General features: G+C 65.3%; 101 protein-coding genes and 1 pseudogene (2 of these 102 running past the window's edge). 51 read left to right on the forward strand and 51 right to left on the reverse strand.

Features of this window, described 5'->3' with window-relative positions:
- The 6 genes from hpnC to ACVWYQ_RS37130 form a co-directional block, all read left to right on the forward strand.
- Positions 1-529 carry the 3' portion of a squalene synthase HpnC gene (gene hpnC / locus ACVWYQ_RS37105; RefSeq protein WP_404542456.1) on the forward strand. The gene continues 356 nt to the left of window position 1, outside the view, so the window shows 529 of its 885 coding nt (coding positions 357-885); its start codon lies beyond the left edge, outside the window; it ends in the stop codon at positions 527-529.
- Positions 519-1,358: a presqualene diphosphate synthase HpnD gene (gene hpnD, locus ACVWYQ_RS37110; protein WP_404542454.1), complete on the forward strand. Its 840-nt coding sequence runs from the start codon at positions 519-521 to the stop codon at positions 1,356-1,358. Before hpnC ends, hpnD begins: the two co-directional genes overlap by 11 nt.
- Positions 1,358-2,614, forward strand: coding sequence for a hydroxysqualene dehydroxylase HpnE (gene hpnE, locus ACVWYQ_RS37115; protein WP_275496554.1), 1,257 nt, complete (start codon positions 1,358-1,360; stop codon positions 2,612-2,614). The genes hpnD and hpnE overlap by 1 nt, the downstream gene beginning before the upstream one ends.
- Before the next feature lie 64 nt (positions 2,615-2,678).
- Positions 2,679-4,631 carry a squalene--hopene cyclase gene (gene shc / locus ACVWYQ_RS37120; protein ID WP_404542451.1) on the forward strand — a complete coding sequence of 651 codons (1,953 nt, stop codon included), beginning with the start codon at positions 2,679-2,681 and terminating at the stop codon, positions 4,629-4,631.
- Complete coding sequence (locus ACVWYQ_RS37125) at positions 4,565-5,377, forward strand: phosphorylase (RefSeq protein WP_404542448.1); 813 nt, start codon at positions 4,565-4,567, stop codon at positions 5,375-5,377. Before shc ends, ACVWYQ_RS37125 begins: the two co-directional genes overlap by 67 nt.
- 183 nt (positions 5,378-5,560) lie before the next feature.
- Positions 5,561-5,869: a hypothetical protein gene (locus tag ACVWYQ_RS37130; RefSeq protein ID WP_404542446.1), complete on the forward strand. Its 309-nt coding sequence runs from the start codon at positions 5,561-5,563 to the stop codon at positions 5,867-5,869.
- A 348-nt stretch (positions 5,870-6,217) separates the two neighbouring features.
- On the opposite strand, the gene hpnH is transcribed toward ACVWYQ_RS37130, so the two are convergent.
- Both hpnH and ispH read right to left on the reverse strand, forming a co-directional pair.
- On the reverse strand, positions 6,218-7,378 hold the full coding sequence (hpnH, locus tag ACVWYQ_RS37135) for an adenosyl-hopene transferase HpnH (protein WP_128262668.1): 1,161 nt from the start codon (positions 7,376-7,378) through the stop codon (positions 6,218-6,220).
- A gap of 36 nt (positions 7,379-7,414) precedes the next feature.
- The gene (gene ispH / locus ACVWYQ_RS37140) at positions 7,415-8,341 is read right to left on the reverse strand and encodes a 4-hydroxy-3-methylbut-2-enyl diphosphate reductase (RefSeq protein ID WP_157281381.1); all 927 of its coding nucleotides are present in this window, start codon (positions 8,339-8,341) and stop codon (positions 7,415-7,417) included.
- 454 nt (positions 8,342-8,795) lie between these two features.
- Here ispH and hpnN point away from each other — a divergent pair, with 454 nt between their 5' ends.
- On the forward strand, positions 8,796-11,384 hold the full coding sequence (gene hpnN / locus ACVWYQ_RS37145) for a hopanoid transporter HpnN (RefSeq protein ID WP_404542442.1): 2,589 nt from the start codon (positions 8,796-8,798) through the stop codon (positions 11,382-11,384).
- On the opposite strand, the gene ACVWYQ_RS37150 is transcribed toward hpnN, so the two are convergent.
- Positions 11,352-12,014, reverse strand: a complete 663-nt coding sequence (locus ACVWYQ_RS37150) for a DUF2147 domain-containing protein (protein ID WP_404542441.1) — start codon at positions 12,012-12,014, stop codon at positions 11,352-11,354. The genes hpnN and ACVWYQ_RS37150 overlap by 33 nt on opposite strands.
- A 141-nt stretch (positions 12,015-12,155) precedes the next feature.
- Here ACVWYQ_RS37150 and hpnO point away from each other — a divergent pair, with 141 nt between their 5' ends.
- Positions 12,156-13,547 (forward strand): aminobacteriohopanetriol synthase HpnO, encoded by a 1,392-nt coding sequence (hpnO, locus tag ACVWYQ_RS37155; protein ID WP_404542439.1) that lies wholly within the window; start codon positions 12,156-12,158, stop codon positions 13,545-13,547.
- A 37-nt stretch (positions 13,548-13,584) separates the two neighbouring features.
- Here the strand turns inward: hpnO and ACVWYQ_RS37160 are convergent.
- Together ACVWYQ_RS37160 and ACVWYQ_RS37165 are read right to left on the reverse strand one after the other, a co-directional pair.
- Positions 13,585-14,465, reverse strand: a pseudogene (locus ACVWYQ_RS37160) (alpha/beta fold hydrolase).
- Between the two features lie 13 nt (positions 14,466-14,478).
- Positions 14,479-16,098, reverse strand: coding sequence for a GMC family oxidoreductase (locus tag ACVWYQ_RS37165; RefSeq protein WP_404542436.1), 1,620 nt, complete (start codon positions 16,096-16,098; stop codon positions 14,479-14,481).
- A 170-nt stretch (positions 16,099-16,268) separates the two neighbouring features.
- Between ACVWYQ_RS37165 and ACVWYQ_RS37170 the strand changes: the two genes are divergently transcribed.
- The gene (locus ACVWYQ_RS37170; RefSeq protein ID WP_036023104.1) at positions 16,269-17,441 is read left to right on the forward strand and encodes a M20 aminoacylase family protein; all 1,173 of its coding nucleotides are present in this window, start codon (positions 16,269-16,271) and stop codon (positions 17,439-17,441) included.
- 105 nt (positions 17,442-17,546) lie between these two features.
- On the opposite strand, the gene ACVWYQ_RS37175 is transcribed toward ACVWYQ_RS37170, so the two are convergent.
- Together ACVWYQ_RS37175 and ACVWYQ_RS37180 are read right to left on the reverse strand one after the other, a co-directional pair.
- Positions 17,547-18,989, reverse strand: coding sequence for a UdgX family uracil-DNA binding protein (locus ACVWYQ_RS37175; protein WP_404542433.1), 1,443 nt, complete (start codon positions 18,987-18,989; stop codon positions 17,547-17,549).
- The gene (locus tag ACVWYQ_RS37180) at positions 18,989-20,224 is read right to left on the reverse strand and encodes a putative DNA modification/repair radical SAM protein (RefSeq protein WP_271545268.1); all 1,236 of its coding nucleotides are present in this window, start codon (positions 20,222-20,224) and stop codon (positions 18,989-18,991) included. The genes ACVWYQ_RS37175 and ACVWYQ_RS37180 overlap by 1 nt, the downstream gene beginning before the upstream one ends.
- A 162-nt stretch (positions 20,225-20,386) precedes the next feature.
- On the opposite strand from ACVWYQ_RS37180, the gene ACVWYQ_RS37185 reads away from it, so the two are divergent.
- The 3 genes from ACVWYQ_RS37185 to ACVWYQ_RS37195 are packed head-to-tail and all read left to right on the forward strand — an operon-like array spanning position 20,387 to position 26,137.
- Positions 20,387-21,175 (forward strand): ImuA family protein, encoded by a 789-nt coding sequence (locus ACVWYQ_RS37185; protein ID WP_271545267.1) that lies wholly within the window; start codon positions 20,387-20,389, stop codon positions 21,173-21,175.
- Positions 21,072-22,667 (forward strand): Y-family DNA polymerase, encoded by a 1,596-nt coding sequence (locus ACVWYQ_RS37190; protein WP_271545266.1) that lies wholly within the window; start codon positions 21,072-21,074, stop codon positions 22,665-22,667. Before ACVWYQ_RS37185 ends, ACVWYQ_RS37190 begins: the two co-directional genes overlap by 104 nt.
- A complete protein-coding gene (locus tag ACVWYQ_RS37195; RefSeq protein WP_271545265.1) occupies positions 22,664-26,137 on the forward strand; it encodes an error-prone DNA polymerase in 3,474 nt (1,157 codons plus the stop codon). The genes ACVWYQ_RS37190 and ACVWYQ_RS37195 overlap by 4 nt, the downstream gene beginning before the upstream one ends.
- 239 nt (positions 26,138-26,376) lie before the next feature.
- Here ACVWYQ_RS37195 and ACVWYQ_RS37200 read toward each other — a convergent pair whose 3' ends face one another.
- Positions 26,377-27,147 carry an SDR family NAD(P)-dependent oxidoreductase gene (locus ACVWYQ_RS37200; protein WP_271545264.1) on the reverse strand — a complete coding sequence of 257 codons (771 nt, stop codon included), beginning with the start codon at positions 27,145-27,147 and terminating at the stop codon, positions 26,377-26,379.
- 174 nt (positions 27,148-27,321) lie between these two features.
- The gene (locus ACVWYQ_RS37205) at positions 27,322-27,609 is read right to left on the reverse strand and encodes a hypothetical protein (protein WP_135168054.1); all 288 of its coding nucleotides are present in this window, start codon (positions 27,607-27,609) and stop codon (positions 27,322-27,324) included.
- Positions 27,610-27,718: 109 nt separating this feature from the next.
- Between ACVWYQ_RS37205 and ACVWYQ_RS37210 the strand changes: the two genes are divergently transcribed.
- From ACVWYQ_RS37210 to ACVWYQ_RS37220, 3 genes are all read left to right on the forward strand, one after another.
- Positions 27,719-29,119: a CoA transferase gene (locus ACVWYQ_RS37210; RefSeq protein WP_271545263.1), complete on the forward strand. Its 1,401-nt coding sequence runs from the start codon at positions 27,719-27,721 to the stop codon at positions 29,117-29,119.
- 166 nt (positions 29,120-29,285) lie between these two features.
- A complete protein-coding gene (locus tag ACVWYQ_RS37215) occupies positions 29,286-30,536 on the forward strand; it encodes an efflux RND transporter periplasmic adaptor subunit (protein WP_404542426.1) in 1,251 nt (416 codons plus the stop codon).
- A 28-nt stretch (positions 30,537-30,564) separates the two neighbouring features.
- Positions 30,565-33,681 carry an efflux RND transporter permease subunit gene (locus tag ACVWYQ_RS37220; protein ID WP_404542423.1) on the forward strand — a complete coding sequence of 1,039 codons (3,117 nt, stop codon included), beginning with the start codon at positions 30,565-30,567 and terminating at the stop codon, positions 33,679-33,681.
- A 3-nt stretch (positions 33,682-33,684) separates the two neighbouring features.
- Here the strand turns inward: ACVWYQ_RS37220 and ACVWYQ_RS37225 are convergent, their stop codons facing one another.
- The 5 genes from ACVWYQ_RS37225 to ACVWYQ_RS37245 form a co-directional block, all read right to left on the reverse strand.
- Positions 33,685-34,647 (reverse strand): amidohydrolase family protein, encoded by a 963-nt coding sequence (locus ACVWYQ_RS37225; RefSeq protein ID WP_404542420.1) that lies wholly within the window; start codon positions 34,645-34,647, stop codon positions 33,685-33,687.
- Positions 34,648-34,698: 51 nt separating this feature from the next.
- Positions 34,699-35,256: a P-loop NTPase family protein gene (locus tag ACVWYQ_RS37230; protein ID WP_271545259.1), complete on the reverse strand. Its 558-nt coding sequence runs from the start codon at positions 35,254-35,256 to the stop codon at positions 34,699-34,701.
- A gap of 25 nt (positions 35,257-35,281) precedes the next feature.
- A complete protein-coding gene (locus ACVWYQ_RS37235; protein ID WP_271545258.1) occupies positions 35,282-36,712 on the reverse strand; it encodes a TolC family outer membrane protein in 1,431 nt (476 codons plus the stop codon).
- 188 nt (positions 36,713-36,900) lie between these two features.
- Positions 36,901-37,680, reverse strand: coding sequence for an enoyl-CoA hydratase (locus tag ACVWYQ_RS37240; protein WP_036006037.1), 780 nt, complete (start codon positions 37,678-37,680; stop codon positions 36,901-36,903).
- 109 nt (positions 37,681-37,789) lie between these two features.
- Positions 37,790-38,446, reverse strand: coding sequence for a hypothetical protein (locus ACVWYQ_RS37245; RefSeq protein WP_271545257.1), 657 nt, complete (start codon positions 38,444-38,446; stop codon positions 37,790-37,792).
- Between the two features lie 291 nt (positions 38,447-38,737).
- Between ACVWYQ_RS37245 and ACVWYQ_RS37250 the strand changes: the two genes are divergently transcribed.
- A complete protein-coding gene (locus ACVWYQ_RS37250; RefSeq protein ID WP_036042899.1) occupies positions 38,738-39,283 on the forward strand; it encodes a sigma-70 family RNA polymerase sigma factor in 546 nt (181 codons plus the stop codon).
- A gap of 2 nt (positions 39,284-39,285) precedes the next feature.
- Positions 39,286-39,924, forward strand: a complete 639-nt coding sequence (locus tag ACVWYQ_RS37255; RefSeq protein ID WP_404542417.1) for an NrsF family protein — start codon at positions 39,286-39,288, stop codon at positions 39,922-39,924.
- 112 nt (positions 39,925-40,036) lie between these two features.
- Here ACVWYQ_RS37255 and ACVWYQ_RS37260 read toward each other — a convergent pair whose 3' ends face one another.
- Both ACVWYQ_RS37260 and ACVWYQ_RS37265 read right to left on the reverse strand, forming a co-directional pair.
- Positions 40,037-41,140, reverse strand: coding sequence for a DUF2336 domain-containing protein (locus tag ACVWYQ_RS37260; protein WP_271545255.1), 1,104 nt, complete (start codon positions 41,138-41,140; stop codon positions 40,037-40,039).
- 63 nt (positions 41,141-41,203) lie between these two features.
- The gene (locus tag ACVWYQ_RS37265) at positions 41,204-42,361 is read right to left on the reverse strand and encodes a GGDEF domain-containing protein (RefSeq protein WP_271545254.1); all 1,158 of its coding nucleotides are present in this window, start codon (positions 42,359-42,361) and stop codon (positions 41,204-41,206) included.
- 437 nt (positions 42,362-42,798) lie between these two features.
- Between ACVWYQ_RS37265 and ACVWYQ_RS37270 the strand changes: the two genes are divergently transcribed.
- The 4 genes from ACVWYQ_RS37270 (at position 42,799) to ACVWYQ_RS37285 (ending at position 47,094) form a co-directional block, all read left to right on the forward strand.
- Positions 42,799-43,368: a sigma-70 family RNA polymerase sigma factor gene (locus tag ACVWYQ_RS37270; protein WP_271545253.1), complete on the forward strand. Its 570-nt coding sequence runs from the start codon at positions 42,799-42,801 to the stop codon at positions 43,366-43,368.
- Positions 43,365-44,060 carry a hypothetical protein gene (locus ACVWYQ_RS37275; RefSeq protein WP_271545252.1) on the forward strand — a complete coding sequence of 232 codons (696 nt, stop codon included), beginning with the start codon at positions 43,365-43,367 and terminating at the stop codon, positions 44,058-44,060. The genes ACVWYQ_RS37270 and ACVWYQ_RS37275 overlap by 4 nt, the downstream gene beginning before the upstream one ends.
- Before the next feature lie 16 nt (positions 44,061-44,076).
- A complete protein-coding gene (locus tag ACVWYQ_RS37280; protein ID WP_271545251.1) occupies positions 44,077-45,786 on the forward strand; it encodes a S8 family serine peptidase in 1,710 nt (569 codons plus the stop codon).
- 576 nt (positions 45,787-46,362) lie between these two features.
- On the forward strand, positions 46,363-47,094 hold the full coding sequence (locus ACVWYQ_RS37285) for a TIGR03809 family protein (protein WP_271545663.1): 732 nt from the start codon (positions 46,363-46,365) through the stop codon (positions 47,092-47,094).
- Here ACVWYQ_RS37285 and ACVWYQ_RS37290 read toward each other — a convergent pair.
- The 6 genes from ACVWYQ_RS37290 to ACVWYQ_RS37315 form a co-directional block, all read right to left on the reverse strand.
- On the reverse strand, positions 47,091-48,461 hold the full coding sequence (locus ACVWYQ_RS37290; protein ID WP_271545250.1) for a TIGR03808 family TAT-translocated repetitive protein: 1,371 nt from the start codon (positions 48,459-48,461) through the stop codon (positions 47,091-47,093). The two genes, ACVWYQ_RS37285 and ACVWYQ_RS37290, sit on opposite strands and share 4 nt — an antisense overlap.
- A 202-nt stretch (positions 48,462-48,663) precedes the next feature.
- Positions 48,664-49,320 (reverse strand): pyroglutamyl-peptidase I, encoded by a 657-nt coding sequence (locus ACVWYQ_RS37295; RefSeq protein WP_271545249.1) that lies wholly within the window; start codon positions 49,318-49,320, stop codon positions 48,664-48,666.
- Positions 49,317-50,306 (reverse strand): methylmalonyl Co-A mutase-associated GTPase MeaB, encoded by a 990-nt coding sequence (meaB, locus tag ACVWYQ_RS37300; protein WP_271545248.1) that lies wholly within the window; start codon positions 50,304-50,306, stop codon positions 49,317-49,319. Before meaB ends, ACVWYQ_RS37295 begins: the two co-directional genes overlap by 4 nt.
- Before the next feature lie 52 nt (positions 50,307-50,358).
- On the reverse strand, positions 50,359-51,870 hold the full coding sequence (locus ACVWYQ_RS37305) for a tripartite tricarboxylate transporter permease (RefSeq protein ID WP_057027170.1): 1,512 nt from the start codon (positions 51,868-51,870) through the stop codon (positions 50,359-50,361).
- Between the two features lie 3 nt (positions 51,871-51,873).
- Complete coding sequence (locus ACVWYQ_RS37310; RefSeq protein ID WP_456727072.1) at positions 51,874-52,365, reverse strand: tripartite tricarboxylate transporter TctB family protein; 492 nt, start codon at positions 52,363-52,365, stop codon at positions 51,874-51,876.
- 140 nt (positions 52,366-52,505) lie between these two features.
- Positions 52,506-53,498: a tripartite tricarboxylate transporter substrate binding protein gene (locus ACVWYQ_RS37315; RefSeq protein WP_128262639.1), complete on the reverse strand. Its 993-nt coding sequence runs from the start codon at positions 53,496-53,498 to the stop codon at positions 52,506-52,508.
- Between the two features lie 216 nt (positions 53,499-53,714).
- Between ACVWYQ_RS37315 and ACVWYQ_RS37320 the strand changes: the two genes are divergently transcribed.
- Positions 53,715-54,194: an SRPBCC family protein gene (locus tag ACVWYQ_RS37320; RefSeq protein ID WP_271545247.1), complete on the forward strand. Its 480-nt coding sequence runs from the start codon at positions 53,715-53,717 to the stop codon at positions 54,192-54,194.
- A gap of 7 nt (positions 54,195-54,201) precedes the next feature.
- Here ACVWYQ_RS37320 and ACVWYQ_RS37325 read toward each other — a convergent pair whose 3' ends face one another.
- From ACVWYQ_RS37325 to ACVWYQ_RS37375, 11 genes are all read right to left on the reverse strand, one after another.
- Positions 54,202-54,972, reverse strand: coding sequence for a DUF3298 and DUF4163 domain-containing protein (locus ACVWYQ_RS37325; protein WP_404546272.1), 771 nt, complete (start codon positions 54,970-54,972; stop codon positions 54,202-54,204).
- Positions 54,973-55,003: 31 nt separating this feature from the next.
- The gene (locus ACVWYQ_RS37330) at positions 55,004-55,300 is read right to left on the reverse strand and encodes a nucleotidyltransferase family protein (protein ID WP_109144401.1); all 297 of its coding nucleotides are present in this window, start codon (positions 55,298-55,300) and stop codon (positions 55,004-55,006) included.
- A 35-nt stretch (positions 55,301-55,335) separates the two neighbouring features.
- Positions 55,336-57,492: a methylmalonyl-CoA mutase gene (scpA, locus tag ACVWYQ_RS37335; protein WP_271545245.1), complete on the reverse strand. Its 2,157-nt coding sequence runs from the start codon at positions 57,490-57,492 to the stop codon at positions 55,336-55,338.
- Positions 57,489-57,674 (reverse strand): hypothetical protein, encoded by a 186-nt coding sequence (locus ACVWYQ_RS37340; protein WP_157281468.1) that lies wholly within the window; start codon positions 57,672-57,674, stop codon positions 57,489-57,491. Before ACVWYQ_RS37340 ends, scpA begins: the two co-directional genes overlap by 4 nt.
- An 8-nt stretch (positions 57,675-57,682) precedes the next feature.
- Positions 57,683-58,147: a GFA family protein gene (locus tag ACVWYQ_RS37345; RefSeq protein ID WP_057027174.1), complete on the reverse strand. Its 465-nt coding sequence runs from the start codon at positions 58,145-58,147 to the stop codon at positions 57,683-57,685.
- Positions 58,144-60,015 carry a methylmalonyl-CoA mutase family protein gene (locus ACVWYQ_RS37350; protein WP_271545244.1) on the reverse strand — a complete coding sequence of 624 codons (1,872 nt, stop codon included), beginning with the start codon at positions 60,013-60,015 and terminating at the stop codon, positions 58,144-58,146. The genes ACVWYQ_RS37345 and ACVWYQ_RS37350 overlap by 4 nt, the downstream gene beginning before the upstream one ends.
- Positions 60,016-60,096: 81 nt before the next feature.
- Positions 60,097-60,588 (reverse strand): 2-amino-4-hydroxy-6-hydroxymethyldihydropteridine diphosphokinase, encoded by a 492-nt coding sequence (gene folK, locus ACVWYQ_RS37355; RefSeq protein ID WP_271545243.1) that lies wholly within the window; start codon positions 60,586-60,588, stop codon positions 60,097-60,099.
- A gap of 1 nt (position 60,589) precedes the next feature.
- Positions 60,590-60,958, reverse strand: a complete 369-nt coding sequence (folB, locus tag ACVWYQ_RS37360) for a dihydroneopterin aldolase (RefSeq protein ID WP_271545242.1) — start codon at positions 60,956-60,958, stop codon at positions 60,590-60,592.
- A complete protein-coding gene (folP, locus tag ACVWYQ_RS37365; protein ID WP_271545241.1) occupies positions 60,955-61,815 on the reverse strand; it encodes a dihydropteroate synthase in 861 nt (286 codons plus the stop codon). The genes folB and folP overlap by 4 nt, the downstream gene beginning before the upstream one ends.
- Before the next feature lie 237 nt (positions 61,816-62,052).
- Complete coding sequence (locus tag ACVWYQ_RS37370; RefSeq protein WP_036005985.1) at positions 62,053-62,460, reverse strand: DUF4332 domain-containing protein; 408 nt, start codon at positions 62,458-62,460, stop codon at positions 62,053-62,055.
- A gap of 24 nt (positions 62,461-62,484) precedes the next feature.
- Positions 62,485-62,850 carry a hypothetical protein gene (locus ACVWYQ_RS37375; protein ID WP_057027235.1) on the reverse strand — a complete coding sequence of 122 codons (366 nt, stop codon included), beginning with the start codon at positions 62,848-62,850 and terminating at the stop codon, positions 62,485-62,487.
- 339 nt (positions 62,851-63,189) lie between these two features.
- On the opposite strand from ACVWYQ_RS37375, the gene ACVWYQ_RS37380 reads away from it, so the two are divergent.
- Together ACVWYQ_RS37380 and ACVWYQ_RS37385 are read left to right on the forward strand one after the other, a co-directional pair.
- A complete protein-coding gene (locus tag ACVWYQ_RS37380) occupies positions 63,190-64,818 on the forward strand; it encodes a helicase HerA-like domain-containing protein (protein WP_271545240.1) in 1,629 nt (542 codons plus the stop codon).
- A 376-nt stretch (positions 64,819-65,194) separates the two neighbouring features.
- Positions 65,195-66,589: a M20/M25/M40 family metallo-hydrolase gene (locus ACVWYQ_RS37385; protein ID WP_157281489.1), complete on the forward strand. Its 1,395-nt coding sequence runs from the start codon at positions 65,195-65,197 to the stop codon at positions 66,587-66,589.
- 238 nt (positions 66,590-66,827) lie between these two features.
- Here ACVWYQ_RS37385 and ACVWYQ_RS37390 read toward each other — a convergent pair whose 3' ends face one another.
- Both ACVWYQ_RS37390 and ACVWYQ_RS37395 read right to left on the reverse strand, forming a co-directional pair.
- On the reverse strand, positions 66,828-67,607 hold the full coding sequence (locus ACVWYQ_RS37390; RefSeq protein WP_271545238.1) for a class II aldolase/adducin family protein: 780 nt from the start codon (positions 67,605-67,607) through the stop codon (positions 66,828-66,830).
- 208 nt (positions 67,608-67,815) lie between these two features.
- Positions 67,816-69,465: a glycosyltransferase family 39 protein gene (locus tag ACVWYQ_RS37395; protein WP_271545237.1), complete on the reverse strand. Its 1,650-nt coding sequence runs from the start codon at positions 69,463-69,465 to the stop codon at positions 67,816-67,818.
- A gap of 330 nt (positions 69,466-69,795) precedes the next feature.
- On the opposite strand from ACVWYQ_RS37395, the gene ACVWYQ_RS37400 reads away from it, so the two are divergent.
- Together ACVWYQ_RS37400 and ACVWYQ_RS37405 are read left to right on the forward strand one after the other, a co-directional pair.
- Positions 69,796-70,656 (forward strand): DUF308 domain-containing protein, encoded by an 861-nt coding sequence (locus ACVWYQ_RS37400; protein ID WP_271545236.1) that lies wholly within the window; start codon positions 69,796-69,798, stop codon positions 70,654-70,656.
- 144 nt (positions 70,657-70,800) lie between these two features.
- Positions 70,801-71,220 (forward strand): MucR family transcriptional regulator, encoded by a 420-nt coding sequence (locus tag ACVWYQ_RS37405; RefSeq protein ID WP_157282430.1) that lies wholly within the window; start codon positions 70,801-70,803, stop codon positions 71,218-71,220.
- Between the two features lie 161 nt (positions 71,221-71,381).
- Here ACVWYQ_RS37405 and ACVWYQ_RS37410 read toward each other — a convergent pair whose 3' ends face one another.
- The gene (locus ACVWYQ_RS37410) at positions 71,382-71,810 is read right to left on the reverse strand and encodes a SufE family protein (RefSeq protein WP_157282431.1); all 429 of its coding nucleotides are present in this window, start codon (positions 71,808-71,810) and stop codon (positions 71,382-71,384) included.
- 69 nt (positions 71,811-71,879) lie between these two features.
- Complete coding sequence (locus tag ACVWYQ_RS37415; protein WP_271545235.1) at positions 71,880-72,335, reverse strand: DUF5330 domain-containing protein; 456 nt, start codon at positions 72,333-72,335, stop codon at positions 71,880-71,882.
- A 413-nt stretch (positions 72,336-72,748) separates the two neighbouring features.
- Here ACVWYQ_RS37415 and ACVWYQ_RS37420 point away from each other — a divergent pair, with 413 nt between their 5' ends.
- The 3 genes from ACVWYQ_RS37420 to ACVWYQ_RS37430 are packed head-to-tail and all read left to right on the forward strand — an operon-like array spanning position 72,749 to position 75,711.
- Entirely contained in the window at positions 72,749-74,599 is a 1,851-nt protein-coding gene (locus ACVWYQ_RS37420; RefSeq protein WP_271545234.1) for a sensor histidine kinase, read from the forward strand.
- Positions 74,592-75,308, forward strand: a complete 717-nt coding sequence (locus ACVWYQ_RS37425) for a peptidoglycan-binding domain-containing protein (protein WP_456727073.1) — start codon at positions 74,592-74,594, stop codon at positions 75,306-75,308. The genes ACVWYQ_RS37420 and ACVWYQ_RS37425 overlap by 8 nt, the downstream gene beginning before the upstream one ends.
- A 58-nt stretch (positions 75,309-75,366) precedes the next feature.
- Positions 75,367-75,711: a DUF1491 family protein gene (locus ACVWYQ_RS37430; RefSeq protein WP_225149869.1), complete on the forward strand. Its 345-nt coding sequence runs from the start codon at positions 75,367-75,369 to the stop codon at positions 75,709-75,711.
- Positions 75,712-75,795: 84 nt separating this feature from the next.
- Here the strand turns inward: ACVWYQ_RS37430 and ACVWYQ_RS37435 are convergent, their stop codons facing one another.
- Complete coding sequence (locus tag ACVWYQ_RS37435; RefSeq protein WP_275509084.1) at positions 75,796-76,770, reverse strand: DUF2336 domain-containing protein; 975 nt, start codon at positions 76,768-76,770, stop codon at positions 75,796-75,798.
- 253 nt (positions 76,771-77,023) lie between these two features.
- On the opposite strand from ACVWYQ_RS37435, the gene ACVWYQ_RS37440 reads away from it, so the two are divergent.
- The 6 genes from ACVWYQ_RS37440 (at position 77,024) to ACVWYQ_RS37465 (ending at position 83,056) form a co-directional block, all read left to right on the forward strand.
- Positions 77,024-77,212 carry a hypothetical protein gene (locus ACVWYQ_RS37440; protein ID WP_456727074.1) on the forward strand — a complete coding sequence of 63 codons (189 nt, stop codon included), beginning with the start codon at positions 77,024-77,026 and terminating at the stop codon, positions 77,210-77,212.
- Positions 77,213-77,228: 16 nt separating this feature from the next.
- Positions 77,229-77,990 carry a hypothetical protein gene (locus ACVWYQ_RS37445; protein WP_456727075.1) on the forward strand — a complete coding sequence of 254 codons (762 nt, stop codon included), beginning with the start codon at positions 77,229-77,231 and terminating at the stop codon, positions 77,988-77,990.
- Between the two features lie 211 nt (positions 77,991-78,201).
- Entirely contained in the window at positions 78,202-81,603 is a 3,402-nt protein-coding gene (locus ACVWYQ_RS37450) for a CHAT domain-containing tetratricopeptide repeat protein (RefSeq protein ID WP_456727076.1), read from the forward strand.
- 24 nt (positions 81,604-81,627) lie between these two features.
- On the forward strand, positions 81,628-82,071 hold the full coding sequence (locus ACVWYQ_RS37455) for a hypothetical protein (protein ID WP_036042948.1): 444 nt from the start codon (positions 81,628-81,630) through the stop codon (positions 82,069-82,071).
- An 8-nt stretch (positions 82,072-82,079) separates the two neighbouring features.
- The gene (locus ACVWYQ_RS37460; protein WP_157282439.1) at positions 82,080-82,289 is read left to right on the forward strand and encodes a hypothetical protein; all 210 of its coding nucleotides are present in this window, start codon (positions 82,080-82,082) and stop codon (positions 82,287-82,289) included.
- Between the two features lie 2 nt (positions 82,290-82,291).
- Positions 82,292-83,056: a hypothetical protein gene (locus ACVWYQ_RS37465; RefSeq protein ID WP_404652532.1), complete on the forward strand. Its 765-nt coding sequence runs from the start codon at positions 82,292-82,294 to the stop codon at positions 83,054-83,056.
- A 210-nt stretch (positions 83,057-83,266) separates the two neighbouring features.
- Here ACVWYQ_RS37465 and arsC read toward each other — a convergent pair whose 3' ends face one another.
- Genes arsC through ACVWYQ_RS37485 form a run of 4 tightly spaced genes read right to left on the reverse strand, consistent with a single transcriptional unit; the run spans position 83,267 to position 85,248 of the window.
- Positions 83,267-83,668: an arsenate reductase (glutaredoxin) gene (gene arsC, locus ACVWYQ_RS37470; protein WP_157282441.1), complete on the reverse strand. Its 402-nt coding sequence runs from the start codon at positions 83,666-83,668 to the stop codon at positions 83,267-83,269.
- Complete coding sequence (locus ACVWYQ_RS37475) at positions 83,665-84,366, reverse strand: aquaporin (protein WP_157282442.1); 702 nt, start codon at positions 84,364-84,366, stop codon at positions 83,665-83,667. The genes arsC and ACVWYQ_RS37475 overlap by 4 nt, the downstream gene beginning before the upstream one ends.
- The gene (locus ACVWYQ_RS37480; RefSeq protein ID WP_271545225.1) at positions 84,366-84,893 is read right to left on the reverse strand and encodes an arsenate reductase ArsC; all 528 of its coding nucleotides are present in this window, start codon (positions 84,891-84,893) and stop codon (positions 84,366-84,368) included. Before ACVWYQ_RS37480 ends, ACVWYQ_RS37475 begins: the two co-directional genes overlap by 1 nt.
- Positions 84,886-85,248 carry an ArsR/SmtB family transcription factor gene (locus ACVWYQ_RS37485; protein ID WP_275496505.1) on the reverse strand — a complete coding sequence of 121 codons (363 nt, stop codon included), beginning with the start codon at positions 85,246-85,248 and terminating at the stop codon, positions 84,886-84,888. The genes ACVWYQ_RS37480 and ACVWYQ_RS37485 overlap by 8 nt, the downstream gene beginning before the upstream one ends.
- A gap of 121 nt (positions 85,249-85,369) precedes the next feature.
- On the opposite strand from ACVWYQ_RS37485, the gene ACVWYQ_RS37490 reads away from it, so the two are divergent.
- The 9 genes from ACVWYQ_RS37490 (at position 85,370) to ACVWYQ_RS37530 (ending at position 95,750) form a co-directional block, all read left to right on the forward strand.
- Positions 85,370-85,687, forward strand: a complete 318-nt coding sequence (locus tag ACVWYQ_RS37490; protein WP_271545223.1) for an ArsR/SmtB family transcription factor — start codon at positions 85,370-85,372, stop codon at positions 85,685-85,687.
- Positions 85,688-85,736: 49 nt separating this feature from the next.
- On the forward strand, positions 85,737-87,098 hold the full coding sequence (locus ACVWYQ_RS37495) for an NAD(P)-binding domain-containing protein (protein ID WP_456727077.1): 1,362 nt from the start codon (positions 85,737-85,739) through the stop codon (positions 87,096-87,098).
- Positions 87,095-88,270 (forward strand): MFS transporter, encoded by a 1,176-nt coding sequence (locus ACVWYQ_RS37500; protein WP_456727078.1) that lies wholly within the window; start codon positions 87,095-87,097, stop codon positions 88,268-88,270. The genes ACVWYQ_RS37495 and ACVWYQ_RS37500 overlap by 4 nt, the downstream gene beginning before the upstream one ends.
- Positions 88,271-88,330: 60 nt before the next feature.
- Positions 88,331-89,518 (forward strand): MFS transporter, encoded by a 1,188-nt coding sequence (locus ACVWYQ_RS37505; RefSeq protein WP_271545661.1) that lies wholly within the window; start codon positions 88,331-88,333, stop codon positions 89,516-89,518.
- A gap of 151 nt (positions 89,519-89,669) precedes the next feature.
- Complete coding sequence (locus ACVWYQ_RS37510; RefSeq protein WP_271545220.1) at positions 89,670-90,032, forward strand: hypothetical protein; 363 nt, start codon at positions 89,670-89,672, stop codon at positions 90,030-90,032.
- Positions 90,033-90,127: 95 nt separating this feature from the next.
- Positions 90,128-90,520 carry a FixH family protein gene (locus ACVWYQ_RS37515; protein WP_157282446.1) on the forward strand — a complete coding sequence of 131 codons (393 nt, stop codon included), beginning with the start codon at positions 90,128-90,130 and terminating at the stop codon, positions 90,518-90,520.
- Between the two features lie 80 nt (positions 90,521-90,600).
- Entirely contained in the window at positions 90,601-92,022 is a 1,422-nt protein-coding gene (locus tag ACVWYQ_RS37520) for an efflux RND transporter periplasmic adaptor subunit (RefSeq protein WP_456727079.1), read from the forward strand.
- On the forward strand, positions 92,019-95,210 hold the full coding sequence (locus ACVWYQ_RS37525) for an efflux RND transporter permease subunit (protein WP_404542380.1): 3,192 nt from the start codon (positions 92,019-92,021) through the stop codon (positions 95,208-95,210). Before ACVWYQ_RS37520 ends, ACVWYQ_RS37525 begins: the two co-directional genes overlap by 4 nt.
- 60 nt (positions 95,211-95,270) lie before the next feature.
- The gene (locus ACVWYQ_RS37530) at positions 95,271-95,750 is read left to right on the forward strand and encodes a DUF411 domain-containing protein (RefSeq protein WP_404542377.1); all 480 of its coding nucleotides are present in this window, start codon (positions 95,271-95,273) and stop codon (positions 95,748-95,750) included.
- A gap of 252 nt (positions 95,751-96,002) precedes the next feature.
- Here ACVWYQ_RS37530 and ACVWYQ_RS37535 read toward each other — a convergent pair whose 3' ends face one another.
- The 3 genes from ACVWYQ_RS37535 to ACVWYQ_RS37545 all read right to left on the reverse strand — a co-directional run bounded on the left by ACVWYQ_RS37535 (position 96,003) and on the right by ACVWYQ_RS37545 (position 98,638).
- Positions 96,003-96,410: a GFA family protein gene (locus tag ACVWYQ_RS37535; protein WP_275496498.1), complete on the reverse strand. Its 408-nt coding sequence runs from the start codon at positions 96,408-96,410 to the stop codon at positions 96,003-96,005.
- 133 nt (positions 96,411-96,543) lie between these two features.
- The gene (locus ACVWYQ_RS37540) at positions 96,544-97,623 is read right to left on the reverse strand and encodes a Cj0069 family protein (RefSeq protein ID WP_404542373.1); all 1,080 of its coding nucleotides are present in this window, start codon (positions 97,621-97,623) and stop codon (positions 96,544-96,546) included.
- A gap of 223 nt (positions 97,624-97,846) precedes the next feature.
- Positions 97,847-98,638, reverse strand: a complete 792-nt coding sequence (locus ACVWYQ_RS37545) for an IclR family transcriptional regulator (RefSeq protein ID WP_271545213.1) — start codon at positions 98,636-98,638, stop codon at positions 97,847-97,849.
- Between the two features lie 169 nt (positions 98,639-98,807).
- On the opposite strand from ACVWYQ_RS37545, the gene ACVWYQ_RS37550 reads away from it, so the two are divergent.
- Genes ACVWYQ_RS37550 through ACVWYQ_RS37570 form a run of 5 tightly spaced genes read left to right on the forward strand, consistent with a single transcriptional unit; the run spans position 98,808 to position 103,224 of the window.
- Complete coding sequence (locus tag ACVWYQ_RS37550; RefSeq protein WP_404542371.1) at positions 98,808-99,968, forward strand: aminotransferase class V-fold PLP-dependent enzyme; 1,161 nt, start codon at positions 98,808-98,810, stop codon at positions 99,966-99,968.
- A gap of 22 nt (positions 99,969-99,990) precedes the next feature.
- Positions 99,991-100,893, forward strand: coding sequence for an amino acid ABC transporter substrate-binding protein (locus ACVWYQ_RS37555; protein WP_404542368.1), 903 nt, complete (start codon positions 99,991-99,993; stop codon positions 100,891-100,893).
- Between the two features lie 49 nt (positions 100,894-100,942).
- Positions 100,943-101,737, forward strand: coding sequence for an amino acid ABC transporter permease (locus tag ACVWYQ_RS37560; protein ID WP_456727080.1), 795 nt, complete (start codon positions 100,943-100,945; stop codon positions 101,735-101,737).
- On the forward strand, positions 101,734-102,429 hold the full coding sequence (locus tag ACVWYQ_RS37565) for an amino acid ABC transporter permease (protein ID WP_404542364.1): 696 nt from the start codon (positions 101,734-101,736) through the stop codon (positions 102,427-102,429). Before ACVWYQ_RS37560 ends, ACVWYQ_RS37565 begins: the two co-directional genes overlap by 4 nt.
- 36 nt (positions 102,430-102,465) lie before the next feature.
- Complete coding sequence (locus ACVWYQ_RS37570; protein WP_404542361.1) at positions 102,466-103,224, forward strand: amino acid ABC transporter ATP-binding protein; 759 nt, start codon at positions 102,466-102,468, stop codon at positions 103,222-103,224.
- 50 nt (positions 103,225-103,274) lie between these two features.
- On the opposite strand, the gene ACVWYQ_RS37575 is transcribed toward ACVWYQ_RS37570, so the two are convergent.
- From ACVWYQ_RS37575 to ACVWYQ_RS37590, 4 genes are all read right to left on the reverse strand, one after another.
- Positions 103,275-104,057 (reverse strand): sulfite exporter TauE/SafE family protein, encoded by a 783-nt coding sequence (locus tag ACVWYQ_RS37575; RefSeq protein WP_404546268.1) that lies wholly within the window; start codon positions 104,055-104,057, stop codon positions 103,275-103,277.
- A 224-nt stretch (positions 104,058-104,281) separates the two neighbouring features.
- Positions 104,282-104,866, reverse strand: coding sequence for a DUF1254 domain-containing protein (locus ACVWYQ_RS37580; protein ID WP_275496491.1), 585 nt, complete (start codon positions 104,864-104,866; stop codon positions 104,282-104,284).
- Positions 104,863-105,441, reverse strand: a complete 579-nt coding sequence (locus tag ACVWYQ_RS37585; protein WP_275509099.1) for a DUF1214 domain-containing protein — start codon at positions 105,439-105,441, stop codon at positions 104,863-104,865. Before ACVWYQ_RS37585 ends, ACVWYQ_RS37580 begins: the two co-directional genes overlap by 4 nt.
- 10 nt (positions 105,442-105,451) lie before the next feature.
- Complete coding sequence (locus ACVWYQ_RS37590) at positions 105,452-107,740, reverse strand: transglycosylase domain-containing protein (protein ID WP_404542358.1); 2,289 nt, start codon at positions 107,738-107,740, stop codon at positions 105,452-105,454.
- A 292-nt stretch (positions 107,741-108,032) separates the two neighbouring features.
- Between ACVWYQ_RS37590 and ACVWYQ_RS37595 the strand changes: the two genes are divergently transcribed.
- Both ACVWYQ_RS37595 and ACVWYQ_RS37600 read left to right on the forward strand, forming a co-directional pair.
- Complete coding sequence (locus ACVWYQ_RS37595; protein ID WP_157282462.1) at positions 108,033-108,548, forward strand: YcgN family cysteine cluster protein; 516 nt, start codon at positions 108,033-108,035, stop codon at positions 108,546-108,548.
- A gap of 156 nt (positions 108,549-108,704) precedes the next feature.
- The gene (locus tag ACVWYQ_RS37600; protein ID WP_456727081.1) at positions 108,705-110,288 is read left to right on the forward strand and encodes an MDR family MFS transporter; all 1,584 of its coding nucleotides are present in this window, start codon (positions 108,705-108,707) and stop codon (positions 110,286-110,288) included.
- A 1-nt stretch (position 110,289) separates the two neighbouring features.
- On the opposite strand, the gene ACVWYQ_RS37605 is transcribed toward ACVWYQ_RS37600, so the two are convergent.
- Together ACVWYQ_RS37605 and ACVWYQ_RS37610 are read right to left on the reverse strand one after the other, a co-directional pair.
- The gene (locus ACVWYQ_RS37605) at positions 110,290-111,939 is read right to left on the reverse strand and encodes an alpha/beta hydrolase (protein ID WP_404546266.1); all 1,650 of its coding nucleotides are present in this window, start codon (positions 111,937-111,939) and stop codon (positions 110,290-110,292) included.
- Between the two features lie 83 nt (positions 111,940-112,022).
- On the reverse strand, positions 112,023-113,164 hold the 3' portion of the coding sequence (locus ACVWYQ_RS37610) for a GAF domain-containing sensor histidine kinase (protein ID WP_404542356.1). It continues 1,351 nt past the right edge of the window; only the last 1,142 of its 2,493 coding nucleotides appear in the window; the start codon falls outside the window, past its right edge; its stop codon occupies positions 112,023-112,025.

A 113,164-nucleotide genomic window follows, 5' to 3' on the forward strand; every position in this document is an offset into this window, starting at 1 on the left:
TTATTGCCGCTACTCGGCGATGCCGGTCGGCCGCTTCATGCTCGACGTTCACGGCGAGAGCACCTCGACATGGGCCGCCTCGGACGCGCTCTGCGCGGGCCTTCAGATCAACAATCACCTGCAGGATTGCGGCAAGGATTATCGCGAGCTCAATCGCGTCTATCTGCCGCGCGATGCGCTGGCAGCACACGGCGCCTCCGTCGAGCAGCTCGGTCTCGCGCAGTCGCCGCCGGCGATGCTGGCCTGCCTGCAGTCGCTCGCCGCACGCAACGAGGCGCTGCTCGGGGAGGGCAGGTCGCTCGCAGCCGAGATCCGGGATTTCCGTCTCGGCGTCGACGTCTCCGTCATCCAGGCCTATGCCGACCGCATCGTGCGCCTGCTCAAGGTACGCGATCCCTTGCGGGAGCGCGTGCATCTGAACAAATTCGAGCTGCTCGCCTTCAGCCTCGCCGGGATCATCGGCGAAGTTGGCCGCCGCGCGATCCGTCGCAAGGCCATTTCCAGACCGGGGACTGCCCATGACGCTTGAGGCGACCACGCCCGGCGCCAATTACGGCCCGACCGCATCCGGCAGCTCGTTCTATGCCGCGATGCGCATCCTGCCGCGTGATCAGCGCGAAGCGATGTTTCAGATCTACAGCTTCTGCCGCCAGGTCGACGACATCGCCGATTCCGACGGCCCGCGCGCCGAGCGGCTCGCCGCACTTCAGGAATGGCGCAACGATATCGACGCGCTCTATCAGGGCCATCCGCCGCCGCGGCTGAAGGACTATGTCGCCTCGGTGAAGACCTTCGGGCTCAAGCGCGAGGATTTCCTCGCCATCGTCGACGGCATGGAGATGGACGTGCCGCAGGATATCCGTGCGCCCGACATGGCGACGCTGGATCTGTATTGCGACCGTGTCGCCAGCGCCGTGGGGCGGCTGTCGGTGCGCGTGTTCGGCATGCCCGAGGAAGACGGCATCCTGCTCGCGCACCACCTCGGCCGCGCGCTGCAGCTCACCAACATCCTGCGCGACATCGACGAGGACGCCGGCCTTGGCCGGCTCTATCTGCCGCGCGAGGCGCTGCTGCATGCCGGCATCACCTCTGATGATCCGAACCGCGTGATCGCCGAGCGCGCGCTGCCGAAGGTCTGCATGCCGCTGGCGCAGCGCGCCAAGGTGCATTTCGAGAAGTCGGACGAGATCATGAACCGCAACAGGCGCCGCGCCGTGCGCGCGCCGCGGATCATGTCGAAATACTACCATTCCATTCTGGACCTCCTGATCGCGCGCGGCTTCACCGCGCCGCGCGAGCCGGTGCGTGTGTCGAAGATCACGCGCATCCTGATCCTGCTCCGTTACGCTTTCATCTGATGCAAAACACAGCTCACATCATCGGCGCTGGAATTTCCGGCCTCTCCGCCGCCGTGCGGCTCGCCAATGCCGGCTTCAAGGTCGCCGTGCACGAGGCGACGCACCAGGCCGGCGGCCGCTGCCGGTCCTATTTCGACGGCGCCACCAATCTCACCATCGACAACGGCAATCATCTGCTGCTGTCGGGCAACAGCCATGCGCGCGCCTATGCGCGCGCGATCGGCACCGAGGCGGGCCTGGTCGGCCCCGAGCGGGCGCAATTTCCGTTCGTCGATATCAAGACCGGGCAGCGCTGGCAGATCGATCTCGGCGATGGCCGGTGGCCGACCTGGGTGCTCGACGAAAGCCGCCGCGTGCCCGACACCGGCCTTTCCGATTATCTCAAGCTGGCGCCGCTGATCTGGGCGTCGGAGGAGACGCTGGTCGGCAAGTCGATTCCGACCGAGGGCATCCTCTATCAGCGCCTGGTGCAGCCGCTGCTGCTGGCAGCTCTCAACGTCGATCCGCCCGAGGGCTCGGCCGGGCTCGCCGGCGCAATCGTGCGCGAGACGCTGCTTGCGGGCGGGCAGGCCTGCCGCCCGCTGATCGCGCGTGATGGTCTCAGCGCGGTTCTGATCGAGCCCGCCGTGAAGTTTCTGCAGGAGCGTGGCCACACCGTTCAGCTCGGCCATGAGCTGCGCTCGTTCGTCAGCACGGACGGCAAGTTGACCGCACTGAATTTCGGCAGCGAGGATTTGATCCAGCTCGGCGCGGGCGATGTCGTCGTGATGGCGGTGCCGCCGCGCGCGGCAGCCAACCTGCTGCCGGGGCTGAAGACGCCGACCGAATTCCGCGCCATTGTGAACGCGCATTTCCGCTTTGAGCCGCCGCCGGGCTCGGCGCCCATCCTCGGCGTGATCGGCGGCGTGGTGGAATGGCTGTTCGCGTTCCCGAACCGGCTCTCGGTGACCATCAGCAATGGCGACCGCCTGGTCGACATGCCGCGCGAGGAACTGGCGCAGACGATCTGGAACGAGGTCTGCCAGGCGGGAGGTGTCTCCGGCGAGCTGCCTCCTTGGCAGATCGTGCGCGAGCGCCGCGCCACATTTGCGGCGACGCCGGCCCAGAATGCCCTGCGTCCCGGGCCGGTCACTGCGCTGAAAAACCTGTTCCTCGCCGGCGACTGGACTGCTACGGGATTGCCAGCAACCATCGAGGGATCGGTCCGGTCGGGTGACCGCGCCGCCGATCTGGTTCTGGCCGCCAAAGAATCCTGAAAGGCGGCCCGACGGGCAATTGTCCCGGTCAACTTTCAATCGAGTATCGGAGCAATCGAGCGACATGGATTCCGTGACCGCGACCAGCCGCGAAGCTTTGGAATCGAGCATTGCGTCGGCCACCCAGGGCATCCTCGGCTTCCAGCAATCCGACGGCCATTGGGTGTTCGAGCTCGAGGCCGACTGCACGATTCCGGCCGAGTACATCCTGCTGCGCCATTACCTCGCCGAGCCGGTCGACACCGTGCTCGAGGCCAAGATCGGCAACTATCTGCGCCGCATCCAGGGCCCCCATGGCGGCTGGCCGCTGGTGCATGACGGCGAGTTCGACATGAGCGCCAGCGTGAAGGCGTACTTCGCGCTGAAGATGATCGGCGACTCCGTCGACGCGCCGCACATGGTGCGCGCGCGCGAGGCGATCCACGCTCGCGGCGGCGCGATCAACAGCAACGTCTTCACCCGCTTCCTGCTCGCGACCTTCGGTGTCGTGACCTGGCGCGCGGTGCCGGTGCTGCCGATCGAGATCGTGCTGTTGCCGTTCTGGTCGCCGTTCCACCTCAACAAGATCTCCTATTGGGCGCGCACCACTATGGTGCCGCTGATGGTGATCGCCGCGCTGAAGCCGCGCGCAAGGAATCCGAAAGGCGTCGGCATCGACGAATTGTTCCTGCAGGACCCGCGCTCGATCGGCATGACCGCCAAGGCGCCGCACCAGAGCATGGCCTGGTTTCTGTTGTTTCGTTCGCTCGATGCGATCCTGCGCGTGATCGAGCCGCTGTTTCCGAAGAGTCTGCGCAAGCGCGCGATCGACGCCGCGCTCGCCTTCACCGAGGAACGGCTCAACGGCGAGGACGGCATGGGCGCGATCTACCCGCCCATGGCCAACATCGTCATGATGTACGACGCCCTCGGCAAGGACGAGAACTTCCCGCCACGCGCGATCACGCGCCGGGGCATCGACAAGTTGCTCGTCATCAAGGACGACGAAGCCTATTGCCAGCCCTGCGTCTCTCCGGTGTGGGACACGACGCTCACCGCGCATGCGCTGCTGGAGGCCGGCGGTGACAAGGCGGTGCCGGCCGCCAAGCAGGGCCTCGACTGGCTGATCCCGAGGCAGGAGCTCGAGGTGAAGGGCGACTGGGCAGTGAAGCGGCCCGACGTGCGCCCGGGCGGCTGGGCCTTCCAATACAACAATGCCCATTATCCCGATCTCGACGACACCGCCGTCGTGGTGATGTCGATGGACCGCATGCGCCGGGAGCACGGTGCGGCCGGCTATGACGACGCGATCGCCCGCGGCCGGGAGTGGATCGAGGGCATGCAGAGCGACGACGGTGGCTGGGCCGCCTTCGACGTCAACAACCTCGAATATTACCTCAACAACATCCCGTTCTCGGACCATGGCGCGCTGCTCGATCCGCCGACCGAGGACGTCACGGCGCGATGCATCTCGATGCTGGCCCAGCTCGGTGAGACCGCCAAGACCAGCAAGCAGGTGGCCGCCGGGGTCGCCTATTTGCGGAAGACCCAGCACCCGGAAGGGTCCTGGTACGGCCGCTGGGGTATGAACTTCATCTATGGAACCTGGTCGGTGCTGTGCGCCCTCAACATGGCCGGCGTCGACCACAAGGACCCCATGATCCGCAAGGCGGCGGCCTGGCTGACCTCTATCCAGAACGACGACGGCGGCTGGGGCGAGGACGCCGTCAGCTACCGGCTCGACTACAAGGGTTGGGAGGCCGCCCCCTCGACCGCCTCGCAAACGGCATGGGCCTTGCTTGCCCTGATGGCGGCAGGCGAGGTTGATCACCCGGCCGTCGCCCGCGGGGTGGAGTACCTGATTGCAACACAAGACAAAAAAGGACTGTGGGACGAGCAGCGGTACACCGCCACAGGCTTCCCCCGCGTGTTCTATCTACGTTATCATGGTTACCCAAAGTTCTTTCCGCTGTGGGCGTTGGCGCGGTATCGGAACTTGCGGAACACCAACAGCAGGGTGGTAGGGGTCGGAATGTGACTTTGGGGACGGGGGACTATTTTACCGTGGGTCAGGCCATCGACCCGCGGCCGATACTGATCGTGACCGGATTGGTGCAGGAGGCCCGCATCGCGGCCGGGCCCGGAATGGCGGTCATCTGTTCATCCAGCAGCCCGACCCAGTTGCGGGCGCTTCTGACGGTGGTGGATCCTGAGACGATTCGCGGCGTGATCTCATTCGGCGTGGCCGGCGGGCTCGACCCGAGCTTGCGCTCCGGCGACGTCGTGCTGGCGACTGAAGTGCTCTCCGGCGACACCCGCTGGGCCGCCGGCCTGTCGCTCGGCGACGAGCTGATCGAGCGCCTGACCTCCGGCCGCCGCCGCGTCGTGCGCGGCAGCCTCGCCGGTGCCGAGGAAGTGGTCACGAAGCGCTCCTGCAAGGCGGCCCTGCACTCCGAGACGGGGGCCGCCGCGGTCGACATGGAAAGCCACATCGCCGCGGCCTACGCCGCCGAGGCCGGGCTGCCCTTCGCCGCGGTCCGCGTCATCAGCGACCCCGCCCACCGCGCGCTGCCGGCGCTGGCCCGCGCCGCGATCAAGCCGAACGGCCAGATCGACCTCGGAGCCGTGCTGCGCGGCATCGTGCGCAATCCGGCAACGCTGCATGCCCTGGTCTCGACCGGCATCGACTTCAACCGCGCCCTGCGGTCGTTGCGCGGCTGCCGCGATTATCTGATCGGGACGGAGTTCGTCGAGAGCGAGCCCTTGGTGTCGAAGGCGGCGTGAGCGGGGGCTTCGATCTGAGTATAAAGAAAGGGCCCGGTCGCCATTGGCGTCCGGGCCTTTTTATTTTAGTGACGGTAGCAGCCCGGTAGGTTGGGCTGAGCCCTTGCAAAACCCATCTCTTGCCGATCACCGCTCTCCGTAATCGCGGTCATCATCTGACAGATCGTCCGCCCAATCGGCTGGATGACGCTGGTGCGTCTTACGTTGACGCACCTGTCGCATTCCGACGCCGCCTCCTATAGGCTTGGCACTATGGATCGCCAAATTACCCCCGTTCTGCATCTTGATGAGTTGCAAGCATATGATGCCATGGTGGAGTTCCTTGACGCCTATTGGCGTCGTGACGGAATGCATTCTGACGACATAGCCATGCTTCTCGGCGGCCTTTCAAGGTCCACCTTGACCGACAAATTTCCGAGCGATCCAGCAATGTGGGAAGACTGGATGACGGCTGTTGGCAAGGTGAAAGGGGCTAGCTCCAATGCCGACTGACGTAAAGGCGAGAAGCGCCCCGTCGGCGTGATCGGCAAAGCCGTGATGGTCGCGAAGATCGCGACAGGGGTGCCGTGGTTCTACTGTGCATGGGGTTGTTTTTCATTTTTTGCAGAAGGGGCGCCCCGAGCCGGCCAACCGAGGAGGGAAGGGAACGCAGCCCGCGGATCGACTCAGGTCTCCTTGGGCGCTCGCGGCGAACAAGCAAAAAAAGGCCCGGTTGCCATCGGCGTCCGGGCCTTTTTGTTTCGACGTTCGTCGCTCGGATGGAGCGAAGCGTAATCCGGGGCCTTGGAGAGACCATCCCGGACTTCGCTTGCGCTCCATCCGGGCTGCGGGCTCTGCGCTTTACGCCGCCGTCGACGCCTTCTGCGCTGCTTTCGCCTGCGCAGCCGCAGCTTCGTCCTTGCGGATCTCCGAGAGCTTCTTCTGGACCTGCTCGGAGAAGATGTACTGCGCCGGGCGCTGCTTGGAGAGGTCGATCTCCGGCGCCATCGGGCCGCTCGTCCGCACGCCGCGCAGCGCCACCCACATCGCCTTCAGCGGATTGTTGAGCGCTGCGGTCGCGGCCGTGGGCTCGTAGCCGCAATGGGCCATGCAGTCGGCGCACTTCTCGTACTTGCCGGTGCCGTAGGAATCCCAGTCGGTGGTCTCCATCAGCTCCTTGAAGGTTTTCGCGTAGCCTTCACCGAGCAGGTAGCAGGGCTTCTGCCAGCCAAAGATGTTGCGCGCGGGCATGCCCCATGGGGTGCATTCGTATTCCTGGTTGCCGGCGAGGAAGTCCAGGAACAGTCCGGAATGCATGAAATTCCACTTCTTGCCCTTGCCCATCGCAAAGACGTCGCGGAACAGCTTTTTGGTCTTGGTGCGGTTGAGGAAGTGCTCCTGGTCCGGCGCGCGCTCGTAGGCGTAGCCCGGGGACATCGAGACGCCGACGCCGAGCTCGGTGGTGAGGTCGAGGAATTTGGCGATCTCCTCGGCCGGGTGGCCGTCGAAGATGGTGGCGTTGACGTTGACGGTGAAGCCGCGCGCCTTGGCCGCCTTGATCGCCGACACCGCGCGGTCGAACACGCCCTTCTGCGACACGGCCTTGTCGTGGTGGTCGCGCAGGCCGTCGAGATGCACCGAGAAGAACAGATAGGGCGAGGGCTCGAACAGATCGAGCTTCTTCTCCAGCAGCAGCGCGTTGGTGCAGAGCGAGACGAACTTCTTGCGCTCAACGAGGCCGCGCACGATCTCGCCGATCTCCTTGTGAATCAGCGGCTCGCCGCCGGGAATGGCGACCATCGGCGCGCCGCACTCGTCGGCGGCGTCCCAGCACTCCTGCGCCGTCATGCGGCGGTTGAGGATCGCATCGGGATAATCGATCTTGCCGCAGCCGACGCAGGCGAGGTTGCAGCGGAATAGCGGCTCCAGCATCAGCACGAGCGGATAGCGCTTGCGGCCAAGCAGTTTCTGCTTGAGCAAATAGCCGCCGATACGCATTTCCTTGAAGAACGGGATGGCCATTACAGGTTTCTTTCTGGGCTTTTTAATTCGGGTGGGTCAGCTCGCGGCCAGTTGGGCCGGAAGCCGGAATTCGATGTTTTCCTCGCGGCCCGGCAACACCGAGACCTTTACCGGTCCGATCCGCCGCATCGCTTCGATCACGTCATCCACGAGTACCTCGGGCGCCGAAGCGCCGGCCGTGACGCCGACGGTCCTGGCATCCTTCAACCACTCCGGATTGAGCTCGCTGCCGTCGGCAATCAAATAACTCGCGACGCCGGCCTCAGTGCCGATTTCGCGGAGCCGGTTCGAGTTCGAGCTGTTGGCAGCGCCCACCACCAAGATCACGTCGACCAGCTTGCTCAAGTCCCTTACCGCAGATTGGCGGTTCTGTGTCGCATAGCAGATATCCCGGATATCCGGACCTTGAATGTCTGTAAAGCGGGCCTGAAGGGCCGCGATGATGTCCTTGGTGTCGTCGACCGACAGGGTGGTCTGGGTGATGTAGGCCACTGGCGTATCCGCCGGCAGGGTCAGCGCCTTAACCTCTTCAACGCTCTGGACGAGCTGCACCGGCCCCGGGACCTGGCCCATCGTGCCCTCGACCTCGGGATGGCCGGCATGGCCGATCAGGATCAGGGTGCGGCCCTTGCCGATGTAGCGCTTCCCCTGATTGTGAACTTTCGTGACCAGCGGGCAGGTGGCATTGAGCACCGGAAGGTCGCGCGCGGCGGCCTCTTCCTCGACGCTACGGGCGACGCCATGGGCGCTGAACACCGTCACCGCCTTCGGCGGTACCTCGGAGAGTTCCTCGACGAAGATGGCGCCTTTGGCCTTCAGGCTCTCGACGACGTATTTGTTGTGCACGATCTCATGGCGCACGTAGACGGGCGGGCCGTACTTCTCCAGCGCCCGCTCCACGATTTCGATTGCTCGCACCACCCCCGCGCAGAAGCCGCGCGGTTGCGCCAGATAAACTTCCATTGGACGCCCATCACGCAAGTTGCACCAATCCGCTCTTTGCAGTCCCCAAGCGGCACTCCGATACTGACCAATGAGTTGCAATATCCGCACCATTGGTTCGCGCCTGCGGTAGCCACCCACCCCTGTGGACGGCTCCGGCGCATGGAGGCGCAATACTTTGTGTCAAAAAATCGGCGGTAGGGGAAGGTGGAACCGCTGAGGGAGGCGTCCGAGGTATTTTAGTAGGGATTGTGGTGTGCCTACGTGCGCGACATTCCTGCATAGTCCTTCGTCACGTTCCCGCCTCAACTCCCTGGCTATACCGGCCGCCCCGCATGATTTTGCCACGGTCTCCCGCCGTTTACCTCGAACCTTCTGGCGGCGAGAACCACCCAAAACAGCAATAGGTTTCGGCCGGGAACTCCGATAAACAGCGGGCGTTTCCGGCAAGCTGTTAACCGCAGAAAGAAAAGAAGTGCTGCAAAGCGTCGTCGTTGCCATCGTCAGGGCCTGCACCCGGTTTGCCTCCCTCGTCGTCGTTCTCGGGCTCCTGCTGTCGGTGGGGGCGGGCTATTACGCTGCGCGCCACTTCGCCATCAACACCGATATCAACTCGCTGATTGCCCAGAATCTGGACTGGCGGCAGCGTGACCAGCAATTCGACAAGGCGTTCGATCAGAACGAAATGATCCTCGCTGTGGTCGAGGCCAGGACGCCGGAAATGGCGAGCGCCGCGGCAGACGCGCTCTATGCCAAGCTGAAGGACGACAGGACCAACTTCCACTCGATGCAGCAGCTCGGCAGCGGCGCGTTCTTCGAGCGGAACGGCCTGTTGTTCCTGCCGACCGAGGAGGTCGGCAAGATCACCGGCCAGTTCGAAGCCGCCGCGCCGCTGATCGAGATCATGGCCGGCGATCCCTCGATCCGCGGCCTGACCGGGGCGCTGGAGACCGGCCTTGCCGGCGTCAAGCGGGGCCAGGTCAAGCTCGACAGCACCGAGCGGCCCTTCAACCTGATCGCGCAGACAGTCGAGACCGTGCTCAACAAGGGCAACGCCAGCTTCTCCTGGCGCGAACTCGTCAGCGACGAGCCGCTCAAGGATTCCGACAAGCGCACCTTCATCGAGTTCAAGCCGATTCTCGACTACAACGCGCTGGAGCCCGGCAAGGATGCGACCGACGCGATCCGGAAAGCGGCGGCGGATCTGGATTTTGCTGGCAAATACCAAGCGCGGGTGCGGCTGACCGGCCCGGTGCCGATCGCCAACGAGGAATACGCGACCGTTCAGGAGGGCGCTGTCGTCAACGCCGTCGGCACGATTCTCGTCGTGCTGGTCATCCTATGGCTCGCGCTGCATTCGTCGAAGATCATCTTCGCGGTGTTCGTCAATCTGTTCGTCGGCCTGGCGATCACGACAGCAGCCGGCCTGATGATGGTCGGATCGTTCAACCTGCTGTCAATTGCGTTCGCGGTGCTGTTCGTCGGCCTTGGAGTCGATTTCGGCATCCAGTACAGCGTCCGCTACCGCTCGGAGCGCTACAAGCACGACGATCTCGCCGGCGCGCTGGTGCTGGCAGCCAAGCGCTCGGCGGTGCCGCTGTCGCTGGCGGCGATGGCGACGGCCGCGGGCTTCCTCTGCTTCATGCCGACCGACTACAAGGGCATCGCAGAGCTCGGCCAGATCGCCGGCGTCGGCATGCTAGTGGCGTTCATCTCGTCGATCACCGTGCTGCCGGCGCTGCTCAAGCTTCTGAACCCGCCCGGCGAGCCGGAGCCCGTCGGCTACGCCTTCCTGGCGCCGCTCGACCACTTCCTCGAAAAGCATCGGGTGCTGATCGTCGGCGGCACGCTGCTGCTCGCGCTCGGCGGCCTGCCGCTGCTCTACTTCATGAAGTTCGACTTCAACCCGATGAACCTGCGCAATCCGCACGCCGAGTCGATCGCGACCTTCCTCGATCTGCGCAAGGATCCGAACACCGGGGCCAATGCCGTCAACGTGATGACGACGTCGGAAGAGCAGGCGAAGCAGGTCGAGGCGAAGCTGGAAAAGGTGCCTGAGGTGCTCAGGGTGATGTCGCTCGACAGCTTCGTGCCGCAGGACCAGCCGCCGAAGCTGAAGCTCATCGCGCAGGGCGCCAAGGTGCTGAATCCCGCCCTCAACCCCGATCAGATCGATGCGGCGCCGACGGACCAGGAGAATGTCGAATCGCTGAAATCTTCGGTCGACAATCTGCGCCGGACGGCGGGCGACGCGAAGGGCCCTGGCGCTGTCGCCTCACGCCGTCTCGCCGGCGCGCTCGAAAAGCTCGCCAGTGCCGACGAGGCCACACGCAACAAGGCGCAGGACGTGTTCGTCACGCCATTGAAGATCGTGTTCGATCAGCTCCGCAACGCGATGCAGGCCGGGCCCGTCACACTGAACTCATTGCCGCCCGAGCTCGTCAGCGCCTGGAAGAGCAAGGACGGCATCATCCGTGTCGAGGCGCTGCCCAAGGGCGATCCCAACGACAACGATACGCTGCGCAGATTTGCGGCAGCGGTGCTCCAGGCCGAGCCGACTGCGATCGGCGGGCCGGTCTCGATCCTGAAATCCGGCGATACCGTCGTGAAGGCGTTCATCCACGCCGGCATCTATGCGCTGCTGGTGATCGGGCTCCTGTTGTGGATCACGCTCCGTCGCTTCGTCGACGTGCTGATGACGCTGGTGCCGCTTCTGGTTGCCGGCGTGGTGACGCTCGAGATCTGCGTGTTGATCGGACTGCCGCTGAACTTCGCCAACATCGTCGCGCTCCCGCTGCTGCTCGGTGTTGGCGTGGCGTTCAAGATCTACTATGTCGTGGCCTGGCGCTCGGGCAGGACGAACCTGCTCCAGACCAGCCTGACGCGCGCGATCTTCTTCAGCGCGCTGACCACGGCGACCGCGTTCGGCAGCCTGTGGCTGTCGAGCCATCCCGGCACGTCCAGCATGGGCAAGCTGCTGGCGCTCTCGCTGGTGACGACGCTCGCCGCCGTGCTGCTGTTCCAGCCGGCCCTAATGGGCAAACCCCGCAATCTCAGGGAGTAGGCAGATGTCGCCGACCGGGTCGGCGGCGCCCTTCTGACCGGGCTTGGCTGCGCCGGCGGCCTTGGGAGCAGCAGGTGCAGGCGTGGTGGTGCCGCTCCCGGCTTGGGCTGCTTGGGCCCCTTGCCCCGCTTGCCCCCCTTGGGGCTTCGGCGCAGTGCCGCTGGATTTCGCTGCGCCCTTGGCCATGGCGTTGGCAGGGCTCGAAGGGATCGGCGGGCCGACCCGGGTCCAGGTTTCGCCGCCGCAGAGGAAGCCCATGACGCAGCCCTTGATCTCGAGCTGGTCGGGACCGGCCGGCGTGATGGTCGCGCTGTAGAGCTGGCCGTCGTTGGCGTTGTAGACCTGTCCTTCCCACTGATCGACGCCGGGCTTCTTCTTCATGTCGATCAGGGTTGCCATGCCGAGCGTCGGCCTGTTCTTTTTCGAGGCGTCCGGATTGTTCTGGTCGCGTCCGCCGGGCTGTTTTTCCCAGGAAACCGCGCCCCACATGCTGCCATAGCATTGGGCGACGCGAATGTTGGCAACGCCGTCGGCGACCCGCCAGTCGCCGGTCGGATCCGCGGCGAGCGCGGGCGTCGGGCCGGCGTAACCGCCAGCCAGTATTAGTCCGGTGTAAAGGGCCAAACGCATGTGTGTTCCTTGGCAGTGCAACATGGTCTAAAGCTGTGCTTGCGAAGATGGTCCGAAAAAGGGCAAAAGGCCGCACAGACCGTTTTCAGCAACGGTCCGTTTTCAGTTGACGAGACGGCCCTCAACCGAAGTATGTAGCGGATGCACAGCCCAAATCCAGACATGTCTCAGCTATTCGCGGACCGTCAGGCCCAGCGCAGCACCCTGCATAACCGGTATCTGAACGAGCAGTTCGTCCGGGTTCTCAAGACCATCGGCTACGATGTCGGCTTTCAGAAGGGGCATGGGCAGTATCTCTACGACCGCGAGGGTGCGCGCTATCTCGACCTGTTGTCCGGCTTCGGCGTGTTCGCGATCGGGCGCAACCATCCCGTCATGCGCGAGGCGCTCAAGAGCGTGCTCGATGCCGACCTGCCCAACCTCGTCCAATTCGACGTCTCGACGCTCGCCGGTGTGCTGGCCGAGCGCCTCCTGAAATACGTTCCCTATCTCGACAAGGCGTTCTTCGCCAATTCCGGCGCGGAATGCGTCGAGGCCGCGATCAAGTTCGCGCGCGGCGCGACGGGGCGTCCCGGCATCGTCTATTGCGCCCACGGCTACCACGGGCTGACCTACGGCGCGCTGTCGCTGACCGGCGATTCGAATTTCCGTACCGGCTTCGAGCCGCTGCTGCCGGGCTGCACCGCGATCCCGTTCAACGACCTGGCCGCGCTGGAAAAGGCGCTGGCCTCGCGCGAGGTCGCCGCCTTCGTCGTCGAGCCGATCCAGGGCAAGGGCGTCAACATGCCCAGCGACGAGTTCCTGCCCGGCGCGGCCGCACTCTGCAAGAAATACGGCACGCTGTTCGTCGCCGACGAGATCCAGACCGGCATGGGCCGCACTGGCCGCTTCCTGGCGGTCGAGCATTGGAACGTCGAGCCCGACATGGTGCTGCTGTCGAAGTCGCTGTCGGGCGGCCACGTGCCGGTCGGCGCCGTGCTGACGCGCAAGAGCATCTTCGACAAGATCTTCAACCAGATGGACCGCGCGGTGGTGCACGGCTCCACCTTCTCCAAGAACGACCTCGCGATGGCCGCGGGCATCGCCACGCTCGACGTCATGGAATCGGAGAAGCTGATCGATGCAGCCGCCAAGCGCGGTGCCGAGCTGCGCCTCGCGCTGACGCGCATGGTGCCGGGCTACGAGCTGCTCAAGGAAGTCCGCGGCAAGGGCCTGATGATCGGCATCGAATTCGGCCCGCCGAAATCGTTGCGCCTGCGGGCCTCCTGGAACGTGCTGGAGACCGCCAACAAGGGCCTGTTCTGCCAGCTCATCACCGTGCCGCTGTTCAAGGATCACAAGATCCTGACGCAAGTCGCTGGCCACGGCAGCCACACCATCAAGCTCTTGCCGCCGCTCACCATCACCGAGGAAGACTGCGCCTGGATCGAGCGCGCCTTCGACGACGTCATCGCCGGTAGCCACAAGGTCCCCGGTGCGATCTGGTCGCTCGGTAAGACGCTGGTGGACAACGCGGTGCGACGGTCGGCCTAGAGACGATCGCTCAGGCCGCCTCGTCCGCGGCCGAAACTTACCCGGCAAACTCGCGCACGGCTTCCACCACGTGCTCCGGCACTTCCTGCGCGACGCAGTGGCCGGCATTCTCGAAAACCCGCGTGGTCACGCCCGAGATCAGCGACACAGCGCGTCTCGCCATCTCCTTGTAGATTGGACCCGACTTCGCCGCTGTCGTGACGCGCACCGGACACTCGAGCTTGGTGAGCGAGGCAAACGGATTGCCGCGGGCATCCCCAATGTAGACCTGCTCCATCGCCTCGTAGATGGGGAGCAAGATCGCGGCTTCGATTTCCGGCGTGCAGCAGAGCCGGATACGGCCGTCATCCAGGGGCGCGAAGCCGTGGCGCACATACGCCCGTAGCGAGGTTTCGGTCCAATCCGCAAACGCCGGTGCTGCGCGGTAACGTTCGAACACGGCGTCGGGACTGTCGAACTCGGCGCGTCGGCGCAGCGTGCCCTGCACGCGGGCGAGCGATTCCTCGCTCAATCCGCCGGAGCGCGCCGCGCGCGGGTCCATGACGGTCGGCTCCATCACGAACAGGCGCGCGAAGCGACCGGGCAGGAGTTTCGCCGCGAGAAGGAGATCGGTCGCACCCGCGCTGTGGCCGATTCCGTAGATGTCGCGGAGATCGAGCGTATCGACCAACGGCAGATGTCGTCGGCGTAATCAAGGAAGTGATAGGCGCCAGGCTTGTGGCTTGCACCATGACCGCGGCGGTCGAGGGCATAGACGGTGTAGGTCGATGCGAGCTCGCGCGCGACCTCGTGCCAGACGTCGGCGACGAAACCGGTGCCGTGTACGAGCAGGGCAGGCGGCTTACCGCTCTCGCCCCATTGCAGCATGGCGATCTCTGCGTCGGCGGGACCGATTGAGAAACGGTACGGATCGATCATGAGCGATGGGATGCTACTTCGCATCCTCCAGGATCATCGTGGCGCCCTTCTCAGCGATCATCGCGGTCGGCGTATTGGTGTTGCCCGAGGTGATCGTCGGCATGATCGAGGCATCGACGATGCGCAGGCCGTCGAGGCCGTAGAAGCGCAACCGCTCGTCCACCACCGCCATTGGATCGTTCGCCGTGCCCATCTTCGCGGTGCCGACGGGATGGAAGATGGTGGTGCCGATGTCGCCGGCGGCTTTCGCGAGGGAGGCATCGTCGTCGCCGACGGAGGGGCCGGGCAGATATTCACTGGGGCGATATTTGGCCAGCGCTTTCTGCTGCATCAGGCGCCGTGTGGTGCGAATAGCGTCGGCGGCGACTTGGCGGTCGTCGTCGGTCGACAGGTAATTTGGCGCGATGATCGGCTTCTCGTCAGGCGTTGTCGCGCGCAACCGCACAGTGCCGCGCGAGGTCGGCTGCAGATTGCACGCGCTCACCGTGATCGCAGGGAAACGGTGCAGGGGATCGCCGAACTTGTCGAGCGAGAGCGGCTGCACGTGGAATTGGATGTTGGCGCGGGCGCGCGTCGCATCGGAGCGCGTGAAGATGCCGAGCTGCGACGGCGCCATGGTCAGCGGGCCGCGGCGGCGGAAAGCGTAGTCGAGCCCCATCAGGCCGCGGCGCAACAGATTGTAATAGGTCTCGTTCAGCGTGCGCGCGCCCTCGACCTTGTAGATCGCGCGCTGCTGCAGGTGATCCTGCAGATTGCGCCCGACGCCGGGCTTGTCCATGACGATGTCGATGCCGAGCGGCGACAGCCAGTCGGCCGGCCCAATGCCGGAGCGATGCAGCACCTGCACCGAGCCGATCGAGCCTCCCGAGAGCACCACCTCGCGCTTTGCGCGCGCCTCGATGATCTCGCCGTTCTGGATGAAGCGCACGCCGACGGCGCGGCCCTGCTCGATGATGAGGCGGTCGACCAGCACGTGCTTCTCGAGCCGCAGATTGGGGCGCCTCAAGGCCGGCTTGAGGAAGCCGCGCGCCGAGGACCAGCGCCGGCCGCGCTTCTGGTTGACGTGGAAATAGCTGGTGCCTTCATTGTCGCCGGTGTTGAAATCCGGGATGCGTTTGATGCCCATCTCCTCGGCGGCGTCACCGACCGCGTCGAGAATGGCCCATGAGAGCCGCGGTGCCTCGATGCGCCAGCCGCCGCCGGCGCCGTGATGCTCGCTGGCGCCGAGGAAGTGGTCTTCGAGCTTCTTGAACAACGGCAGCACGTCGTCATAGCCCCAGCCGGTCAGGCCAAGCTGGCGCCAATGATCGTAGTCGGCAGCCTGTCCGCGCATCGAGATCATGGCGTTGATTGCCGAGCAGCCGCCGATCACCTTGCCGCGCGGATACGCCAGCGAGCGGCCGTTCAGGCCGGGCTCGGCCTCGGTTTTGAACATCCAGTCCGAACGCGGATTGCCGATGGCGAAGAGATAGCCGACCGGGATATGGAACCAGATCCAGTTGTCGTCGCCACCGGCTTCAAGAATGAGAACGCGGTTGCCTGGGGCAGCCGACAGCCGGTTGGCAACGATGCAGCCCGCGGTGCCGGCTCCGACGACGATGTAGTCAAACTCACCTTCAAGCCGCCTCGGCATTCTGCGTCCACCCGGATTCTCTTTGCTTTCCGTTTAATAGGCAGACGCAGCCGACCGGGACAAGCCCGGCCATGCCAAGTGAACAGGGCTAGACCCCGATTGCCGGCGGTTGGGTGGACCGACGCTTGCATGGTAGACAATCCTGTATTTCCAACAGCTCGAGACCTTCCATGCCCATCGTGAACCGCGTCGCCGACCTTCAACCCGATATCCAGGCCTGGCGGCGGGACATCCATCAGCACCCCGAGCTGCTGTACGATGTCCACCGCACCGCAGCATTCGTTGCTGACCGGTTGCGGGAGTTCGGCTGCGACGAAGTCGTGACCGGTCTCGGCCAGACCGGCGTCGTCGGCGTGATCAAGGGCAACAAGCCCACCGGCGAGGGGCTCAAGGTGATCGGCATGCGTGCCGACATGGACGCGCTGCCGGTCGAGGAGCAGACCAATCTGCCTTACGCCTCCAAGATCCCCGGCAAGATGCACGCCTGCGGCCATGACGGCCACACCGCGATGCTGCTCGGGGCGGCCCGCTATCTCGCCGAGACGCGCAATTTCGCCGGCGATGCCGTGGTGATCTTCCAGCCCGCCGAGGAGGGTGGCGCCGGCGGCGCGGCCATGGTCAAGGATGGCCTGATGGAGCGGTTCGGCATCGAGCAGGTCTATGGCATGCACAACGGCCCGGGCATCCCGGTCGGCTCGTTCGCGATCAGGCCAGGCCCCATCATGGCGGCGACCGACGAGGTCGACATCATGATCGAGGGCGTTGGCGGCCATGCCGCGCGTCCGCACAAATGCGTCGATTCCGTGCTGGTCGGCGCGCAGGTGATCACCGCACTGCAGTCGATCGTCTCGCGCAGCGTCGATCCCCTGGAATCGGCGGTCGTATCGATTTGCGAATTCCACGCCGGCAATGCCCGCAACGTCATTCCGCAGACCGCGACCCTGAGAGGCACCATCCGCACACTGTCGCCTGAGGTGCGCAAGCTGGTCGAGAAGCGCGTGCATGAAGTCGTGGCGGGCATGGCGCAGATCACCGGCGCCAAGATCGACCTGCACTACAAGCGCAATTATCCGGTCGTGAACAATCATGCGGCGGAAACCGAAGTGGCACGGCGCATCGCCACGCAGGTCGCGGGCGAGGCCCATGTCCACGAGATGGCGCCGCTGATGGGCGGCGAGGATTTCGCCTACATGCTGGAAGCGCGGCCCGGGGCCTTCATCTTCTGCGGCAACGGCGACAGCGCCGGCCTGCATCACCCCGCCTACAATTTCAACGACGAGGCGATCGTCTACGGCACGTCCTATTGGGTGAAGCTGGTCGAGGAGCAGCTCGCGGCGTCGTAGGACCGGGTCCGAAGCACAGATGAAAGGGCCCGTGCATTCCACGGGCCCTTGTCTATTTGAGAGATCGGATCGTCAACAACGGCGTGAAGCCATTTCCCGCTGTATTCACGCAGCCCGTGCGGCCTTCTTCTGCAGGCCGGCGGCGATCTTCAGATCTTCGACGAAGCGCCGATATTCCAGAACCTTGGCTTCGGGATCAGGCAGTCGCAGCAGATAGGACGGGTGCACGGTCACCAGCGCCTTGCGGCCTTCGGGAAGCTCGATCAACCGGCCGCGGTTCTTCCCGATAGGGGTGATCTTGCCGAACACGCTTTGCGCGGCGGTGGCGCCCATCGCCACGATGAGATCCGGTTGGATTGTCGAAACTTCCCGCTCATACCATTGCCGGCACGCCCGGATCTCGGGTGTGTTCGGCTTCTGGTGCAGGCGAATCTTTCCGCGCGGCACGAATTTGAAGTGTTTCACCGCGTTGGTGACATAGACCTTCTTGCGGTCGACGCCGGCCTCCTCCAGCGCGCGATCGAGCATTTGCCCGGCCGGGCCGACGAAGGGATGGCCGGCGAGGTCTTCCTTGTCGCCGGGCTGCTCGCCGACCAGCATGATGTTGGCATTCTTCGGCCCTTCGCCGAACACGGTCTGTGTCGCGTCCTTGTAGAGATGGCAGGCGCGGCAATGCGCGGCCTCCTCGCGGAGCGTTTCGAGATCGTCGGCAGCTGGCTTGCGTCTCATCGGAGCCTCCGGCCGCTTCTGAGGCTTGTGCGGATCGGTTGCGGCATTGGCGATCATGGCGCCGGTCATGCGCTCGGCGTCTTCGATCAAGGGCTTAATGATCGAGGCCTCGGGCAGGTTCCTCCAATATTTCTTCGGCATCTCGGCCTGCATCGCCTTCACCTTGAGCCGGGCCGGATTGAAGATGCTGGCATAGTAGCGCCGCCAGGTTTCCTCCAGCCGGTCTTCGCCCGGCGCCTCGCTCTTGCTGACGCCCGGCGTGAAGGAGAGCGCATGGCCGTCCCAATGCGCGCAGAGGTCCGGCGTCAGGATCGACCAGGGCATGTCGGCAAAGCGCTTGGCGAAGAACGGCGCGGCGAGCTCGACGACGTGATGCTCCGGCTCGAACCAGGCGACGTAGTGCGCCTGGCGTTCCCTGCCGATCTCGCGGAAGCGCACGAAGGCATGCATCTTGTGCTCGTCGCGATAGACCGCTTTCGCCATGGCCGTGACAAGCGCGACATCGGGGTCGGTCGCGACCTCGATGAGATCGTGATTGTCCTTCAGCCGGAACAGCAGGCGATACAGGATCGCAAAGCGCTCGTTGTCGCGATGCAGGATCGCCGCCTTGGCAAGCTCGACGAATTTTGCCGAGACGGTGAACGTGCCGTCGTTCACCTCGAGGATCGGAGACGGCGCTTGCGGCGCGAACAGCTCGGCTTCACGGCCCTGCACGGTCCAGGTGGCCTCGCCGGGCGGCACGTGATGGAGCACGAGGCTACGCGCGGCTTTGCGCCAGCCGTCGAAATCGGTTTCGGTGTCGAGCATGATGTACTGCATCAGAAGCCAAATCCCAGTTGCGTTGCTTTCGGCTTGAACCGTTCGATCAGCCCGGCAGCATCGAGACGATGCGGTGCGGGACGGTGATCGCTGAGGACGATGAACGGCAGTGCCTTGTTGCGGGGCACATGCAGCCGCGCGAGGTCGGCGAGGCGGATCGTGGTGGTGCGCCGCGTCGCGAGGATGCGTTCGACCGTCCTGGTGCCGAAGCCCGGCACCCGCAGCAGCTCCTCGCGGCTGGCGCGGTTGACGTCGAGCGGGAAGCGGTCGCGGTGGCGCAGCGCCCAGGCGAGCTTGGGATCGATGTCGAGCGGCAGCATCGCGCTGTCGTCGACGATCTCACCGACGTCGAAGCCGTAGAACCGCATCAGCCAGTCGGCCTGGTAGAGCCGGTGCTCGCGCAGCAGCGGCGGCTGTATCAGAGGCAAAGCATGGCTCGCGTCGGGGATCGGGCTGAAGGCGGAGTAATAGACGCGCCGCAGCCGGTAGGCGCCGTAGAGATTGGCGCTGGTGTGGAGAATGGTGTGATCGGAGGCGCTATCTGCGCCGACGATCATCTGCGTACTTTGTCCGGCGGGCGCGAAGCGCTGCGGTTTGGCCTTTGTCTTCGCGCTGCGGCTGTCCTCGGCCTCGTCCAGCTTCAGCCGCAGCCGGCCCATGGTGCGGCGGATCGCGCGCACGTCCTTCTCCGGCGCGAATTGCTGCAGGCTCGTCTCTTCAGGCATCTCGATGTTGATCGAAAGGCGGTCGGCATACTTGCCGGCCTCGGCGATCAGCGCGTCGTCGGCCTCGGGAATGGTCTTCAGGTGGATGTAGCCGCGGAAGTGATGCTCCTCGCGCAGTTTTCGCGCGACGTTCACCACTTGCTCCATCGTGTAATCAGGGCTGCGGATGATGCCGGAGGAGAGGAATAGGCCCTCGATGTAATTGCGCCGGTAGAAGTCGAGCGTGAGCTTGACCAATTCGTCGATGGTGAAGCGGGCGCGTGGGACGTTCGAGGAGGCGCGGTTGACGCAATAAAGGCAATCGTAATTGCAGGCGTTGGTCAGCAGCACCTTGAGCAGGGAGATGCAGCGTCCGTCCGGCGCGTAGGAATGGCAGATGCCCATGCTTGGGGCGGTCGAGCCCATGCCCTTGCCGTCGCTGGAATCCCGCTTCTCGGTGCCGCTGGAAGCGCAGGATGCGTCGTATTTGGCGGCATCCGCCAGAATCTCCAGCTTGCGTTGTACGTCCATGTTTGAATCTCTTTGATTCCGCTCATGAATCTTTGGATGCGCCAATTCGATTGACTCTGCCGGCGCCGTTAGCTTTATATTAGAACATATCATGAACAAATGAGCCAGCTGCTGGTTCTCTTTTTGAGAGCCATCGGCAATCACCTCTGAGGAGCGGCGAGCATGAGCGGCGCACGTATGAGCGCGCTTGCGATCCTGCGCGGCCAGATCGAGCGCATCGAGACGGCGGAGGTCGTGCATCCGCGCGATCGCATCGCCCTCGGCCATGGCGCGGCCGACGCCGTGCTGAAAGGCGGGCTCGCGCGCGCGGCGATCCACGAGGTGTTTTGCGAAGGGCGTCAGGGCGCGGCTGCGACGGGGTTCGTCATGGGCCTTGCGGGACGCGTGAGCGCGCGCCGGCCGCTATTGTGGGTGCGGCAGGATTTTTCGGAGCTCGAAACCGGTGCGCTGTCGATGAGCGGGTTATCCGAGCTAGGCCTCGACCCTCGCCGTGTGGTGATGGTGCGCGCCGCCGATGTCGAGAGTGCGCTGCGCACCTCGGCCGACGCGCTCGCCTGCGATGCGCTGGGCGCCGTCGTGCTCGAGCTCTGGGGCGATGTCAGGCAGTTCGATCTGGTGGCAAGCCGCAAACTGACGCTGGCCGCGCAATCTTCCGGCGTTACCGGCCTCTTGCTGCGCATGGCGGCGCAGCCGCTGCCTTCGACCGCGGAGACACGATGGATGCTGCGTGCGGCGCATTCGCCTCCGGGCTCGATGTGGAGTGCCTGGGGCGCGCCGGTGTTCGATGCCGAGCTCTTGCGCAATCGTCATGGCCCGTGCGGCCGGTGGATCATGGAATGGAATTGTGATGAGTGCCAGTTCAGTGAACCCTCGACGTATCCTCAGCCTGTGGCTGCCGCGCCTGCCCATCGACAGGATCCAGCGGTTCGTTGGCAGCGCCGGGCTGGGTAAACCCAATCATGAGCCTGATATCGTCGTCATCAAGGACAACAATGCGCTGGTGATCCATGCGCTGGACGAGGCCGCCGAGCGCCTCGGTCTGTATATTGGCCAGCCGCTCGCCAATGCGCGGGCGATGTGCCCGGACTTGCGTGTGTTCGACGCCGATACCGTGGCCGATGCGAAGACGCTCAGCGATATCGCCGATTGGTGCGACCGTTTCACGCCGCTGGTGGCGCTCGATCCGCCGCACGGGTTGTTCCTGGACATCACCGGCTGCGCGCATCTGTTCGGCGGCGAGGCCGCGTTGTTGCGGACATTGGTCCGCGCATTAGCCCGTCAGGGCTTTGCCGTCAACGCGGCGATCGCCGGCACCTCGGTTTGTGCGCGCACGCTGACGCGGCAGGCCACGGGTACCATCGTGGCCGATGGCGGGGAGGCGGAGGCGATCAGGTCGTTTCCAGTCTCCGCGCTCGGTGCAGGTGAAGCCATCACCACCGGCCTGCGCCGCGCCGGGCTGAAGACCATCGGTGATGTCGCATCGCGCAGCGCCTCCGAGATCACGGCGCGGTTCGGCGCCCGGTTCTCCACGCTGCTCGCCCATGCGCTGGGGCAGGGCGATGCGCCGATCAGCCCGCGCAAACCGCCGCCCGATTACATCGTCGAAAAACGCTTTGCCGAGCCGATCGCGACCGACACCATGATCGCGATGACGCTGTCGCGGCTGGCCAATACGTTGATCGCGTCCATGGAGAAGCAGGGCAAAGGCGCGCGGCGGCTGGAAGCGGCATTCTTCCGCACCGATGGCGCGGTGCGTACGATCACGGTCGAGACTGGACGTCCGGTGACGCGAAGCGCCGTAATCGACCGCTTGTTCCGCGAGCGGCTCGATGCACTCGCCGATCCCCTCGATCCCGGCTTCGGCTTCGACATGGTGCGCCTATCGGCGAGCCGCACCGAGATCGTGGTGCAGGAGCAGCGCGATCTCGATGCCCATGTCCACGACAACGACGAGCTCGCCGCGCTGATCGACCGCATCGCCGCGCGCATCGGCGGCAAACGCGTCGTCGTGCACCTGCCGCAGGATACTCATATTCCCGAAAGCGCGGTGCTGGCCGCATCGGCGCAGCATCATCTCGCCGCTGCCATGCAGGCCGAATGGCCGGCGCGCGTCGCGAGCGAGCCGCCGCTGCGTCCCTTGCGCCTGTTCGACAAGCCGGAGCCGATCAAGGTGCCGTTCGCGACCGTGCCCGATGGCCCGCCGCATCAATTCACCTGGCGGCGCGCGCTGCATGCGGTGGTGCGGGTAGAGGGACCCGAGCGCATCGCGATGGAATGGTGGCGGCAGGACGGCAAGCAGCTGACGCGGGATTATTTCCGCATCGAGGATGCCGAGGGCCTGCGCTTCTGGATCTTTCGTGACGGTCTCTATGAAGGCGAGGTGTTCGACGGTGACGGCAAGCCGGCGTCTCCCGGCTGGTATGTGCATGGTCTCTTCGCATGAACAGCCCCGCTTATGCCGAGATCGGCATCACCACCAATTTCTCCTTCCTGCGCGGCGGCTCGGATCCGCGCGCCTATGTCCACCAGGCGAGCGCTTTAGGAATTCCTGTGATCGGCATTGCCGATCACAACACGCTCGCGGGTGTGGTGCGGGCCTACAAGGAGCTCGACAATGACAAGGTGCTGCACAAGCCGAAATTGTTGATCGGCGCCCGCATCGTCTTCGTTGACGGTACGCCCGACATCCTGGTCTATCCACGCGACCGCGCGGCCTATGGCCGGCTGTGCCAGCTCCTCACGAGAGGCAAGCGCGGCGACGACATCACGCGGATCGAGAAGGGGGAGTGCCGTCTCACCTTGGCCGATCTCCTGGAATTCTCGGAAGGCCAGCTCCTGGTGTTGACGTTGCCGCATCGTTTCGAGCCGGCGCGGGCGCTGGATGTCCTCGCAAAACTCAGGGATAGCCGTGCCGAGGGCGTGTGGCTCGCGGCGAGCCTGCTCTATCGCGGCGACGACAAGCGTCGCCTGTCGCGGCTTGATGATCTCGCCGCAAAGGCAAAGGTGCCGCTGCTCGCGACCAACGAGGTGCTGTATCACGATCCCCGCCGCCGTCCGCTCCAGGACGTGCTGACCTGCATCCGGGAAAAGACCACGATCGAGGCGATTGGGCGGAAGCTCGAGGCCAATGCCGAGCGCTTCCTGAAGACGCCACGCGAAATGGCGCGGCTGTTCCGGGATTTTCCCGAAGCGATCGCGCAGACCCTGCGCTTTGCGGACGCAATCGAGTTCTCGCTCGATCAGCTCAAGTACCAATATCCCGACGAGCCGGTGCCGCCGGGCAAGACCGCGCAAGGGCATCTGGAGGATCTGACCTGGGCGGGCGTCGACAAATATTTCGGCGGCAAGATCGGCGACAAGCTGCGCGCGACTCTCAACAAGGAGCTCGCGCTGATTGCCGAGCTGAAATACGCGCATTATTTCCTCACCGTGCACGATATCGTGCACTACGCGCGCAGCCAGAACATTTTGTGCCAGGGTCGCGGCTCGGCGGCGAACTCGGCCGTATGCTACGTGCTCGGCATCACCTCGGTCGACCCGACCAAGGTGGACCTCTTGTTCGAGCGCTTCATCTCCAAGGAACGGCTGGAGCCGCCCGACATCGACGTCGATTTCGAGCATTCGCGGCGCGAGGAGGTGATGCAATATGTCTACCGCCGCTACGGTCGCCACCGCGCCGCGATCATCGCCACCGTCATCCATTATCGCCCGCGCAGCGCCATCCGCGACGTCGGCAAGGCGCTCGGCCTGACCGAGGACGTCACCGCCGCGCTCGCCGACACCGTCTGGGGCAGCTGGGGCAAGGGCCTCAACGACATGCAGGTCCGGCAGGCCGGGCTTGATCCCGGCAATCCCATGATCAATCTCGCGGTCGAGCTTGCGACCGAGCTGATCGAATTCCCGCGCCATCTGTCCCAGCATGTCGGCGGCTATGTGCTGACGCAGGACCGGCTCGACACCTATGTGCCGATCGGCAATGCCGCGATGGACGATCGCACCTTCATCGAATGGGACAAGGACGACGTCGACGCGCTGAGCATGATGAAGGTCGACGTGCTCGCCCTGGGTATGCTGACCTGCATCAGGAAATGTTTTGATCTCATCGACCAGCACAAGGGCGAGCGTTTTGTGCTGGCGAGCGTCCCCCAGGACGACCCCAGGGTTTACGACATGCTGTGCCGCGGGGAATCGCTCGGCGTGTTCCAGGTCGAAAGCCGCGCCCAGATGAACATGCTGCCACGGCTGAAGCCGCGCACCTTCTACGATCTCGTCATCGAGGTCGCGATCGTGCGCCCCGGGCCGATCCAGGGCGACATGGTGCATCCTTACTTGCGGCGGCGGAACGGGCTCGAGAAGGTGAGCTACCCCTCGCCGTCGCCGGAGCATGGCGACAAGGACGAGCTCTACAAGGTGCTGCACAAGACGCTCGGTGTCCCGCTGTTCCAGGAGCAGGCGATGCGCATTGCAATCGAGGCCGCGCACTTCACCTCCGAGGAAGCCAACGGCCTGCGCCGCTCGATGGCGACCTTCCGCAATGTCGGCACTATCGGCCAGTACGAGGAGAAGCTGATCGGCAACATGGTCGCCCGCGGCTACGATCCCAATTTCGCCAAGAGCTGCTTTGACCAGATCAAGGGATTTGGCTCCTACGGCTTCCCGGAGAGCCATGCTGCGAGCTTTGCACAGCTGGTCTATATCTCGTCATGGCTGAAGCACTATCACCCCGACGCCTTCTGCTGCAGCCTGTTGAACTCGCAGCCGATGGGCTTCTATGCACCGGCGCAGATCGTCGGCGATGCCCGCAAGAACGGCGTCGAGGTACGCGACATCGACGTGTCCTACAGCTTTGCGCAGAACACGCTGGAGGAGGGGAGCGGCAAATTCTGCGCCGTGCGGCTGGGCTTCCGCCAGATCGATGGATTTCATTGGCTGGACGAGGATGAGGAGCGCCTGAAGCGCTCTCAGCTGTCATTCCATAGCGATGCGCCAGCGTCGAGCCCGGAATCCACGATCGGGAGTATGGATTCTAAGGTGCGCAATTGCGCACCAGAGCTCGCGCCAAGATGCGCGCCCCGGAATGACGACGTGGAGAGAGTGCCCGACTGGGCCGACCGCATCGTCGCCGCGCGCAACCGTCGTCCCTTCACCTCGCTGGAGGATTTCGCCCGCGACACCGGCCTGCCCAAGCGCGCGCTGATCCTCTTGGCGGATGCCGATGCGTTCCGCTCGCTCGGGCTCGATCGCCGCGAAGCGCTGTGGCAGGTGCGGCGGCTGCCTGACGACATGCCGCTGCCGCTATTCGAGGCGGCGACCGCGCGCGAGCAGCCGGACGAAGGCGCAAAGCCGCTGCCGGTGATGCCGCGCGCAGAGCAGGTGGTTGCCGACTACCAGACCATCCGCCTGTCGCTGAAGGGACATCCGATGGAATTCTTGCGTGAGATGTTTACGCGCGAGCGTATCGTCGCCTGCAAGGAGATCAGCCATGAGAACGAGCGGCGACGCGTCCGCTGCGCCGGCGTGGTCCTGGTGCGACAGCGGCCGGGCAGCGCCAGCGGCGTCGTGTTCATGACGCTGGAGGACGAAACCGGCATCGCCAATGTCGTGGTCTGGCCCAAGATCATGGAGCAGTACCGGAAAGAGGTGATGGGCGCACGCCTCATCCTGGTCGAAGGCTACATCCAGAGCAGCCCGGAGAAGGTGACGCATCTCATCGCCCAGCGCATGGTCGACCGCTCGCACGATCTGGTCGGATTGGCCAACGATGCGCTCGGCCGCAAGCATCCGCTGCCCGCCGGCGCCACCGTGGTCGAGCCGCTCAACGAAGATCCCCGCGCGCTTACGGACATGCCTGCGCAAAAAATCCGCCACCCCCGCAACGTCCGCATCCTGCCGCCGTCGCGGGATTTCCATTGAGGCTCGTGCCTCTCGCAAAGCTGCAGTAGGGTGGACAAAGGCGCGTAAGCGCCGTGCCCACCTTAGAGCATGATCCGGAAAAGTGTGAAGCGGTTTTCCGAAAAGATCATGCTCAAACAATAACCTAAAGCGCGATGACGAATAATCCTAATCGCATCGCGCTTTAGCATCTCGTTGCGAAAGCGGTGGGCACGCTTCGCTTTGCCACCCTACAAGCTCGTCGCTGATGATGCCGTCCCTTAAAAGTTCACCCGGTTCGAGATCGCGCCATCCACCACCAGATTCGAGCCCGTCGTGAACCCCGACACCGGGCTGGCCAGAAACACCGCCGCGCTCGCGATGTCCTGCGGCGTCGCCATGCGGCCGGTCGGATTGCGCTTCATCGCGTCCTGGTACCGCTCCGGCATGTTCTTCTCGATCATCTCCCAGACGCCGCCCTTGAAATAGACGGTGCCGGGCGACACGACATTCACGCGGATCTTCTTCTTCGCGTATTGCCGCGCCAGTCCCTTGGCCATGTGGATCAGCGCGGCCTTGATCGGGCCGTAGGAGCTGGCCGCGTCCGCCTGCGCCGCTGAAATCGACGAGATGATCACGAACGCGGCATCGCCGCTGCCGGCGCCGCTTGTCTCGAGGAACGGCCGTGCGGCGTCGAAGGCGTGCACGGCGCCGAGCACGTCGAGCCGGAAATTCTGCTCCCAGGATGCGGGATCGTGCCCTTGCGCCATTGCGCCGGCATTGGAAAACAAAAGGTCGATGCCGCCGAGCTCTTTTGCTGCAGCCTCGATCCAGTTTTTGAGCGCCGCGCCGTCGGTGACGTCGACCGGGCCGCCGGTGGCGTTGATGCCGCTCGCCTTCAACTCCGCGACGGTGGTAGCAACCTGATCGGCGTTGCGGGCGCACACCGCGACATTGGCACCTTCACCGGCCAGCGTCGCCGCAATCGCCCGCCCGATGCCGCGCGTGCCGCCGAGCACGACGGCGTTCTTGCCTTTGAGACCGAGATCCATGGTTGGCTCCGTTTTGTTGGTCGTGCGACTGTAGCTGTTTCAAGAAAGCTTCAGAAGTCTCTCGATCGTCATTGCGAGGAGCGCTTGCGACGAAGCAATCCAGACTGCAGCCGCGGAAAGATCCTGGATTGCTTCGCTGCGCTCGCAATGACGTGGGGAGAGGCAGGGCCCACCTCACTCGGGCGCCGCCCCGACCGGCGGGCCACCGGGCGGCCGGTGCAGGAAGGTCAGCGAGGCATAGGCACCGGCCCAGGAGCCGATCGCAGCGAAGGCGACATAGAAGGCGTTCTCGGTGTAGCTGATCACGGCGTAAGAGGAGAGCAGGTACCAGATCGCGCTCCAGTTCGCCGCGGGGATGCGCTTGCGGGCGATCACGGCCGAGGTGAACATGACATAGACGGCGTCGGTGGCCGCCGTCGCGATGAACACGGCACCTGCGATGAGGGGATCGATGGCGACCATTGCATTCCCTTATGTGCTGATGGATGGTCGTAAAAATACAGCATGATCCGGAAAAGTGTGCAGCGGTTTTCCGAAAGATCATGCTCAATCGCAAGGGAGAGAAGCGGTCATGCAAAGCCCCGCCGACATCCTCGAGGGCATCTGGACCTCCGCTGGCGGGGATCCGACAGCGCTCGGCCGCGTGCGGCTGACTGGCGAGGAGCCGCAAATACCGTCCTCGTTTCGCGTTGCCGTCGCCGGCCAGACCACGATCGCGGCGGCCGGCCTTGCCGCCGCCGAGATATGGAAGCTGCGCAGCGGCGAGGCGCAGGACGTCTCCGTCGACATCCGCCACGCTGTCGCCGAATGCCGTTCCGAGCGCTATCTGCGCCTCGACGACAAGCCGCCGCCGCCGGCTTGGGACGCGATCGCCGGCGTCTACCGAACCGGCGATGGCCGCTTCGTTCGCTGCCACACCAATTTTCCGCATCACCGCGACGCCGTCTGCAAGGTGCTCGGCTGCGAGCCCGAGCGCGAGAAGGTGCAGGCCGCGCTGATGCAGTGGAAAGGCGAGGACTTCGAAACCGCGGCCTACGCCGCGTGCGGCGCCGTCGCCTTGATGCGCTCCTACGACGAATGGTCCGCGCACCCGCAGGCGCGCGCGCTCGCGCGATTGCCGCTGCTCTCGATCGAGAAGATCGGCGAGGCGCCGCCTAGGCTGTGGCCAAGAGGCGATCGTCCGCTCTCGGGCCTTCGCGTGCTCGATCTTTCCCGCGTCATCGCCGGCCCCGTCGCCGGCCGCACGCTCGCAGCGCACGGTGCGGACGTGCTGCTGGTGTCAGGCCCGGAGCTGCCCGCAATCGACTGGCTCACCATCGACACCGGCCGCGGCAAGCTCACCACCTTCATCGAGCTGAAGAGAAAGGCCGGGCGGGCGCAGCTGCGCGAGCTGTTGAAGGACGCCGACATCTTCTCGCAAGGCTATCGTCCGGGCGCGCTCGCCGCGCTCGGCTTTGCGCCAGAGGACGCGGCGCACATCACGCCCGGCATCGTCTATGTGACGTTGTCAGCCTACGGCCATGCCGGTCCTTGGGCCGAGCGGCGCGGCTTCGACTCGCTGGTGCAGACTACGACCGGCTTCAACCATGCCGAAGGCCAGGCCGCCGGCATCGATGGTCCCAAGGAATTACCGGCACAGATGCTCGATCACGCCACCGGTTTTCTGATGGCGTTCGGCGCGATGATGGCCAAGGCACGCCAAGTTCGCGAAGGCGGCAGCTGGCACGTGCGCGTGTCGCTGGCGCAGACCGGGCGCTGGCTGTGGAATCTCGGCCGGCTCGAGGGCGGATCGAATATCCCGGATCTTGGGGGAGAAGCCGTAGATGCTGCGTTTATGCAGCACATGCAATCTGGCTTCGGCATGTTGAAGGCGGTGCAGCATTCCGCACTTCTGTCGAAGACGCCGGCGCAATGGAGCCGTCCGGCGATGCCGCTCGGCAGTCATCCGGCACAATGGCCGGGCCGAAGCTGACATGAAGCTGACGTGGGACTGACGTGAAGCTGACGTGTCGCAAGATTTTAAAGCAAACGGAAAGGGCCACGCGCTTTTTAGGTTGTTTGAACTCTCAATTCGGCACTATTAGCGCGATCGACGAGGCACTCATTTGCCGAGATCGTCGCAGACACGCCCGGGCCCCATGGCACTTGAAAATATCAAGCGATTGCACCTGATTGCAAAACAACGGGTGATCGCATCCATAGTTTTACTAGCTCTCGCCGGCGCCGGTGTCGGAGCGTACGGCTTGTTCTCTTCGGGCCCGAAGGCAAAGAATCACTCCGAGATCTCGAGCCAGTCGCGCAGAAATGCGCAGACCTTCGCGCCAACGCCGTCCGAATGGGCGACGCTGACGATCGAGCCGGTCAAAGCCAGGAGCTTCCGGGCCGAGTATGTCACCGAGGGCAAGGTCGCGGTCGACGAAGACCGCTCGACGCCGGTGTTCTCGCCCTATGCAGGCCGTGTCACCAAGCTGCTCGCCAAGCCGGGCGAGACGCTGAAGCAAGGTCAACCACTGTTTACGATCGAGGCCGCCGACACCGTGCAGGCCCAGAACGATTTCATCGCGGCGATGACCTCGCAGAACAAGGCGAAGTCGGCGCTCGAGCTCTCCGACATCCAGTTCAAGCGCGCCAAGGACCTCTATGAGGGCCATGCCATTCCGCTCAAGGATTACCAACAGGCGGAAGCGGCCCAGGTGCAGGCGCGCAACGACATGCGCTCTTCGATGACGGCGCTGGAAGCCGCGCGCAACAAGCTGCGCATCCTCGGCTTCACCGACGAGGCCATCAAATCGTTCCAGGAAAAGGGCGTCATCGATCGGGAGATCACGATCCATTCGCCGATCTCCGGCACCGTCGTGCAGCGCAAGATCGGCCCGGGCCAATACGTCAATTCCGGCGCCAGCGATCCGGTCTTCGTGGTCGGCGACCTCTCCACGGTCTGGCTCACCGCCTTCGTGCGCGAGAGCGATGCGGCCGCGGTGTGCACCGGGCAGGACATCACCGTCAACGTGATGGCGCTGCCGGGCCGTCCGTTCAGCGCTAAGATCAACTACGTTGCCGCCGCGATCGACCCCGCCACCCGCCGCCTGCTGGTCCGCGCCACAATCGACAACAAGGACGGGCTGCTCAAGCCGGAAATGTTCGCGAACGTCACGATCTATTCGGCCGGCGACCGCGCCGCGCCGGCGGTGCCGAAGCAGGCGCTGATCTACGAGGCCGACAAGGTCCGCCTCTGGGTCGCACGCGAGGACAAGTCGGTCGAGCTGCGCCAGATCAAGATCGGTCTCATCAACGGCAACCTCGTCGAGGTCACCAGCAATCTGAAACCCGGCGAGCAGATCGTCACCAAAGGCAGTCTGTTCATCGACCGCGCGGCGTCCGGCAGCTGATCGACGACCCAAGAAATTGAAGACCTGAATGGATCGTCTCGTCGCCCTTGCCGTCAACCGGCGTTTCCTCATGGTCGGCATGTTCGTCGCCGTGCTGATCGGCGGCCTGATCGCGTTCAACCAGCTCAACATCGAGGCCTATCCCGACCCGACCCCGCCGATGGTCGATATCGTGACGCAGAGCCCGGGCCTGTCGGCGGAGGAGATCGAGCGCTACATCACGATCCCGATCGAGACCCAAGTCGCCGGCCTGAAGAACATCACGACCATCCGCACCATCTCGCTCTACGGTCTGTCCGACGTCAAAATCCAGTTCTCCTTCGCCTACACCTATGACGAGGCGCAGCAGCAGGTGCTGAATCGCCTGGCGCAGCTCGCGCCTTTGCCGGGCAACGTGCAGCCGCAGATCTCTCCGCTCAGCCCGATCGGCGAGATCTTCCGCTATCGCCTCGTCGGTCCGCCGAACTACAGCGTGCTCGACCTCAAGACCATCCAGGACTGGATACTGCAGCGCCGCTTCCGCGCGGTGCCCGGCGTGATCGACGTCACGGGTTGGGGCGGCAGGAGCAAGACCTACGAGATCCAGGTCGATTTCAACAAGCTGGTCGCCAACGGCCTGACGCTGCCGCAACTGCTCCAGGCGGTCGGCAATTCCAACGTCAATGTCGGCGGCAACACCGTCGATATCGGCCAGCAATCCGCCGTGGTGCGTGGCGTCGGCCTGATCCGCTCGATCGACGACCTCGCCAACACCATGGTGGCGCAGACCGGCGGCAATCCGGTGCTGGTCAAGGACGTCACCACCGTCACCGTCGGCCAGAAGCCGCGCCTGGGCATTGCCGGCCTCGACGATTCCGACGACATCGTGCAGGGCATCGTCCTGATGCGGCGCGGCGAGCAGAGCGCGCCGACCATCAAGCGCGTCCACGAGCTCGTTCAACAGATCAACAATTCCAGCATCCTGCCGCCAGGCGTGCGCATCGAGCGCATCTACGACCGCGGCGACCTGATCGAACTCACCACCCACACTGTGCTGCACAACATGGTGATCGGCATTCTGCTGATTGTCCTGTTGCAGTGGATCTTCCTCGGCGATCTCCGCAGCGCGCTGATCGTCGGCGCGACCATTCCGTTCGCGCTGTTCTTCGCCGTCATCATCCTGGTGCTGCGCGGGGAATCGGCGAACCTCCTGTCGGTCGGCGCGATCGATTTCGGCCTCATCGTGGACGCCACCGTGATCATGGTGGAGGCGATCTTCCGCCGCCTCACGCAAACGACGCCGATGTCGGAATCCGAGCATATGTCGCCCGAGACGCTGTTCGGCATGAAGAACCATGCCATCCTCAGCGCGGCCGCCGACGTCTCGCGATCGATCTTCTTTGCCGCGGCGATCATCATCGCGGCGTTCCTGCCGCTGTTCACGCTGTCAGGCGTCGAGGGCAACATCTTCGGGCCGATGGCACGTACCTATGCGTATGCGCTGGCCGGCGGCCTGCTTGCCACGTTCACCGTGACTCCCGCGCTGTCCGCGATCATCCTGCCGGCGCATGTCGAGGAGACCGAGACGAAGGTGATGCTGATCCTGCACCGGCTCTACATGCCTCTGCTGAATTGGGCGGTCGCTAACCGCAACATCGTCCTCGGCGCCGCGGTCGGCCTGGTATTGGTGACGGTCGCGCTCGCCCGGCTGCTCGGCCTCGAGTTCCTGCCGAAGCTGGAGGAGGGCAACCTCTGGATCCGTGCCACGCTGCCGCCGACCATCTCGCTGCAGGAAGGCAACGGCTACGTCAACGAGATGCGCAAGGTGATCCGCGCCCGGCCCGAGGTCGAATCGGTCGTGTCGCAACACGGCCGTCCCGACGACGGCACCGACGCCGCCGGCTTCTTCAACGCCGAGTTCTTCGCGCCGCTCAAGCCCGTGAGCCAGTGGCCCGGCACCCGCGACAAGGAAGAGCTGACCGCGCAATTGCTCAAGCAGCTCGACGATCGCTTCCCCGGCGTCGAATTCAACTTCTCGCAATATCTCCAGGACAACGTCTCCGAAGCCGTGTCCGGTGTGAAGGGCGAGAACTCGATCAAGCTGTTTGGTAGCGATCTCCAGGCTCTCACCGACACCGCCAACAAGATCAAGCAGGTGCTGTCGACCGTGCAAGGCGTCACCGACCTTGCGGTTTTCACCTCGCTGGGCCAGCCGACTGTTCAGATCGACATCGACCGCGCCAAGGCGGCGCGCTACGGCCTTGCACCGGGCGACATCAACGCCACCATCAAGGTCGCGATCGGCGGCGACACCGCCGGCGACCTCTATGAGCCCGGGAGCGACCGCCACTTCCCGATCATCGTCCGCCTCGCGCCGGAGTACCGCCGCAGCGCGGAGGCGATCCAGAATTTGCGGATCGGCGCGCCCGGGCCGAACGGCACCGTCACGCAGATTCCGCTGAGCGAGGTCGCGACCATCAGCCTCGTCTCGGGTGCGGCCTACATCTATCGCGAGCAGCAGGAGCGTTATCTGCCGATCAAGTTCTCGGTGCGCGAGCGCGATCTAGGCAGCGCGATCCGCGAGGCGCAGGACAAGATCGCCGCGCAGGTGCAGCTGCCGCCGGGCTCGCATATGGAATGGGTCGGCGAGTTCGGCAATCTGCAGGACGCGATCCGGCGGCTGTCGATCGTGGTGCCGATCTCGCTGGCGCTGATCGGCGTGCTCCTCTGGTTCAATTTCGGCTCGATGACCGACACGCTGCTCGCGATGAGCGTGATCCCGATGGCGATCTTCGGCGGCGTGCTCGGCCTCTTGATCTCGGGCACCGCGTTCAGTGTCTCCGCGGCGATCGGCTTCATCGCGCTGTTCGGCATCGCGGTGATGGACGGCATCATCATCCTGTCGCAGTTCAACCAGCTGATCGAGGAGGGCATGGACCGCATGAGCGCGGTGGTGCGCACCGGCGAGCTGCAGCTCCGGCCGGTGCTGATGACCTGCGTGGTCGCAGGAGTCGGCCTGCTGCCGGCGGCGCTGTCGGAAGGGATCGGCTCGCAGGTGCAGAAGCCGCTCGCGGTCGTCGTTGTCACCGGCATGATGCTGGCGCCGGTCGTGATCCTGGTGACCTTGCCGGTGCTGATCTCCTTCTTCTCCCGCCGCGCACGCTGATCGTCAGAACCCGTAGAGCCGCGCCGGATTGTCGACCAGGATCTTTTTGCGCACCTCGGCATCCGGTGCCCACACCGGAAGCTGGTTGAGCAGGCGGCCGTCGTCGATCTGGTAGAGCGGCGCGATGTCGGTGGGCTTGCGGCCCTCGACGCGGCTCGAATCCGGATGCGGCCAGTCGGTGCCCCAGACGATGCGGTCCGCATTGGCCGCGATCAGCGCGCGGGCATAGGGCACCATGTCCTGATAGTCGGGCGCCAGCTTCGACGAGCGATAGGCGCCGGAGATCTTCACATAGGCCTTGCCGGATTTCACCAGCGCGACGAGATCGGAGAAGCCGGGCTGCTCCAGGCCGAGCGAAGCCTCGAGGCCGCCGAAATGGTCGAACACGACCGGCACCGGCGCCGTCTCGACGAGGTCCTTGATCGCAGAGATCATGGCAAGCGTGGTGTAGAGCTGCACGTGCCAGCCGCGCGCCTTCATGCGCTCGACGACGGCGGTGAAGCGCGGCCGGCCGACATTGGGGTCGTTGACGCCGCCGGTCGCCAGATTGAGACGGATGCCGCGGAAGCCCTCTTGATGCATCGTATCGAGCGCGCTCTCCGGCGTCTTGTCGTCGATCACGGCGACGCCGCGCGCGGTCGCGCCGCGCGCCTTCATGCCGAACAGCGTGGAGGAATTGTCGATGCCGTAGACGCTCGGCGTCACGATCACCACGCGCTCGATATGCATCGCCTTGTGCAGCGCCGCCATTTCTTCCGGCGAAGCCGGCTCCGGCGTATAGACACGCCCGGCGAAGAACGGAAACTTTTCGACATCGCCATGAATGTGGGTGTGGCAGTCGCAGGCATGCGCCGGCACATCGAAATTGATCGGCGTCGAGGGCTGCGCCGCGCGGGCACGGGCTTTGCTAGTCATGGCTACTCCGGCCGCAAGGGAGGCAAGCAGGACGCTGCGTCGGCTGAGCACGGTTTCTCTCCCGGTTTGTTTTTTATCGGCGAGTGGGAGGAGATTATCACATCAGCCGGGCAACTGCTCCGCTTCGCTGCATAGCTGCTCGACAAGGTCCGCAAGCGGACGTGAGCCGTCCACGCGCACGACCGGGCAGGGCAGGCCCGAGAGCCACGCTTCGTGCTTGGCGAGACTGCGGCCTTCGCGATCGCCGGCTTCGTAATGGGAGGCCCATTCGACGAAGTCTTCGGTTTCGCCATGGCGCCAGCCGCCCGGTGCGACGGCATCGGCGCCGAAATGGGCGGCCTCGCGGGCGCGCAATCGTTTCATCCGGATCTCGCGCGGCGCGGTCACGAAGACGACCAGGTCGAAGTACGAAACGAGCTCTTCGCCCCAGCCGGTGACGGACCCGCTCAGCACCCAGTCGAGACGCGGCAAGAACATCTCGTGCATCAGGCGCAGGCGGTCGGCGGCGGGGCGGGTCGTCCGATAGGGCGGCACCGTCGGCAGCCAGAAATAGTCGTCGCTGTCATGATGCGGCAGCGCCAGCCGGCCCGCGAGCGCGCGGCCGATCGTGGTCACGCCGCAGCCCGAGGCTCCCATCAGATGGATGCGGCGGCTTTTCATGTGCATCCACCAAAGAGACTTAAGGCTACTGCCCCGACGGCGTCCGCAGGCCGTGCCAGGCGTCACGGACCTGATGGTAATGCACCTCGGGCAGGTAGTCCGGCGTGTTCAGGTTCAGCGTCTTGACGTCGAGATGGCCGATGGCGCTGAGCAGCGTGTAGGAGGCGATCACGCGGTCGCGTTGCGCGCCGATCAGGCGGGCCTTGGCCTGGATCAGGTCGGCCTGCGAGTTCAGAACGTCCACCGTCGTGCGCTGGCCGCCGGCCGCCTCGCGCTGCACGCCCTGCAGCGCGACGGTGGCCGCCTTCACCTCGGATTCCGAGGCCGAGACCGTGACCTTGGCGCCTTCATTGGCGACCCAGGCGCTGACCGCCGCCGTGCGCGCCTGGTTGCGCACCTGGTCGAGAACGAGGCGGCTCTGCGCCGTGATCTCCTTGGCCTGCCGGGTCTGCGCCGCGGCCTGGCCGCCGTCGTAGATCGGCGCGGTGACGTTGGCGACGATCGAGGCTTGATCCTCGGCGAAGGTACCGAGCGTCGGGTCGTTGTTGCGGCTCTTGCTGGCGCTGCCCTGGATGGTTGCGCTCGGCAGCAGCGTGCCTTCGGCGATGCGGATGTTGGTGGAGGCGACATCGACGTCGAAGCTGGCGGCCATCACCGCCGGATGCTGGCGGATCGCCATCGTCATGGCGTCCTCGCGGCTCTTCGGCAGATAGCGGTCGACGGCCTCGGCAGGCCTGAGCTGCGAGGGCGCATTGCCGATCACTTGCGCATAGGTGGCCTGGCTGACCGCAAGCGCGACCTCGGCCGCGTTGAGATCGGCAAGGCCACGATTGAGGCGGGCCTCGGCCTGCGCGGTGTCGGTCGGCGTGACGTCGCCGGCATTGAGCCGGCGCTGGGTGACGGAGAGCGTCTCGCGCAGGAAGGCGACGTTGGAGCGCTGCGCCTCGACCAGTGACTGGTTGGCGAGAACGTTGGTGTAGGCGGTGACCGCATCGAGCAGCACGCCCTGGCCGACATTGCGGAGCGCTTCGCGGCCCGACTGCACCTGGAGCTCGGCGGCCCGCACGCCGTTGGCGGTGCGGAAGCCGTTGAACAGGCTCTGCGTCACGGTGACGCCGATGATCCAGGGCTTCAGATTGCCGGTCTGGATGGTGTTGTCCGGCAACAGATTGCGCACCGATTGCAGGCCGGCGCTGAGGCTCGCCACGATCTGCGGCCGGTAGCCGGCCAGCGCCTGCGGCACGTTCTCGTCGGTGGCGCGCTGGCGCGCACGCTCGGCATTGAGCTGCGGATTGGTCTGATAGGCTTTTGCCAAGGCGTCCGGCAGGGCTTCGGCCGATGCCACGGAGGGAAGGGCGCAAGAGAGCGCCAGCGTGGTCCATGTCGCAAGCACATGACCCGCGCCCGATCGACGTCGCGTCACCCCGCGACCAGCTCTGGCGGTACGCCCAATCATGTAATCCCGCTTAACCCCGGCTGTCCGCCCCCCGCCGACGATGGCCTCTTAACTGTTTAGCCAGCCGAGGTCCCGCAGGCAAACTGCCGCGGGCAAAACTCCCATGTATTCCGTGCTTGTTGCAGGCGCGTCACAGGCTGTGCGCGGGAAAGCGCCAGAGCCTTACACTGGCCTGACCGGCTCGTGCGCTACCGGTTCTTGTTCACAGGCTTGCGCTTCTCGATGAACGCCGCCATGCCCTCCGAACGGTCCTCGAGCGCGAAGGTCGAATGGAACAGGTTGCGTTCGACGCTCATGCCTTCGGAAAGCGTGGTCTCGAAGGCGCGGTTCACCGCTTCCTTGGCCATCGCGGCCGCAGGGCGCGACATCGCGGCGATCTTCTCGGCGGCCGCCATGACCTCGTCCATCAGCTTGTCGGCGGGTACGATACGGCTGACCAGGCCGGAGCGCTCGGCTTCGGCGGCGTCCATCATCCGGCCGGTGAGGCAGAGGTCCATGGCCTTGGACTTGCCGATCGCGCGCGTCAGCCGCTGGGTACCGCCGATGCCGGGAATGGTGCCGAGCGTGATCTCGGGCTGGCCGAACTTCGCGGTGTCGGCGGCAATGATGAAATCGCACATCATGGCAAGCTCGCAGCCGCCGCCGAGCGCGTAGCCGGCGACCGCGGCGATCGTCGGCTTGCGGCAGCGCGCGATGCGGTCGCCGCCGATCGCGGCGAAATCCTCGGAGAACATGTCGATGAAGCCCTTGGGCTGCATCTCCTTGATGTCGGCGCCGGCGGCAAAGGCCTTCTCGTTACCGGTCACGACGATGCAGCCGATGGCGTCATCGGCCTCGAGATCGTCGACCGCAGCTGCGATCTCGCGGAAGACGCCGAACGAGAGCGCGTTGAGCATCTTCGGCCGGTTCAGCTTGACGATGCCGACCGCGCCGACGCTCTCGACGATGATGTGTTCGAACGTGCTCATGCTCCACCCACGCTTTCGATTGAGCGGGCAATGTGCCCGCTGGCGCGGATGCCTTCAAGGGGGCCGGACGCGGGACGCGCGCGGGGGCGCGTCCCGGCGGAACCGGCCATCAGGCCATGAACATGCGCGCGGCGGAGGCCAGGGTCAGCAATGTGCCGACGCCGATGAAGATCTTGCCGATCAGGGAGCTCTGGTCCCAGGCCGAGCTCTGCTGGCTGCTGGCCATCACCGGCGCCGGCCGCGGCTGCGCCTCGGTTGCGGCGATCACCGCCTTCTGCGGCGGCGGGGTCTCCTGCAAGGCCCGATCGATGTCGTTGAGTTGATCGGGCGCGACGACCTGGCTTTCGGGGTTCTCGGCGCTGGTATTATCGGCGGCTGCCTGGACGTTGTCGTTGGCGCGGTTCGTCATCGCGGAGGCTGCCGCGGCAGTCGGAGTGTCGGCGGCGAGCTGCGCATTGGCGTTGGCGACCTCCGGGGCCAGCTGGCTCCAGGCTGGGACCTGACCGTCGGTCTTGTCTTTCTTGGCCTCGTCGGGCTTGGCCGCCGTGTCCTTCTTGTCCGCCTTGTCCTCGGATTTCTGCACCGTCTTCTTGCTGTCGGTGCGGCGCGACTCGTGGCGCCGCTGCTTGGCCGTATCGGCCCCTTTGTCGGCGCTCTCCGGTTTGTTGCCTGCTGCCGCGTTCGGCGCCGCCTGTGCGAGGCCCCCGGACAGCAAGACAAGCCCGGCCAAAACGATCAGGGCCGCGCGCGCGCTGGTTTTCATCATGTCGACGATCTCCCCAATTCCGCCCGTCCCGGCAGCAAACAGAGACCCCGGGGCGTGACGACAGCGGGGCAGAAAATGGGAATCTTCGGGCCACACCCGGCAAAAACGCGGCAGACCGCCTCCCCAAGCCGCCCGCCCGATGCAGGACGCACCGATCGGTGTTAAGAGCCGTCGCAGATGTTTGCGGCCGCATCGGTCGCGCGGCCCGGATCTTGATCACGAATTCGTGATAATTTTGGCGCCCGCGTAACAAATTGAACGAGCGGCCGAATTGCATGGTGAGGGGCGCGCGTGCGCGGACGTGAGGACGAATGGACCGGCCTGATGCGGTCGGCCATGGCTGGCGATGATGCGGCGTATCATCGTCTGTTGAAGGCAGTCACGCCGGTGCTGCGGGCCGCCGCGAGGCGTGGCTTGGCGCGGGCGGGTCAGCCGCCCGACCAGGCCGAGGATATCGTGCAGGAGATTCTGTTGGCGGTACATCTGAAGCGGCATACCTGGGACAGCGAAGCCCCCTTCGCGCCCTGGCTGTTTGCGATCGGCCGCAACAAGCTGATCGATGCGCTCCGGCGGCGCGGCAGGCGCGTGTTCGTCAACATCGACGATTTCGCCGAGACGCTGCCGGGCGAGGCGCCGCAGGACACCGCTTCGGCCGGCGAGGTCGCCGCCCAGCTCGGAACCCTGCCGCAGCGTCAGCGCGACGTGCTGCAATCGATCGCGGTCGAGGCCGCCTCGATCAAGGATACGGCGGCAAGGTTGTCGATGAGCGAGGGTGCGGTCCGGGTCGCGCTGCATCGCGGACTTGCGGCGTTGACCGCCAAATTGCGGGACCATTGATCATGGACACCGATCAACTCATTCGCTCGCTCGCCGCCGACAATCCGCACCGCGCGCCCCGCGTCGGCGCCGTGCTGAGCATGGCCCTGCTGGTGGCTGCGCCGCTGTCGATCCTGATCTTTGCGACGTTCTTCGGCGTGCGCGCCGACGTCATGAGCGCCATGCGCAACCCGTTCTTCGACATGAAGTTCGCGGTGACGTTGTCGCTCGCAATCCCCGCCATCATCGTCAGCCTTCATTTGTCGCGTCCCGAAGCCCTGCTGCGCGGCTGGGGCTGGCTGCTGCTGCTTCCCGTCGGGCTGCTCGCCGTGGCGATTGGCAGCGAGGCGATGATGGCGCCGGCGATGCCGATGACGATGCGCCTGGTGGGTAAGAACTCCAGGGTCTGCATGGTCGCGATCCCCGCAATGGCGCTGCCACTGCTTGCGGGGGCGCTGTTCGGCCTGCGCCACGGCGCGCCGTCTCGTCCCGCGCTCGCCGGAGCGCTCGCGGGGCTGGTGTCGGCGGGACTTGCGGCGACTCTCTATGCCTCGCACTGCACCGACGATTCCCCGCTGTTCGTCGCGACCTGGTACACGCTCGCGACCGCGCTGGTGACGGCGATCGGCGCGGCGGTCGGATCGAGGGTGTTGCGGTATTAAAGCATGATCCGGAAAAGTGCGAAGCGGTTTTCCGGAAAGATCATGCGCAACCAACAACCTAAAGCGCGATGACGATTCATCCAAATCTCATCGCGCTTTAGCCGCGCCGGCTTCACGCCGCCGGCGTCGCGTGCAACTGCATGCGGTGGAAGCGCAGCACCTGTTGCGCGGTCGATGAGCGCAGCGCCTCATAGGTGTCGCGCAGCTTCAGCATGTCGGTCTGCGACCCGCCGGAGAGCTTCTCGCGCAAGGCGATGATGGCGCGCACGCTCGACCATTGCATGCCCGCGGCCTTGGCGAGGATCATCACGCCTTCGGTGCGGCTCTCGATCATCATGGTCTCGGCGGTCTCGACCGCGATCCCCGCGAGTGCGGCCAGCGCCGCATTGGTCTCGTCGAACTTGCCCTGCTCGGCGAAGGTGGCGACCTGGAGCTCGTTGAGGCGGCCGTCCTCGTGCAGCGACTTCACCAGCGCGCGAGCCATCTCCGTCTGTTTCGTCCTGGCGACGGCGCGAACCCGTTGGGCCGCTTCCTCGACGGCCCTCGACACCTCGTCCGCGAGCTCGGGATGCGCAGCCGCGAGCTTCCTGCGCACGCTCGAGGATGCCTTGGCGACCAGCCTCAGATAGTGATGCCGCGGCAGGTCGGGTCGCAGGCCGATGCAGCCGCCGAGGTCGTCGTCGCGCTCGGCGCGGACGACGAGGTCGGCGAGACTCTCCTCCGAGAACCGCGCGCCCGGATTGCCGACCGTCGATTGCACCACGTCCTCATTGCCCCGCGCCACCAGCACGTCGGTCAGCGCTTCCGACAGCGTCCGCCGCAGCGAGATCGCCTTGAGATGCGCCTGGCCCCTGGTGCGCGCAATCTCGACCAATGTTGCCTCATCCAGCCGCTCCGACTTCGACAGCACGGGGCCGGAGACTTCGATCACCTCGTCGAGCGCGAGCGTGCGGATGATCTGCGGCGGCGCAGCCGCGATCGGCGCGAGCCGCTCGGCGAGCAGCGCCTTGGCCGACGTCTCGATCTGCTCGATCAGGCACTGGAACACGTCGTCGAACACGCGGATATGGTCGTCGGAATAGTCGACCGCGTTGCCCACGAAGAGATCGGTGACGCGGCGGAGCGTCTCCACCCGGCGCGCGACGGTGCCGTGCGAGAGGGCAGCCTGCAACTCCTCGAGCAGGCTTTCGGATGGTCTTGCGGAATTGGATCTCATTGCTCTGTCCTGGAGCGTTCGGCCCGGCAGCGGCGTCTGTCGTGCCGGAGAAAAATGGATCGGTCAGCTCGTTGCAATGCAGTTGCGCCCTTGCGCCTTGGCGGAATAGAGCGCGCTGTCGGCACGCGCGAGAAACGTGTCGGCAGTATCGACGTCGCGCAGCGTCACGACGCCCGCGGAAATGGTCACCCGCAGGCTGAGGGAGAACGCGCCCCAGTCGAGATCGGCGACGATGCCGCGCAGGCGCTCGAGCGTGCGGAGCGCGACGTCACCCGACGTATCCGGCAGCAGCAGCAGGAATTCCTCGCCGCCGTAGCGGCCGAAACTGTCGGCCGGGCGGATGTTGGCGAAAATGGTGATCGCGAAGGTGCGCAGCACCTCATCGCCAATGGGATGGCCGTAAGCGTCGTTGATGCGCTTGAACCAGTCGAGATCGATCAGCGCGATCGCGAAGGGCGTGGATGCCCGCCGCGACTTTTCGATCTCGGTGTCGAGAAGCCGCATGATGCAGCGGCGGTTGTAGGAGCCGGTGAGCTCGTCGAGCTCGGCCAGTTCCTCGATGCGTCGATAGGCGGCCTTCAATTCGATGCTGCGCTTGTACAGGATCTTGCGTAACGTGGCGCCGAACAGGCCGAGGAAGGCGCACTGCCCGATCACCAGCACGAAGCAGAGCATCGAGGCGGTCCGCTGCAGCCGGGTCGCGACCGGCAGTCCGATCGGCAGGTCCGATCCCAGGAAAACCACGGTGAGCCCGCAGGTGGCGAGGCCCCAGGTGAGCATGGCCTGGCTCGACGTCATCCGCAGCGTGCCGAACGCGAAGATCAGAAACAATACGGCAAGGAACGCGACCCCGATGGTGGGCACCGCGAGCAGGAACACCAGTTGCAGCGCCATATGCGCCGAGATCTGATAGACGGTGAGGTAATGATCGTCGAAACGGTCGCCGAAACCGGCCTCCGACAGCACCGTGAAAGTCCCGATGATCAGAAGGCCGCCGAGCCAGAACAGCGTCGGAACGGCCACGGAGACCGCGCCGTCAAAGGCGTAGAGCAGCAGGACCGCGCCGCCCAGCGAATAGCTCGCGACCTGGCCGATATACATCTGGCGGCGCTGCCAGACGCGGCGCGCCTTGACCTCGGGAGCCGTCGTCTCGGGCGCGAGGACGAGATCCGCGACCTCTGCGGCATTCCTCTCCGGAAAGGACGTCGCGGCCGTATCCATGGTCCCGCCAATGGTGCATGTCAGCGTAAAAACCTACGTGGCAAGCCTTTAGGTTTGGTATCCTTTGAAATCGAATCCGAACCGTGCAGCAGGGAACAAGGCGATCATCTAGCGTGAGAATTTTACCGATGATCACGCATCGTGTGCGCTGCGGTCGAGCCGAAGCAAGGCTTGGCGCGACAAAAGTGGTGCAGGGCTGCTATGGAACCGGATGAGGCCGGCCTGCCTATGTCCGGGCAGGCATCCCGCAGGGAAATTCGCAGTATTATGGTACCGATTCGGATGAGCGACGCTGACCACCACGGGTGGGACAGGAAAAATGCCCGTATGTGGGGTAGCTCACACAAGCCCCCGTATGACTGCGGTAGGTTCAACAATTTTGCCCCCCACATCGAACCGTCCACCGCATCGACCCGACCAACCTTGCGAGACGGCCATTGAGCGCGACACAGGCGGCTTCAGACGAGATCCTGATCGCCAGGATCGCTCAAGGTGACCGGCTCGCCATGCAGGTGCTGTACGGGCGGCACCATGTCAGGGTTTACAGGTTCGGGCTGAGGCTCGTGCGGGACGAGCAGGCGGCGGAAGACCTCATCAGCGAGGTGTTTCTCGACGTCTGGCGTCAAGCCGGCAAATTCGAGGGCCGATCTGCCGTTTCCACCTGGCTGCTGGCAATCACCCGATTCAAGGCCCTGTCTGCGCTCCGGCGCAGGAAGGATTTCGAGCTGGACGAAGACGCCGCCAACGCGATCGAGGATACGTCCGACGATCCGGAAACGGTGGTGCAGAAGAAGGATACCAGTGAGGCGTTGCGGGAGTGTCTGACGGGCCTCTCGCCGGATCATCGGGAAGTCGTCGATCTCGTCTACTACCACGAGAAGTCCGTGGAAGAGGTGGCCGAAATCGTCGGGATACCGGAGAACACTGTGAAGACGCGCTTGTTCTATGCGCGCAAGAAACTGGCCGAACTGCTGAAGGCAGCCGGCGTCGAGCGAGGCTGGCCATGATGGCTTTGAGCAAGAAGATGCTGGAGCAAGAGCCCAGTGAAATTGAACTGCTGCTGCCCTGGCACGCTGCCGGCACGCTGAACGCGCGCGATGCGCGCCGTGTCGAGGAAGCGCTGGCGCGCGATCCGGACCTGGCGAAGCAATATGCGGCGATCCGGGGCGAGTACGAAGAGACCATTCATCTGAACGAGAGCCTTGGCGCTCCGTCGGCGCGCGCGATGCAGAAGCTGTTCGCCGCGATCGATGCCGAGCCGGCGAGGGCCAGCGGCTCGCTGCCGCTGTCGGCGCGTATCTCGACCTTCTTCGCGAGCTTGTCGCCGCGCACGCTGGCGTGGTCGGCGAGCCTCGGTGCCGTCGCGCTCGTGCTGCAGGCCGGCATCATCGGCGCCGTGCTGATGAAGAACCAGCCGGCGACCTTCCAGACCGCTTCGCTCTCGACCAGCGCACCGATCACGCGCGAGCTTGGTAGCGCCGCCGCGCCGGCGCGCGCGCTGGTGCGCTTCACCCCTGAGGCGCGCGTCGCCGACATCACCGCGCTGCTCGACAGCTACCAGGCTTCGATCATCGGCGATGCCAAGGGCGGCATGTTCCGCCTCCAGTTCGACAAGGCGATGAACCAGGACGAGCTCGCTTCGCTGCTCGGCAGGATGCAGCGCGAGAAGTTCGTCAACCTCGCCGTCGCGGCGCCCTAGGCGCGCCGCCGAGCCGATGACGGGCAAATCCGAGAGCAGGGTGCGCACTGGGGCCCGCGCTTCATCCGTCGGCGTTGCGCTTCTGGTCGCCTTCTGTTTTGGCGTGGAAGTTGCGCAGGCGCAGGCGATCATGCGCACGCCGACGATCAGCGTTCCCTCGCGCACGCCGACCGTCTCTCCAAACATCACCCCGCGGGTCAGCCCGAACATCGCTGCGCGCGCGGTGAGCGTTGGCCGCGGCCCGCGGACGATGGCGACTATTCCCACGACGTCGCGCATCCGGCCGACGACGCCGGTGCTGCCCTATGCACGTTACTCGCCGAACCTCTATCCGGCCTGCACCGCGCCCTATCGCAGCGGCGACGGCGAATGTCTGGCGCAGCCGAACGCGGGCGGCGAGGGCACTGGAAAATCCGGCAAGAAGAGCGCCGGCAAAGGGCGCGGGAACAACACGCCGGTGGCGCTGATCTCGCGCAGCTTCGCAGGCGAATTCGTCGCCGAGATCGACGGCGCGCTGTCGACGGCCGAGGCCGACGAGCTGGCGCGTCGCCACGGCCTGACCCGCCTCGCTTCCGAGAATTTCCCGCTGATCGGAGCCACGTTCGGCCTGTTCCGCATCGCCGACGGCCGGCCCTATGAGACCGTGCGGCGCGAATTCGCGGCCGACGGCAGCGTGCGCTCGCTGCAGCCGAACTTCCGCTACGTGCTCCAGGACCAGAAATCGTCGGCCGCCACCGAGGGCGATCCTGCGCAATACGCGCTGGCAAAGCTGCGCCTGCCTCAGGCGCATACGTTGGCGCACGGGGCCAACGTCACGATCGCCGTGATCGATTCCGGCATCGACGCCCGGCATCCCGAGCTCGCCAATTCCGTCGCCGACAATTTCGACGCGCTCGGCAGTGCCGAAGGGCCGCACGTCCATGGCACCGGCATCGCCGGGGCGATCGCGGCCCATGCCCGTCTGATGGGCAGCGCGCCCGAGGCCCGCATCATCGCCATCCGCGCCTTCGGCGGTGCCAATGGCGGTGCGGAGAGCTCGTCCTATATCATCCTGCGTTCCCTGAATTACGCCGCCGAGCACGGCGCGCAGATCGTCAACATGAGCTTTGCCGGCCCGAAGGACGCGGTGATCGAGCGCGCGATCGCGGCGACGGCCGCGCGTGGTCTCATCCTGATCGCCGCCGCCGGCAATGCCGGGGCGAAATCGCCGCCGCTCTATCCGGCGGCCAACCCCAACGTGATTGCGGTCAGCGCGACGGATCGGCAGGACAGGCTGTTCTCCGCCTCCAACCGCGGCAACTACATCGCCGTCGCGGCCCCCGGCGTCGACATCTTCCTGCCGGCACCCGACGGTAAATACCAGGTGACATCGGGAACCTCGTTCTCGGCCGCCTATGTCTCAGGCGTCGCGGCGCTGCTGCTCGAGCGCAACCACGCACTCAAGCCGGAAGCGCTGCGCATGACGCTGGTGAAGACCGCACGCGACCTCGGCTCGCCCGGGCGTGACGACCTCTTCGGCGACGGCCAGGCCGACGCGTTTGCCGCCGTCATGGCTGTTCCCGCCGATAGCACGACGCCGGTCGCTGCTGCCCCCGGTACAACAAAACGTGAAGATGCTCCGAAGCGTCGCGAGGAGCCCGGCGCACGCGCGATCGAGCAAACCTCGCTGTCGAGCGCGGAGGATAAACCCGCGGTTTCTCAGGCAGATAGGCCGCCGGCGCGATAGTCGCTGCGACAACTTTACGCTCACGCCAAAGGTTAAAAAATCAAGCCGCGCATTTGAACGTTCAGTCCGCTGCCACGACCAACTGATGTGGGAGCGGTCATCCCTCCCCATCAGTCATATCAGGCGCGAGCGCCCATCCACCCCAAGCGCCCATATGGCTCGACCCGTCCGGTTGTCCCCCCGGACGGGTCTCTTCTTTTCAGAGCGTTTTCGAGCGAAGTGGGTGCCGGTTCGCGTGAAGAAAACGCGTCAAGACAAGAATCTGGCGTCCGATTTTTCGAAGCTTCACATCCGTTCATCTTGCAGTTGAAGATCGCCGTGGCTTCGGTCGCCGCCGCGAGGGCGTCCCGCCGCAACTCCGTCATGCTTGTGCGAAGCTTGACTCGAAAACACGGAAAATCACCGCACGACTACGGTATTTGACGACGAGCGTTGCGTCGTTGCTGGACAAGTCAAAACTTTTCCACAAAATATTCTTGTCGCGTCTAAATTGATTCGTGTGCGTTGCGTCCCCCGCGTCCGTGTTTTCTCCTGACGGGCTGGTTCATGACACATCGCCAAGAGTCAATTCATGCCGTGGCCGTCGGCCGCGACATCGCAGCGCGCTGGTGCGCTCTCGCCGAGCAGCGCCTGCAACATCTCTCCGAGATGTTCGAGACCGGCCGCTGGCGCCGGTATCATTCCGAAATTGCCTTCCTTGAAAACATCCAGGAAGCCAAGCGCGCCGTCCAGACCTGGCGCGCGCTTGCGACCGGCGGCGATGTCGCCGAGGCGGCTGCGAGCGTGACGCCGGCATTCGGTTGGTCGCCGGCGACGATGCCTCGCATGGCGCCGCGCGAGCAGCAGGCGCAAACGATGCAGCCCAAGACCTTGCAGCCAAAGGCCGTTCACATCGCCCCCGAGACCACCACGCCGGTCAGGCTCGATCCGAAGCCCGACGTGCTCGCGGAGATCACCGAAGCCCCGATCGCGCCGCTTGCTATGCCCGTAGCTTGGCCGTCGTTCACCGCGCCTGCCGAGATGCCGCCGCTCAGGGCGCCCGCTGCGAAGGCACCGTTCACTGCGCCTGCCGTGAGATCGTCGCTCGCGGAGCCGGCCGCAACACGGCCATTCGCCGCGCCGGAAGTGAGGCCGCCCGTGCCCGCCGCGAAGCCGCCGAAGACCGCGCCCGCAGCGATGGCGGCGCTCCTGCCGCAGTTCGCCCCGCCCGCCGAGGAAATCGTCGCCGCCCCCGAGCGCGTCGTCGAATTCACTTTCAGCCTCGACGGCCTGGAAGCGAAGTACCCGCTGCTCCGGAACGCCTTCTAGCGCCGCACCGCATTGCCGCCGACCACCAGCTGCGCAAAACGTTGTGCGCCGTCGGCCGATAGATCCGACGTCACCGCGCGGGCGTGATCGAGGCCGACCACGGCGCCGCGCGGCGTTTCGGAGATCATGTTGTTGTTGACCAGCGCGGTGCCGGCACCCGGCACGACGGAGACGCCGACGCCGGCCAGCGCCTTGCGGATCACGTTGCCCGTGATCGCGACGTCGCGCAGATATTTGCCCCAGCCGGCGACGATGCCGTAGGACGGCGCGTTCTCGATCACGTTGCCGGTCACCGAAGAATCCGCCTCGATGTAGATGCCGACACCGGCATCGTCGTCGGGCGCGGTCCCGATCGGCCGCTTCGGGATCAGGTTGCGGATGATGTTGCCCTGGACCACTGCGATGCGGCCGCCCTCGTTGAAATTGCAGACCGAGACGCCGACGGCCGCGCCGTCCACAATGTTGTTGGCGATCACTGCAGCCTCGAATGCGAACTCGGAATAGAGCGCCACCTCGCGCACGTCGCTGACGCTGTTGCCACTGATGTGGATGTTCGAGGCCGAGTTGCCGCGCACCGCCGAATAGTCGCAATTCCTGATGCGGTTGCCTCGCACGATCACGTTGCCGGCGCGAAAGGCGTTGATGGCATTGCCGAACTGGCCCGAGCCGCCGGGGCCGGCCTTGATGTTCTCGATGCGGTTGTCGGCGACCAGCGTGCCGTCATCCCCGATCGCGGTGCGCAGGATCTCGATCCCGTTGTCGTTGGTGCCGAGAATCGTGTTGCGGCAGACGCTGAGGCCCCTGGCGTCGAACGACACGACCGCCGTCACCGCGATGTCGTTGAAGATGTTTCCGGAGATGTCGCCCGCGACCTGCTCGAGCCAGATGCCGCTGCCGCCCGAGCTCGCGATAGCGCATTCGCTGATGCGCACGTCGCGCCCGCCGAGGACGTGGATCAGGCCGCGCCGTGGCGGCAGCGGGATGCCGCCGCCCTCGAAGGTGATGCCGGTGAGGCCGATCGCATCGGAGCCGTCGCTCTGGATCGCCGAGGCGCCGCCGGTGAAGACGAGCTTGGTCGCGCCGCGCACGCCGATCAGCTGCGCGCCGTTCGGCAGCCGCAACAGACCGGTCCGGTACACGCCGGGTGGCAAGGCGAGCGGCAATTGCGCCCGCGCGGCCTCGTCGATGGCACGCTGCAGCGCGCGGGTCTGGTCCTCGCTGCTGCCGGGCCGCACACCATATTGCGTGGCATCGCGGCCGAGCAGCGACGTCAGCGGCGCGGCGCGCGCGGCATCGGCCGGCATGGCCAGCGCACCGGCAATGCCGGCGGTCGAAGCCCCGATGAGATGACGGCGATTGAGGTTCATGACGCGTCCTCCGGCGGACGCGGGAGGTGTCCGCAGCGGTTTCGTAGCGCAGCAGGGCGAGGACCGTGAGGATTGTTCGCGGTAGGGTTAAATGTTTACGCAAAAGACGGTGCCGTAGGGTGGGCAAAGGCGCGCTTGCGCCGTGCCCACGACCTGTCCGAGGCAGTAACAGAAGACGTGGGCACGCTTCGCATTGCCCACCCTACGAGGCCGGCGTGTTCCGCGCCTTGCGCGCCAACTGCACCATCTCCATCAGCATCGCTTCCCCCGCATCCACCAGCTCCTCCAGCGTGATGCGGGCCGCGCCCTTGCGGCGCACGCCGCCGCTGCGTGCGAGCAGGGGAATGTGGATGAACGCCGCAAGCCTGGGTCCGCCCGCCTTCACGCGCTCGATCGCGCGCCAGCTCAAGTAGTTGCAGAGATAGGCGCCGGCGTCGCGCGAGGCACGCGCGTCGATGCCGGTGAGGCGCGCGGCGCGCAGCAGCCTTGCGGTGTGCGGGCCGAACATCATCGCGTCGGCATGGCCGGCGATGCCGCGCTTGGTCGAGCGGGTGTTGGCGGCGTCGGGCCAGAGCATGGTGACGGCGTTGCGCGCCCGCGTCTCGATACGCAGGTAAGGCGTGCGTGCGGCGAGGCCGAACATCAGCAGCGCGTCGGGCTTTTGCGCAGCGAGCACGTCGGGTAATTGCCGGTCGACCGCGGCATAGGTGACCGGAAAAATGTGGCTCGAGAGCGCGACATCGTCGAGCGCGGGCCGGCGCAATTGCGCCAGCCGCGCCACCAGCGGCTGGGTCGGATTGTAGGGCGCGCCGGGAAACGGACCGAAGCCGGTGAGAAGAATGCGGAGCTTGTCGCTCATTGCAGCAACTCCAGCATCTGCTCGGCGGCGAGCGCCGGCGTGAGGTGGCCATCGGCGACCTCGGCCTCGATCTTTCGGACCTTGCTCCGCACCGAGGCCTCGCTGCGCAGCCGTGCCAGCATGCGCTGCTCCAGCATCGACCACATCCACTTCACCTGCTGCTCGCGCCGCCGCGCGGCGAAATCGCCGGACGCGTTCATCGCCTTGCGGTGATCCAGAACCTTCTGCCAGATCTTTGCGATGCCGTCGCCGGTCAGCGCCGAATAGGTCTCGACCGGCGGATGCCAATGCTCGGACCGCGGCGCCAAGATATGCAGCGCGCCGCGATAATCGGCCGCGGTGATCTTGGCGCGCTTCAAATTGTCGCCGTCGGCCTTGTTGATCGCGATCATGTCGGCGAGCTCGACCAGGCCCTTCTTGATGCCCTGCAGCTCGTCGCCGCCGCCCGGCAGCATGAGGGCGAGGAAGAAGTCGGTCATGTCGCAGACGGCGGTCTCCGACTGGCCGATGCCGACGGTTTCCACCAGCACGACGCCGAAGCCGGCGGCCTCGCATAGCAACATCGCTTCGCGCGTCTTCGCCGCGACGCCGCCGAGCGTGCCCGAGGAGGGCGAGGGGCGGATGAAGGCGTCTCCAGACGCCGACAGCCGCGCCATCCGGGTTTTGTCGCCGAGAATCGAGCCGCCGCTGCGCGCCGAGGACGGATCGACCGCGAGCACCGCGACCTTGTGGCCCTGATCGATCAGATACGTACCCAGCGCATCGATCGTGGTGGATTTGCCGACGCCGGGCGAACCGGTAATGCCGACGCGAAACGCCTTGCCGGTGTCGGGCAGCAGCATCTGCACCAGCTCCCGCGCCAGTGCCTGGTGGTCGCTGCGCCGGCTCTCCACCAGCGTGATGGCCCGGGCGAGGGCCGCACGACTGCCGGCGCGTACGTCACGGGCGAGGGATTTGATGTCGAGCGAGGCCTTCTTCTCAGTCATGCCTCTGCTTTACAACGGCGAGGCGGGGCAGGCGAGGCCCGCCCGCCCGATATCACCGGGTCGTTGCCGCGGCGGTCTGCGGCTGTTTCACCTTGCGCCAGATCCACACCATGACCGGCCAGAGCAGCGCGCCGATCGCCATCGCGGCGAGGATGGCCGCGACCGGACGCTCGAAGAACGGCAGAATGCTGCCGTCCGACTTGATCAGCGAGGTGACGAAAGCCTGCTCCACCATGGTGCCCATGACGATGCCGAGCACCATGGCGGCGACGGGATAGCCGTTCGTCTCCATGACATAGCCGATCACGCCGAAAGCGGCGACGGTGACGACGCCGAACATGTTGTTGCCGATCGCGAACGAGCCGACCGCGCAGCACAGCATGATGATCGGCATGATGGCCGAGCGTGGTGCCAGCAGGATGTAGGTGGCGACGCGGATCATGGCGATGCCGAGCGGGATCATCAGGATATTCGCGATGATGAACATCAGATAGATCGCGTACATGCTCGACGCCTTCTCGGTGAACAGCGTCGGGCCGGGATTGAGCCCCTTCATGTAGAGCACGCCGATCGCAATCGCGGCGATGGTGTCGCCGGGGATGCCGAACAGCAGCGAAGGCACCCAGCCCGAGGCGATGCTGGCATTGTTGCTGGCGCCGGCCTCGACCAGGCCCTCGACATGGCCGGTGCCGAACTTTTCCGGCTCCTTGGAGAAGCGTTTCGACATCGCATAGGAGACCCAGGCGGCCATGTCGGCGCCGGCGCCGGGCAGCACACCGATGATGATGCCGACGATGTTCCCGCGCGTCATCTGCCAGCGATAGAGCTTGGTCAGCTTCCACTGGCCGGCCATGATGCTTCCGAATTTGCGCCGCGGCAGCGGCGGCGGCTCGGGCGTCAGCATCGCGCGCATCACCTGCGCCACCGCGAACACGCCGACGAGGGCCGGGATCGGCTCGATGCCGCCGAACAGGTCCGTAAGCCCAAAGGTGAAGCGCGGGACGCCGCCGGGATTCTCGATGCCGATGCAGGCGACGAGCAGGCCGATGAACATGCCGGCGATCGCCTTGACGGGCGAGGAACGCGCCACCAAGGTGGCGCACATCAGGCCGAGCAGCGCCAACCAGAAATATTCGAAGGTCGAGAACGACAACGCGATCTCGGCGAGCGGCGGCGCCAGGATCATCAGCGACAGCACGCCGGCGATGCCGCCGACCGCGGAGAACCAGACGCCGGCGCCTAGCGCGAGCTCGGCCTGGCCCTTGCGCGTCATGGCGTAGGCTTCATCCGCGTAAGCCGCGGATGCGGGCGTGCCCGGGATACGCAGCAGCGCGCCGGGAATGTCGCCGGAGAAGATCGCCATCGAGGACGCCGCCACGATGGTCGCGATCGCCGCGATCGGTGACAGATAGAAGGTGACGGGGACGAGCAGGGCGGTTGCCATCGTCGCCGACAGGCCCGGCAGCGAGCCGATTACCAGCCCATACACGGAGGCTGCGAACATGGAGATGATGACCTCCCAGGTGGAGATCAGCGCGAACGCATCAATCAGGGTCTTCAACATCGATCACCAGGGCGTCGGCAGCAGGCCAACCGGCAGCGGCACGCGGAGCAGCTTGCCGAAGATGAGATGAATGGAGAACGGCGAGAGCATCGCGAGCGGCAGCGCCAGCTTCAACTTCGCCCCGAGCGCGGTCGAGGTCACGTAGACCATGATCGCCGCGGTGATGATGAATCCGAGCCGGTCGGCGGCAAGAACGTAGAACAGCAGCAGCGCCGGCGGCAGCAGCGCGCGCAGGCCGTAGAGCTTGCCCTGCGGCGGCGGGGCAGCCGCCTGGCCGTCCTCGAACGGGACCAGCTCTTCCTCCTCCTCGAAGGAACGGCCGATCCCGAACACGATCGCGAGCCCGCACAGTGCAAGGCCGCAGCCGATCACCAGCGGAAATACATTGGGGCCGACCGGCTGCCCCGGCACCGGCGGCAGAATGTAGCCGCCATAGGCGGCAGCCGCGCCGAGCGCGACGAGAAACGATCCCGTGACGGAGTCGGGAAGACGCATAGGGGAGTCCTACAGGAGGTGCGCTCCCTCTCCCCGCTTGCGGGGAGAGGGTTGGGGTGAGGGGGAGTCTCCGCCGGGGAGGTGAGAGATGGACTCGCGGAGAGTTCCTCGCACCCCGATCAAGGCGTCGCAGGTGCGGATCACGCCTTGCTCAGGCCCGCGGCCTTCATCGCCTCGCCCATTTGGGCGTCGCCCTTGTCCATGAAGCCCGCGAAATGGGCCGCATCGCCCCACACGGTGCCGAAGCCGCGATTGCTCATGAAGTCCTTGAACTCGGCGGAGTCGTAGACCTTCTTCAGCGCGGCGGTGAGCTTGGTTGCGATCTCCGGCGGCAGATTTTTCGGCCCCGCAATGCCGCGCCAGGCGCCGGTTGCGTAGTCGATGCCCATGGCCTCCTTCAGCGTCGGCACGTCCTTGAACACCGGATTGCGCGCGGGCGCCATGATGGCAAGGCTCCTGGCCTTGCCGGCCTCGATGATGGCGCGCGCTTCCGGCACCGAGCAGGTGGTGAGATCGACACCGCCGGCCGCGAGATCCTGCATTGCGGGTGCCGCGCCGTTCGACGGCACCCAGGCGACCTGGTTGGCGGGCAGGCCCATCGCCTGCATCCAGCCGACCAGCGCCAGATGCCAGATGCCGCCCTGGCCGGTGCCGGAGGCCTTGAACTTCCCCGGAGGCGCCGCCTTGATCGCGTCGGCGAGCTCCTTGACCGTCTTGTAGGGCGAGGAGGAGGAGACCTGGATGCCGGGCGGATCCTCGTTCATCAGCGCCAGCGGCGTGTAGCTCTTCGGCGTCAGGTCGGTGAGGCCCTGCCAGTGCATCATCGAGATTTCGACGGTCAGCATGCCGATGGTGTAGCCGTCGGGCTGCGCGGTCGCGATCGCGCTATGGCCGACCACGCCGGAGCCGCCGGTGCGGTTGACCACGTTGAAGGGCTGGCCGAGGTCTTTCTCCAGCAGTGCTGCGACGATGCGCGCGGTGGCATCGGTGCCGCCGCCGGCGCCCCAGGGCACGATCACGGTGACCGGCCGGGCCGGATAGGCTTGCGCAAGTGCGGGCTTGAAGCCGAAAGCGGCGGAGGCCGCGATAGCGGCGGTGGAAGCCGCAAAGGTGCGGCGTGAAATCTTGGACATTGAATCCCTCCCAGCGGCGCCCGTGATGCCGGGCGCTCTTGTCAACTCGGGCATTCTAGTCGGCTTTGCGTCGCCGCCGCAAGGTAGCGCTACCAACCGGAAGGCCATGTTGTGTGAAAGCAGACGCCTCCTCGAACGGGCGGTCGGAAATCGGGTGGGTTTTGTCCGCGCGCCTGGCCAACCTCTGCGCGCAACGAAACCAAAGGCAAGCCACCGATGACCCAAGCCTATTACAGCGCCGTGCTGGACCACCCGCTCGACGACGTCTGGTCCCTGATCCGCGATTTCAACAACTACCCCGCTTATATCGACGGCGTGAGCGAGAGCGAGATCGAAGACAACAGGCGCGGCGATGAAGTCGGCGCCGTCAGGCGCTTCTGCTATCTCGGAAACTGGATCCGCCAGCGCCTGGTCGGTCACTCGGACGACCAGCACAGCCTGACCTATGCCGGTCTCGAAGCGATACCCTATCCGCAAGACGACGGCGGCCCGAGTCCGGCGCCGACGCGCTACCAAGGCACCATGCACCTGCGTCCGATCATCGAGGGCAACCGAACCTTCATCGAATGGTCGGTTGCGCTCGAAACTGAACCTGCGGACGCCGAGCGCTGGAAAGCGTTGTTTGCCTCCTGGATTCCCGATTGGACGGATTCCCTCGCGCGGACGCTGGCCCGAACCCGTCCGCGATCCCGTTAGCCTGAGCTCACGGCTCGTCCGCGTCGCCCTTGGGCCGCGCGCCGCCGAAGATGCGGGCGCCCTCGGCCGTGAGGTAAGGCCTCAGCGTCTCCCACGGCACGAAGGCGACATACTCGCCCTCGGCGTAGGGACCGACGGCATAGGGCGGATAGTGGAAGGTGAGGCCGGAGCTCTTGCCGGCCGCGGTGGAGGGCCCGAGCGTCACCGCGCCGATCTTGAGGAGGCGCGGCTCCACGGACTTGAACCACTCGTCGGTCGCGGTCTCTCCGGCGCCGCGCTTCTTTTTCTCGTCCTTGATCGAAGCGATGATGGCCTTCACCATCGCCTTCATAGTGGGGCCGCCATCGGCGGTCTCGGTGAAGAACGGGCGGATCGAGATGCGCTTGTTCGCGGCCTTGTCCCACAGGATTGTGTTCACGTCCGAGTTGGGATGCGCGCCGCCTGTGTTCATGTAGTCGTTGCGCAGGACGCTGACATACCGGTCGGCAACCACGGAGCGGATTTCATATTTGCGCTCGAACTCCCAGCCGCCCTCCTTGAAGAACTGCGGGTCCGCTTTGTGCGCGGCAGCGGCTTCCGCGCCATTCTTGTCGAGCCACTTCTTGCCCTCCGCGAGGCAGTCCGCCGCCAGCGCCGCATCCGCCTTGATCCTGTCGCCGAGGAAGACGCGCGCTTCGATGCTCTTGGTCTTGACGATCGTATCGGGTTTGGGATCGGCGGCGTGGGCGGAAAACGCACATGTTGCGCTCAGCGCCAGGGCGACGCTCAAACCGGCGATGAACTTCAAGGTTAGTGCTCCTGCGTGAGCGTCAGAATATTTCGACAATATCGTCCGCGATCCGCTCCGCAAAGCGGGGAGAAATGGAGCGGCGAACAGTTGCCTGTGCTTGCAAGCCAGTCGCATCCTCGATGATGTGCTCGACATCGATCAAGTTGAGCAGGGAAAACGAGGTGTCCGGCTCGATCTCGACGAGCACGTCGATATCGCTATCAGGCCGATAATCGTTGCCGGCTCGCGAGCCGAAGATGGCAAGCTTTGCTACGCCCTTGCCTCTGATGGCATCCGCGTTCTTGCGTATCGCAGCGACGATTTCGTCACGCGTCATGGACACACCTGGCCGTCACACGGCCAGTCTATCATCTACTCCGCCGCCTCGCTATGCCCCAGCCGGGCGTTCAGCTTGCGGATCAGCTCCTCGGCGGCGTCCGCGATCACCGTGCCGGGCGGGAAGATCGCCTCGGCGCCGGCGGCATAGAGCGCATCGTAATCCTGCGGCGGCACCACGCCGCCGACGATGATCATGATGTCGTCGCGGCCCTGCTTCTTCAGCGCGGCTTTCAGCTCCGGCACAGCGGTGAGGTGGGCGGCGGCCAGCGAGGAGACGCCGAGAATGTGCACGTCATTCTCGACCGCCTGCCGCGCGGCTTCGTCGGCGGTGGCAAACAGCGGCCCGATGTCGACGTCGAAGCCGATATCGGCGAACGCCGACGCGATCACCTTCTGGCCGCGGTCATGGCCGTCCTGGCCGATCTTGGCGACCAGGATGCGCGGGCGGCGGCCTTCGGCCTCCTCGAAGGCGTCGATCAGCGCCTGAACCTTCTCGACCTGGGTGCCCATGCTGGACGCCTCCCGCTTGTAGACGCCGGTGATGGATTTGATCTCGGCGCGGTGCCGGCCGAACACCTTCTCCATCGCGTCCGAGATCTCGCCGACGGTCGCCTTGGCGCGTGCCGCATCGATCGCGAGCGCCAGCAGATTGCCGTTGCCTTCGCCGGCCGAGCGCGTCAGCGCGGCGAGGGCGGCATCGACCTCCTGCTGGTTGCGCTCGGCCTTCAGCCGCTTGAGCTTGTCGATCTGAAGCCGGCGCACATTGGTGTTGTCGACCTTCAGGATCTCGATTTTGTCCTCGTCGGTTGGCTTGTACTTGTTGACGCCGATCACCGCCTGCTTGCCGGCATCGATACGTGCCTGCGTCTTGGCCGAGGCCTCCTCGATGCGCAGCTTCGGCACGCCGGCCTCGATCGCCTTCGCCATGCCGCCGAGCTCCTCCACCTCCTGGATGTGGCCCCAGGCCTTGGCGGCGAGGTCGCGCGTGAGCCGCTCGACATAATACGAGCCGCCCCAGGGATCGATGATGCGGGTGGTGCCGCTCTCCTGCTGCAGGAAGAGCTGGGTGTTGCGGGCGATGCGCGCCGAGAAATCGGTCGGCAACGCCAAGGCCTCGTCGAGCGCGTTGGTGTGCAGCGATTGGGTGTGGCCTTGCGTGGCCGCCATCGCTTCCACCGTAGTACGCATCACGTTGTTGAAGACGTCCTGCGCGGTCAGCGACCAGCCCGAGGTCTGGCTGTGCGTGCGCAGCGACAGCGAGCGCGGGTCTTTCGGATTGAACGGCTTGAGCAGCTTCGCCCAAAGCAGGCGCGCCGCGCGCAGCTTGGCAACCTCCATGAAGAAGTTCATGCCGATCGCCCAGAAGAACGACAGGCGCGGCGCGAAGCGGTCGACGTCGAGGCCTGCGGCAAGGCCGGCGCGCAAATATTCGACGCCGTCGGCCAGCGTATAGGCGAGCTCGAGATCCTGCGTCGCGCCGGCCTCCTGCATGTGATAGCCGGAGATCGAGATCGAATTGTACTTCGGCATCTTTTGAGAGGTGTACGCGAAGATATCAGAGATGATCCGCATCGAGGGCGCGGGTGGATAGATGTAGGTGTTGCGCACCATGAACTCTTTTAGAATGTCATTCTGAATGGTGCCCGACAGCTTCTCCGGCGGCACGCCCTGTTCCTCGGCAGCGGCGACATAGAGCGCGAGGATCGGCAGCACCGCGCCGTTCATGGTCATGGACACGCTCATCTGGTCGAGCGGAATCCCTGCAAACAGCGTGCGCATGTCGTAGATGGAATCGATGGCAACGCCGGCCATGCCGACATCGCCGCCGACGCGCGGATGATCCGAGTCATAGCCGCGGTGAGTGGCAAGGTCGAAGGCGACAGAGAGGCCCTTTTGCCCCGCCGCGAGATTGCGGCGATAGAACGCGTTGGAATCCTCCGCCGTGGAGAAGCCGGCATATTGCCTGACCGTCCAGGGCTGGTTGACGTACATGGTCGGGTAGGGGCCGCGCAGGTACGGCGCGATGCCCGGATAGGTCTCGAGAAAATCGAGCCCGGCCAGATCAGCCTCGCCATAAGCGGGCTTCACCAGAATGCCCTCCGGCGTCAGCCACGGTTCGGCGCTGCCGGCAGGGGTGGCAGTTGCAGCTCGCTCGAAAGCGACCTCGGCGAAATTGGGAATGCGGGTCATTCCTTGGAATCCTCAAACCTGCGATTGCGCTCGATCAGCTTTTGCACATTCTTCTTGTAAACGGGATCGTCCAGGCGGCTCTGAGTCACTCGGCCGGTCCCGTCCCAGAGCAGCCATGCGAGCAGCTTTTCAGTCTTCCATTCTGCCAGACCGAGCAACGCTTGTCCGAGCAGTTGAAACATGGACCGCCTCAATCATGATCCGGATGCTGATGGCTGACGATGGTCGCCATCTTCTCCGGTCCGTAATTCTGCTGCGTTGTCTGGCTCGGCAAATTGGCGATGCCGACGACCCAGCCGAGGCGGGATTCGATGCCGAACTGCCGCGTCGGCACCACCCGGTCAGGGCGATCGAAGGTACCGGTCATGATCTCGATCCGGTCGCCGTCGATGCGGCCGAAGCTCAGCGGTGTGCCGCAGGCGGCGCAATAGCCGCGATCGGCGATCGAGGAGGAGCGGAAGAACGACGGCTTGCCCTTGGTCCAGGCGAAATCGGTCTTGTTGATGTCGGCCAAAGAGGCGAACGGCGCGCCGCTCGCCTTCTGGCACATCCGGCAGTGGCAGATCGAAATCCTGGTCGGCGCCGTCATGACCGCAAATCGCACGGCGCCGCATTGGCAGCCGCCGGTGAGAACGGGTTTGCTGGTGTCGGTCATCGCTGTTCCATCCGTCGGTAGGCGTCCTGCAGTGCCGCAAGCGCATCGCCTCCGGCGAAGACAAAGCCCGTGACGCCGGCGGCTCGCAGCGCCGCCTCGGCCTCGGCCGGCCGGCCCGCCAGGTAGATATGTCGCCCGCCGGCCAATTGCAGGGCCTTTGCCGCGGCCTCGGCGTGTTCCGCATAACCCTTGTCGCTGGAACACAGACAGGCCAGCTCGGCGCCGGAGGCCTTGAAGGCCGCGGCCAGCTTGGCCGAATCGGCAAAGCCCTCGCTGCCTGTGGCCTCAATGCCGCCCGCCTCAAAAAAGCTCTTCGCGAACGTTGCGCGCGCGGTGAAATCGGCGGGCGTGCCGAGATTGGCCAGGAACACCTTTGGCCGTGCGCCCCGCGCCTTCAAACTCGCGTCGGATTTGTCGCGCAGCGCCTCGAACGGTTCCGCGAGACGGATCGGAGGCAGCGCCTCGAACTTGTAGGTCTGTTCGCCGTAGGGCGGAAGCGCGATCGGCGCTGCCTTCAGGACAGTGGCTTCGCTCTCGTGCAGGTTCGGAAACTCGCTGGCGCCGGTCAGTATGTCCCTGCGCTTCGCGATATTGGCCTCGCGCGCCTTGCGCGTGGCCGCGACCTTGCTTTGGAACACACCCTGCTGAAGCGCCGCGAACGCGCCACCGGCGCTCTCGCTCTCCTGGAACAGTGCCCACGCGGCATCGCACAGCTGCGCCGTCAGCGTCTCGATGCCGCCAGCCCCCGCCGCGGGATCGCTGACCTTGGCGAGGTTGCATTCTTCCAGCAGCAGAAGCTGCGTGTTACGCGCCACGCGCCGCGCGAACGGATCGGGCAGGCCGAGCGCCAGCGTATGCGGCAGCACGGTGATGGCATTGGCACCGGCCAGTCCCGCGGCGAACGCCGCCATGGTCGCGCGCAGCATGTTCACGTAGGGATCGCGTTGCGTCAGCATGCGCCAGGCGGTATCGGCCGCGATGAACAGCGGTTTCGGCGCCAGCCCGCAAGCGGTCTCGATGCGCGCCCATAGCAGCCGCAGGGCGCGGAACTTGGCCATGGTCAGGAATTGGTCGGCATCGGCGGCGAGCCGCGCATAGACCATGTCCTGCGCGGCTTCCAGCGGAATGCCCGCGCCTTCGATCGCGCGCAGGTAAGCGAGGCCGCAGGCGAGCACGAATGCGAGCTCCTGCACCTCCGAGCCGCCGGCATCATGGATCACGCGGCCGTCGGCGGAGGCGAACGGCCCCTTGAAGCCGAGCCCGGCGAGGCCCTTGATGGCGCCCGTAATCGCAGGGGCAACTTCGTCCCAGGTATAGGGGCTGTGGCCCCACACCGCGCCCGCCGCGAGCGGGTCGAGCCCGAAGCGGATGTTGCAGGCGCCGGGATCGAGGCCGTTGCTCTTCACATATTCCGCGACATGGATCGCGGCCATCCGCGATTGCGGTCCGATCTCGAGCTCGATGCCGATGCCGGCGTCGAGGTGAATGTCTTTCAGGATCTTTGCCACCGCCTCGGCCGACGGTTCCAGGCCGAACCCGCGCGCGCCATTGGCGCCGGCAAACACCAGCGCAAGCCCGCTCGCACCGTTCTCCAGATCCTGCAGCGCCTGCGCGTTCGCGAGCGCCGCATCGGGATGGTCGATCCGCTGCACGATCTGCCACGGCGCAGCCGGCGGTCGGCCCATCACCGGCACAACGCCCTTCGCGCGCGGATAGAGCGGCTCGATCTTGATGCCGTCATAGGTCTTGCCGACCAGCTTCTCGAACGGCGCGCCCTTCAGCACGCCGTCGACCAGCTTGCGCCAGTCCTCAGGCGTGGCCTTGGGAAAATCCGCCGCCAGCGGCAGGTCGTCAGTCACGGAGGTCATGCGGCGCGGGGCTCCCGAAAATCTTGTTATTCGCAGGCGAAATTGCCATGGCGGACCGTTCCTGCAAACGGTTGTTTTTGGTTAACCGGTATCCGGAAGCCGCTCAATCCCTTGCGTCGAGACGCTGGCGAGCCCGTCACGCACACGAATGGCTGAGATCACGCGGTCAGGTGCGATTTCGGCCAGCGGCACCAGCACGAAGGCGCGTTCGAACAGGCGCGGATGCGGCAGCGTCAAATCGGGCTTCTGCAAGGAGACATCGTCGTAGGCGATCATGTCGAGATCGAGCGTGCGCGGGCCCCAGCGCCGGTCTTTCTCGCGCGTGCGGCCGAATTTCTGCTCGACTTTCTGCAGCACGAACAATAGCGCATGCGGATCGAGGCTGGTCTCGATCTCGATGCAGGCATTGATGAAGGGATCCTGGTCCTCGTCGCCCCAGGGCGGGGTGGCATAGTCGGACGAGCGCGCGATCAGCGCCGCCTGTGCCATGCCGCAGATATGCGCGATCGCCTTCTTGAACGTCGTGCGGACGTCGCCGACATTGCCGCCAAGTGCGATCAGCACGCTCGCCATGCTAGGGATGCCGCGAGCGCGTCAGCACGATGCCGACATCGTCGAAGATCGCGGCGATCGGCGCGTGCGGCTTGTGCACGGTGACCTTCACGGCGCGGATGCGCGGAAAGTGCGACAGGATGGCATCGGCCACCGCGCCGGCCGCGCGCTCCAGGAGCTTGTAATTGGTATTCTTGAACGCCGCCGTCGTCGTCGTCACGACATCGGCGTAGGACACCGTGTCCGCGAGCCGGTCGCTGCGCGCAGGCTCGGACAGGTCGGTATAGAGCTCGAGATCGATGACGAAACGCTGGCCGACCTCGGTTTCGTGATCCATCACGCCGTGGCGGGCATGGATCGACAGGCCGGTGACGAAGATCGTGTCGGTCATTGCTTGCTCTCGATGGCCTGCGCCACCCGCAGGGCCTGCAGGGTTTCGGCGACGTCATGGGTCCGGATGATCTTGGCGCCGCGCTGCGCGGCGACCAGATGCGCCGCGATCGAGCCGGCGAGCCGCTCCGATGGCTCGGACGGCGACACCGAGGCGATGAAGCGTTTGCGAGAGGCGCCGACCAGGATCGGCAGGCCGAACATGTCGAGCTCGCGCAAGCGCGCCAGCGCGGTCATGCTCTGCTCGGCGGTCTTGCCGAAGCCGATCCCGGGATCGAGCACGATTTTTTCGCGCGCGATGCCTGTCTTCGCGGCAATATCGAGCGAGCGCAGGAAGAATGTCTTGATATCAGCGACGATGTCGATGGCGGGATCGACGCTGTCGCGGTTGTGCATGACGATGACCGGAACGCCCCTGGCGGCGATCAGCGGTGCCATGCCGGCGTCGCGCTGCAGGCCCCAAACGTCGTTGGCGATCGCCGCGCCCTGGTCGAGCGCGAAGGCCACCACCTCCGCCTTCATGCTGTCGATCGAGACGGGCACACCGAGCGCCACGACGTCCGATAGCACCGGCTTCAGCCGCGCGAGCTCTTCCGCCGCCGTGACCGGCCGGGCGCCCTTGTAGGGCCGGGTGGATTCGGCGCCGATATCGATGATGTCGACGCCGGCGGCGATCATCGCCCGCGCCCGCTCCAGCGCCCGCGCCGGCGCGGTGAACTCGCCGCCGTCGGAGAAGGAATCCGGGGTGATGTTGAGCACGCCCATCACCGCAGGAAGCGGCCCGCCCACGAGCGTCCGCAGTGCGCCGATCCCGGCCGAGCCGGCCGGCGGGACGGAAGGGGAGGGCGAGGCATTCATGCGGCCCGCTTTGCGCGGTCGCGAAGGGGGTGTCAAGCCGGGATTGAGGGCGATTCGCGGCCATTCCGATGCGCACAGACGGCCGAAAGGATGCGATGTTTTTGCCCACACGCCGTCATTGCGAGCGCAGCGAAGCAACCCAGAGTGTCACCGCGGAAAGATTCTGGATTGCTTCGCTGCGCTCGCAATGACGATGCGGGAGCAGTGGTACCCCACCTCTCCGGCTTGATCCGCAGCTTAGTACGTAATCTTCGGCGGCAGCTTCTTGGCCTTGGCGATGATGTCGCCGACCGACTTCTCGGAAGGCAGGACGCGGACCAGCTTCTTCTTCTCGTTGGCCTCGCGCATGCTCTGCGCCAACCTCGCCGGATTTCGATAGGCGAGCTCGCGCACGGTGGTGACGCCGGCGGCGCGGACGAGCCCGACCTTGGCCCTGCCCATGCCGGGGATGCGCATGTAGTCGGAGACGTTGGCCCATTCCAGCAATTGCTGCTCGCTGATGCCGGTCTTGGCCGAAAGCGCCTTGCGGCCCTTCACGGTGGACGCCGCCTCGAGCAGCGCGTCGGTGGTGCGGATTCCTTGCGCCTTCAACTTGTTGGCGGCAAAGGCCGGCAGGCCCTCAATCTCGGAAATCGGATATGTCATGATACTCGATATGAAAAGCGTCGCTCAGGCGAACTGGCTGAGGCCCGGCGTCCCCGCGATGATCTTGCCCATCTGATCCGCTCCGATTTTGTCTCGCCCGTAGCGGAAAAGTTCACGGGCGACGTTTTGAATCTCGGACATGCCGAGCCCCAGGCCCATCAGGCGGGTGCCGACGGCCATCAAGCCGCCGCCCATCAGCCGCGACAGACCGCCACCGCTCTTGGAGGCTTCGATCGCAGCTTCCGCTCCGGGGATCTGGTCGATCAGGGCCTGCACACTGTCGGAAGGGCCCTCGTTGCGAAGGAAGGCCAGGATAATGCCGACGGTCTTTTCAGCGACAGCACCATCTATGCTGGCGTTTGTCGCCAGCCGTCCGATCAGCTCGTCCATAAGACCCCGCCCCTCAGCCGGTTTGCATGCCGGAATATTGCTTTCGAAAATGATCTTGAGCCGGTGTGACGTGAAATACAAGCGATGAACGCAGGCGCCGTCGCGAACGCGCGAAAAGTGTTGCCGCCGTGCAAGAGCCTAGAACGAATCGGCGAAAAATTGCCGCTATGCGAAACGCCTCGTTGCTACTTTGGGCTGACCGTGTCCGTCCGGTCGGACAATGTCGCATGCGCAGGAGCCGCTGAACCGATTTAATCGGCGCACGAGATGCGTTAAACTACGGAATTGGTGCATTCGGGTTTCGAGACGCGAAACTCGGCAGAGAGATCAGAGAGAATAATGACCGCACAGGACAGCAAGCTCGGCGATACCGACGACAAGATCTTCGTCGGCAAGGGAGACGAGCAGGCTTGGCTGACGCTTGCGCTGGCCAATCGCCACGGCCTCGTCACGGGTGCAACCGGAACCGGCAAGACGGTGTCGCTGCAAGTGATGGCGGAAGGATTTGCGCGCGCCGGTGTTCCGGTCTTCGCGGCCGACATCAAGGGCGACCTCTCCGGAATCTCGGAAGTCGGCGAGGCCAAAGACTTCATTCTCAAGCGCGCCGGCGAAATGGGTCTCAAGTTTCAGCCGGACCAGTTCTCGACCGTGTTCTGGGACGTGTTCGGCGAGCAGGGACATCCGGTCCGCGCCACCGTCACCGAAATGGGGCCGCTATTGCTGGCGCGGATGCTCGACCTGAACGAGGTGCAGGAAGGGGTTCTCAACGTCGCATTCCGCGTCGCGGACGAGAACGGCCTGCCATTGTTGGACATGAAGGATCTGCGATCGCTGTTGGATGCGATCGTGCCCGCCAGCGGCAAGAAGGGACCGGATGCTGAGGAAGATCCGTTAGCCGAGATCCGGAAGGCCGCGCAGAGCTTCGGCAATGTGAGCAAGGCGACGGTTGGAACCATTCAACGCCAGCTGCTGGTGCTGGAAAACCAGGGCGGAACGAAATTCTTCGGTGAGCCTGCACTGGAGCTGAAGGATTTCATGAAGACCGATAGCGACGGTCGCGGCATCGTCAACATCCTGGTTGCCGACAAGCTGATGGAGAGCCCCAGGCTCTACGCTACCTTTCTGTTGTGGTTGCTGTCGGAGTTGTTTGAGGAATTGCCGGAAGCCGGCGACCTGCCGAAGCCAAAACTGGTGTTCTTTTTCGACGAGGCGCATCTGCTGTTCAACGATGCGCCGAAGGCGTTGATGGACAAGATCGAGCAGGTGGTTCGTCTGATCCGTTCCAAGGGCGTCGGCGTCTATTTCGTCACCCAAAATCCGATCGACGTGCCGGACAAGGTGTTGGCCCAATTGGGCGGTCGCGTGCAGCATGCGCTGCGCGCCTTCACGCCGCGCGACCAGAAGGCGGTTGCCGCTGCGGCGCAGACCTTCCGGCCCAACCCGAAGCTCGACACCGCCAAGGTGATCACGGAGCTCGGCAAGGGCGAGGCGCTGGTGTCCTTCCTCGAGGGCAACGGCACGCCTTCGATGGTGGAGCGGGTGATGATCCGGCCGCCGACGGCGCGGATCGGGCCGATCATGCCCGAGGAGCGCAAGGCGATCATGAGCAGGAGCCCGGTGAGGGGCAAATACGATACCGCGGTGGATCGTGAGTCCGCCAATGAGATGCTGCAGAAGCGCGTAGCCGGCACGGCTGCGCCTGCCGACGCACAAAATGGTGGAGCCGGCGCAGGCGGCGGAATCCTTGGCCAGATCGGCTCGATCGTCGGCACCGTCTTCGGCACCAACGTCAAGCGAGGTCGTCTGTCGACCGGCCAGGTCATTGCCCGCGACGTGACGCGATCGGTCACCAACCAGGTGATCGGCGGGATGGCCGCCAATATCGGCAAGTCGCTCGGCGGCCAGCTCGGCGGCTCGATCGGCCGTACGCTGGTCCGCGGCGCGCTCGGCGGATTGCTACGGCGTTAGGCAGAGCGCCCGGCGGGCAAGCATGCATCGACCCCTTTCGCGATCTGCAAGGGGCCGAACGTCACACATCCTAGTGAGGCGACTCCCTAAGCCCCTGCCGGTCTGCTAGGTCCTGGACGATCCCAACAAGCCGCCGCGTCCCATGCATGTGATCGACCTCGACTACAATACGGCGAACTGGCCATCCTCATGCTGCTGTCGCTGCCGTGGTTTCCGCTCGCCTTCCAGGCTTGGGGCAACAACCTCGCTGCGACCGCCATCCTCGCAGGGTGTCTCGCCTGGCACATCCGGCATCCGCCGCTTGCGGCTGGCCCCGAGGCCGCACGGGCGCTAAAACCCGGGACCTCTTGAGACTCAAACAACCAGGATAGCAATCATGGCCAACGCGCAGCTCCAATCCGTGCTCGACCACATCGACAAGGATTTCGACAACAGCCTGCAGCGCCTGTTCTCGTTGCTGCGGATCAAGTCGATCTCGGCCGATCCCGCCTTCGCCGATGATTGCAAGGCTGCCGCCGAGCATCTCGCCAGGGACATCGCCAGCCTCGGTGTCGCCACCGAGGTGAGGCCGACCGCGGGTCATCCCGCCGTCGTCGGCAAGACCGGCGCGGGCGGGCGGCCGCACGTGCTGTTCTACGGCCATTACGATGTGCAGCCGGTCGACCCGCTCGATCTCTGGCATCGTCCGCCGTTCGAGCCCGTCGTCACCGATCATGCCGACGGCCGCAAGATCATCGTCGCGCGCGGCGCCGAGGACGATAAAGGGCAGGTGATGACGTTCGTCGAGGCCTGCCGCGCCTGGAAGAAGGTGACGGGCTCGCTGCCGGTCGACGTCACCTTCCTGATCGAAGGCGAGGAGGAGGTCGGCTCGAAGAACTTCGTGCCCTTCATCGAGGCCAACAAGGACGAGTTCAAGGCCGATTACGTGCTGGTGTGCGACACCAGCATGTGGGACCGCAACACGCCGGCGATCACGACCTCGCTGCGCGGCCTGCTCTATGAAGAGCTCAAGATCACCGCCGCCAATCGCGATCTGCATTCCGGCGTGTTCGGCGGCACCGCGATGAACCCGATCCGCCTGCTCACGAAGATCCTGGGTGGCCTGTTCGACGACGACAACCGCATCACCATCCCCGGCTTCTATGACGGCGTGAAGGACACGCCGCCCGATATCCTGGAGCAGTGGAAGAAGCTCGATTTCACGCCCGAGACCTTTCTCAAGCCGGTCGGGCTGTCGCTCCCGGCTGGCGAGAAGGGCAGGCTGCTGGTCGAGCAGGCCTCGACGCGCCCGACCTGCGACGTCAACGGCATCTGGGGCGGCTATATCGGCGAGGGCTCCAAGACCGTGATCCCCTCGCATGCTTCGGCCAAGGTCTCGTTCCGCCTGGTTCAGGGCCAGGACCCGCAAAAGATCCGCAAGGCCTTCCGTGATTACGTGACGGCGCGCATTCCCGGCGATTGCAAGGTCGAGTTCGGCGACCATTCTGCCGCGCCCGCAGTCGCGCTCGACTGGACCATGAAGCCGCTCGCCGCCGCCAGCAAGGCGCTCGCGGAGGAATGGGGCAAGGAGACCGTGCTGATGGGCTCGGGCGCCTCGATCCCGATCGTCGCCGACTTCAAGCGCACGCTCGGCCTCGACTCGCTGCTGGTGGGGTTTGGCCTTGACGACGACAACATCCACTCGCCGAACGAGAAATACGACCTGCAGAGCTTCCAGAAGGGCATCCGCTCCTGGGCAAGGATCCTCGCCGCGCTGGCGGAGGTGAAATAACGCACGGTGCCGTAGGGCGGGCAAAGCGCAGCGTGCCCACTACTTCGCGCGCAAGCCGCAAGATGGTGGGCACGGCGCGATGCGCCTTTGCCCACCCTACGAGACCTCACCCCGTCATTGCTTCGCTGCGCTCGCAATGACGACTCAAATAAAAACGCCGCCCGGAATTGGGCGGCGTTTCATTCCGATACGTGCAGAGGTAGTTCGACGCAAACACTACCTCAATTTCGTGAAAATCTCAAGACCTGTAGCCGGGATTGACGCGGTCGAGCTTCCGCAGCAAGGGCGGCCAAACGAGATTGGTGGCGCGCAGCTCGGCGCGGTCGCGGTTCGACAACAGCTCCGTGTTCTTCTCGATCGCGATCTCCTCGACCGGATAGACCGGCGTGCCGAGCGCGCGCGTGCGCACCTGCATCGAGCAGGCGCGCTCGAGATGGTACATGCGCTCGAACGCGGAGGCGACCGAGCGGCCGACCGTCAGCGTGCCGTGATTGCGCAGGAGCATGTGGTTGTGGTCGCCGAGATCCTTCTGCAGCCGCGGCCGCTCCTCGTGGTCGAGCGCGATGCCTTCATAGTCGTGATAGGCGAGGTCGTGGGTGACGAGCTGGGCGGTCTGGTTCAGGGGCAAGAGGCCTTCCGCGCTGCTCGACACCGCGGTTCCGTCGAGAGTGTGGAGGTGCAGCACGCAGATCGCGTCCTCGCGCACCTCGTGGATCGCCGAATGGATGGTGAAGCCGGCAGGGTTGATGCTGTACTCGCTCTCGGAGAGCTGATTGCCGTGCAGGTCGACCTTGACGAGGCTGGAGGCCGTGATTTCCTCAAACATCAGCCCGTAGGGATTGATCAGGAAGTGATGGTCGGGACCGGGCACGCGCGCGGAGATGTGGGTGTCGACCAGATCGTCCCAGCCGTAGAGGGCGACCAGGCGATAGCAGGCGGCGAGATTGACCCGTTGCTGCCACTCCGCCTCCGTCATGTTGGAGGGGACTTCCCTCAGGCGAGCTTCTGCTGGCGACATGGCTGATCTCTCCGAACCTCGTTGTTGCGGAACGGGAGCGTAGTCGCGGGAGAGGCTTGCGGCAAGGCGCGAGGAGCGTGGCTGTCAAGCGTGGCCCGCATGGAGCGCGTAGCCCGCATGGAGCGAAGCGGAATGCGGGGCAGCTCGCACGATGCCACAGGTCCCGGATTACGCTTCGCTCCATCCGGGCTACGGATACGGAGAAATCCTACGGCGCCGGGATCGACAGCAGGCTGGAAATGCCGCGGCCGCGGATGTCGTAGACGCGCGCGAACACCACGTCGTCGCGCTTGATCTCGACCATGACCGGGGCGGTGAGGCCCTTGCAGTAGAACTCGCCGAGCGTCATGGCGAAATCGGCCGCGTTGGAATCCCAGCCGATGGTGAAGTCGGGCCCGAGCGCCACCTGGGCCGGGCGCTGCGGACCACACACCGCCACCTTCCATTTGCGGTTGCCGGGCGGCACTTCCTGGCGCTCGACGAGCTGCTCGCGCAATCCGTCGGAGGCCTGCTTCAGGGCGAGACCCCAATAGTCCAGCATGAAGCGGTCGTCGGCGCCGCGCACGGTGCCGGCGATGTGGTTGAAGTGCGTGTATTGATAGGGGTGCAGCCGGATCATCTCGGCGAGCGACAGCGCAAGGCCGAAGCAGAAGGTGGCGAGCACGACCGGCTGCCAAGTGCGGTGATTGGCCCGCAGGCGCTCCATGGTCCGGGCGAAGGCGACGCCGCCGAGCACCGCCATCGGCGGGATCACGAAGACGAAATGGCGGATGCCGTTGTAGAGCGCCGGGCGCTTCACCATCGCGATCGCGAGCGGCAGGGTCGCAGCCAGCGTCAGCATCAGGAGGATGGTCTTGCGGCGCGCCGGAACCTCGCGCCGCGGCAGCATGGCGAAGGTGCTGACGATCGCACCGCCCATCAGAACCAGCATCACCTCGGGCAGCTGCAGGGCGAACAGCGTCGGCAGATACGACCAGGGCATGTCGGGCACCGACACGATCGCACCGTCGAACATCTCCTTCCACGGCTTCTCGAAGAAATGCGAGAAGTAGGTCAGCGCCGCCAAGGGATTGCCTGGCTCCATGATCGACCACGGCCAGATCAGGCCCATCACGAGGTAGCCGAGCACGAGGCCTGGCAGCAGCACATAGACGACATGGACGAAGCGGCGAACGGATTCGCGCGGACCTTCGGTGCGCAATTCCTCCAGCAACAGCGGCACGAAGCCGACCACGGCGTAGACGAGCGCGAGTCCGCCGAGAACACGGCAGCCGAGCGAAAGGCCGGCCCCCAAGCCGACGATCAGGATCGTGCGCGGCGATGGCTGCGGATATTCCTCGGCGAGCCGGACGAGGCCGAGCATCAGGACGACCATGGCGACCGCGAAGGGTGCATCCTTCGGGTTCATGAACATGTGGCCGTAAAAGGTCGGGCAGAGCGCAAGCAGGAGGAGGGAGGCCAGACCGGCAAGGGGTCCGCCGATGCGGCGGCCGAGCCGCCATGTCACGGCAAGCCCGATTACGCCGACGATGGCGCCGACCAGACGGCGGGTCTCGAACAGCTCGAGCGGAATGACCTTGTGCAGCAGGGCCGCGACCATGTCGAAGCCGCCGCCATACATGTAGAGATTGGCGAAGGAGAGTGCTGCGGTGTCCTTGAAGCCGGAACCGAACATGCGCAGCAGCAGGTCGGCATATTCGGCGTGGGTGTAGTCATCCCAGCCGAGCCCGTAGTCGCGGAAGGTCAAGCCCGCAATGACGGCGACCGCGGCCAGCACCAGCATGGCGAGATCGTCGCAAGTCCGTTCGATCGAGCGCCGCTGAGGCGTGTCGATCGCCGAAGTCGTGATGGATGTCATGGCTATCGGTGCCCCGGAATCCCCTTTTGGCCCTGCTGGCGCGCGCGGGCCTCAACCCCGGACTCCCTATAGCGCAGTTCCATTACCAAGTAATTGGGCATTATGGCTAAATTCCTGATGCGACGCAGCAATTCCGGTTGGCACCCATTCAGATGACTTTGCGAGCAGCTTTAGCAGTAGCGAGCCTCGGCTGAAGGGAATGTGAATAAGTCCCTGATTTCCTTCCCTTTAGGAACACTGCCCAGAATTGGCCGTTGGCGTGGAACAGCGTATGACGGTATCGTGGCGTAGCGGTTCTCGCGCGTGGATGCGCGGCCGGGGGTGAGTTCGATGAATTTGGCATTGCTGATCGTGGGGATTTGCGCCGTGCTGGCGGGTCTCCTCGCGGTGATTTTCGGCATGACGATCAGGGAATTCAGCCTCGGCGGGACTCTCATAGTCTCCGGCACCATTGGCGTCTGCTCCGGAATGTTACTGATCGGCCTGCATCTGGTGCTGCTCGAGCTCAGGGGCATCGCACGCCGGCTGGCCGGTGCGGTCGCGCCATCCGAGGTTCGGGTCAGGCCCGCGCTGCCGGGCCTCGCTGTGCCTGGCGTAGTCGCGCCCGAGCCGGTGCCCGCTGCGGCGGTGAGAGCCGAGCCGGCGCCGCCGCCACCGCCCGCAAGTCCGCCGCCATGGCAGAGCGAAGCTGCCGCGCGCGAGCGGCCGCATGCCGAGGCACCGCAGCAGGAGCCGGAAGCCCCGACCCCGCCTCCCGCTCCGGAAGCGTCGCGCCGGCGCAACCTGCTGTTCGCCTCGACCTCACGCAAGGAGCGCGAGCGCGCGGAGGCGAAATCCGGTGAAGTTGCGCCGCCGCCTGCGGAGGCGGGTGAGGCTCCCAACTTTCCGCCGCCTGCGAGCTTTGACGTGGCCTGGCCGAAGCCGGACCGTACGCGCGCGTCGGAGCCGCAGGCCGCCCCGCGCCGTCCGCCGCCGCGCTCGCCGTCGCCCCCCGCAGAGACCGCCCCACCGTCGCCACCCGAGCCGCCGCCCGTGGAGCCCGCACCCGTGACGGTGCTCAAGTCCGGCGTCGTCGATGGCATGGCCTATTCGCTCTATTCCGATGGCTCCATCGAGGCGCAGATGCCGGAGGGCATGATGCGCTTTGCCTCGATCGACGAGCTCCGCGCCCATCTCGACCAGCGCGGTTGAGGCGGTCCGCTGAAGTAAAGCGGCGCCTTTCACCAGTAATCAGTGCATCGTCGTCAGTTGTCGTGTTCTAGCCGAATGTATTCTTGACAGTGAATACTTCGGTGGCGTCAATCCCGTAACCACAAGCGGACAAGGGAGGGGCGCATGTCGGATGCGGGGGCGAAGAATTTCATCGAGCTGACCGCGAGCATCGTGTCGGCCTATCTCCGCAACAATCCGACGCCGGCGGCCGAGATTCCGAACCTGATCAGTCAGGTGCATGGCGCCTTGGTGCGGGTCTCGTCAGGCCGCACCGAGACCGCGCCGCTGGAGCCGGCCAAGCCCGCCGTCTCGCTCAAGAAGTCGATCGCGCCCGATTATCTCGTGTGCCTCGAAGACGGCAAGCGCTTCAAGTCGCTGAAGCGCCATTTGCGCACGCAGTACAACATGACGCCGGAGCAGTACCGCGAGAAGTGGGGCTTGCCGGCCGACTATCCCATGGTCGCCCCGAACTATGCGGTGGCGCGCTCGCAACTGGCCAAGCAGATGGGCCTCGGGCAGCAGCAGCGGAAGAAGGGGAAGTAGTTCAGGCCCGAGATCCCGTAGGGTGGGCAAAGGCGCTCTTGCGCCGTGCCCACGAATTCTCACCAATCACACGCAAATGGTGGGCACGCTCCGCTTTGCCAACCCTACGGCAGTTTGCTGTGTGGTTCGGTACGTGCGCTCCTCACTCGAGCGGGCTTTGCTCACGTCGCTTCCGCGAGCGCCTCTCTCGCATCGGTCTTGATGCGCTCGACCATCGAGCGCAGGCCGTTGGAGCGCTGCGGCGTCAGATGATCGCGAAAGCCGAACTCGTTGAACACGGCGATCGCGTCGGTATCGAGGATCTCCCGCGGCGTGCGGCCCGAATACAGCGCGAGCACGATCGCGACCAGCCCGCGCACGATATGGGCGTCACTGTCGCCGCGATATTTCAGGACCGGCTCGCCATTGCTGCGATCGACCGTCTTCTGCAGCCAGACCTGGCTGACGCAGCCCTGGACCTTGTTCTGGGCCGAGTGTTCTGCCTCCGGCATCGGTTCCAGAGTGCGGCCGAGCTCGATGACGTACCGGTAGCGGTCGTCCCACTCGTCCAGAAGCTCGAAATTGTCCCTGATATCGTCGATCGTCGTCATATCGGCCCGCAGTTCCCGCTTACCGCCAATATAGAGACGCGAAGCCCTGAAATCGATAGGGCTTGGACGCTAATTCGCCGGCCCCGGTCCGCGCCATTCGAGCGCAAGGTCATCCTGGGTCAGGGTATCGCGCGGCGCCTCGCTCGCTGCAAGATCGCCTTCGCCGGCCTGCGCGATCGAGCCGGTATGGTCGGGCGCCTTCTTGCTGTCGGTCTTGCCGTCGTTCCTGCCGCCGTCGTTCTTGTCGTTGGTGATCTGCTCTTTCTTGTCGTTGATGATCTGATAGAGCTTCTTCGCGCCGTCCTGGGCGCGCTGGCCGATGATGGTCGCGGCCTGGCCGCCGACCTCGCAGGCCGCCGGCTGGCGCTTACAGAACTGGGTCACGTCGGAAACGGCCGCGGTCGCGGCCTGCACCGCATCGGCGGCGCCGATCTGCGGCAGCTTGTCCGATTCGGGCGTCTTGTCCCGCGGCAGGAGCACCAGCACCAGCCCGAGCCAGAATGTGATGCGGAGCAGAAAGCGCATCTTATCGACCTGTCCGTTAGACTCCGCCCGCGGCGATCTCCCGCGGATGTCGGACCTAGCGATCCTCGATAAATCGCAAGTGATTGCCTTGAGCTTAATTCGCGGAAAATTGACGCAAAATTCTTCCGCAGCGACGTTCCGGTAAATTTTCGATTGACGCCACCGCCCGTGTTTCTGCCGGCCACCCCGCATCCACCAATTCGAAACCATGCGGAGCAGGGTGAAACCCTGCGTTCACCATTCGCAGCGAAGACGTCGCCAAATCGTCTAAAAAGCTCCGCGATAACGCGGTGTCCGGCCCCACGCTGTGCCGCCTTAGCACTCGTTTAAGGTCGCTCTGACACGGTAGCTCAACGACAAGGAGGCGTTCCGGCGCGTCTTCCAAGAGACGATTGAGCCGAAGCGCGAGACCCGTGACAGTTTTGAGTATCATCCGCGATTGTCTCGATGCACTGCTGCATCCCTCCGCGCGCTACGATGCGCTGATGCGCGCACGGCATCGCGCCTTCATGGCACCGCGGCTGCTCGGCAGCCTAGCCGCCTTCGCTGCATTTCCGGTCTATCTCGCCATGCGCGGCGCGCCGAGCGCGATCGAGGTCGCGGCCTTTGCCTGGCTGATCGCGCCGATCATGTTGTCCTGGTTCCTGTCGCGCACCGGCCGTTACGAGGGCGCGCACGTGCTGTCGTCGCTGGCGCTCGCCGGCCTGATCATGGCCGTCGCGATCACGACGGGCGGCATCGAATCCTTCGCCGCGGTCTGGCTGATCGTGGTTCCGCTCGAAGCTGCGCTGTCGGCCTCGCGCCGCGTCGCGGCGTTCGCCTCGCTGCTCGCGCTGTCCTGCGCCGGAATGCTGATCCTGGTGAGCCAGCTCGGCTGGTTGCCGGTGGTTGAGCCGAGTGCCGCCGAGCGCGGCGTGCTGATGGCTTTCGGCGTCACGTCTGCCACTCTTTATGCCGCCGGTCTCGCCTTCGGCGCGGAATCGCTCGCGCGCACCAGCGTTGCGCTGTTGTCGCGCGAGGAGGAGCGTTACCGCCTGCTGGCGCGCAACATGAGCGATGTCATCTCGCGGCATCAGCGCAACGGTGCGGTGCAATTCATCTCGCCGGCGGTGGAGGCCATGCTCGGCATGCAGGTGGCCCAACTGCTCGGCCACGGCCTGTTCGACCGCGTCCACGTCGCCGATCGGCCGGCCTATCTCACGGCACTGTCCGACGCGGCGCGCGGCGAGGTGCGCAGCGTCGAGTTCAGGCTGCGGCGCGAGCCCGCCGCCGAGCGCGGCCAGGTCGATTTCATCTGGGTCGAGATGCGCTGCCGTCCGCTCGATCAGGACGGCGCGCGTGACGTCACGTGCGAAGCCGAAGTCGTTGCCGTGATGCGCGACGTCACCGACCGCAAGCTTTTCGAGCAGGCGCTGGACCAGGCGCGCAGCGCCGCCGAAGCGGCCGATGCCGCCAAGACGCGCTTCCTCGCCACCATGAGCCACGAGCTGCGCACGCCGCTCAACGCCATCATCGGCTTCTCCGAGATGATCGCGCAGGAGCAGACCCTGATGCTGGGTGCTGCGCAGCGCAAGGAATACGCCCAGCTGATCAACGATTCCGGCCAGCACCTGCTGTCGGTCGTCAACGGCATCCTGGACATGTCGAAGATGGAATCGGGCAATTTCGAGATCGCGTCCGAGCCGTTCGCGCCGCGCGCTTCGCTATTGCATTGCTGCAATCTGCTGGCGCTGAAGGCGCGGGAGAACGGCATCGACCTGATCACCGACGCGCCGCAGGACCTGCCCGTCATGACTGGCGATCCCAGGGCCTTCAAGCAGATCGTGCTCAACCTCGTCGCCAACGCCATCAAGTTCACCGAGCGCGGCGGTCAGGTCTGCGTATCGGCCGCCGTGTCCGGTTCGCAGCTGACGCTGCGCATCAGCGACACCGGCGTCGGCATCGCGCCCGACGATCTCAAGCGCATTGGCGCACCGTTCTTCCAGGCCGGCACAACCTATCAGCGCCGTCACGAGGGCACCGGCCTTGGACTTTCGATCGTGAAGAGCCTCGTGGCGTTGCATCTCGGCGAATTGACGGTACAAAGCAGGTTGGGCGAGGGCACCGCGGTCACCGTCAAGTTGCCGCTCGTCTACACGCCGCCGCAAGCCAAGCCGGCCGAGCGCAAGATTGCGACGCTGACGCCGGCGCTGCGTCAGGATCTTCAGGACCAAGCTCACGACCAGTCTCAGGACCAACCCGCTCTGGTGAAGAAAAGTGCCTAAGAAGTCTGCCAAGGACGAAGCCGCTCCGCGCCGCCGTGGCGCCAAAGCTGCGGTCATCGACGTCGAGACCGAGCGCAACCTCGTGATGCGCGTGCTGCTGCACAGCCCCAAGGACACGCTGGCAGGCCTCGTCGCCGTCGCCGCGATCGCCGCGATCGTTGCCAATGCGCTGTTCCTCCAGACCGGCCGGCACCCCGCGCCGATGTTCGGCACGGTGATCAATCTTCCCGCGCCGTCGTCCGTGCCGCTGTCGAATCCCATGCCGCGTCCACGTCCCGTCGGCGCCGATACCTCGCCGCTCGAGCCGCGCGCCACCGAGTTCCGCGTCGAGCCCAAGCCTGTCGAGCCCAAACCCCCCGAGCGTGCCGCCGAGAAGCCGCCCGAGAAGCCGGTCGAGGCGACCGCCTCGACGCGCTCGAATGATCCGATGACCAATCTGGTCAAGGCGACCACCTCGACGCCGCCCGCGGCCCTGCGTCCGCCGGCGCCGATCCCGGCGCAAAGCCCGGCCGCACGCCGCATTGCCGGCGTGCAGCGCGCGCTGTCGGAATACGGCTACGGCAATCTGAAGATCACGGGCAGCATGACCGGCGAGACCCAGGCCGCGATCCAGAAGTTCGAGCGCGAGCACAAGATGCAGGTCACCGGCCAAGTCTCCGACCGTCTGCTGCGCGAGCTCGCCGCCGCGATCGGCCATCCGGTCGAATGATTGTCACGCTCCCGCGCAAGGCTGGTGCTGATGGCGGCACTGGCCTATCGTACGATTCATGCGTTTGAAATCCAACATATGGGTCGCTGCTTACCTGCGCCGCTGCCAGACCGAGGGCGTATTCGGCGCCGTGCGGCGTCGCGGTGCCGAGGAGGCGGGCGCGGTGTTCGTGAAGGTGTCGCTGCTCGACGGCAATGCGATGCTGTATGCGCCGGCGCCGCAGACCGTCTATGACGACGGCCGGCCGGTCGATCGCTTCTTCGTCCCTGTCGCGCCGCAGCCTCTGCCGGATCACACGATCGAGGAGCGGCTGATCAAGGAAATCCGCTTCGATCCGGATGCCTGGATCGTCGAGACCGAGGATCGCGCGGGCCGGCATTTTCTGGAATTGGCGAAGGCGTAGCCTCAACCGTCATTGCTCGCAATGATGGGGTTGGAGTTCGTTGCGTGCCTCACCGCTGCCGCTCGCTGAGGCGGCGTAAGCAAATCAGCGATCCGACGAATTAGTCCCCGTCCGCACCGCCGGGCTCGAGCCGGGCTGCACGCCCGGCCGCGTCTGGCTCGCGCCGGCACGTGCGCGCTGGCGCTCCCCGTCATGCAGCGAGGACTGATACTTCGCGCGGGTGACCGCGAGCGTCGAGCCGCGCCAGGCCGCCAGCATCACCAGCGCCGATCGCTCGGCGAGGCGGTCGTAGAGCCGCGACAGACGGTACACGGCGGTCACGGACGTGCCGATCTCCGGCTTGAAGAACAAGAGAATGCGCTGGAACACCGGGCTCGGCATGTCGAGCGCGCGCGCGGCGACGGCAAGCGCCTCGCCGCCGGCATCATCGACGATCTGGGCTGCAACGCGCGAGGGCAGGATCAGGCTGTCGCCGAGCTCGAAGGTGAAGCTTTCGATATCGCCCGCGATCGCCGCCATCTCCAGGATCTGGATCGCGCGCTTGGCGCGCACGGTCGGAATACGGGGGGCGGCTTTCAGCGGGGTCTGCGCCAGATTGTGCAGGATCAGCGCGCGCTCGGAGGCGCCGGCGCGGAAGAACATGTCGTGGATCTCGGCCGCCTCTTTCGGCTGCATCGCCAAGTTGGCGGCCATGCGTTGCTCGGCCTCGGTCGGCACGCGCGCCGAAGCAGACGCGCGCGGCGGGGCGGGGATCTCCCGGGCCAGTGGAACCCTGCGGCCTTCCTGGGTGGCGACCAGGCCTAGCTTCTGCAGGATCGGGACGGGCGTCTGCGGATAGACCGCGAGGCGGGCCTTGACGGCCGCGCGCGTCGCATCGTCGACCTGGTCGATCAGCCGCGTGGCGAGCTCGACGAATTGCCGCTGCTCGTCGTCGCTGTGGGTGCTCGTCTGGACGTAGAGGTCGGTCAGCACGCGCAGCAGCGTCGGACGGACATCGACACCTTCGCGACGGGACAGGGTCATCAGCCCGTCGAATCCGGGAAACAGCGACTTGGTCATGGAGGCGTACGCAACTCGGGAAAGACTTGGTGGCGAGCCTAGCGCAGCTTCGTTTAAAGCCTCGTTAAGGAAAACGAGGCGTGAAGCCGGCCCTGCAATTTGAGCATTTGTCGTGCCGCAACGGGACGGCGCGGCGCGGTCCGTGCGGCTACGGTTGAAGCGGCCCGTTTACACCCCGTTAACCATGAGCTGATCTTAATGAATGCATGTTGCAGGGGCGCGTTCGGTCGCGCGGCAATTGAAGAGAGCTGACATGGGGACCATCATCGAATTTCCGGCCGGTCGCCGGGTGGGCTCGTCGGGGGATGTCGTTCCGCGCGCGGACATGGGAATGGTCCTGATCCTTCCCGTGATTCGAATCGAGCGCGAGGCGGACGAAACCAGCGGCGATCGCGGACCGGAGCAGGGCACAGCGCCGGGGCGCCGTCGTCGCCGCCGCTGACATCCGGCTTCATGCAATGCCGGACGTCATCCGCCAGATCCGGCCTGTCCTATCGGCCGTCCTGTTCACGCTGCTCGGCGCCTCGCTCGCAGCGTGTAGCGGCGGCGACTTCGGCCGTACCCGCGAGAGCATGCGCAGCGACGACATGCATCGCTGGCTCGGTGCGGAGGTCACCTCCAGCGTCGGCCTGAAGCCCTCGCAATTCCAGCTCACCGACGAAGAGCGCCAGCTCCGCGATCTCGCCTATCCCATGATCGAGCCGCCGCTGTCGCGACCCGCATGGAAGAGCGTATTCGGCGACTACAAGGCGCTGCCCTCGCCGTGGCGGCAGAAGGTGGTGTTCGACCGCACCATGTACGGGCGCACGCTGATCGACGAGCCGCACCGCTCGCATTCCTCGCGCTACGCGCAGCTGATCGAGGACGTGCGCAACGACATCACCCGCTTCGAGCCGTTCTTCGCATCCGCGATCCGCGTCATCGATCTCGACAGGAAGCGCGATGCCAGCATGGCGCGTGTCTCCGCGTTGTCGCCGAGGGAGAGGGACGATGCGGTCGCGCGCATGCAGGAGAACTCGCTGATCATCCAGTGGGTGCAGCAATGCCTGGAGCAGCGCATCTCGTCCTACCGCTGGGCGCTGGAGCGCCTGGTGATCCAGGCTCCCGACGGCATGGCCGCCGATGCCGACCGCCTGATCGGCGAGCTCGCCGCCCAAACCGCCAATCCGCCGGTCCAGGGGCAACCGCCCTATGGTCGCGCGGTGGTCTCGAAGGGCTAAGCACGCGTCCTCAGCCCTTTGAGCGCGGCCGCCCCGCGGCCGATCGGCCCGATTCCCCGGGCCGCCTGACCGGTTCCACGTGACCGTGCCGCCTGTAGCCGCCCGACCCGTCGAGGACTCCGGGAACCGCATTGATGGCCCTTGTCCTTCCGCGCAGGCCGGATAGGATCGCTCGTTTCTTCGAATTCATTTTATCCAAAGGTCCTTCGAGATGAGCTTAAACGCCGCGCATCCGCGCAAGAGCCGTCTGGACATTTCCTCGCGCCACCTGTTGGCAGTTGCCATTCTGCTCGGATCGACCTGCTCCGCGACCGCGCTGACCAAGGAAGCAGCGCTCGAGAATTGCCGGATGAGCGTCGGCAAGCCGATCGTGCAGGCCTGCATGCGCGCCGGCGGCGCCAATCTCGAAGCTTGCCGCGCCAAGGCCTCGCCCCAGGTCAGGGCCTGCACAATGGCGGCGCTGAACGCCGCCAATGGCCGCGCCAATGTCGCCGTCGAGCTTCCAAAGGAGACTGCTCCCAAGCTTGAAGCCGGCACGGCACTGCCGAAGGATTTCGTCGCCCCGCCGCGCAGCATCTCCGACATCACGGCGATCCTCGACGGCGATAAGCCCAACGAGAAGATGATCGCGGAATTGAAGTCGGAGGCCGACTCCGTGCCCACGGGCAAGGAATCCCGCCAGGACCTCGCGCAGCTCTATTTCGATCGCGCCAATGCACGCGCGCAGCTCGGCCGGCTCGCCGAAGCGATGGCTGACGCCGACAAGGCCGTGGAGGTCGGGCGCGGCGCCGTCGGCCCGAATTTGCTGGGGCGCATGTTGCAGCTCCAGTCCCTGCAACACTCGCTCGCGGGCGATCCGAAGCGCGCGCTCGAGATCATGCAGAGACTTTTGCGCGAATCGGCCAGCATGCCGGGCGCCAAGGGATTTCAGTTCGTGACGAACCGCGGGATCGCGGTCGTTCTCATCCAGATGGGCGACCTCGCACAGGCCGAAGCCTATCTCCGCCGCAGCCAGACCGCGATCCAGGAGGCCCGCACCAGCGGCCATCCCAATTGGCGTGCGGCCTATGCGAAGTTCGGCCAGAGCTGGGAAGGCGAGCTGGAGCTCACTCGCGCCGCGATCTTCGAGGCGCGCGGACAGTTCGCAGACGCCGAGGCCGCCTATCGCACCGCCGAGCTGCGCAAGCGCGCAAGCACGAAGGCGATCATGGCGTCGGACAGTGCGCCGGCCGAGACCCTTCTGCTGCAGGCGATCGATGGCACCGTGTTGAGCCAGGCGCGCATGAAGGCGAAGCAGGGCAGGCTGGCCGAGGCCGAGGTGGACGCGCGCCGCGCGCTGCTCTCGCGCCTGAAGGATACCGGCAAGTACAATCCGATCACGCCGCGCTTCGTCATGGGGCTGGCGGGCATTTTGGTCGATCAGGGCCGCTACGAAGAGGCCGAGAAGCTCGGCCGTGTCGCCCTCGATATCAACAAGACCGTGGGTGTGCCCGAGGATTCGCAGGCGACGGTGCAGTTGCTGTCGCAGCTCGCGGGCATCCTGACGCTTCGCCGCCAGAACGCCGAAGCGGGCGAAATGTTTGCGAGGATCGAAAAGGCCGTCGCCGGCTGGGACCCGCAGCGCCGCCAGGTGTTCGAGCTCAATCCATCTCGCATCCTGTCCCTCTATGATTCCGGACAGCTGGACGCCGGCATTGCCGCCGCGGAGCAGCTCGTGAAGAGGCAGATCGCCCGGGTGGGGGAGAATCATTTCGACGCCGCCTCGGCACGCGGCACACTGGCGGTCGGATTGATGCGCGCCCGCCGCGATGCCGACGCAATCCGCGAGTTTAGGGCCGCCATTCCGGTGATGATGGCGAGCGCCAACGATAACGCCGACGACGAGAACACGACGGTGGTGGCCGCGCGCAGCCAGCGGCTGCAGACCATCGTCGAGAGCTATCTGCTGCTGCTCGGCAGGGTGGAAGGAGGCGGCACCAATGTCGGCGAAGAGACGTTCAGCCTGGCCGATGCCGTCCGCGGCCGCTCGGTGCAGCAGGCGCTGGCTGCCTCGAGTGCGCGTGCGGCGGCAAAGGATCCCGCGCTCGCCGAGCTCGTGCGGAAAGAGCAGGATCTGAGCAAGCAGGTCAACGCCCAGCTCGGTACACTTAACAACGTGCTCGCGCTTCCCGCAGCGGAACGCGACGAGAAAGGCGTGCAGCAGATACAGGCCTCGATTGCAGCGTTGCGCGGCCAGCGCGACAAGGCGCGCCAGGAGATCAAGCAGAAATTCCCGACCTATGCCGATCTCGTCTCGCCCAGGCCGCCGAGCGTCGCCGAGATCCGCGCGACGCTGACCGACGGCGAGGCCATGCTGTCGTTCTATTTCGGCCAGAACGGCAGCTTCGTCTGGGCCGTGCCGAAGTCGGGGCCGGTGGCATTCGCCGCCGTCCAGGCCAGGATCGGCGACATCGAGAGCAAGATACGCAAGCTGCGTGAAGCGCTCGAGCCACAGGCTGCGATGATCTCGGACATTCCACCGTTCGATCTCAAGCTCGGCCATGAGTTGTACGAGCTGCTGCTCAAGCCGGTCGAGAGCGGCTGGAAGCCGGCCAAGAACCTGATCGTCGTCACCAACGGTGCGCTGGGCCTGCTGCCGCTCGCCTTGTTGCCGACGGCACCGGCGGAGGTGGCCGCCGACGAAGACCCGCTCTTCGTCGGTTATCGCAACGTGCCGTGGCTGGCGCGAACCCATGCCGTGTCCACGGTGCCGTCGGCGGCGGCGCTGCGCACGCTGCGGCAGTTGCCGCCCGGCAAGCCCGGCCGCGGCGACCTCGTCGCGTTCGGCGATCCCTATTTCAACAGCGATCAGCACGCCGAGGCGGAAGGCACGGGTGAGAAGATTCAGCTCGCCGATGCCGGCGGCAACATCACGCGCGGCGGGCCGCTGAAGCGGCGCAACAGTCCCAAGCTCGACGGCGTCGATAGCGCCGAACTCGGTCTGTTGCCCCGTTTGCCCGACACCGCCGATGAGTTGAAGTCGATCGCGCTGGCCTTGCAGGCGGATCCCTCGAAGGTGCTGTTTCTCGGCAAGAGCGCGACCGAGAGCGCGGTGAAGACCATGAATCTCTCCGGCTTCAGAATCCTGGCCTTTGCGACCCACGGTCTGGTCCCGGGCGAGCTCAACGGACTGACGCAGCCGGCACTCGCTCTGTCGTCGCCGGTGGTGACGGGCGAGGGTGGCGACGGACTGCTGACGATGGAAGAGATTCTCGGTCTCAAGCTCGATGCGGACTGGGTCGTGCTGTCGGCCTGCAATACCGGCGCCGGCGCAGGCGCAGGGGCCGAGGCGGCCTCCGGGCTGGGCCGCGCGTTCTTCTACGCCGGCACGCGCGCCCTGCTGGTGACGAACTGGTCGGTGCACTCCCAGTCGGCGCGGCAATTGGTGACGGACCTGTTCAAGCGGCAAGCCGACGATCCCAAGCTGTCGCGCAGCGAAGCGCTGCGCCAGGCGACGATGGCTCTTGTCGATGGTCCCGGCTATCTCAACAGCGAGGGCAAGACAGAGTTTGCCTATGCGCATCCGCTGTTCTGGGCGCCTTACACGATTATCGGCGATGGCGGCTTGCGTTGACGAATGGGAAGGGGGGCAAGGAAAATGAAGCGGAATGCTCTACTGGCTCTGGTGGTTGCGGGTCTGTTGGCCGCGGGATCCTCGCGCGCCGCGCCATTGATCACGGAAGAGGAGGCTAAGCTGCCGCCTCCCAAGGGCGCGGTCGCCGTCGATCAGCGCGGCATCATGCGCGGCCCGAAAATCGAGTTCGTCTCGCCGGGCGCTCCCGCGAATTCTCCTCTGCGGCTGGTGCTGAAATTCCAGTCCTATGGCGGGGCCAAGATCGATCCGGAATCGGTCAAGGTGATCTTCCTCCGAACCCCGAACGTCGACCTGACGCCTCGGGTCAAGCCCTTCGTGCAGCCAGATGGCATCAACATGCAGGATGCGGAGTTGCCGCCGGGCGAGTACACGATGCGTGTCGACATCAAGGACAGCGATGGCCGGCCGGGCACGACCGTCTTCACCCTGAAGGTTGCGCCCAAGTGAGCTCGCAGGTGAACTCGCAAGTGACGTGCCCCTACTGTCGGTCCGAAGGTGCCGAGGGTGCGCTGGTCTGCGCCTCGTGCGGGCGCGACATCGCCGTTCCGGCCACGCTGCTTGCCGAGCGCGACGATCTCTTGCGCAAGCGGGAGGATCTGCGCGATGAACTGAAGCGGGCCAGAGGCGAGATCGAAGCCATTATGAGGCGAGGGAAGTCGCGCTAGCGATGGAATGTCCGTTCTGCGCCGAGACGATCAAGGACGAAGCCATCGCGTGCAAGCATTGTTCGCGCGACTTGCGTGTCGTGCGTCCGACGCTCCTCGAGATCGACGAGATCGTTGCCGAGCTGGACAAGCTCAGGCGCGATCTCGACCGCGTCAACGTCCGTCTGGAGCGCTACAACAATCCGTTGCGCTATTACGGAACGCATGCGGTGCTTTATGTCGCGATCCCATCCCTGCTGCTGGTGATCGCGCATGTGCTCGTGACCATCACCTTCAACGTGTCCCCGATCCCGCTCCGGATTGCATCGATCGCCATACCGCTGCTGTTCGGCTTCGTGGCCTATCCGTTGCACCGGGTGTCCGCCCTGACGGCGTTCGTGCTGGCGTTTCTGGCAGCGGCCGTCAGCGTCCTGTCGATGCTGACGGTTACGGGGATCCATGACCATGTTCCGATCCTTCCGACGATCTGGATCGAATGGCGTGAAGTGTTCGAGTATGGCGCGAGCATCCTGCTCGCCTTCGTCTCGGGCAACATCCTCAGCGTCGTGATCTTCCAGATCGTGCCGCGCGTGCTGACGCAGGGCGGCAAGCCGAACGCTTTCGCATTCAGGGTGGCGCGGCTGCTCGGGCAGCATGTCGGCGAGGAACAGCTGCGCCGTCGTGCCCGCTTGATCCAGGACCTCATGCAGACCGCGGGGCCGCTCGCCGGCGTTGCCGCGACCGGCGTCGGCTCGATCTATGCGGGCTTGAAGGGCTTGCTGGGCTAGCTCGACTGCACGTCCTCAGGCGCGCAGGGCTATCGCATATGAGATGTCGGCTATGGGCGCCGACTCTCTCCACGGCGTCATGGCCGGGCTTGTCCGGCCATCCACGCCTCTCCACGCGGCGCAAAGAACGTGGATGCCCGGGACAAGCCCGGGCATGACGGCTCTGCAAAATCCAAATGCGATAGCCCTGCTCACGCCGCGCCTGCAGGCCTAGCGCGCTTCCACCACTTCACCGTCTTCCTTCACGAAGCGGCCGACCGGATTGTCCAGGAGATCAACCACGGCTTCCGACGGCCGGCACAAGCGCGTGCCCTTTGGCGTCACCACGATCGGCCGGTTGATGAGGATAGGGTGGGCGATCATGACCTCGAGGAGCTGCTCATCGCTCCATTTGGGATCGTCCAGGCCGAGCTCCTTGTAAGGTGTTCCCTTCTCGCGCAGCAGCGCGCGAACCGGAATGCCCATGCTCGCGATCAGTTCCTTGAGCTTGTCCCGCGAGGGCGGAGTCTTCAGATATTCGATGACATCAGGCTCGACGCCGCTCTGCCGGATCATCGCCAGCGTGTTGCGCGAGGTGCCGCAGGCCGGATTGTGATAGATCGTGACGGTCATCGAGCTGTCTCCGTGATTGCGACCGAGGCGGACGCGCGTGAGCGGCCGAGCAACCAGTTCATCAGCAGCATGCCGGCGAAGGCGCCGCAGAGTTCCGCGAGGATGAATCCGGGCAGGTCAAGGGGGCGGATGCCGGCGAACGTGTTCGTCAGCGACCTTGCGATGGCCACCGCAGGGTTGGCAAACGACGTGGAAGCCGTGAACCAATAGGCGGCCGTGATGTAAAGGCCCACCAGCCAGGGGATGGCCGTCCGCTGAAACCGGATGCCGGCCAGGATCGTCGCGACCAGCCCGAACGCAGCGACCGCTTCGGCGAACCATTGCGGCCCTCCGGTTCGGACCTTCGTCGAGAGGTCGAGCAGCGGCAGGCCGAACATCAGATGCGCCGCCAGCGTTCCCGCGATGCCGCCGGCGATCTGCGCGACTATGTACAACGCAGCCTCGTATCCCGGCAGCTCGCGCTGGCCTGTGAAGACGAGCGTCACTGCGGGATTGAAATGTGCGCCGGAGATCGGACCGAGCACCGTGATGAGAACGACCAGGATGGCGCCGGTCGGCAAGGTGTTGCAGAGCAGCGCAAGTGCGACGTCCTTGGTCAGCGTTTCCGCCATGATGCCGGAGCCGACCACGGTGGCGACGAGAATGCCCGTGCCGAGCGCTTCGGCCGCAAGGCGCCGCGGGAGATCGAAATTGTCCATCAGCCGGCCTTCGGCGCCAAATCGGTTGCACCTTCGGAGCGGCCGATTTCGCGCAGCTTGGTGCCGAGCGAAAGCTTGTCGATGCTCCTCAGCGGGAGGTTCACGAATGTAGCGATGCGGTTTCTCAGATAACGAAACGCGGTGACGAATGCCGCCTGTTTCTCCAGTTCTGACCCCTCTGTCGCGGCAGGATCCTCGATGCCCCAATGTGCCGTCATCGGCTGGCCCGGCCAGATCGGACAGGACTCGCCCGCCGCGTTGTCGCAGACCGTGAAGACGAAATCCATCACCGGTGCATCCGCAGCGGCAAATTCCAGCCAGCTTTTCGAGCGCATTCCGTCCGTGGGATAGCCCATCTGTTCCAGCGTGCGCAACGCCAGCGGATGGACTGCGCCTTTCGGGGCGCTGCCGGCGGAGAAGGACTGAAAACGGCCGCCGCCGTCCTTGCGCAGGATCGACTCAGCCAGGATCGATCGCGCCGAGTTGCCGGTGCATAGGAACAAGACGTTAAACCTGTGATCAGACACGGCTTCGCTCCTTTCGTTTTGGCGAGCAGCACGATTGCAAGGTCTCGACGACGGGCTCGCAGACCTCCGGCCGTCCGCCGCAGCAATCGCGCAGCAGGAAGAGCGCGACGTCGCGAAATTCGCCGAGATTGGCGCGGTAGACGATTGAGCGGCTGTGCCGCTCGGAAGACACGAGGCCGGCGCGGCTCAGAATCGACAGATGCGCCGACAGCGTATTTTGCGGGACTTCCAAGAGGCGCGCGAGGTCGCCGGCCGCAAGACCTTCAGGCTCGTGACTGACCAGCGTCCGGAATGCCTCCAGACGGGTCGGTTGGGACAGCGCGGCGAGCGCCAGAACGGCTTGTTCAGTTTCCATATATCCAGATTTATGGAAATTGCCGCCAGCATGTCAACCGAAATCCGGTCTGGCGATCATATTTCCAATATTCTAGAATTATCGTTTGACGGCAGAGCTGCACCGGCGCATGATGTCGCTCATGAAGATCGACGACGCAGCAGCACGCCTGGAAGCCCTGGGGAATCGGACCCGCCTGCAGATTTACCGGGCGCTGGTCCGGGCCGGGCACGCGGGCATGCCGGTCGGCCGCTTGCAAGACAAGCTGAAGATTCCGGCGTCGACGTTGTCGCACCACATCAAGACACTGGTCTCGGTCGGATTGGTCAGTCAGATCAGGGAATCGACGACCTTGATCTGCCGCGCCAATTTTGACGCCATGCGCGGGCTGGTCGATTTCCTGGCCGCGGAGTGCTGTGCGGAAGATGCGGGGTGTAGCGATACCCAGAGCGCAGCCTGATCCATTTGGCCAATTATTCCATAATTCTAGAAGGATGGAGAGTTCGAAAATGGACAAGACGGTAGCGATCATCGGGGCGGGGCCGGTCGGCCTCGCAGCCGCCGCCCATGTGCTCGAACGCGGCATGTCCCCCGTCGTGCTCGAAGCTGGAGCCGAGGCGGGGCATGCGGTGCGGCAATGGCAGCACGTCCAGCTCTTCTCGCCGTGGGAATACAACGTCGACAAGGCCGCATCGCGCCTGCTTGCGCCGACGGGATGGAATTCGCCGGATCCAAGCGCCTATCCGACCGGCGGCGAACTGATCGAGCGCTATCTCGCGCCGCTGGCAACGCGAACGCCGCTGCGCGAGACGATCCGGACCTCGAGCCGCGTCACGGCGATCAGCCGCGCCGGCTTCGACAAGGCGAAGAGCAAGGGGCGAGGCCAAGCGCCGTTCGAAATCCGCTACCAGAACGGCAAAGGCGACGAGGTGCTGAACGCTGATGCCGTCATCGACGTCTCCGGCACGTGGTTCTCGCCCAATCCCGCCGGCAGCAACGGTCTGCCAGCGTTCGGCGAACGCGAATGCGCCGGCCGCATCGTCTATGGCATGCCGGCCGTGCAAGGCTCCGCTCGCGACAGATACGCCGGGAAGACCGTGGCCGTGCTCGGTGCCGGCCATTCCGCCCTGGGTACGCTGATCGATCTTGCGCAGCTTGCCGAGGAGGAGCCGGGCACCAGGCCCGTTTGGTTGCTGCGCGGCGACGATCCGGCAAAGACCTTCGGCGGCGGCCGCAACGACAAGCTTGCCGCGCGCGGCGAGCTGGGGTCAGCCTTCGCCGCGCTCGTGACTGCCGGAAAAATTGCGGTCGAGACCGGCTTCGCTGTCACCCACATTTCGGAGCTCGAAAGCCGCCTCAGGATTTCGGCAGGCGCCGCCTCTGCTGCGCGGAGTGTGATTGCGGATGAGCTGGTGGTGTCGACCGGCTTCCGGCCCGATCTCTCGTTTCTGTCCGAGCTGCGGCTGCGGCTCGATCCGGCGATCGAGGCGCCCCTCGCGCTCGCGCCGCTCATCGACCCCAACGAGCATAGCTGCGGAACGGTGCGGCCTCACGGCGCGCGCGAGCTGGCGCATGATGAGCCGGGCTTTTATCTCGCGGGCATGAAATCCTATGGACGTGCGCCGACCTTCCTGATGATGACCGGATACGAGCAGGTCCGATCGATCGCCGCCGACATCGCCGGCGACAAGGCGGCCGCGGCACGGGTCGAGCTCGTGCTGCCGGAGACCGGCGTCTGCACACGCGCCGGCGTGGAGTCCGCGGGCGCGGCGGGATGTTGCGGCGGTCCGGCCAAGGTCGAAGCGTCGGCCTGCTGTGCCGCCGATGAATCCGCGAAGAAGGCGGGCGGTGCGGGGTGCGGTTGCTCATGAGCCGAGGCACTGCGGGCCCGCTCACCGTCGTCATCGCGCTCGGCACCGCGCAGACCATCGCGTGGGCGTCGAGCTATTATCTTCCTGCGATCCTCGCCGCGCCGATCGCGAGCGATCTCGGACTTGCGCCGACTTACGTGTTCGGCGCGCTGTCGGGAGCGCTCATCATCTCCGGCCTGATTGGTCCGAGAGTTGGGCACGCCATCGATACGTTCGGTGGGCGCAGCATGCTTGCCGTCTCGAACCTCGTTTTCGCGGCTGGCTTGCTGCTGCTGTCCGCGGCCTATGGCATAGCGGTGCTGATCGCAGCCTGGACACTGCTCGGCATCGGCATGGGCATGGGCCTCTATGAAGCCGCGTTCGCGACGCTGGCGCGCATTTACGGCGCCAATGCGCGACGAACGATCACCGGCATCACCCTGATCGCCGGTTTCGCCAGCACACTCGGCTGGCCACTCACGACCTGGCTCGCCACGGAGTACGGCTGGCGCGCGGCCTGCCAGCTTTGGGCGGTGATCCACATCGGCCTTGCCTTGCCGCTCAACCTTGCGCTGCCCCGTGCCGCTCCGTTACAGCAGGAGGCCGGGCCGAGCACCGGCGCAAGCCAGCAACCCGGCGGTCAGAGCGAAACTTTCGCAATGATACTGCTGGCGTACATGTTTGCGGCCGCGAGTTTTGTCAGCTCCGGAGTCTCGGCCATCCTGCCCACCATGCTGGTTGCGTTCGGCGCCACGCCAGCACAGGCCTTGCTGGCAGGAGCATTGGTCGGACCCGCGCAAGTCGGTGCCCGCCTTCTGGAAGCCGGATGGCTTGGCCGGTTTCATCCGCTGCTGTCGGCGAGGCTCGCCATGCTCATGAATCCGATCGGCGTGTTGGCGCTGGTCGCGGGCGGCCCCTTGCTCGCACCGGTCTTCACGGTGCTGTATGGCGCCGGTAACGGCATCATCACCATTGCCCGCGGTACGCTGCCATTGGCGCTGTTTGGGCCGGTCGGGTTCGGCAGGCGTGTCGGGATGATTTCGCTGCCTTCCAGGGCAACGGGCGCTTTCGCGCCCCTTGCGCTGGGACTGATGGTGGAGCATCTCGGCAGCAGCGCGCTCTGGATCGGCGCGCTGGCCTCGGTCTCTGCGTTCCTCGCGCTTCTGCTGCTTCGTGGGGGTCAGACGGAATGAGTCCCTGTCCGATGGGAGGAGAACATTCGTAGCTTGCGCGGCTGGCCGCTGATTGCGGTGATGTGTATCGGCCAGCTCGGCAATCTGCTGCCGCACGTGACGTTATCCGCGAATCTGGCCCAGCATCTGATGCCGGCATGGGGATTGTCGGCCGCCGAGGGCGGGATGATGGCGAGCGGCTACGCGTTTGGCTACATGCTGGCGGTGCCCGTGCTGACGACGCTGACCGATCGCATCGACGCACGGCTCGTGCTCCTCGGCGGCTCTGTCGTCAGCGGACTTGCGACCGTCGCCTTTGGCATCTTCGCGCAAGGCTTCTGGTCGGGGACCATCATCTGGTCGCTCGCCGGCCTTGGCTTTGCCGGTGCCTACATGCCCGGGCTCAAGGCACTGACGGACCGGCTGCCCGCCGGCGACACCTCGCGGGCGGTCACGCTCTACACGTCGAGCTTCTCGGTGGGCGTCGGCCTGTCGTTCCTGATCGCCCAAGTCCTCGCCGACGGCTGGGGATGGCGGACCGCGTTCTACGTGACCGGCATCGGTCCCATCGCGATGGTGGTCGCGTGTCTCTTGATCGATAGCCGCAGTCCCGCTCCAAGAGCGGGGCGCCTTTTGAACTTTGCGCCCGTCTTCGCCAACCGCGAGGCGCTCGGTTACATCTTCGGCTACGGCGCGCACTGCTTCGAGCTCTACGGCATTCGCACCTGGCTGGTCGGCTTCTGGACCTACGTCGTCGCGCATCAGGGCGCGCCCTCATGGCTAAGCCCGGTCCTGATGAGCTTCTGCTTTGCAGTGATCTCCATGCCGGCCAGCATCCTCGGCAACGAGGCCGCACTGAAATTCGGGCGACATCGGGCGATCACGGTGGTGATGATCGCCTCGGCTTGCGTTGCCCTCGTCATCGGCCTGAATGCGACGGCTCCGGCATGGGTGCTGGCGCTGCTGCTGATGATGTATGGCCTGACGGTACCGGCGGATTCCGGTGCATTGACAGCCGGGACGTCGGCCGCGGCTGTCTCGGAGCATCGCGGGGCGACTCTCGCCCTGCATTCGACCGTCGGGTTCGGCTTATCGGCAATCGGAGCCTGGGGAACCGGGGTTGCCCTCGATGCCGCTGGTGGTCCCCAGCGTGCAGAGGGCTGGCTGCTGGCCTTCATCGTGCTCGCGGCCGGGATCGCACTCGGCCCGCTCGCCTTGCTATGGTCGCGGACGGCTCGGTCCGACGAGCTGGTATCGAGGTCGCAATAGGCGAGGCAGGATGCGGGCGATCGGCCTGACGGGCCTCGGAGCCTTGGTCACGAATGCTTGACCTTGATCAAAGAATGCTTTCGGCCGCAGACTATGGTACTCAGGCAGCGTTGCGGCTCCAAAGGTATCCAAAAGGTTAAAAGCACGTTTCATGCGGATCGTTCGGACCATCCTGGCACTCGCCATCGCCATATCCCTGGCGATGCTGCCGGCTGGCGCGTCCGCATCCGGCTTCGCGATGTCGTCGGGTGACATGCAGGCGGCCATGCAGGCCGGCGGCGACGGCGACATGTCGATGGACGATTGTTGTCCCGACATGAAGGGTACGGGTTCCGACACCGGCTACAAGTGCGGGATGGGCTTCTGCTGTGTCGGCGGCACCGTCGCACTGGCGGACATTCGTCCGCTGGCTTTCGAATTCCTTGCCGTCGCGGCAGCGGAAACGGCCATTCCTGCCGATCAGGTCGTCGACTCTCGCGGCGGCAGTCCTCCCTTCCGGCCTCCTCGAATCTGATCTCTCCAAAGACGCGCGCGGGCACGCCCCGCGCGGCGATGACTGATGTGCGCGTTCCTGCGTCGCGGTCGAGATCAATTCATGAGGACAGGACAATGCTTTCCAAGTTCAGCACTGCGGCTGTTGCCGCCACCCTTTCGCTCGCCGCTTCAGTCGCTCTGGCGGGTGCCGGCGATTACGCCTTCGAGCCGGTCAATGCCGAGATGAAGAAGGGCGACGACGTCACGCTCGCCGTTCGCTTGACCAACAAGCAGACCGGCAAGCCGGTGCTTGATGCCGTCATCTTCAAGACGCGCGTCGACATGGCTCCGGACGGCATGGCCGAGATGGAATCGGCGGTCGCGCCGCTGCCCTCCAAGGAGCCGGGCGTCTACGCCTTTAAGACGGACCTGCCGATGGCCGGCCGCTATCAGGTCACGCTCTCGGCGAAGGTGCAAGGCGAGCCTGAGACGGTCACCGGCAAGGTCATCGTCAAGGCGACCAAGTGAGCTTTCGGGCGCCGTTGGACGGCGCCCGAACTTCTCTTTCCCATTCAGATGGACGCGCGCTCCGAGCGCGCGAAACAACCATGAAGACGTTGCGTCTGTTGACGACTCTCGCTCTCGGCAGTGGCCTCGCCCTTGGCGCGTACTGGTTCTCGAACGAGGGGCGCTGGTCGGTCCATGCCGAGGTGACCCCGGCTGCGGCGCCAGCGGACCGGACTCCGCTCTACTATCGCGATCCGAGCGGCGCGCCGCTTTGGTCCGCCGGGCCAAAGAAGGACGACCGCGGGCGGGACTATCTGCCGGTCTATGATGACGACAAGGCCGCCCAGGCAGAGCCGAAGCCACCACAGGCGGCTTCATCGCGAAAAATCCTCTACTACCGCAATCCGATGGGGTTGCCCGACACCTCGCCGGTGCCGAAGAAGGACCCGATGGGGATGAACTATATCCCCGTCTACGAAGGCGACGACGCCGATGACGGCACGGTGAAACTGTCGCCCGGCAAGATCCAGCGCAGCGGCGTGAAGTCCGAGCCGGTGGCGCGGCGATCGGTCCAGGTCCTGGTCAAGGCGCCCGGTACGATCCAATTGGACGAGCGCCGCGTCTCGGTGATCGCGATGCGCGCCGAGAGCTTCGTGCAGAAGATCGCGGACGTCACCACCGGCTCCCGCGTGAAGGCGGGCCAGCCGCTGATGGAGATCTACAGCTCGGCGGTCGCCTCCGCGGCGGCCGACTATCTCGCGACCATCACCTCCAAGACGGTCGGCGGGGTCGAAATCTACGGCCGCGGCTCGCGGCAACGGCTGATCAATCTCGACGTCCCCGAGCGGGTGATCGCCGAGATGGAGAGAACGCGCCTCGCGCCCGTCACGATCCACTGGTCGGCGCCTCGCGACGGGATCGTGCTCGAGCGCAACGCGATCGAAGGCATGCGCGCCAATCCCGGCGACGTGCTGTTCCGCATCGCCGACACCTCGCTGGTCTGGGCGCTGGTCGACGTCGCCGAGCGCGATCTCGGCAACATCGCGGTCGGGCAGGCCGTTACGGTGCGCGCGCGCAGCTTCCCCGGCCGAAGCTTCACCGGCAAGATCGCGGTGATCTATCCGCAGGTGAACCGCGAAACCCGGACGGTTCGCGTCCGCATCGAGCTCGCCAATCTAGATGCGATGCTGCTGCCGGACATGTATGTCGATGCCGACGTCCACACGGCGGACAGCGCGCCTGTCCTGGCGATCCAGGACAGCGCGGTGCTCGACACCGGCACGCGGCAGGCCGTCCTCGTCGACAAGGGGGACGGGCGCTTCGAGCCGCGGGAAGTAAAACTCGGCCGGCGCGGCGGCGGCTTTATCGAGGTGCGGGACGGCCTTGCCGAAGGCGAAGCGGTGGTCACATCCGCCAACTTCCTGATCGATGCCGAAAGCAATCTGAAGGCCGCGCTGAAAGGCTTTGCCGAGGCTGCGCCTCAAGCCGCCGACGGCGGCCATGCGACGGGAGAGCACAAATGATCGCCCGCATCATCGCCTGGTCGGCGCGCAACCTGCTGCTGGTGCTGTTCGGCACCGGCTTTGCGGCGGCCGCCGGCTTCTACGCGCTGCTTCATCTGCCGCTGGATGCGATCCCCGACCTCTCGGACACCCAGGTCATCGTCTACACCGAATATCCCGGCCAGGCGCCGCAGGTAATCGAGGACCAGGTCACCTATCCCATGACGACGGCGATGCTGACCGTGCCGAAATCGAAGGTGGTGCGCGGCTTCTCCTTCTTCGGCGTGTCGTTCGTCTACGTGATCTTCGAGGACGGCACCGACATCTATTGGGCGCGCTCGCGCGTGATGGAGTTCCTGAACGGCGCAACGTCGCGGCTTCCCGTCGGCGTCACCCCGACCATCGGGCCCGATGCGACCGGCGTCGGCTGGGTCTACCAATACGCCGTGATGTCGAAGGAATTGAACCTCGCCGACACGCGCACGATCCAGGACTGGAATCTGAAATTCGCGCTCGCCAAGGCCGAAGGCGTCGCCGAGGTCGCCAGCATCGGCGGCTTCGTCAAGCAGTACAACGTGGTGCTCGACCCGCAGCGCATGCGCGATCGCGGCATCAGCATGCAGAAGATCCGGGAGGCGATCCGTGCCAGCAATGCCGACGTCGGCGGCCGCACGGTCGAGCTGTCGGAGTTCGAATACGTCATTCGCGGCAAGGGCTACATCAAGAGCATCAACGATCTCGGCAACATCGTCCTGAAGACCAGCAACGGCACGCCGGTGCTGCTGCGGGACGTCGCCAATGTCGAGCTCGGACCCGACGAGCGGCGCGGCATCGCCGAGCTGAACGGCGAGGGCGAGGTCGCAAGCGGCATCGTGCTGCAGCGCTTCGGCGTCAACGCGCTCGACGTCATCGAAAACGTAAGGAAGCGGTTCAAGGAGATCGCGAGCAGCCTGCCGAAATCGGTCGAGATCGTCCCGGTCTACGACCGCTCGGGCCTGATCTATTCGGCGATCGACACGCTCAAGCACACGCTGTTCGAGGAGAGCATCGTCGTCGCGCTCGTCTGCATCGTGTTCCTGCTCCATGTCCGCAGCGCGCTGGTCGCGATCCTGATGCTGCCTGTCGGCGTGCTGATGGCGTTCGGCGCCATGAAGTTGCTGGGCCTCGGATCGAACATCATGAGCCTCGGCGGCATCGCCATCGCGATCGGCGCCATGGTGGATGCGGCGATCGTCATGATCGAGAACGCGCACAAGCACCTCGAGCGCGCCGAGCCCCGTCAGTCGCGTGTCCAGATCCTGATCGACGCGGCATCCGAGGTCGGCCCGGCGCTGTTCTTCAGCCTGCTCATCATCACTGTCTCGTTCATGCCGATCTTCACGCTGGAATCGCAGGAGGGGCGGCTGTTCAGCCCGCTGGCGTTCACGAAGACCTTCGCGATGGCGGCCGCGGCCCTGTTGTCCGTCACGCTGGTGCCGGCGCTGATGGTGATCTTCGTCCGCGGCAGGATCGTGCCGGAGAGGAAAAACGTCATCAACCGCTTCCTGATCTGGATCTACCGCCCGGTCATCAAGGGCGTGCTGCGCGCCAAGACGCCGGTGATCCTGGCTTCGCTGGTCGTGCTCGCCGTTACGATCTGGCCGGCACGGCAGCTCGGCACCGAGTTCATGCCGACGCTGAACGAGGGCACGCTGCTCTACATGCCGACGACGCTTCCCGGCATCTCCGTGACCAAGGCGGCCGAGCTGATGCAGACGCAGGACCGCATCATCAAGTCGTTCCCGGAGGTCGAATCGGTCTACGGCAAGGCGGGGCGGGCGGCGACCGCGACCGATCCGGCGCCGACCGAGATGTTCGAGACCTTGGTCAGCCTGAAGCCGAAGGAGCTTTGGCGTCCCGGCGTCACCGTCGACAGCCTGATCGCGGAGATGGACAAGGCGCTGCAATTTCCGGGCGTCTCCAACGCCTGGACCATGCCGATCAAGGCGCGCATCGACATGCTGTCCACCGGCATCCGCACTCCCGTCGGCGTCAAGGTGATGGGCACCGACCTCGTCGAGATCGACCGGCTGGCGAAGCAGGTCGAACGGGTGATCAAGACGGTGCCGGGCACCTCATCGGCCTATGCCGAGCGCGGCATCGGCGGCTACTATCTCGAGATCGTCCCGGATCGCGAGGCGCTCGCCCGCTATGGCATCCTGATCCAGGATGTTCAGGACACCATCGCGGCGGCGCTCGGCGGCCAGACCGTCACGACAACTGTGGAGGGGCGGCAGCGGTTCACGGTGAACATGCGCTATCCGCGCGACCTGCGCGACAGTCCCAAGGCGATCGCCAGCGATATATTGGTGCCGATGCCTGCAGGCGGCGCGGTGCCGCTCGGCGAGGTCGCGAAGGTCGAGCCGGCGCGGGGGCCGACCTCGATCCGGACCGAGAACGGCCAACTCGCGACCTACGTCTACGTCGACATCCGCGATCGCGACATCGGCAGCTACGTCGCCGATGCGCAACGCGCCGTGACTGACAGCATCCAGTTCCCGCCCGGATACTACGTGGTCTGGAGCGGCCAGTACGAATATCTCCAGCGCGCCGCGGCGCGCCTGAAGATCGTGGTGCCGGTGACGCTGACGATCATCTTCCTGCTGCTGTACCTGAATTTCAGGGCGATGACCGAGACCTTGATCGTGATGCTGTCGCTGCCCTTCGCGCTGGTCGGCGGCATCTGGATGATGTGGTGGCTCGGCTTCAACATGTCGGTCGCCGTCGCCGTCGGCTTCATCGCGCTTGCCGGCGTCGCCGCCGAGACCGGCGTCGTGATGCTGATCTACCTCGAGCATGCCCTGGCCGAGATGAAGGCGGCGTGCAGCGCCGAGGGCAGGGGCTTCACCCGGCAGGATCTCCACGAGGCCATCATGGTGGGCGCGGTCGAGCGCGTCCGTCCCAAGATGATGACGGTCGTTGCCATCATGGCGGGCCTGCTGCCGATCATGTGGAGCACCGGAACCGGGTCGGAGATCATGCAACGAATCGCGGTGCCGATGATTGGCGGCATGATATCGTCGACGCTGCTGACGCTGATCGTGATCCCGGCGATCTTCGGATTGGTGAAGGGCTTCCGCCTGCCGCCCAAGCGCGAGGACAGAGGACAACCGGCTGAGATGCCCAAGCCGATCGGCGCCAGATTGCGCGTCGTGGAGCCGGCCGGATGAGGCGGGCCGTGACGCACGATATATGTCGGGGCGCCGGAGTGACAGAAGAGGAAGCCGAAGATGAAGCAACGCGCATATCTGATGACCCGCCGGTCCCTTGTCGGGCTGATGGCTGCGGCAGCTTTTGCAAGGCCCGCCGCGGCGGCGCCCGACGCAGCCACGCTCACAGTGCATCGGGATCCGAGCTGCGGCTGCTGCGCCGGCTGGGTGCAGCATCTGCGGGACGCAGGATTTACCGTGCAGGTCGAGGAGACTCCCGACCTCGATCCGATCCGGGCGCGCCTCGGCATCCCCTCGAACCTGGTCGCGTGTCATACGGCGGAGGTCGCCGGTTATGTTGTCGAGGGGCACGTGCCGGCCGCGGCCGTGCGGCGCCTCCTCGCGGAGCGTCCAAACGCGAAGGGGCTCGCCGTCCCGGGCATGCCGGTCGGATCGCCCGGGATGGAAGGCGGCACGCCGCAGCGTTACGAGGTCGTGCTGTTCGGTGCCGACGGTCAGAAGCCGTTCATGCGCTTCATCGGCGCGGAGGAAATTGATTGATGAAGGAGCGGACGGTGCTGCGCGATGCCTAAAGCGGAATGGCTTTAGCTCGAATCTATAGTCGCGGGCTCGGTGCAACCTCTCCCGCTTGCGGGAGAGGTCGCGCCGAAGGCGCGGGTGAGGGCTTTCTCCTCTTGGGGACTATCCCGTTGCGGAAGCACCCTCTCCCCAACCCTCTCCCGCAAGCGGGAGAGGGAGCGCACCTCTCTCGTTGCAGCAATCGAACCTCATTTCATCCCGCTCTAGCCACCACTACGGCTGCGGCGGATAGCGCTCGAATGCCGGCAGTTCGTGCGCATGCTCCATCCAGCGCAGGCGCTCGGCGACCTGCATCTGCATCGTCGGCGGCACGGCCTCGGGATCGTCGTAGGTCGCGCTCTGGATGTCGATCATCCCCGGCAGGATGTCGCCATTGACGTAGAACAGTCCGGTTCCGCACGCGCTGCAAAAGTGCCGCCGCCCGTGTTCCGAGGAGCGGTAAACCTTCGGCTCGCCCTTGGTCACCTTGACCGCGCCCTCGGGGTACATCGTCCAGCCGACGACCGGAGCGCCGGCGTGTAGCCGGCAATCGCGGCAGTGGCAAAGCGCGTGGACGATCGGCTCGCCTTCGACCTCGTAGCGGATTGCGCCACAATGACAGCCGCCGGTGATGGTGCTCATGCGTTCCTCCGATCGAAGATGACGTTTCAGATCGATAGCCCTCGCGCCTTTTGGCTTCAACAACGCAACCAAATCGGGATTGCGTCGTACTGTCGCCTGACAGCTGCTGCCATTTCCTACAAGCGCGACCAGGCTAAGTTCGCGCCCGTGTGCGCGCGATCCGCATCAGCCGTTGCTTCACCGTCCGCGCGATCGCAGCCGGCGCCTCCTCGGGGATCGCAAAGCACGAGCTCGCGTTGATCTCGCAGAGCACGTAGGTGTCTGCGCCGGCCGCATCTTTCGGCCCGTACAGGAAGTCCGCATCCCAGATCACCGGCAATGACGACTCATCGATGCCGAGCGTTGCCATCATCTGCGGCGTCCATTCGTCCTCCATCGCTCCTCGCAGCGCCTGGAATGGCGAAGCATCAGGCCCGTGCATGATCCGCGGCCCGGGCTGGGCCTCAGGCGCCTCCGGTCCTTCCGGCGGCGGCGGGATCAGGGCCTTGATCTTCTGGTGTCCGAAGCCTGCGACTTTGGTGCCGCTCATGTAGCAGCGGATCATGCCGTCGGGCAGGCGCGGTTGAAACGCCTGGTCGATGATGCAGCCGCCCCAACCGAAATAGGGCTCGCACCGTGCGAGCAGCGCATCGATCGGCATGTCCTCAGGCGTGCTGCCGCGCTGTGCATGCAGCACGCGAACCATGCTTTCCGTGCCGGGCAGGGCCTCAACCTTCCAGACCCCCTGGCCGCCATTGCCGCGGTTCTGCTTCAGCACGCGCGGGCCGCCGGCACGAAGGCGCGCCGGAAACTGGCTGCGGAAGCTTGCCGCGGTGTCATAGCGATGCGTGTCGGTGCCCCAGCCCAGATGCCGTGTCCGGTAGAGCACCTCCTTGACGCCCATCTTCAGAATGATGTCCGGATGCGCGCTCACCCATGGCCCTTGCGCCGCGACGTCGCGCAGCAGGGCGTCGAGCTCGGCGCGGGTCTTGCCCTGGTGGATCGGATCGACCCAGACCAGCACGCCGTCGGCTGCGAGCAATTGGTCGCGGACCGCGCCCGCAAAGCTCTCGTGGTAAATCGCTGGGAAGGCGTCGATGCCTGCGGCGGCGAGCGCCTCGAAGACGCGGACGAAGCGGCTGTTCTGCGCCGTCGCCTCGCGCCGCGCGGCAGCGTCGCCGCGGGAGAGGATGGCTATTGTCTGGCGGGAGGAGGGGTGACGTTCGGTGTCCATGCGCAAGCTCCACGCATGTGCGTGCTGCGCAGAGCTTGGACCTGGGTCTCACGGGGAGTCTGCATCGTCCCCACGCGGACAATGTATGTGAAACCGCCTCGTCGTTTCAAGATGGTTGGCGGGTTCCTGACGAAGGGAGCTCGCCTCCATCGATCTCGACGCCGGAAAGCTTGATCAAATCATTGATGTCGAGATCGAATTGGACTCGATCGAACGAGACCGATCAGGATGGGTCGCTTACGCCATCCTCGTTGTCCCCGAGGATTGTCTCCGATAGCAGTGCAGCGGCCTTCTGCAGGGGAGCTATGAACCGATCCAGCTCAGTGAAGCTCACCCGCGCCACGGGAACGGACACACCCAGGCACGCGATCAGCTCGCGATCCGGTGAGAGGATGGGAACGGCACAGCCGACCACGCCTCGCACATATTCTTCATTGGTCTTGGCCCAGCCGCGCTTGCGGGTCTCATCGAGCACCTCCATGAGGCGCTCGACATCGACGATCGTGGTTTCCGTGTATCGCGTCAGCGTGAGCGCGCGGCACAGCTTCTCGCGCATGCGCTCCGGCAGTCGGCTCATATAGATCTTGCCAGTCGACGTGCAGTGGAGCGGGGCCGCTTCGCCGGGATTGAACTGGAGGCCTTGCGGTTGCGAGACGCGGACACTGTCGACGTAGGCAACGACATTGTCCCGCACGACCCCGATCTCGCATTGCTCGCCGATTTCGGTGGCGACGGCGCGAAGCACCGCGTGCCGCCGCGCGGTGCGGAAGGCTGCGCCGATGACACCGGCCGACAGCAAGACCAGTTGATTGCCGACCACGTAGCGCTTCGTCCCCACGGCTTTCTGAAGAAGCCCGCGCTGCTCCAGATTTCCGATGAGCCGATGGGCCGTCGGCAGCGGTAGGGACAGCGCAGCGGCGATCTCCGCAACCGAGGCTGCTCTGGTCTGGCTGGCGACATAGCCAATGATCGCGAACGCGCGGTCCAGTGGGCCGTCGGTACTCGGCTGCTGCATTTCACCGTCTCCACCCATCTCAGGAAATTATCATTTTTCGGAATAAAAACTACTGAAATATGAAAATCTTTCTAGCCGCTTTTGTGCTGTGCCCATATCGTTGGCGTTGTCCGGTGGTGAACAGGATTTGTGCAGTGCGAGCCACCGCGGACGTGCTCAGGAGATCGGGATGTCAGGTCTTTACGACGTCGATGCCGTGAGGAAGGAGTTTCCAGCTGCCGAGCGGATCACCTATCTCGACTCCGGCTTCCAGACGCCGCTCGCGCGTCCCGTCAAGGCGGCGATCGATCGTTTTCTGAGCGAAGGTCTCGAGACTGCCGGCCCGAAGAGCCTCTGGCTCGATCGCGTCGAGCAGACGCGCGAAAAGCTGGCGCGGTTTCTCGGCGCATCGGCCGACGAGATCGCCTTCACCAAGAACACTTCGGAAAGCATGAACATCGCCGCGAATGCGCTGCCGCTGCGCGCCGGCGACAAGGTCCTGATGATCCACGGCGATCATCCGAACAACGCCTACGCATTCCTCAATCTGCGGCGCAAGGGCGTGACCGTCGCATTCGTGCCGATGACGGAGATCGTGAACGCCGACAGCCTTCGTCCCTACATCGATGCGAGCACGAGGGCGATCTCGATCTCGCAGGTGACATTCCATGCCGGTCATCGTTTCGACATCGAAAGCATCGGCGCCCTCTGCGCGGAGAAGGGGCTCTATTTCGTCGTCGACGTGATGCAGGCGATCGGCGTCGTGCCGATCGATGCGAAAGCGATGCGCGCGACCTTCATCGGTTCGGGCAGCCATAAGGGGCTGCTCGTGCCGCAGGGACTGGGCCTGCTCTATTGGGACAAGTCGAGGGCTGAGCTCGAGCCTGCCTATCTTGCGGCCGCGAGCCTCGCTGAAGTTCCGGCCGATCTGATCGCCCGGCCTGACAGGCTCGATCCGGCCCCGAGCGCGCGCCGCTTCGAGCTCGGCAATTTCAATCTTCCGGCCATCCATGCGCTCGATGCCTCGCTCGACATGATTGAAGCGCTGGGCGTCGAGAACATCCAGAACCATTGCTTCGATCTCGGCGATCACCTCATCGCCCGGCTCGATACGCTCAGCGTCCGCCTGGTCGGCCCTCGCGCGCGGCAACATCGCGCGCCGCACATCTACGTCATTGCGCTGCCCGCAGCCGAATGGCTCGGCCATTTCGAGGAGAATAACGTCCGCGTGTCGCCGGAGCGGGACGGCATTCGCGTGTCGTTCGGGATGTTCAACACGGTTGGTGACGTCGACCGCCTGATCGAGGTCATCCAGCGGCGCGGCGTGAAGCCATCATCGAGAGCCGCATAGGCTGTCCAGCAAGGAGACGTACATGACGAAGTTTGCACGTGTCTTGAGCATTCTGTCAGGTCTCGCGGTCATTGGCGGCCTCGGCAGCGCCGCGACTGCCGCCGACAGCCCCACGCTCGCCAGGATCAAGTCGAACGGCGCTATTACCATCGGCCACCGCGAGGCTTCGATCCCGTTCTCCTACCTCGGTCCCGACCAGAAGCCGATCGGGTTCTCGCTCGATCTCTGCGCAGCCATCGTCGAGCGCATCAAGGTGGAGACCGCCTTACCCAATCTCAAAGTCAATTACGTTCCGGTGAACTCGTCCAACCGCATCCCGCTGATCCAGAGCGGCACCGTCGACATCGAGTGCGGCGGCACCGCCAACGACAGGAAGCGGCAGGAGCAGGTCTCGTTTTCCGTCGCCACCTTCGTCAGCCAGCCGCGCTGGCTGGTCAAAGCGGACAGCGGCCTGAAGACGGCCGGCGATCTCAAGGGCAAGACCATCGTCGTGACCCAGGGCTCCAATGCCGTCGGCTTCGCGCAAGGCGTGAATGCGAAGGAGCAGCTCGGCTTCAACATCGTCCAGGCCAAGGACCATGCCGAATCCTTCCTGATGTTGAACACCGGCCGCGCGGCCGCCTTCATGGAAGACGATATTCTGCTCGCCGGCCTCAAGGCCGCAGCTCCGAAGCCGGATGCGCTGATATTTCTCCCCGAGGGTTACGCCAAGATCTATTATGGCCTGATGTTCACGAAGGGCGATACCGGCTTCAAGGCGCTGGTCGACGACGTTTTGTCGAAGCAGATGGCGTCGGGCCAGTTCGAAAAGACCTACGCCAAATGGTTCACCAGGCCAATTCCGCCCAAGAATGAGAACCTGGCGTTTCCGCTGACGGTCGAGCTCACGGAACGGATCGCGCATCCCAGCGACGCCGTCGATTGATCGCGACGTCGGCAGAGACTGTCCCGCAAACCGAGCCCCGAGGTTCGCCATGTTTGCAGTGCTTCTTGAACAGACCGCGGACGGCCAGCGCTATATCGACTGGCTCGTGTCGGGCCTCGGCTGGACCTTGGCACTGGCGTTCTTCGGCTGGTGGATCGCCTTCGCGGTCGGTGTCGTCGTCGGCATCGGCCGCACCGTGCAAAACCGGGCCGTCGCTGCGCTTGCCCGTCTCTATGTGGAGATCTTCCGCAACATTCCCGTGCTGGTGCAGATGTTTCTCTGGTACTTCGTCCTGCCGGAGATACTTCCCGTGTCGCTCGGGAACGCCATCAAGCAGATTCCGCCGCCCTGGGGATCGTTCTTTCCGGCGCTGGTGTGCCTCGGTCTCTACACCGCCGCCCGGATCGCCGAACAGGTGCGTGCCGGGATCGAGGCCCTGCCGAAAGGTCAGGTCGAAGCGGCAAGCGCGCTCGGGCTCAGCGGGTATCCGACCTATCGCTATGTCATCATTCCGCAGGCGCTGCGCCTGATCATCCCGAGCCTGACCAGCGAGGTGATGGGCATCTACAAGAACACCTCGGTCGCGCTCACCATCGGACTGATGGAGCTGACGGCTCAGGCCCGCCAGATCAGCGAAGCGACATTCCAGACCTTCACCGCTTTCGGCGCCGCAACGCTTGTCTACCTCGCGCTGGCGCTCATCGCCTATCAGGGGATGGCGCTGATCGACAGGGCCGTGCGCATTCCGGGCACGGGCCCTGCGGACGATGCAGTCAAGCCCGCCGCGACGCGCGCCACCCAACCGATCGACTCTCTGCCTGATGCGATGGAGATCGTGAAATGAACAGCCTCGATTTCTCCGTTGTCCTCCAGGCGTGGCCTTACCTCTGGTCGGGCCTGCTGTTTTCGCTGGCGCTGACCGCCGTTGCTTTCGTGGTCGGCCTGGTCCTCGGCACTTGTCTCGCCCTGGTGCAGCACTTCGAAGTGCCCGTGCTCGGCAAGCTCGTGCGGGGCTATGTCGCCCTGATGCGCTCGATCCCGCTGATCCTGGTTCTGTTCTGGTTCTTCTTCCTGGTGCCGATCGTGCTTGGCCATCTCGGCGGCAACGGGCGGCCGGTCCCGATCGGCGCCACCTGGACCGCGTTCATCACCTTCGGCCTGTTCGAGGCAGCCTACTATTCGGAAATCATCCGCGTCGGATTGCGGGCCGTGAACCGGGGACAGTTCGAGGCCTGTCAGGCGCTCGCACTCTCGACCTTCGATACCTATCGCTCCGTGATCCTGCCGCAGGTGCTCCGCGTGGCCAGCCCGATCATCCTGAGCCAGACCATCATCCTGTTCCAGGACACCTCGCTGGTCTACGTGCTCTCGCTCACCGATCTGCTTGGCGCAGCCTCGAAACTCGCGCAGCTGAACGGCCGTCTGGTCGAGATGTATCTGGTCATTGCGGTGGTCTACCTCACCATCAGCTCGGCGGCATCGCAATGCGTGGCCTCCTTACGCAAGCGGTATGCGATCGCGGGACTACGCCGCTAGCGCTGCGCATGGTCATCCCAATCTTTGGAGAGGAAAATGCTTGAGCTCGCTGCGAGGAATCGGGCGTCCATCGTCACCGTGGAAAATCTGGTGAAGCGGTTCGGCCATTTCACGGCCCTGAACGACGTCAATCTCACTGTTGCCGTCGGCGAGAAGGTCGTGCTGTGCGGCCCCTCCGGCTCGGGCAAGTCGACGCTGATCCGCTGCATCAACCACATCGAGAAGCACGATGCGGGGCGCATCGTCGTCGACGGCATCGAGCTGTCGGACCGCATGACCGACGTCAACGGCGTTCGTCGCGAGGTCGGCATGGTGTTCCAGAGCTTCAACCTGTTTCCGCACCTCTCGGTCGTCGAGAATTGCATGCTGGCGCCGATGAAGGTGAGGGGCCTGTCCCGCACTGATGCGCATGAGCGAGCGATCGGTCTGTTGCGCAAGGTGCGCATTCACGACCAGGCGAACAAATATCCGGGGCAGCTCTCCGGCGGCCAGCAGCAGCGCGTCGCCATCGCGCGGGCGCTGTGCATGCAGCCGAAGGTCATGCTGTTCGACGAGCCGACCTCCGCGCTCGACCCGGAGATGGTCAAGGAAGTGCTCGACACCATGGTGGAGCTCGCGAAGGACGGTATGACCATGGTCTGCGTCACGCACGAAATGGGCTTTGCCCGCGAGATCGCTGATAGGGTGGTGTTCATGGATCGCGGCTGCATCGTCGAGGAAGCCGACCCCGAAACCTTCTTCCGCGCACCGAGCACGGAGCGGGCGAGGGATTTCCTCTGCCAGATCATCCCTTAGCGATCCGTCTCGATCTGCGAACCGATCGAGGGCACGTCGCGGGAACCAGCCTACCCATGTCGCCAGATTCTCACGGCCGAAATGACCAGGATCACAGCCAATCCCGGCAGAAGAATCGAATTCGGGACGACGCCGAGAAGCAGGCCGCCGATGAATGTGCCGGTGATGGACCCGATGGCCATCGCAAGCATGAACTGCCAATTTGCGCGGAGCACCGAAAAGCTCTGGTCGCGACTATAGCGTGCAAATCCCACCAGCATGGTCGGCAGGCTCACCGCGAGTGAGAGGCTGCCCGCCAGCTTCACGTCCGCGCCGAACAACAGGATCAGGGTGGGGATCAGGAATTCCCCTCCGGCGACGCCGAGCAACGATGCCACGATCCCGATCGCAAAGCCCGCTGCTATGCCCGCGACGATCAGGCTCACGCCTGTCAGCGCCGGTGGGGTTGCCGCCTCGTTGCCATGTGCGAACAAAAGCATGCCGGCGATCAGGAGCAGCAGGACGGCAATGATCTTGTAGAGCGCCCCGGACTTTAGGCGCGTCGCCCAGGATGCTCCGGCATAGGCGCCGAAAAGGCTGCCCGCCAGCAGGTTCAGGATGATCGGCCAATGGGCATGTATCTCCGCGAACGGAACGGCGTGTGCACGAAACGGCAGTGCGCTCGCCACCACGATCAGGCTCGTCGCCTTGTTCAGAATCACGGCCTCGAGGCCGCGAAATCCGAACAGGCCGATGAGCAGGGGCAGCCGGAATTCTGCACCACCGAGACCGATCAAGCCGCCCAGAGTGCCGATGATTGCGCCGGAGCCGAACGCGGCAGGATTGTTTCGCATGGACACGACGCAAAGATGCGCGAAAGACAACACCCGCGACGGACGGCTCCGTGCGGGTGTGACGAACTCTCGATGATGCCAGTATGCCCCTGTTTTGCCCGACGAGTCAAAGGTAAGCACGGGTCCCCGGCGGTATCGTTGCGGTCGGCGGAAGAGCGTAACGATTTCAACGCCCCGCTACTGTGCATGGGGTTGTTTTCGCACTTTTTGTTTGGCGGCCGCGCTCACCGCCGGCCGCGCGGCGCCTCGGCCTTGGCCGGCGGCTCGGTTTGCGGGGCGCAGGTCGCGGCCTGAAGCGAGGCTTGCGCCTGCTGCATCAGGCCGGGCTCGGGGGCGAGCGCCTTCATCAGGATCAGACCGGTCGTGGTCGGGGAATCGATGATCAGGCGGTCAGCCGCGGTGACCTCCTCGTCCTCCGGCAGCTCGCTATGCTGCGCTTCCGTCATCAGATCGAGCTCGATCACCTTGCGGCCCGCGGAGCGGTCGTTGATGGCGTAATAGGCGATCTCGTTGCGGGTGTAGAACGACACCGAGGTGTAGGCTTGGCTCACCGGCACGGTGAGCTTGATCGGCCCGCCAGAGAGATCATAACGACAGATCGCCAGCGCGAAGGCCGGATCCATGAACGGCATCGGCGAATTGTTGGGATCGGCGAGGGGAAGCTGGGTGACGGCGTTCACCCTGGTCATCGGCGTCAGCCGCGAATAGGCATCCTGCGTGGCAATCCGCGGCAGCGCCAGCACGCTGACGAGATGGACCACGAGGCCCAGCACCACGCCGGCGACGACGGTGAAAACGAGCCGGATCATGAGCAGCCCACCGTGGTAATGCTCGGCATCGGCGCATCGCGCTGGGTGCGCGTCCCAACGCCGACCGGCGTGTCGTAGAGACGCAGCATCAAGGCGTAGCGCTCGATGCCGCCGGTCGGCAGCCAATTGCCGGCGCGCGAGCGCGAGGCGATCCGGATCTCGAACGAGCCGTCGGATGCGCGCACGATCTCCTGGCTGGTGAAGCCGTAGCGCTGCAGCGAATTGGCGACGAGATGGCCCTTGCGGTCGTAGAGCGTCAGCGTCCAGAACCGCGCCGGCGGCGTCACGCCGGAGATGACCACGTCGCAGCGGCCGTCGAGCGCCTTCTTCCTGTCGTCGGTGGTTGCGGTGAAGGCGACCCCGTCGCCGGTGCCGATCGGCAGCTCGCCGTTGCGGACGATGGTGGCGCGCGAATAGGGATCGACGTCGGCGGTGCCGGTGCGCGGCCGTGCCGTCCAGGGGCCGATGGTCAGCGCGCCGATCTCGGTGCCGCGCGTCGTGGTCATCCACGTCGCGCCGACGCCGACGACCGTCGCGAGAAGAAGCGCCGTCAATGTGGTCAGGATCAGCCGCACTTGCTTTCGATCAGTACTTGCGCGGGGCGGAGGTGTTGGCGTTGTCTTCCGCATAATTCTGCGGGAAGGCGAGCGCGCTCGCCGACGAGGACGGCCTCGCCGGATTGCTGTCATTCGCCGTCGATTTGTTCGCGGCCTTGGCCGCATCATCCAGCAGCTTCTCGACCCGCACCAGGATGTCGGCGCCGCGCTTGGTCAGCACCGGCGGCGGACCGGGCTTGGTCTCGAGCACTTTCGGCGCCGCGTTGGCCTGCGCGTTGCTCACATGCTGCGGCGGCAGCTTCTGGCCCATGCCGATGCCGGGGATCTCCCGGACCTCGACGCCCTGATGCGCCACGAGCATGATGTCGTGCCAGGTCTGCGCCGGCAGCGAGCCGCCGGTCATGCGGTTGGTCGGCGAATAATCGTCGTTGCCGTACCACACCGCGCAGGTGAAATTGCCGGTGAAGCCGACGAACCAGGCGTCGCGATAGGCATTGGTCGTGCCGGTCTTGCCCGCGGTCGGAATGCCGTCCAGCGCGGCGCGGCGCGCGGTGCCTTCGCTGACGACGTGGCTCATCATGCCGGACATGTCGGCGGCGACGGAGGCGGGGATCGCCTGCCGCGGCTTCGGTCCGTCGCGGTCCCAGCGCCAGACCAGGTCGCCGGCGCCGGTGCGCACCTCCAGCACCGCATGCGGCGTCACCGCCTTGCCGCGGTTCGGGAAGGTCGCGTAGGCGACCGCGTGCTCGAGCACTGTGACTTCGTCCGAGCCGATCGGCATCGACGGCGTGTCGGGCAGCGGCGCCTTGAGACCGAAGCGGCGCGCGACCTCGACGATCTTCGCGCGGCCGACCTTGGCGGGGTTCTGCGTCTTGGGCTCGTTCTTCCGGCCGATCTCGATCGACAGCTTCACCGGCACGACGTTGATCGAGCGGGTGATCGCCTGCGTCAGCGTCACCGAGCCGGAATAGGAATGGCCATAGTTCTGCGGGCACCAATTGCCGATGCAGACCGGACCGTCGACCACGACCGAGTTCGGCGTGTAGCCGTTCAAGAGGGCCGTGGCGTAGACGTAGGGTTTGAACGAGGAACCCGGCTGGCGATAGGCGTCGGTAGCGCGGTTGAACTGGCTGGCGCCGTAGTCGCGCCCGCCGACCATGGCGCGGACGCCGCCGTCGAGGTCGGCAACGACGGTCGCCGCCTGCGTTGCGTGATAGTCGCGGCCGAACTGGCGAAGCTGGTTCTCGACAGCGGCCTCCGCCGCCTTCTGCAAGTTGGCGTCCATCGCGGTGCGGACCACGAAGACGCGCTCGGTGTAGGACTTCGGGAAGGTGTCGACCAGCTTGCGCATCTCGTCGAAGGCATAGTCGAGATAATAGTTCGGCGAGGCCTCGTCGCGGCGGTCGACCGCGAAGGCGGGGTTGCGGCGGGCGCCGAACACCTGGCCTTCGGTCATGAAGCCGGCATCGACGAGGTTGTCCAGCACGACGTTGGCGCGGGCGCGGGCGGCGGGCAGGTTGATGTGCGGGGCGTACTTGGTCGGCGCCTTGAACAGGCCGGCGAGCATCGCCGCTTCCGCCAGCGTCACGTCGCGCGCCGACTTGTTGAAGTAGAAATGCGCCGCGCCGTCGACGCCGAAGGTGCCGCCGCCCATATAGGCGCGGTCGAGATAGAGCTTGAGGATCTCGTTCTTGGTCAGGCGCCATTCCAGCCAGATCGCGAGGAAGGCCTCGTTGACCTTGCGCTCGATGGTGCGCTCGTTGCTCAGGAACAGGTTCTTGGCGAGCTGCTGGGTGATCGAGGAGCCGCCCTGGCGGACGCCGCCGGCTTGCGCGTTGGTGACGAGCGCGCGCGCGGTGCCGGCGATGTCGATGCCGAAATGCTCGTAGAAGCGGCGGTCCTCGGTCGCCAGCGTCGCCTTGATCAGCACGTCTGGAAAGTCTTCCAGCGGAATGGAATCGTTGTGCTTGATGCCGCGGCTGCCGATCGGGTTGCCGTAGCGGTCGAGGAAGCTCACCGCGAGGTCGGACTTCTTCAGCCAGTCCTCGTCCGCGGTCTCGCGGAAGGCGGGAATGGCGAGGGCGAGCATCACGACGAGGCCGCCAAGCCCGAGGGTTGCGGCCTCCGAGAACGGCTCGATGAACACCCAGCGCTTCCACCGCCCGACATAGAAGCGGTCCATGAAGGTCGAGTAGCGCTCGTAGAGCTCGCGGATGCCCTTGGCCGAGGAGAACAGCGAGGAGTCGATGCGCGCATCGAGATCCAGGAAGAAATTCCGGATCCTCTGCTTCCAATGCGGTGGTATGATCTGGCGCACCTAGAACCCTTGCGGCTTGCTTCGAAAGCGTTCAAGCACCCGGCCGGGGCGGCATCGAGACGTCTTGCGGGTATGTTGCGGCAAACCCAAGGCGCCCGGCCAGCATCCGAGGGACTTGCTGTTCCTTCTAGCCGAGCGGGGCTCATAAACCAATGGCCACGCTCGCTATTTTGAACAACAGGCCTAATTGACCCCGGATCATTACGGGCCTCAAAGGGGCCTCGCTTGCACCATTGCCGCCGCGCGCCCTAGATGGCGTTGCCGTAGCTCTTTCGAACTGTTGTTGAGGCGCATGACCGCAGCTCCCAAACGATCTCAAGGCCAGGAAGGATTCTTCTGGAAAACCAAGACGTTGGAACAGATGTCGGAGCGCGAGTGGGAAAGCCTGTGCGACGGCTGCGGCCGCTGCTGCCTGAACAAGCTCGAAGACGAGGACACCGGGCAGATCTACTTCACCCATATCGGCTGCAAGCTGCTCGACGGGACGAGCTGTGCCTGCAAGGACTATCCGAATCGTTCCGACAAGGTTCCGGACTGCGTCCGCCTGACCCCGGCCAATGTCCGCACCCTGAACTGGCTGCCGCCGAGCTGCGGCTACAAGCTCGTCGCCGAAGGGCGTGACCTCTATTGGTGGCATCCGCTGGTTTCGGGTGACCCCAACACCGTGCACGAAGCCGGCGTCTCCGTGCGCGGCCGCGTGGAGGGCAGCGAGGAGGAGGTCCCGGACGAGGAGCTCGAGGACCACATCGTGCAATGGCCGGCGACCTTGCCGAAGCGAGCGCGCTTGAAACGACGTCCGAAGGACTGATCCGCCGCCGCGCCGAGGTCACGTCTTTGCGATGACCTCAAGGCGGGATGCACCCATGCGTCGCGGTGCCTGCCTGGGAAGAAATTTCCCCTCTACATTGGGCTGCATAGTACGAATCCTTCGCGGTGTTGCACCGCGTCACGACGCCCGATCGAGATGAACAAGTTCGACCGGCAGAGCGATTCTGCCGACATCCAGGCCTTGCCCGACGACATTGCCGAAGAGCTGTCCCGCCTGCCGAGCGAGGTCATCAGCGTCGACGACGCGCCCTCGATCGCCCCGCCGGTACCGCTGAGCTCCGACGAGGTCCGCACCATCGTCATCAGCCTGATGGTGACGATGTTCCTGGCCGCGCTCGACCAGACCATCGTGGCGACGGCGCTGCCCACCATCGGACGCCAGTTCCAGGACGTCTCCAATCTGTCCTGGGTGATCACCGCCTATCTGCTCGCCTCGACCGCGGTCGCGCCGGTGTTCGGCACGCTCAGCGACATCTACGGCCGCCGCGTCATGATCATCATCTCGCTCAGCCTGTTCGTCGCGGGCTCGGTGCTGTGCGCGATCGCGCCGAACATGCCGATGCTGATCCTGGCACGCGGGCTTCAGGGCCTCGGCGGCGGCGGCATCATGCCGGTGGTGCAGACCGTGATCTCCGACGTGGTGAGCCCGCGCGAGCGCGGGCAGTACCAGGCCTATTTCTCCAGCGTCTGGATGGTCGGCGGCATCCTCGGCCCGGTCATCGGCGGCGTGTTCGCCGAGCATCTGCACTGGTCGATGATCTTCTGGATCAACCTGCCGCTTGCGGCCGCAGCGCTCGCATTGCTGCTGCCGAAGATGAAGAAGATCCCGGTGTTCCACCGCAAGCGCAAGGTCGACTGGCTCGGCGGCGTCTTGCTGATGGCGTCCGCCGTCGTCTTCATGCTGGTGCTGACCTGGGGCGGGACGCGCTATCCCTGGCTGTCGCCGACGGTGCTGGCGATGGTGGGTGGTGCCGTTGCGCTCGCGGTGACCTTCGTATGGCATGCCCGGCGGGCCGACGAGCCGTTCCTGCCGCTGCCCTTGCTGACGGGATCGGTGGCGCCGTTCGCACTGACCGCGGGAGGCTGCGGCCTCGGGGCGATCACCGGCCTCACCGTGCAGCTGCCGCTCTATTACGAGCAGGTCTATCATCTCACCGCCAGCGAGGCGGGGCTTGCGCTGATCCCGCTCGCGGCGGTCTCGACCGTCGGCGCGGCCGTCGCCGGCCGCACCATGGCTCGCGCAAAACACTACAAGCGCGTCGCCATCATCGGCACGTCATGGGCCGCGTTGTGCGGTCTCGCCCTCACGGTCACCACCTTGCCGCTCTGGGGTCTGCTGCTGCTGATGGCCGCGTTCGCGCTGGGACTCGGCACGACTTTTCCGGTGTGCGTGGTCTCGCTGCAGAATTCGGTGGCGCGTCCGCAAGTCGGCACCATCACCGGCGCGATGAACTTCTTCCGCTCGCTGATGTCCTCGTTCACGGTGGCGGCCTTCACCGCGATCCTGCTCATCGCGCTCGGCACCGACATCCCGCTCGCCGGCGAGCATCACGCCGCGGGCGCCGTCGCGATCCCCGCCGACGACATGCGGCACGCCTTCCGCTACGTGTTCGGCGCCGCCACCGCGCTGATGACGATTGCTGCGCTGTGCCTGATCGCGATGGAGGAGCGGCCGCTGGCCGGACCCTCGGCCAAGCAGCCAGTGGAGATGGCCGAGTAGGCTAGCCGCCTCGATCGGCGTAAGGCTCGTTTGCGACATTGCCCTCGGCGGCCTTTCGCGCCGCCGCCGCAAGATGGGTCTTGAGCTGCGCCAGCGCGTCGGCGGACCAATCATGGACATCGGTGACGGCGACCCAGGCATCGACGTAATGTTCGGGCGCGTAGACATGGCCAAAGCCCATCGGGGTATTGGTCGCGACTGCCATGTCGAGGGCGAGCTGCAGCATCGTCACGACTGGATACCATCGCAGCTCCGGTGACACATCCGGCCCGCGCGGCGCCGTCATCCAGTCAGGGGCCCGATAGGCGTCGCGATAGGCGAAGAACGTGATCGCGTCGCTCGCATATTGCAGATAGACGATGCGCATCGGACCCCAGGGCGCATCTGCCGGCACCGTCGGTCCATTCTGGTTCATGAAGCGCACGAAGCGGCCGTCGCGGAATTCCGGCAGCCAGGCCGGCGTGCCCGGATTGCGGTTTGCCGTGATCGAGCGCCAGATGCGACTTTCGAACGGCGCGCCGCTCAAAAGTGCGCCCGCAATCGGATCGCCGATCATCTCAAACAGCTCTGCGGATTTTTCCGAGTTCATCGCGCCGAGGCTCAGTCCGTGCAGGTACAGCTTCGGCCGCCGGTTCTTCGGCAGCGTCGTCCAGTAGCCGTAAATTTCCGAAAACAGGGCGCGCGCCGCTTCTGCACCGGATTCGGGCTGAAACAGCAGCGTCAGCGGACTGTTGAGATAGGAATACTGCATCGCGACACTGGCGACGTCGCCATGGTGGAGATATTCGACAGTGTCCATCGCGGCAGGGTCGATCCAGCCGGTTCCGGTCGGCGTAACGACGATGAGTGTGTCGCGATCAAACCCGTGCTGCCGCTTGAGCTCGTCGAGCGCAAGCTTGGCGCGCGCTTGCGCCGTCTCGGCGCCGCCAAGGCCGACATAGACCCGCACGGGCTCCCGCGCGGGCCTTCCTGTAACGGCGCTGATCTCAGTTGCGGTCGGCCCCGAGGCGATAAATCTGCGCCCCATGCGTCCAAGCTGCGTCCACTTCACCAGCGAGGCGGCACTTCCCGTTCGTTCGGGCGCGGTCGGCTGCGGCCGCTCGGGCTCAAGCAAGGCGTCGACTTCGCGAAAGGACAAATCGAGCGCGTTGAACGCCGTGCGGATCAGGACATTGCTGGCGATCGACCAGAACAACAGGCCCGCGGCGAGCACGCCGATGACGTTCGCGATCCTCCGCGGAATGACGCGTCTCGCACGCGCGGCGATGAGGCGCACGGCAAGCGCGAACAGCCGCGCCAGCACCAGCAGCACGACGAACGTCATCACGGCGATGGCGCAGACCTTGAGCGGATGGGCGGTCTCGACTGGCGCCATCTTCATCACGGTGCGGATCGAGTTCTGCCATCCGGCTGCCCGCCACAGAAAAACAATGACGACGAGCAGGCAGGCGGCCGCCACCAGCGCGTTTGCGGTCGATCTCAGGCGCGCCGGCGGCTCGGGCAATTCCAGATAGTGCCACAGCCAGCGCCAGACGTTGCCGGCGAGATAGCCGATCCCGAAGCAGGCGCCGGCGATGGCGCCCTGCGTGAGATAGCTCCGCGGGATCAGCGTCGGCGTCAGCGCGGCTGCGAAGAACAGGGCACCGAGCATGAGGCCGACGCCGGAGAACGACAGCAATTGCCGCCGAATGAGCCACGCCAGTTTGCCGAAAGCACCCACCGCGCGATTCAACCTCAGCTATTGTCTGACAGACCACTCTTGCGCGGCAGCACGATCGTGAATTCAGTAAACTTGCCCGGCTCGGTCGCGACGTCGATCCTGCCGCCGTGCTGCTTCACGACGATGTCGTGGGTCATCGACAGCCCGAGGCCGGTGCCTTCGCCGGCTGGCTTGGTGGTGAAGAACGGATTGAACATCTTCTCCTTCACATCGTCGGCAATGCCGGTGCCGTTGTCGCGGATCGCGATCTCGACGTTATCGCCGCGATCGCGCGTCGCCGCGATCACCGTCGGCTCGTAACCGGCGGCACCGTCGGCCTTGCGCCTGATGACCGCGTGGAAGCCGTTCGAGATCAGGTTCAAGAGTACGCGGGTGATTTCCTGCGGATATACTTCGGCGCGTCCGGCCGCGGGATCGAGCGCGCGCTTCAGCGTCACGTGGAAGCCGGGCTTCTCGGCGCGTGCCCCGTGATAGGCGAGGTTGAGGCTTTCTTCGACCAGCGCATTGATGTCGCTCAGTCCATGCTCGCCGCCACCTTCGCGCGAATGCAGCAGCATGTTCTTGACGATGGAATCGGCGCGGCGGCCGTGCTGCACGATCTTGCCGAGGTTGTCCTGCAGAAGCCCGGTCAGCTCGTCGACCTCGCTGCGGACGTTCTCGGGGAGGGGGACCGGCGCGAGCACCTCGTTCAGCTCCTCGGTCAGTTCGGCAGACAACGAGGCGAAATTGTTGACGAAGTTGAGCGGGTTCTTGATTTCGTGCGCGATACCGGCAGTGAGCTGTCCCAGCGACGCCAGCTTCTCGGTCTGGATCAGGCGGTCCTGCGCGGCGCGGAGATCATCGAGCGATTTGGCGAGCTCGCTGGTGCGGGTCGCAACTTCGTTGAACAGGCGCGTGTTCTCGACCGCGATCACGGCCTGGTCGGCAAAAGTTTTGAGCAGGTTGATCGCCTTGTCCGGGAAATGACCGGGCTCCCGCCGCGTGACGGCGATCGTGCCGATCGCAAGGCCATCGCGCAGCATCGGCACCACGAGGATGCTGCGATAGCCCCGTGTTCGCGCCAGCTCCTTCATGGCTTCGGTAAGGTCAGGCTCGTTCTGCATGTCGCTGCGGAAGGCATACTCGCCGCTGCTCGCCACCCGACTGTGAATGCCCG

The sequence above is a fragment of the Bradyrhizobium sp. USDA 3397 genome, assembly GCF_054060965.1.

Excerpts from the sequence above, each read along its gene's own strand:
- ACVWYQ_RS37410 (WP_157282431.1), bottom strand. The coding sequence starts at position 71,810 with ATGACGACGATCGACGATATCAGGGACAATTTCGAGCTTCTGGACGAG.
- meaB (WP_271545248.1), bottom strand. The coding sequence starts at position 50,306 with ATGACTGAGAAGAAGGCCTCGCTCGACATCAAATCCCTCGCCCGTGAC.
- ACVWYQ_RS37305 (WP_057027170.1), bottom strand. The coding sequence starts at position 51,870 with ATGTTGAAGACCCTGATTGATGCGTTCGCGCTGATCTCCACCTGGGAG.
- ACVWYQ_RS37370 (WP_036005985.1), bottom strand. The coding sequence starts at position 62,460 with ATGACATATCCGATTTCCGAGATTGAGGGCCTGCCGGCCTTTGCCGCC.
- ACVWYQ_RS37260 (WP_271545255.1), bottom strand. The coding sequence starts at position 41,140 with ATGAGATCCAATTCCGCAAGACCATCCGAAAGCCTGCTCGAGGAGTTG.
- ACVWYQ_RS37515 (WP_157282446.1), top strand. The coding sequence starts at position 90,128 with ATGCTTTCCAAGTTCAGCACTGCGGCTGTTGCCGCCACCCTTTCGCTC.
- ACVWYQ_RS37495 (WP_456727077.1), top strand. The coding sequence starts at position 85,737 with ATGGACAAGACGGTAGCGATCATCGGGGCGGGGCCGGTCGGCCTCGCA.
- ACVWYQ_RS37405 (WP_157282430.1), top strand. The coding sequence starts at position 70,801 with ATGTCGGATGCGGGGGCGAAGAATTTCATCGAGCTGACCGCGAGCATC.
- ACVWYQ_RS37570 (WP_404542361.1), top strand. The coding sequence starts at position 102,466 with ATGCTTGAGCTCGCTGCGAGGAATCGGGCGTCCATCGTCACCGTGGAA.
- ACVWYQ_RS37600 (WP_456727081.1), top strand. The coding sequence starts at position 108,705 with ATGAACAAGTTCGACCGGCAGAGCGATTCTGCCGACATCCAGGCCTTG.
- ACVWYQ_RS37400 (WP_271545236.1), top strand. The coding sequence starts at position 69,796 with ATGAATTTGGCATTGCTGATCGTGGGGATTTGCGCCGTGCTGGCGGGT.
- ACVWYQ_RS37170 (WP_036023104.1), top strand. The coding sequence starts at position 16,269 with ATGCCCATCGTGAACCGCGTCGCCGACCTTCAACCCGATATCCAGGCC.
- shc (WP_404542451.1), top strand. The coding sequence starts at position 2,679 with ATGGATTCCGTGACCGCGACCAGCCGCGAAGCTTTGGAATCGAGCATT.
- ACVWYQ_RS37320 (WP_271545247.1), top strand. The coding sequence starts at position 53,715 with ATGACCCAAGCCTATTACAGCGCCGTGCTGGACCACCCGCTCGACGAC.
- ACVWYQ_RS37200 (WP_271545264.1), bottom strand. The coding sequence starts at position 27,147 with ATGGATCTCGGTCTCAAAGGCAAGAACGCCGTCGTGCTCGGCGGCACG.
- ACVWYQ_RS37175 (WP_404542433.1), bottom strand. The coding sequence starts at position 18,989 with ATGCAGTACATCATGCTCGACACCGAAACCGATTTCGACGGCTGGCGC.
- ACVWYQ_RS37310 (WP_456727072.1), bottom strand. The coding sequence starts at position 52,365 with ATGCGTCTTCCCGACTCCGTCACGGGATCGTTTCTCGTCGCGCTCGGC.
- ACVWYQ_RS37445 (WP_456727075.1), top strand. The coding sequence starts at position 77,229 with ATGCCGGACGTCATCCGCCAGATCCGGCCTGTCCTATCGGCCGTCCTG.
- ACVWYQ_RS37275 (WP_271545252.1), top strand. The coding sequence starts at position 43,365 with ATGATGGCTTTGAGCAAGAAGATGCTGGAGCAAGAGCCCAGTGAAATT.
- ACVWYQ_RS37350 (WP_271545244.1), bottom strand. The coding sequence starts at position 60,015 with ATGACCTCCGTGACTGACGACCTGCCGCTGGCGGCGGATTTTCCCAAG.
- ACVWYQ_RS37210 (WP_271545263.1), top strand. The coding sequence starts at position 27,719 with ATGCAAAGCCCCGCCGACATCCTCGAGGGCATCTGGACCTCCGCTGGC.
- ACVWYQ_RS37565 (WP_404542364.1), top strand. The coding sequence starts at position 101,734 with ATGAACAGCCTCGATTTCTCCGTTGTCCTCCAGGCGTGGCCTTACCTC.
- ACVWYQ_RS37580 (WP_275496491.1), bottom strand. The coding sequence starts at position 104,866 with ATGATCCGGCTCGTTTTCACCGTCGTCGCCGGCGTGGTGCTGGGCCTC.
- ACVWYQ_RS37535 (WP_275496498.1), bottom strand. The coding sequence starts at position 96,410 with ATGAGCACCATCACCGGCGGCTGTCATTGTGGCGCAATCCGCTACGAG.
- hpnD (WP_404542454.1), top strand. The coding sequence starts at position 519 with ATGACGCTTGAGGCGACCACGCCCGGCGCCAATTACGGCCCGACCGCA.
- ACVWYQ_RS37475 (WP_157282442.1), bottom strand. The coding sequence starts at position 84,366 with ATGGACAATTTCGATCTCCCGCGGCGCCTTGCGGCCGAAGCGCTCGGC.
- ACVWYQ_RS37280 (WP_271545251.1), top strand. The coding sequence starts at position 44,077 with ATGACGGGCAAATCCGAGAGCAGGGTGCGCACTGGGGCCCGCGCTTCA.
- ACVWYQ_RS37540 (WP_404542373.1), bottom strand. The coding sequence starts at position 97,623 with ATGGACACCGAACGTCACCCCTCCTCCCGCCAGACAATAGCCATCCTC.
- ACVWYQ_RS37430 (WP_225149869.1), top strand. The coding sequence starts at position 75,367 with ATGCGTTTGAAATCCAACATATGGGTCGCTGCTTACCTGCGCCGCTGC.
- hpnE (WP_275496554.1), top strand. The coding sequence starts at position 1,358 with ATGCAAAACACAGCTCACATCATCGGCGCTGGAATTTCCGGCCTCTCC.
- ACVWYQ_RS37205 (WP_135168054.1), bottom strand. The coding sequence starts at position 27,609 with ATGGTCGCCATCGATCCCCTCATCGCAGGTGCCGTGTTCATCGCGACG.
- ACVWYQ_RS37340 (WP_157281468.1), bottom strand. The coding sequence starts at position 57,674 with ATGTTTCAACTGCTCGGACAAGCGTTGCTCGGTCTGGCAGAATGGAAG.
- ACVWYQ_RS37330 (WP_109144401.1), bottom strand. The coding sequence starts at position 55,300 with ATGACGCGTGACGAAATCGTCGCTGCGATACGCAAGAACGCGGATGCC.
- ACVWYQ_RS37530 (WP_404542377.1), top strand. The coding sequence starts at position 95,271 with ATGAAGCAACGCGCATATCTGATGACCCGCCGGTCCCTTGTCGGGCTG.
- ACVWYQ_RS37485 (WP_275496505.1), bottom strand. The coding sequence starts at position 85,248 with ATGGAAACTGAACAAGCCGTTCTGGCGCTCGCCGCGCTGTCCCAACCG.
- folB (WP_271545242.1), bottom strand. The coding sequence starts at position 60,958 with ATGACCGACACGATCTTCGTCACCGGCCTGTCGATCCATGCCCGCCAC.
- scpA (WP_271545245.1), bottom strand. The coding sequence starts at position 57,492 with ATGACCCGCATTCCCAATTTCGCCGAGGTCGCTTTCGAGCGAGCTGCA.
- ACVWYQ_RS37235 (WP_271545258.1), bottom strand. The coding sequence starts at position 36,712 with ATGATTGGGCGTACCGCCAGAGCTGGTCGCGGGGTGACGCGACGTCGA.
- ACVWYQ_RS37165 (WP_404542436.1), bottom strand. The coding sequence starts at position 16,098 with ATGCCGAGGCGGCTTGAAGGTGAGTTTGACTACATCGTCGTCGGAGCC.
- ACVWYQ_RS37130 (WP_404542446.1), top strand. The coding sequence starts at position 5,561 with ATGACGCTGGTGCGTCTTACGTTGACGCACCTGTCGCATTCCGACGCC.
- ACVWYQ_RS37220 (WP_404542423.1), top strand. The coding sequence starts at position 30,565 with ATGGATCGTCTCGTCGCCCTTGCCGTCAACCGGCGTTTCCTCATGGTC.
- hpnH (WP_128262668.1), bottom strand. The coding sequence starts at position 7,378 with ATGGCCATCCCGTTCTTCAAGGAAATGCGTATCGGCGGCTATTTGCTC.
- ACVWYQ_RS37295 (WP_271545249.1), bottom strand. The coding sequence starts at position 49,320 with ATGAGCGACAAGCTCCGCATTCTTCTCACCGGCTTCGGTCCGTTTCCC.
- ACVWYQ_RS37190 (WP_271545266.1), top strand. The coding sequence starts at position 21,072 with ATGAGTGCCAGTTCAGTGAACCCTCGACGTATCCTCAGCCTGTGGCTG.
- ACVWYQ_RS37545 (WP_271545213.1), bottom strand. The coding sequence starts at position 98,638 with ATGCAGCAGCCGAGTACCGACGGCCCACTGGACCGCGCGTTCGCGATC.
- ACVWYQ_RS37450 (WP_456727076.1), top strand. The coding sequence starts at position 78,202 with ATGAGCTTAAACGCCGCGCATCCGCGCAAGAGCCGTCTGGACATTTCC.
- ACVWYQ_RS37605 (WP_404546266.1), bottom strand. The coding sequence starts at position 111,939 with ATGCTCGGTGCCCTGTTCTTCGCAGCCGCGCTGACGCCGACGCTGATC.
- ACVWYQ_RS37230 (WP_271545259.1), bottom strand. The coding sequence starts at position 35,256 with ATGAAAAGCCGCCGCATCCATCTGATGGGAGCCTCGGGCTGCGGCGTG.
- ACVWYQ_RS37215 (WP_404542426.1), top strand. The coding sequence starts at position 29,286 with ATGGCACTTGAAAATATCAAGCGATTGCACCTGATTGCAAAACAACGG.
- ACVWYQ_RS37510 (WP_271545220.1), top strand. The coding sequence starts at position 89,670 with ATGCGGATCGTTCGGACCATCCTGGCACTCGCCATCGCCATATCCCTG.
- hpnO (WP_404542439.1), top strand. The coding sequence starts at position 12,156 with ATGCACAGCCCAAATCCAGACATGTCTCAGCTATTCGCGGACCGTCAG.
- ACVWYQ_RS37380 (WP_271545240.1), top strand. The coding sequence starts at position 63,190 with ATGACCGCACAGGACAGCAAGCTCGGCGATACCGACGACAAGATCTTC.
- ACVWYQ_RS37195 (WP_271545265.1), top strand. The coding sequence starts at position 22,664 with ATGAACAGCCCCGCTTATGCCGAGATCGGCATCACCACCAATTTCTCC.
- ACVWYQ_RS37505 (WP_271545661.1), top strand. The coding sequence starts at position 88,331 with ATGTGTATCGGCCAGCTCGGCAATCTGCTGCCGCACGTGACGTTATCC.
- ACVWYQ_RS37265 (WP_271545254.1), bottom strand. The coding sequence starts at position 42,361 with ATGGATACGGCCGCGACGTCCTTTCCGGAGAGGAATGCCGCAGAGGTC.
- ACVWYQ_RS37345 (WP_057027174.1), bottom strand. The coding sequence starts at position 58,147 with ATGACCGACACCAGCAAACCCGTTCTCACCGGCGGCTGCCAATGCGGC.
- ACVWYQ_RS37560 (WP_456727080.1), top strand. The coding sequence starts at position 100,943 with ATGTTTGCAGTGCTTCTTGAACAGACCGCGGACGGCCAGCGCTATATC.
- arsC (WP_157282441.1), bottom strand. The coding sequence starts at position 83,668 with ATGACCGTCACGATCTATCACAATCCGGCCTGCGGCACCTCGCGCAAC.
- ACVWYQ_RS37180 (WP_271545268.1), bottom strand. The coding sequence starts at position 20,224 with ATGGACGTACAACGCAAGCTGGAGATTCTGGCGGATGCCGCCAAATAC.
- ACVWYQ_RS37185 (WP_271545267.1), top strand. The coding sequence starts at position 20,387 with ATGAGCGGCGCACGTATGAGCGCGCTTGCGATCCTGCGCGGCCAGATC.
- ACVWYQ_RS37390 (WP_271545238.1), bottom strand. The coding sequence starts at position 67,607 with ATGTCGCCAGCAGAAGCTCGCCTGAGGGAAGTCCCCTCCAACATGACG.
- ACVWYQ_RS37465 (WP_404652532.1), top strand. The coding sequence starts at position 82,292 with ATGGAATGTCCGTTCTGCGCCGAGACGATCAAGGACGAAGCCATCGCG.
- ACVWYQ_RS37415 (WP_271545235.1), bottom strand. The coding sequence starts at position 72,335 with ATGCGCTTTCTGCTCCGCATCACATTCTGGCTCGGGCTGGTGCTGGTG.
- ACVWYQ_RS37520 (WP_456727079.1), top strand. The coding sequence starts at position 90,601 with ATGAAGACGTTGCGTCTGTTGACGACTCTCGCTCTCGGCAGTGGCCTC.
- ACVWYQ_RS37375 (WP_057027235.1), bottom strand. The coding sequence starts at position 62,850 with ATGGACGAGCTGATCGGACGGCTGGCGACAAACGCCAGCATAGATGGT.
- ACVWYQ_RS37595 (WP_157282462.1), top strand. The coding sequence starts at position 108,033 with ATGACCGCAGCTCCCAAACGATCTCAAGGCCAGGAAGGATTCTTCTGG.
- ACVWYQ_RS37490 (WP_271545223.1), top strand. The coding sequence starts at position 85,370 with ATGAAGATCGACGACGCAGCAGCACGCCTGGAAGCCCTGGGGAATCGG.
- ACVWYQ_RS37240 (WP_036006037.1), bottom strand. The coding sequence starts at position 37,680 with ATGAGCACGTTCGAACACATCATCGTCGAGAGCGTCGGCGCGGTCGGC.
- ACVWYQ_RS37435 (WP_275509084.1), bottom strand. The coding sequence starts at position 76,770 with ATGACCAAGTCGCTGTTTCCCGGATTCGACGGGCTGATGACCCTGTCC.
- folP (WP_271545241.1), bottom strand. The coding sequence starts at position 61,815 with ATGAATGCCTCGCCCTCCCCTTCCGTCCCGCCGGCCGGCTCGGCCGGG.
- ACVWYQ_RS37555 (WP_404542368.1), top strand. The coding sequence starts at position 99,991 with ATGACGAAGTTTGCACGTGTCTTGAGCATTCTGTCAGGTCTCGCGGTC.
- ACVWYQ_RS37385 (WP_157281489.1), top strand. The coding sequence starts at position 65,195 with ATGGCCAACGCGCAGCTCCAATCCGTGCTCGACCACATCGACAAGGAT.
- folK (WP_271545243.1), bottom strand. The coding sequence starts at position 60,588 with ATGGCGAGCGTGCTGATCGCACTTGGCGGCAATGTCGGCGACGTCCGC.
- ACVWYQ_RS37255 (WP_404542417.1), top strand. The coding sequence starts at position 39,286 with ATGGACACCGATCAACTCATTCGCTCGCTCGCCGCCGACAATCCGCAC.
- ACVWYQ_RS37150 (WP_404542441.1), bottom strand. The coding sequence starts at position 12,014 with ATGCGTTTGGCCCTTTACACCGGACTAATACTGGCTGGCGGTTACGCC.
- ACVWYQ_RS37440 (WP_456727074.1), top strand. The coding sequence starts at position 77,024 with ATGGGGACCATCATCGAATTTCCGGCCGGTCGCCGGGTGGGCTCGTCG.
- ACVWYQ_RS37395 (WP_271545237.1), bottom strand. The coding sequence starts at position 69,465 with ATGACATCCATCACGACTTCGGCGATCGACACGCCTCAGCGGCGCTCG.
- ACVWYQ_RS37550 (WP_404542371.1), top strand. The coding sequence starts at position 98,808 with ATGTCAGGTCTTTACGACGTCGATGCCGTGAGGAAGGAGTTTCCAGCT.
- ACVWYQ_RS37455 (WP_036042948.1), top strand. The coding sequence starts at position 81,628 with ATGAAGCGGAATGCTCTACTGGCTCTGGTGGTTGCGGGTCTGTTGGCC.
- ACVWYQ_RS37500 (WP_456727078.1), top strand. The coding sequence starts at position 87,095 with ATGAGCCGAGGCACTGCGGGCCCGCTCACCGTCGTCATCGCGCTCGGC.
- ACVWYQ_RS37315 (WP_128262639.1), bottom strand. The coding sequence starts at position 53,498 with ATGTCCAAGATTTCACGCCGCACCTTTGCGGCTTCCACCGCCGCTATC.
- ACVWYQ_RS37245 (WP_271545257.1), bottom strand. The coding sequence starts at position 38,446 with ATGATGAAAACCAGCGCGCGCGCGGCCCTGATCGTTTTGGCCGGGCTT.
- ACVWYQ_RS37290 (WP_271545250.1), bottom strand. The coding sequence starts at position 48,461 with ATGAACCTCAATCGCCGTCATCTCATCGGGGCTTCGACCGCCGGCATT.
- ACVWYQ_RS37525 (WP_404542380.1), top strand. The coding sequence starts at position 92,019 with ATGATCGCCCGCATCATCGCCTGGTCGGCGCGCAACCTGCTGCTGGTG.
- ispH (WP_157281381.1), bottom strand. The coding sequence starts at position 8,341 with ATGGAAGTTTATCTGGCGCAACCGCGCGGCTTCTGCGCGGGGGTGGTG.
- ACVWYQ_RS37575 (WP_404546268.1), bottom strand. The coding sequence starts at position 104,057 with ATGCGAAACAATCCTGCCGCGTTCGGCTCCGGCGCAATCATCGGCACT.